This is a genomic window from Chryseobacterium sp. C2(2020) (genome assembly GCF_014218915.1).
GTDB classification, from domain to species: Bacteria; Bacteroidota; Bacteroidia; order Flavobacteriales; family Weeksellaceae; genus Chryseobacterium; species Chryseobacterium mucoviscidosis.
Genome location: NZ_JACLCT010000015.1, coordinates 1 through 98923, shown reverse-complemented (window position 1 = coordinate 98923; position 98923 = coordinate 1). Strand labels below are relative to the sequence as shown.

Annotated in this window: 96 protein-coding genes and 1 tRNA gene; 36 read left to right on the top strand and 61 right to left on the bottom strand. The window is 39.3% G+C overall.

All coding sequences use genetic code 11. The annotated features are described in order from the left end of the window. Positions 1–73: 73 nt before the first annotated feature. Both H6W52_RS10760 and H6W52_RS10755 read right to left on the bottom strand, forming a co-directional pair. Positions 74–391 carry a hypothetical protein gene (locus H6W52_RS10760; protein ID WP_116100088.1) on the bottom strand — a complete coding sequence of 106 codons (318 nt, stop codon included), beginning with the start codon at positions 389–391 and terminating at the stop codon, positions 74–76. Next, positions 388–1059 (bottom strand): TrmH family RNA methyltransferase, encoded by a 672-nt coding sequence (locus H6W52_RS10755; RefSeq protein WP_116100087.1) that lies wholly within the window; start codon positions 1057–1059, stop codon positions 388–390. The genes H6W52_RS10760 and H6W52_RS10755 overlap by 4 nt, the downstream gene beginning before the upstream one ends. Before the next feature lie 79 nt (positions 1060–1138). On the opposite strand from H6W52_RS10755, the gene H6W52_RS10750 reads away from it, so the two are divergent. Next, positions 1139–2155: an asparaginase gene (locus H6W52_RS10750; RefSeq protein ID WP_116100086.1), complete on the top strand. Its 1017-nt coding sequence runs from the start codon at positions 1139–1141 to the stop codon at positions 2153–2155. 60 nt (positions 2156–2215) lie between these two features. Continuing rightward, positions 2216–2302: transfer RNA gene (locus H6W52_RS10745), tRNA-Ser, on the top strand. Between the two features lie 68 nt (positions 2303–2370). Here the strand turns inward: H6W52_RS10745 and H6W52_RS10740 are convergent. From H6W52_RS10740 to H6W52_RS10685, 12 genes are all read right to left on the bottom strand, one after another. Continuing rightward, entirely contained in the window at positions 2371–4203 is a 1833-nt protein-coding gene (locus tag H6W52_RS10740) for a UvrD-helicase domain-containing protein (RefSeq protein ID WP_157967291.1), read from the bottom strand. Next, entirely contained in the window at positions 4193–6277 is a 2085-nt protein-coding gene (locus H6W52_RS10735) for an ATP-dependent nuclease (RefSeq protein ID WP_116100084.1), read from the bottom strand. The genes H6W52_RS10740 and H6W52_RS10735 overlap by 11 nt, the downstream gene beginning before the upstream one ends. A gap of 39 nt (positions 6278–6316) precedes the next feature. Continuing rightward, a complete protein-coding gene (locus H6W52_RS10730) occupies positions 6317–6985 on the bottom strand; it encodes a hypothetical protein (RefSeq protein ID WP_123855201.1) in 669 nt (222 codons plus the stop codon). Between the two features lie 20 nt (positions 6986–7005). After that, positions 7006–8841, bottom strand: coding sequence for a hypothetical protein (locus H6W52_RS10725; protein WP_116100082.1), 1836 nt, complete (start codon positions 8839–8841; stop codon positions 7006–7008). Between the two features lie 247 nt (positions 8842–9088). After that, a complete protein-coding gene (locus tag H6W52_RS10720) occupies positions 9089–11290 on the bottom strand; it encodes a peptidase domain-containing ABC transporter (RefSeq protein ID WP_116100081.1) in 2202 nt (733 codons plus the stop codon). After that, positions 11287–12600, bottom strand: coding sequence for a radical SAM/SPASM domain-containing protein (locus H6W52_RS10715; protein ID WP_164462450.1), 1314 nt, complete (start codon positions 12598–12600; stop codon positions 11287–11289). Before H6W52_RS10715 ends, H6W52_RS10720 begins: the two co-directional genes overlap by 4 nt. A 98-nt stretch (positions 12601–12698) precedes the next feature. Beyond that, on the bottom strand, positions 12699–12857 hold the full coding sequence (locus H6W52_RS10710) for a hypothetical protein (RefSeq protein WP_157967248.1): 159 nt from the start codon (positions 12855–12857) through the stop codon (positions 12699–12701). 17 nt (positions 12858–12874) lie between these two features. Further along, on the bottom strand, positions 12875–13033 hold the full coding sequence (locus H6W52_RS10705; protein WP_154656911.1) for a hypothetical protein: 159 nt from the start codon (positions 13031–13033) through the stop codon (positions 12875–12877). Between the two features lie 45 nt (positions 13034–13078). Next, positions 13079–13273, bottom strand: coding sequence for a hypothetical protein (locus tag H6W52_RS10700; protein WP_116098527.1), 195 nt, complete (start codon positions 13271–13273; stop codon positions 13079–13081). Positions 13274–13291: 18 nt separating this feature from the next. Continuing rightward, positions 13292–13504 carry a hypothetical protein gene (locus tag H6W52_RS10695; protein ID WP_116098526.1) on the bottom strand — a complete coding sequence of 71 codons (213 nt, stop codon included), beginning with the start codon at positions 13502–13504 and terminating at the stop codon, positions 13292–13294. Between the two features lie 60 nt (positions 13505–13564). Then, entirely contained in the window at positions 13565–15703 is a 2139-nt protein-coding gene (locus H6W52_RS10690; protein ID WP_228457563.1) for an outer membrane beta-barrel protein, read from the bottom strand. A gap of 13 nt (positions 15704–15716) precedes the next feature. After that, a complete protein-coding gene (locus H6W52_RS10685; RefSeq protein WP_028123620.1) occupies positions 15717–15947 on the bottom strand; it encodes a hypothetical protein in 231 nt (76 codons plus the stop codon). A gap of 276 nt (positions 15948–16223) precedes the next feature. Here H6W52_RS10685 and H6W52_RS10680 point away from each other — a divergent pair, with 276 nt between their 5' ends. Then, positions 16224–17960, top strand: a complete 1737-nt coding sequence (locus H6W52_RS10680) for a helix-turn-helix domain-containing protein (protein WP_241277900.1) — start codon at positions 16224–16226, stop codon at positions 17958–17960. A gap of 17 nt (positions 17961–17977) precedes the next feature. Here the strand turns inward: H6W52_RS10680 and H6W52_RS10675 are convergent, their stop codons facing one another. The 7 genes from H6W52_RS10675 to H6W52_RS10645 form a co-directional block, all read right to left on the bottom strand. Beyond that, entirely contained in the window at positions 17978–19153 is a 1176-nt protein-coding gene (locus H6W52_RS10675; protein ID WP_116098523.1) for a hypothetical protein, read from the bottom strand. A gap of 406 nt (positions 19154–19559) precedes the next feature. Beyond that, positions 19560–20501 carry a toprim domain-containing protein gene (locus H6W52_RS10670; RefSeq protein ID WP_157967247.1) on the bottom strand — a complete coding sequence of 314 codons (942 nt, stop codon included), beginning with the start codon at positions 20499–20501 and terminating at the stop codon, positions 19560–19562. A gap of 276 nt (positions 20502–20777) precedes the next feature. After that, positions 20778–22016: a primase-helicase family protein gene (locus H6W52_RS10665; RefSeq protein ID WP_116098521.1), complete on the bottom strand. Its 1239-nt coding sequence runs from the start codon at positions 22014–22016 to the stop codon at positions 20778–20780. 30 nt (positions 22017–22046) lie between these two features. Next, entirely contained in the window at positions 22047–22325 is a 279-nt protein-coding gene (locus H6W52_RS10660; RefSeq protein WP_116098520.1) for a helix-turn-helix domain-containing protein, read from the bottom strand. 79 nt (positions 22326–22404) lie between these two features. Next, entirely contained in the window at positions 22405–23139 is a 735-nt protein-coding gene (locus H6W52_RS10655) for a hypothetical protein (protein ID WP_116098519.1), read from the bottom strand. Between the two features lie 2 nt (positions 23140–23141). After that, positions 23142–24383 carry a tyrosine-type recombinase/integrase gene (locus H6W52_RS10650; RefSeq protein ID WP_116098530.1) on the bottom strand — a complete coding sequence of 414 codons (1242 nt, stop codon included), beginning with the start codon at positions 24381–24383 and terminating at the stop codon, positions 23142–23144. 194 nt (positions 24384–24577) lie between these two features. Further along, positions 24578–24835 carry a hypothetical protein gene (locus H6W52_RS10645; protein ID WP_116098518.1) on the bottom strand — a complete coding sequence of 86 codons (258 nt, stop codon included), beginning with the start codon at positions 24833–24835 and terminating at the stop codon, positions 24578–24580. Positions 24836–25192: 357 nt separating this feature from the next. Between H6W52_RS10645 and H6W52_RS10640 the strand changes: the two genes are divergently transcribed. The 8 genes from H6W52_RS10640 (at position 25193) to H6W52_RS10605 (ending at position 30771) form a co-directional block, all read left to right on the top strand. After that, a complete protein-coding gene (locus H6W52_RS10640; RefSeq protein ID WP_185216708.1) occupies positions 25193–26443 on the top strand; it encodes a site-specific integrase in 1251 nt (416 codons plus the stop codon). 426 nt (positions 26444–26869) lie between these two features. Then, a complete protein-coding gene (locus H6W52_RS10635) occupies positions 26870–27943 on the top strand; it encodes a DUF932 domain-containing protein (RefSeq protein WP_159745159.1) in 1074 nt (357 codons plus the stop codon). Between the two features lie 52 nt (positions 27944–27995). After that, the gene (locus H6W52_RS10630) at positions 27996–28403 is read left to right on the top strand and encodes a hypothetical protein (protein WP_159745157.1); all 408 of its coding nucleotides are present in this window, start codon (positions 27996–27998) and stop codon (positions 28401–28403) included. A 2-nt stretch (positions 28404–28405) separates the two neighbouring features. Beyond that, positions 28406–28900, top strand: coding sequence for a hypothetical protein (locus tag H6W52_RS10625; RefSeq protein ID WP_159745155.1), 495 nt, complete (start codon positions 28406–28408; stop codon positions 28898–28900). A gap of 4 nt (positions 28901–28904) precedes the next feature. Continuing rightward, positions 28905–29342, top strand: a complete 438-nt coding sequence (locus H6W52_RS10620) for a hypothetical protein (RefSeq protein WP_159745153.1) — start codon at positions 28905–28907, stop codon at positions 29340–29342. Positions 29343–29344: 2 nt separating this feature from the next. Further along, on the top strand, positions 29345–30007 hold the full coding sequence (locus H6W52_RS10615) for a hypothetical protein (protein WP_159745151.1): 663 nt from the start codon (positions 29345–29347) through the stop codon (positions 30005–30007). A 25-nt stretch (positions 30008–30032) separates the two neighbouring features. After that, positions 30033–30365, top strand: a complete 333-nt coding sequence (locus H6W52_RS10610) for a penicillin-binding protein (protein ID WP_185216706.1) — start codon at positions 30033–30035, stop codon at positions 30363–30365. Between the two features lie 235 nt (positions 30366–30600). Beyond that, positions 30601–30771, top strand: coding sequence for a hypothetical protein (locus H6W52_RS10605; RefSeq protein WP_185216704.1), 171 nt, complete (start codon positions 30601–30603; stop codon positions 30769–30771). A 5-nt stretch (positions 30772–30776) separates the two neighbouring features. Here H6W52_RS10605 and H6W52_RS10600 read toward each other — a convergent pair whose 3' ends face one another. The 21 genes from H6W52_RS10600 to H6W52_RS10500 form a co-directional block, all read right to left on the bottom strand. Continuing rightward, positions 30777–31214 carry a response regulator transcription factor gene (locus H6W52_RS10600; RefSeq protein ID WP_185216702.1) on the bottom strand — a complete coding sequence of 146 codons (438 nt, stop codon included), beginning with the start codon at positions 31212–31214 and terminating at the stop codon, positions 30777–30779. Then, complete coding sequence (locus H6W52_RS10595; protein ID WP_185216700.1) at positions 31211–31477, bottom strand: hypothetical protein; 267 nt, start codon at positions 31475–31477, stop codon at positions 31211–31213. Before H6W52_RS10595 ends, H6W52_RS10600 begins: the two co-directional genes overlap by 4 nt. 280 nt (positions 31478–31757) lie before the next feature. Continuing rightward, positions 31758–32051, bottom strand: a complete 294-nt coding sequence (locus H6W52_RS10590; protein ID WP_185216710.1) for a helix-turn-helix domain-containing protein — start codon at positions 32049–32051, stop codon at positions 31758–31760. After that, positions 32032–32343, bottom strand: a complete 312-nt coding sequence (locus H6W52_RS10585; protein WP_185216698.1) for a helix-turn-helix domain-containing protein — start codon at positions 32341–32343, stop codon at positions 32032–32034. Before H6W52_RS10585 ends, H6W52_RS10590 begins: the two co-directional genes overlap by 20 nt. Before the next feature lie 172 nt (positions 32344–32515). Next, positions 32516–32791, bottom strand: coding sequence for a molybdenum ABC transporter permease (locus H6W52_RS10580; RefSeq protein ID WP_185216696.1), 276 nt, complete (start codon positions 32789–32791; stop codon positions 32516–32518). Positions 32792–32965: 174 nt separating this feature from the next. Further along, complete coding sequence (locus tag H6W52_RS10575) at positions 32966–33415, bottom strand: DUF3872 domain-containing protein (RefSeq protein ID WP_185216694.1); 450 nt, start codon at positions 33413–33415, stop codon at positions 32966–32968. A gap of 12 nt (positions 33416–33427) precedes the next feature. Next, the gene (locus tag H6W52_RS10570; protein WP_185216692.1) at positions 33428–33988 is read right to left on the bottom strand and encodes a conjugal transfer protein TraO; all 561 of its coding nucleotides are present in this window, start codon (positions 33986–33988) and stop codon (positions 33428–33430) included. A gap of 20 nt (positions 33989–34008) precedes the next feature. Beyond that, positions 34009–34908 carry a conjugative transposon protein TraN gene (gene traN / locus H6W52_RS10565; RefSeq protein ID WP_185216690.1) on the bottom strand — a complete coding sequence of 300 codons (900 nt, stop codon included), beginning with the start codon at positions 34906–34908 and terminating at the stop codon, positions 34009–34011. Positions 34909–34932: 24 nt separating this feature from the next. Continuing rightward, on the bottom strand, positions 34933–36273 hold the full coding sequence (gene traM / locus H6W52_RS10560) for a conjugative transposon protein TraM (protein WP_185216688.1): 1341 nt from the start codon (positions 36271–36273) through the stop codon (positions 34933–34935). A gap of 5 nt (positions 36274–36278) precedes the next feature. Next, positions 36279–36545: a nitrogen regulatory IIA protein gene (locus tag H6W52_RS10555; protein ID WP_228457564.1), complete on the bottom strand. Its 267-nt coding sequence runs from the start codon at positions 36543–36545 to the stop codon at positions 36279–36281. Between the two features lie 19 nt (positions 36546–36564). Next, on the bottom strand, positions 36565–36993 hold the full coding sequence (locus H6W52_RS10550; protein ID WP_185216685.1) for a hypothetical protein: 429 nt from the start codon (positions 36991–36993) through the stop codon (positions 36565–36567). 10 nt (positions 36994–37003) lie between these two features. Beyond that, on the bottom strand, positions 37004–37627 hold the full coding sequence (gene traK / locus H6W52_RS10545; RefSeq protein ID WP_185216683.1) for a conjugative transposon protein TraK: 624 nt from the start codon (positions 37625–37627) through the stop codon (positions 37004–37006). Between the two features lie 20 nt (positions 37628–37647). Next, positions 37648–38643: a conjugative transposon protein TraJ gene (gene traJ, locus H6W52_RS10540; RefSeq protein WP_185216681.1), complete on the bottom strand. Its 996-nt coding sequence runs from the start codon at positions 38641–38643 to the stop codon at positions 37648–37650. 2 nt (positions 38644–38645) lie between these two features. Beyond that, complete coding sequence (locus H6W52_RS10535) at positions 38646–39278, bottom strand: DUF4141 domain-containing protein (RefSeq protein WP_185216679.1); 633 nt, start codon at positions 39276–39278, stop codon at positions 38646–38648. A gap of 26 nt (positions 39279–39304) precedes the next feature. After that, complete coding sequence (locus H6W52_RS10530) at positions 39305–41809, bottom strand: TraG family conjugative transposon ATPase (protein ID WP_185216677.1); 2505 nt, start codon at positions 41807–41809, stop codon at positions 39305–39307. Then, positions 41806–42135, bottom strand: coding sequence for a DUF4133 domain-containing protein (locus tag H6W52_RS10525; RefSeq protein WP_185216675.1), 330 nt, complete (start codon positions 42133–42135; stop codon positions 41806–41808). The genes H6W52_RS10530 and H6W52_RS10525 overlap by 4 nt, the downstream gene beginning before the upstream one ends. Before the next feature lie 11 nt (positions 42136–42146). After that, positions 42147–42452, bottom strand: coding sequence for a DUF4134 domain-containing protein (locus H6W52_RS10520; protein ID WP_078690882.1), 306 nt, complete (start codon positions 42450–42452; stop codon positions 42147–42149). 208 nt (positions 42453–42660) lie between these two features. Beyond that, positions 42661–43161 carry a hypothetical protein gene (locus H6W52_RS10515; protein WP_185216673.1) on the bottom strand — a complete coding sequence of 167 codons (501 nt, stop codon included), beginning with the start codon at positions 43159–43161 and terminating at the stop codon, positions 42661–42663. 30 nt (positions 43162–43191) lie between these two features. After that, positions 43192–43830: a conjugal transfer protein TraD gene (locus tag H6W52_RS10510; RefSeq protein WP_185216671.1), complete on the bottom strand. Its 639-nt coding sequence runs from the start codon at positions 43828–43830 to the stop codon at positions 43192–43194. 11 nt (positions 43831–43841) lie between these two features. Continuing rightward, the gene (locus H6W52_RS10505; protein WP_185216669.1) at positions 43842–44291 is read right to left on the bottom strand and encodes a DUF3408 domain-containing protein; all 450 of its coding nucleotides are present in this window, start codon (positions 44289–44291) and stop codon (positions 43842–43844) included. Positions 44292–44295: 4 nt separating this feature from the next. Next, complete coding sequence (locus tag H6W52_RS10500; RefSeq protein ID WP_185216667.1) at positions 44296–45063, bottom strand: ParA family protein; 768 nt, start codon at positions 45061–45063, stop codon at positions 44296–44298. A 760-nt stretch (positions 45064–45823) separates the two neighbouring features. Between H6W52_RS10500 and mobA the strand changes: the two genes are divergently transcribed. The 3 genes from mobA to mobC all read left to right on the top strand — a co-directional run bounded on the left by mobA (position 45824) and on the right by mobC (position 49652). After that, a complete protein-coding gene (gene mobA, locus H6W52_RS10495; protein WP_050377117.1) occupies positions 45824–46261 on the top strand; it encodes a conjugal transfer protein MobA in 438 nt (145 codons plus the stop codon). A gap of 2 nt (positions 46262–46263) precedes the next feature. Beyond that, complete coding sequence (gene mobB, locus H6W52_RS10490; protein WP_050377118.1) at positions 46264–47550, top strand: conjugal transfer protein MobB; 1287 nt, start codon at positions 46264–46266, stop codon at positions 47548–47550. 101 nt (positions 47551–47651) lie between these two features. Beyond that, positions 47652–49652 (top strand): conjugal transfer protein MobC, encoded by a 2001-nt coding sequence (gene mobC / locus H6W52_RS10485; protein WP_050377119.1) that lies wholly within the window; start codon positions 47652–47654, stop codon positions 49650–49652. Between the two features lie 52 nt (positions 49653–49704). On the opposite strand, the gene H6W52_RS10480 is transcribed toward mobC, so the two are convergent. The 8 genes from H6W52_RS10480 to H6W52_RS10445 all read right to left on the bottom strand — a co-directional run bounded on the left by H6W52_RS10480 (position 49705) and on the right by H6W52_RS10445 (position 62042). Further along, the gene (locus H6W52_RS10480) at positions 49705–55155 is read right to left on the bottom strand and encodes an N-6 DNA methylase (RefSeq protein WP_050377120.1); all 5451 of its coding nucleotides are present in this window, start codon (positions 55153–55155) and stop codon (positions 49705–49707) included. After that, positions 55142–55579, bottom strand: coding sequence for a DUF1896 domain-containing protein (locus H6W52_RS10475; RefSeq protein ID WP_050377121.1), 438 nt, complete (start codon positions 55577–55579; stop codon positions 55142–55144). Before H6W52_RS10475 ends, H6W52_RS10480 begins: the two co-directional genes overlap by 14 nt. 146 nt (positions 55580–55725) lie before the next feature. After that, positions 55726–56607 (bottom strand): ORF6N domain-containing protein, encoded by an 882-nt coding sequence (locus H6W52_RS10470; RefSeq protein WP_050377220.1) that lies wholly within the window; start codon positions 56605–56607, stop codon positions 55726–55728. Further along, on the bottom strand, positions 56597–58690 hold the full coding sequence (locus tag H6W52_RS10465) for a type IA DNA topoisomerase (RefSeq protein ID WP_050377122.1): 2094 nt from the start codon (positions 58688–58690) through the stop codon (positions 56597–56599). The genes H6W52_RS10470 and H6W52_RS10465 overlap by 11 nt, the downstream gene beginning before the upstream one ends. Before the next feature lie 6 nt (positions 58691–58696). Next, the gene (locus H6W52_RS10460; RefSeq protein WP_050377123.1) at positions 58697–60175 is read right to left on the bottom strand and encodes a DUF3945 domain-containing protein; all 1479 of its coding nucleotides are present in this window, start codon (positions 60173–60175) and stop codon (positions 58697–58699) included. A gap of 85 nt (positions 60176–60260) precedes the next feature. After that, positions 60261–60569 (bottom strand): helix-turn-helix domain-containing protein, encoded by a 309-nt coding sequence (locus H6W52_RS10455; RefSeq protein ID WP_002978404.1) that lies wholly within the window; start codon positions 60567–60569, stop codon positions 60261–60263. Between the two features lie 11 nt (positions 60570–60580). Further along, a complete protein-coding gene (locus H6W52_RS10450) occupies positions 60581–60934 on the bottom strand; it encodes a helix-turn-helix domain-containing protein (RefSeq protein ID WP_027384305.1) in 354 nt (117 codons plus the stop codon). A gap of 262 nt (positions 60935–61196) precedes the next feature. Then, positions 61197–62042, bottom strand: a complete 846-nt coding sequence (locus H6W52_RS10445; protein ID WP_050377124.1) for an RteC domain-containing protein — start codon at positions 62040–62042, stop codon at positions 61197–61199. A gap of 229 nt (positions 62043–62271) precedes the next feature. Between H6W52_RS10445 and H6W52_RS10440 the strand changes: the two genes are divergently transcribed. From H6W52_RS10440 to H6W52_RS10395, 10 genes are all read left to right on the top strand, one after another. Beyond that, on the top strand, positions 62272–62835 hold the full coding sequence (locus tag H6W52_RS10440) for a helix-turn-helix domain-containing protein (protein WP_050377125.1): 564 nt from the start codon (positions 62272–62274) through the stop codon (positions 62833–62835). Between the two features lie 90 nt (positions 62836–62925). Further along, positions 62926–65337, top strand: coding sequence for a heavy metal translocating P-type ATPase (locus tag H6W52_RS10435; protein WP_050377126.1), 2412 nt, complete (start codon positions 62926–62928; stop codon positions 65335–65337). Between the two features lie 90 nt (positions 65338–65427). Continuing rightward, positions 65428–66384 carry a cation diffusion facilitator family transporter gene (locus tag H6W52_RS10430; RefSeq protein ID WP_050377127.1) on the top strand — a complete coding sequence of 319 codons (957 nt, stop codon included), beginning with the start codon at positions 65428–65430 and terminating at the stop codon, positions 66382–66384. Between the two features lie 54 nt (positions 66385–66438). After that, entirely contained in the window at positions 66439–66828 is a 390-nt protein-coding gene (locus tag H6W52_RS10425; RefSeq protein ID WP_050377128.1) for a hypothetical protein, read from the top strand. Positions 66829–67007: 179 nt separating this feature from the next. Continuing rightward, complete coding sequence (locus tag H6W52_RS10420; protein WP_050377129.1) at positions 67008–67478, top strand: hypothetical protein; 471 nt, start codon at positions 67008–67010, stop codon at positions 67476–67478. Positions 67479–67547: 69 nt separating this feature from the next. Next, complete coding sequence (locus tag H6W52_RS21450) at positions 67548–67886, top strand: four-helix bundle copper-binding protein (RefSeq protein WP_101726708.1); 339 nt, start codon at positions 67548–67550, stop codon at positions 67884–67886. A 170-nt stretch (positions 67887–68056) separates the two neighbouring features. Beyond that, positions 68057–68566: a plastocyanin/azurin family copper-binding protein gene (locus tag H6W52_RS10410; protein ID WP_050377131.1), complete on the top strand. Its 510-nt coding sequence runs from the start codon at positions 68057–68059 to the stop codon at positions 68564–68566. Positions 68567–68674: 108 nt separating this feature from the next. After that, on the top strand, positions 68675–68920 hold the full coding sequence (locus H6W52_RS10405; RefSeq protein ID WP_050377132.1) for a heavy-metal-associated domain-containing protein: 246 nt from the start codon (positions 68675–68677) through the stop codon (positions 68918–68920). A 108-nt stretch (positions 68921–69028) separates the two neighbouring features. After that, positions 69029–69445 carry a helix-turn-helix domain-containing protein gene (locus H6W52_RS10400; protein ID WP_185216665.1) on the top strand — a complete coding sequence of 139 codons (417 nt, stop codon included), beginning with the start codon at positions 69029–69031 and terminating at the stop codon, positions 69443–69445. A 109-nt stretch (positions 69446–69554) separates the two neighbouring features. Then, positions 69555–70625, top strand: coding sequence for a flavin reductase family protein (locus tag H6W52_RS10395; protein WP_050377134.1), 1071 nt, complete (start codon positions 69555–69557; stop codon positions 70623–70625). Positions 70626–70690: 65 nt separating this feature from the next. On the opposite strand, the gene H6W52_RS10390 is transcribed toward H6W52_RS10395, so the two are convergent. Both H6W52_RS10390 and H6W52_RS10385 read right to left on the bottom strand, forming a co-directional pair. Further along, a complete protein-coding gene (locus H6W52_RS10390; RefSeq protein ID WP_050377135.1) occupies positions 70691–71002 on the bottom strand; it encodes a hypothetical protein in 312 nt (103 codons plus the stop codon). Between the two features lie 45 nt (positions 71003–71047). Next, positions 71048–71314: a hypothetical protein gene (locus tag H6W52_RS10385; RefSeq protein WP_050377136.1), complete on the bottom strand. Its 267-nt coding sequence runs from the start codon at positions 71312–71314 to the stop codon at positions 71048–71050. A 226-nt stretch (positions 71315–71540) separates the two neighbouring features. On the opposite strand from H6W52_RS10385, the gene H6W52_RS10380 reads away from it, so the two are divergent. The 5 genes from H6W52_RS10380 (at position 71541) to H6W52_RS10360 (ending at position 78504) form a co-directional block, all read left to right on the top strand. Then, positions 71541–72110 carry a helix-turn-helix domain-containing protein gene (locus H6W52_RS10380; protein ID WP_228457566.1) on the top strand — a complete coding sequence of 190 codons (570 nt, stop codon included), beginning with the start codon at positions 71541–71543 and terminating at the stop codon, positions 72108–72110. Positions 72111–72348: 238 nt separating this feature from the next. Then, a complete protein-coding gene (locus H6W52_RS10375; RefSeq protein WP_159745130.1) occupies positions 72349–73419 on the top strand; it encodes an efflux RND transporter periplasmic adaptor subunit in 1071 nt (356 codons plus the stop codon). A gap of 3 nt (positions 73420–73422) precedes the next feature. Then, positions 73423–76554 (top strand): efflux RND transporter permease subunit, encoded by a 3132-nt coding sequence (locus H6W52_RS10370; protein ID WP_159745128.1) that lies wholly within the window; start codon positions 73423–73425, stop codon positions 76552–76554. Positions 76555–76563: 9 nt separating this feature from the next. Beyond that, the gene (locus H6W52_RS10365) at positions 76564–77859 is read left to right on the top strand and encodes a TolC family protein (RefSeq protein ID WP_159745126.1); all 1296 of its coding nucleotides are present in this window, start codon (positions 76564–76566) and stop codon (positions 77857–77859) included. Positions 77860–77940: 81 nt separating this feature from the next. Beyond that, positions 77941–78504 carry a DUF2652 domain-containing protein gene (locus tag H6W52_RS10360; RefSeq protein WP_159745124.1) on the top strand — a complete coding sequence of 188 codons (564 nt, stop codon included), beginning with the start codon at positions 77941–77943 and terminating at the stop codon, positions 78502–78504. A 56-nt stretch (positions 78505–78560) separates the two neighbouring features. Here the strand turns inward: H6W52_RS10360 and hppD are convergent, their stop codons facing one another. After that, positions 78561–79721, bottom strand: a complete 1161-nt coding sequence (gene hppD / locus H6W52_RS10355) for a 4-hydroxyphenylpyruvate dioxygenase (protein WP_159745123.1) — start codon at positions 79719–79721, stop codon at positions 78561–78563. Between the two features lie 369 nt (positions 79722–80090). Between hppD and H6W52_RS10350 the strand changes: the two genes are divergently transcribed. The 7 genes from H6W52_RS10350 (at position 80091) to H6W52_RS10320 (ending at position 86875) form a co-directional block, all read left to right on the top strand. After that, entirely contained in the window at positions 80091–80312 is a 222-nt protein-coding gene (locus tag H6W52_RS10350) for a heavy-metal-associated domain-containing protein (RefSeq protein ID WP_027384830.1), read from the top strand. 34 nt (positions 80313–80346) lie between these two features. Then, positions 80347–80790 (top strand): DUF3347 domain-containing protein, encoded by a 444-nt coding sequence (locus H6W52_RS10345; RefSeq protein WP_050377146.1) that lies wholly within the window; start codon positions 80347–80349, stop codon positions 80788–80790. Between the two features lie 66 nt (positions 80791–80856). Then, positions 80857–83157, top strand: a complete 2301-nt coding sequence (locus H6W52_RS10340; RefSeq protein WP_050377147.1) for a multicopper oxidase family protein — start codon at positions 80857–80859, stop codon at positions 83155–83157. A 163-nt stretch (positions 83158–83320) separates the two neighbouring features. Next, positions 83321–84517: an MFS transporter gene (locus tag H6W52_RS10335; RefSeq protein ID WP_050377148.1), complete on the top strand. Its 1197-nt coding sequence runs from the start codon at positions 83321–83323 to the stop codon at positions 84515–84517. Positions 84518–84601: 84 nt separating this feature from the next. Then, a complete protein-coding gene (locus tag H6W52_RS10330) occupies positions 84602–85555 on the top strand; it encodes a heavy metal-binding domain-containing protein (RefSeq protein WP_228457565.1) in 954 nt (317 codons plus the stop codon). Positions 85556–85678: 123 nt separating this feature from the next. Beyond that, positions 85679–85900, top strand: coding sequence for a heavy-metal-associated domain-containing protein (locus tag H6W52_RS10325; RefSeq protein WP_050377149.1), 222 nt, complete (start codon positions 85679–85681; stop codon positions 85898–85900). A gap of 147 nt (positions 85901–86047) precedes the next feature. Continuing rightward, on the top strand, positions 86048–86875 hold the full coding sequence (locus H6W52_RS10320) for an RteC domain-containing protein (protein ID WP_050377150.1): 828 nt from the start codon (positions 86048–86050) through the stop codon (positions 86873–86875). Positions 86876–87147: 272 nt separating this feature from the next. Here H6W52_RS10320 and H6W52_RS10315 read toward each other — a convergent pair whose 3' ends face one another. From H6W52_RS10315 to H6W52_RS10280, 8 genes are all read right to left on the bottom strand, one after another. Beyond that, entirely contained in the window at positions 87148–87843 is a 696-nt protein-coding gene (locus tag H6W52_RS10315) for a hypothetical protein (RefSeq protein ID WP_116098517.1), read from the bottom strand. Between the two features lie 236 nt (positions 87844–88079). Continuing rightward, on the bottom strand, positions 88080–89612 hold the full coding sequence (locus H6W52_RS10310; RefSeq protein ID WP_116098516.1) for a M20/M25/M40 family metallo-hydrolase: 1533 nt from the start codon (positions 89610–89612) through the stop codon (positions 88080–88082). Positions 89613–89664: 52 nt separating this feature from the next. Continuing rightward, positions 89665–90021, bottom strand: coding sequence for a hypothetical protein (locus H6W52_RS10305; protein WP_116098515.1), 357 nt, complete (start codon positions 90019–90021; stop codon positions 89665–89667). Positions 90022–90033: 12 nt separating this feature from the next. Beyond that, positions 90034–91758, bottom strand: a complete 1725-nt coding sequence (locus H6W52_RS21385; protein WP_116098514.1) for a helix-turn-helix domain-containing protein — start codon at positions 91756–91758, stop codon at positions 90034–90036. Between the two features lie 622 nt (positions 91759–92380). Then, entirely contained in the window at positions 92381–93826 is a 1446-nt protein-coding gene (locus tag H6W52_RS10295; RefSeq protein ID WP_116098513.1) for a TolC family protein, read from the bottom strand. After that, on the bottom strand, positions 93813–97007 hold the full coding sequence (locus tag H6W52_RS10290) for an efflux RND transporter permease subunit (protein WP_116098512.1): 3195 nt from the start codon (positions 97005–97007) through the stop codon (positions 93813–93815). Before H6W52_RS10290 ends, H6W52_RS10295 begins: the two co-directional genes overlap by 14 nt. An 87-nt stretch (positions 97008–97094) precedes the next feature. After that, entirely contained in the window at positions 97095–98180 is a 1086-nt protein-coding gene (locus H6W52_RS10285; RefSeq protein WP_185144414.1) for an efflux RND transporter periplasmic adaptor subunit, read from the bottom strand. A 148-nt stretch (positions 98181–98328) separates the two neighbouring features. Then, on the bottom strand, positions 98329–98718 hold the full coding sequence (locus tag H6W52_RS10280) for a hypothetical protein (RefSeq protein ID WP_116098511.1): 390 nt from the start codon (positions 98716–98718) through the stop codon (positions 98329–98331). Between the last annotated feature and the right edge of the window lie 205 nt (positions 98719–98923).

Genomic DNA, 98923 nt, shown 5'->3' with positions numbered 1-98923 from the left:
TTCCCGAACTGGATAAATGCATAGATGGCAAGGAAAACTAAATATAATTCAATATTTTAGCGTCGAGTTCACGTTAATTTAAAGTCAGCAAAAGACTAAGCAAAACAGAAACCGTATCAAAAATAATTCTCTGATGAAGTTTCTTCTGATGAAAAATATCAATTGATTTAAAATTGATTCCATCATTAATATTCTGTCTTCCTTTTAATATATAAGAATATCCGTTTCCTGTTAAGGTTTTTGCAAAGGAAACCGTTGTGGTATCTTCAGGTTCTTTTTCAATGAGATTTTGTGAAAAAGTATCAACAGCAATTTTAGCTTGAGGTATATTATCAGTCTTTTTATTGCAGCCTATCACTATCAGAACTACGAAAAGCACCGTTAATCTCATAATTCAAGACCATTATCTTTTAAATATTTATCAAAAATCTGCTGTCCGCTTCTGATGGAGTTTACTGCCCAACGGATTTTCATCCTTAAGAGTTTTTCTTCATTCAGTTTATAATCGATATCAGATTTTAATAATTTCTGCTTCAGTTCATACATACAAATAGAAGCTGCTACGGAAACATTAAAACTTCGGGTAAAACCATACATCGGAATTGCCAGCGTTTCGTCGGCAAAATCCAGAATTTCCTGAGAAACGCCTTCCATTTCCGTCCCGAAAACCAAAGCAATGGGTTCTGTAATTTCGTATTCGGGCAGCATTTTGGCATTATTTTCCAGAGAAACTGCAACAATTTTATAGCCTCTGTCTTTTATATTCTGAAAAGATTCCATGCTTCTCGGCATTTTTTCCACTTCCACCCATGTATCTGCGCCTTTTGTAACGCGAAGATTGGGTTCAAAACTGTATTCTTCCTGCAAAGCCACCACTTTATGAAAACCGCACGCTTCCACAGAACGTACAATTGCCGCTGCATTCCTGAACTGATAGACATCTTCCACCACCGGAAGAATAAAATCTGAACTTTCCGGCGCAAAATGCTCTATCTTCTGTAATCTTTCTTCCGTTAAAAACTGCTTTAAATACTCAAAAGTTTGCTGTAAATCTTTCATTCATTTTCAAATCTTTGCAAATTAACGTAAATTTGAGGAATCCTGCGAATGGAGGATCAAAATCTAAGAAAAGTCCTGTATGAAAAGAAAAGTCCTGTTGATTTATACCGGTGGAACCATCGGAATGGAGAAAGATTATGAAAGCGGAAGTCTCCGTGCATTTGATTTCGGAAATATTTTTGAAAAAATGCCCGAAATGAAGCTGATGGAATGCGAAGTTTTTGTACATCCTTTTGAAAAACCGCTGGACTCTTCCGACATGGGACCTGAAGAATGGAAAATTATCGCTCATTATATTCAGAAAAATTATCATCAGTTCGACGGATTTTTAATTCTGCATGGTACAGACACGATGTCTTACACCGCTTCTGCATTGAGTTTTATGCTGAAAGGATTGAAAAAACCGGTTATTTTAACGGGTTCACAGCTACCGATCGGGGATTTACGGACCGACGCGAAAGAAAATCTTCTCACGAGTCTGTATTATGCAAGTCTGTATGAAAATGACGAAGCGGTTATTCAGGAAGTAGCCATTTATTTTGAATATAAACTGTTGAGAGGAAACCGCACTTTGAAATATTCTGCAGAGTATTTTGATGCCTATGCAAGTCCAAACTACCCTATTCTCGGGCAATCCGGAGTACATTTAAATATTATCAAAGATAATCTTTACCGCTGTAATCCTGATACAGAATTTCATGTAGACGATCATATTTCTGAAGATATTATTTTCTGGAGAATTTTTCCGGGCATGAACCTGAATCATTTTAAAGAAATTCCAAAAATGAAGGTTCTTATTCTTCAGGTTTTTGGTTCGGGAACCATTTTCAGCAGCGAAAAAACGGTGGAAACTTTGCAGCAGATCCGAGATAACGGGACTGAAATCGTGGTGGTAAGTCAGTGTATTTCAGGAGGAATATCGTTCGGAAAATACGAAAACAGCAATATTTTCTCAAGAATCGGAGCCATCAGCGGAACGGATATTACGGCGGAAAGCGCAATTACCAAAGCAATGCATTTGATAGACAACCCAAATTACACAGGAAACTTCGCAGAAAACTTCGCCAAAAGCCTTTGTGGAGAAATTTCCGGATAAATTTGCATTTTGAGTTTGCAGATTCCGGAAAATAGTCTATTTTTGCAATCTCAAATACAAAGAGAGGTGTCCGAGTGGTTGAAGGAGCTACCCTGGAAAGGTAGTATACGGGTAACTGTATCGAGGGTTCGAATCCCTTCCTCTCTGCAAAAGTCCCTGTAAGTAATTCACCTACAGGGGTTTGCGTTTTTAGGTGCCAATACAGGTGCTAATGATTATAATTCTTCAACATCAATAACATTCTCAGCTCCGAACCAATTTTTAATATTTTGTAAAGCAATATCATCTATTTTTGATAACATCAGTACAACTAAATTTTCCTTAGCTCTCGAACATTCAACATAAAATAAATTCCGTGTACGTAATTTCCGCTCAGACTTTTCTTCTGAATCATTAAAAAATTTATTAAAATTATATTCTTGTTTCCATTCTGTATCATCAATTACAGTTAAGACGTTTCGATATTCATCTCCCTTAGTTCCATGCTTTGTTGAAAATACCGTTTCATTTTGTATATGTTTCCAGAAATTCAAAATTTCTCTATAAGAAAGACTTATGAAATCCTCATAAAATTTTTTATCTTTCTCTATTCTCTCTTTGATATCTTCCTCTAATCCCTCTAAGTTTTGATTTATTCTTTTTAAATATTCATTCAAAGAATTTGATGAAATTATTTCTTTTCCCAGTATAATATCTAAAACTTCTTTTATTGTTTTTTTATCTCGATTAGCATTTAAATCATCCAAAATTTCAGATATTATTTTTTTCTTTGAATGAATAAATTCGTATAGAAAAGTACCGTTTTTTCGAATAAATCTGATAACCTCATTATGATTTTTCTGCTTCCAATAAAGCATTAAATGTTCTAATCCAACCATTCTTTCTTGGGAGTTTTTTTTGTCGATATACCCTGCAAGAACTCTTACAAGAATATGATTCCTATCTAAAAGCCTTTCTTTAACAGATTGTCCAAAACGCTGAGAAAACAATCTGTAAAGATTAGAAAAACCTGCCCTTTCAGCAATACGGCTATTTGCTAACACAAGAATTTTATCAGATTCAGCATCGCTGAAAACCCAACCTTCCGTCATCAGTTTTCTAACAACTTTATCATAGAAATCATTTTTATGACTTTTTAATGAGTTCTCAAATTCAGCAACTTTTTGTTTAGCTTCTTTTTCTGGATGATTTGCCCAATAGATAAACCTAACAGTACCTTCTATATCCTTTTGAGGTTTCTGCTCTATATTTGTTCTAAAGCTGTTTAATAATTTTACGATTTGCTTTGACGACCTATAATTTTCTTCTTTTTTGATTAAGGTCAAAACTGCATTTTCTCCCCCATAATACTTTTCCAAACTCCCAACCCCTGTATCATATATTTTTTGATGAGAATCTCCGTAAAAACCTAACACTACACTTTGTTCATTACGTTCTAATAAGAAATCAATTAAAGTCTGTATTGTGTCCAAAGATGTATCTTGATATTCATCTATAAAAATATACGGATGTTTCTGTGCTACAATAGACGTTAATAAAGTGTAGTTTTCAAAAAACATTCTACTTAGTTCTATCACATCATCATGATGCAATTCTCCTTTTTCAAAATCACGAAAGGAAGAATCATTATAAAACACATTTTCAATATTTTCAACTCTATCTTCTAAACTCTGTATATACTTCGACTCTTTTCCTTTATCGACATCTTTTTGGTATCTTATTTCATTTAATTTGCACAACTCAATTTTAAGTTGTTTTTGAAACTGCTTAATTGATTGCCATAAAAATTCATGAATTGTAAAAACATTTACAAGTTCATTATATTCAATACGCTTGATAATCTCATTTTTAGCCACATTTGTATAAGTAATACAAATTATTTTCTGCTTACTTTTTATGAGGTCTTCCCCTTTATTTTCTATTAAGTATCTCAATGTCTGAATTAAGGCGTATGTTTTCCCTGAACCTGCACCAGCCTCAACCACATAACTTTTTTTATCTTCTATACAAGATACTATTTCTTCAAATGCTCCCAAACTATTCTGCAATTCCAGGTTTTATTTCATCATTTTTTGCCAACCATTCCAAGCCTTCTTTAATATATTTTGGAACATTCCATTCTATAGTAGTTCCTTTTTCATCAAAAGTCATTAAATCAAATGTGAAAACAGTTTTCTGTTTTGAAGACGGGTCTACATCAGATTGATTTTTATCTGTATCCATATAGATTAAGTCATCTAAGTTTCTAAGTTTTTTGTATGAGAAACAATTACAAACATCTACTTCATATTCTGCTCCATTTTCATCTTTACACTTATATTTAGATTTGAAAAATGCTTGGTTGCAATTAATAATCGCATTTTCTAAACTTCTTGCAACAAATTTATTATTATCCTCAGCTATTTGATATGCAACCCTTATTATTTTAGAATCATCTAATTTTTCTTCTGATTCCAATGCTAATAAATCTCCGATTTTTTCTTTATTCGGTAACCATGTAGATAAGGTAGAATTACTCGTTTTTGCATTTGGTTTTAAAACATGACAACTTGTATTTGCTGTTTCATCAACAGAATCAATATCCGTAACAATTAGAACTTTTGTATTTAAAAATTTGAAAAATTCTTTAAACTTATGAGTATAAGCTCCTCCCACCTCAATAATAGATACATATTCGTTTTCGAGTTCTTTGGCTACTTTTTTTATAAATAAAGGCATTAATAATTTTTCTGTAATCCCTTCAACCATAATTACTTTGTCAGCAAAAAACAAATCACATTTATTTAAGTTCAGATATTGTTTTAAAAATCTAAAAGTATCTTTATCTGTCTCTTTATACTTGAATTCGTTGAAGTCTTTTACCTCAACAGTAGTTTTTGTGTTTTTACTAAAATAGCGAATTCTTTCAAAACTACGATTTATGTTCAATCCTGCCTCTGCAATCATATGGGAAGAATGTGTACTAATTATTATCTGAACTTGAACTTTATCCTCTTCTAATGCTTTTGCTATTGTTTCCCGAATTTGTTCAATAAAAACTTGTTGCATTTGAGGATGAAGATGTGCTTCCGGCTCCTCAATTAAAATCGTTAACACTTCGACTGCATTATTTGCCTTATTCTTTTTAAAATTTTCAATAAATGAAACTATTTTCAACACTAAATAAATTAGATTGCTATAACCTAAACCATTGTAATTTTCAGGCAGTTCTATGCCTCCGTTTTTGTAGAAATATTTAATATTATTCTTTAAAATATTTTCCGGCTCAAATTTAGATTTCAAAATTATTTCCGGAATATTAATGTCTTTATCTACTCCAAATGAACTGAGTTTTGTTAAAACTGTTTTTAAAACCTTTTCATACTTATCATCCAAATCTTTAGACGCACCAGCTAGTGTATTCTTTAAGCTTTCAACATCATCATTATTATCTGAATTTAAAGTTTTGTAATAATCAGAAAAACCAATAGCCAAAGACCTATTGTTATCTGTTTTTGTATCATCCAATTTTCTGGAAGCCTGAATAGTCTCGAAACACAACACTTTTGATATTCTACTTAAAACATTATCTTCTATCAAATTATCCCCACCAAAAACACGAGTAACATAATAAGTCGTTATATTTTCATTCAGCCATTCAACTATCTTTAGGTCTTGATTTGTTCTGTTATGAAAAGTTTTTAAAAGATTGATTGTATCGTTAGGCTCATACTTAAATATTATAGTTGCTTCAGTCTTGGAATCATCTAAATCAGATATGAAATCACTTATATTTATCAAAGAATCTTTGACTTTATCATACTCAACCTTTATTCCTAAAGTAATTCTTGGAATATCTGCTATAATTTCTTTTTCCAATCTATCCCTTTCGATTGCATCTTCCTCATCCAGTAAGTCATCTTTAAATTTTTGATAACAATCTTCAAAGATACAGTGACTGTTTTGAGAAAAGTCGTGGAAAGAAATTTTATTAGTTCCTCCCATAAATAAATTAATGACTTCAAAAAGTGATGTTTTTCCGGTATTATTTTTTCCAACAATCAAAGTAATATCATCTTCAATATTTATAGTAATTTCATCTAATAAGCGAAAATTGGTAATGGAAAGTTGAGTTATTTTCATAAGTTTAGAATTTTGGGACAATTGATACTTTATGTGTTATCAAAATAATATTTTCTCACAATGTTCAACAGCTTCAGGGCAATTTATAACAATACCCGACTCTACTGCTCTTTCGGAGAACCATACTAATCTATGCTCTTGTTGGTGTTCGTATTTTTTATATTTTGTGAATATTTCAATTCCCGTTGTAATTTGTAATATTTTATGCTGAATTTCTGCAGGATTTTTAAAATTTATATTTTGAAAAATCTTATTTTTCTCTTCTTTAAGGATATGTGCTTTAGAATCATCATAAATGCAGTCTCCTTCAACTCCCGTTAAAACAAAAGGTAATTTTCGTGCAATCTCAATTGCAAATAGAGCCGGATTATTAATTTTAATAGCTCCTACACCATTAAAATCCTTTATTACGTCTTCGGTCAAGTTATTTGTAGCACATAAAATGAACGCATTAACTCCACCTTCATATACAATAAAATTTCCATCTCCTTTTTCTGTAAATCCACCGACCAATGCATCTCCCTCACTAGAATCTCCTTGCATTTCATCTTTATAATTTTTGAAGTTGTTAAAACATGAAATGAATAAATTCCCTTTCTCAAAAAAATCATTCAAATATACCTCATTACTTAAAATCCTATAGATAGGTTTTATTCTATATCCCCATGTAATTGGGTAGGAAGAAACATTCTGCATAAATTCTATCATATTATTAATTTTATATATACTTACATCTGTAAATCTCCTCCCGAAACAAAATTTACCTCAAATCTTTTTGCATACTCTCTTAATTTAGCTTTTCGTTTTTCAATAAAATTTATTTCATTTTGAAAACCTAAGCCGTTTTGATAATGAGCATCAAATATATCTGACATTTTAATATCAGTAGTAACGGTTTCTTCTTTATCAGCTAATTTCTTAAACATTGTAGGTGAGGTCAAGAACCAACCGCACATTTCAAGCTCATCACCACAAATCAATCGTTCGTGAAAGGCTTCCCGATAGTCGAGATAAGTAAAAAAAGTATTTATTGATGATTCATTTTTTATTTTTAACAATGTCAATAAAAAAATTTCTAAATCATCAATACATACTGACCATGGGTACAAATCTTCTTTATCTTTAATTAACAGTTCCTCTAAATTGGTTTGTATTCCCCCATATTTATATTGAGTTACAATAATAGAGTAAATGTTTTTAATTTTTTGAGGTCTGACTTCAAATAATTCCTTAGATGTTTTTATATCATAAATTTTGAAGTCTTTTCCTTCTCCAATCTTCTTTTCTAATCTTCTACATTGGTCATAGGCTTTTTGAATTCCACCTTTAAAGTCACTCCTTATTTTATCAAAAGCCTTTATAGGATTTCTCAAAGGAGCTCTGAATTTAAAATCTTTAATTTCAATTATTAGAAAAGTACCTTTATAAAATATTGCTAAGTCTTGTTCAGCCTTATTAGCCTTATCAAAATAGAATGAAGTAAAAAATCTGGCATCATCTTTAAAGGAATGTTTAAAAACTTCTAAACACTTTTTTTCTAACATTTTATTTTTAAATTGAGTGTATTTTTCCTTTTTAATTTCGGATAGCTTTAAATTAATTCTGTTATAAAAAGCTTCTAGCAAGAACTTACCATTCGAAAAAAGTATTTCATTATCATTCAATTTTATTAAAGGGGTTTCAAAATACTGGCGGTTATCTGCGTAATAAACAGTTTGATTCTTTATTTTACTTTCATCATATTTAAAAAAAGCGATTAAGTTATCAATTACGGAATCAGGTAAATTTATCGAAACTAAATCTTTCTTTGTAAGTATAAAAATATATCCCGGTTTCATCATAAACCCTATCATATTTTCCAATTCAGGTTGAGTAGCCCAATCCCTCGGGTCAGACAATCCTCTATCAATAAAAGCAGATGTTAATTCTTGCCATTTTTCAGGGTGTTGATGATAATAAAGGCATTTATCCGCTTTTTCCTGAAGTATATTATTTACACAAACACAAAAGGTAATAAGATCTAAAACTCGAAATCCATATTCTCGAAAAATATCATCATCAAATCTTGAAAAATTTGATTGAATTCTATGTATAGTTTGCTCATCAAAAGACAGTTGTCCGTTTGCGTAATACTCAAAAAATGATTTTAGCGAAACACTAATTTTATCAAGCTGAAAGTTCTCAGTAATATCTTCTTCAAAAAAGCCAATCTCACCGAAATAGGTCATTTCTATTTCATCTAAAAACTTAATAATATTTTTCCAATCATTTTCATTTGGCATATCTTCTGTTTCCAAATGTTCTTGGGAAAAATACAAATCAATTAAATATGCAAATTGTTTAATTGGTGATTTTAAAACTTTAAATTCATCTAAAGAATCTCTAAACTGAATGAAATTCTTCATTTGCAAAACGAAGGGAAGAAATGTTTCTTTTCTAATATTGTATAAAATTGATAGTATATCATTAATAATTTCTTCTTGAGTTCTTCTAGTTTCTCGATATTTAAATAATGAATCTAAATTCCTTTGTAATTCTTGTTTAATTTTAGTATTTATAGCCATTATTATGTTATAGTTTAAGTTTTGCTATACAAAAACACTATTAAATTCAGGGTATTTAGAACTGATAATCTTTGTATTGTAAAGTGATTAAAATTATGAAAATAAAAATCAATACTATTACGGTTTCCCATAAACCGTAAAACGTAATAGCTCCCTTTTAGGAGCTATTACTCTGAGTATAATATGAATGAATGTTTATAAATCATATTCCGGAAATCATTTCTTCAAAATTTACGAATTAGGACGGCTAATTTCCCAGTTCCAGTTGGTTTTTTACAAGGTTATAGTAATCTGTTTTTCTGTTAACCAGGCTTTGATGATTGCCTTGCTCTACAATTTTTCCGTTCTTCAAAACAATGATTTGGTCGGCATTTTTTACGGTGCTTAATCTATGGGCAACAATAATTACCGTTTTACCTTTAAAAAATGATTGTAAATTATCGTGTATTATTTTTTCATTTTCCGCATCCAAGGCAGAAGTAGCTTCGTCAAAAAAAATATAATGAGGGTTTTTATATACAGCCCGGGCTATCAGTATGCGTTGTTTTTGTCCACCTGAAATTCCATTTCCTGAAGCTCCGACTTTAGTATTTAGACCTAAAGGGAGTTCTTCAACAAATGATTTAATATTGGCAGTCTGTAATGCCTTTTCAAGTTTAATATAATCCACATCTTCATCATTTGTAGCAATATTTCTTTCAATGGTATCAGAAAAAATAAAACCATCCTGCATCACAACCCCGCAATTTTTTCTCAAATCAAGTGGTGATATATCAGTAATATTAAGATGGTTAAAATTAATTTCTCCGGAAACTGGCTCATAAAATTTTAAAAGCATTTTCATCAAGGTTGTTTTTCCACTTCCACTGGCTCCAACAATTGCCGTTACTTTTCCTTCTGGGATAAACAGATTAATGTCTTTTAAAACATAAGGTGATTGAGGACCTTCATACTGGAATGAAACGTCTTTGAAGTAAATTCCTTTTTCGATGCCGTTTTGTTCAGTATATTTTTTACTTAATAATGGTAATTGGTTTTCCTGTTCCTCTTCGGGATGATTCTGTACTTCGTTCAATCTTGATAAGCTAAGCTTTGCATCCTGCAATGAACGAAAAAATGAAATTAACTGACTTACAGGAGAATTCATTTGTCCGATAATGTAGGAAACACTCAATAATGCTCCCAATGTCATATGTCCTTTTACAACAAATGAAGCTGCAAGGAAGGTTACCACAATATTTTTTAGTTGATTGATGAAATCAAAGCCTGAGAGTTGTATCTGGTCGAGTTTCAAAATACGGATATTGATTTTGAAAAGTTTTTGCTGAATCTGTTCCCATTCTCTACGTTTAAAGTCTTCAAATTGGTTCAGTTTCATTTCGGAAACGCCATTGATAATTTCGTATATGGATTCCTGATTTTCACTTCGTTGCTGGAAACGGAAATAATCCAGTATTTTTCTTTTTTTCATCCAATAGAGCGACCAGACCACAGATACTATGGTCAAAATTATATAAACTGCCAATATCCTGAAATCATAATACCACAGCACCCCAAAGAATACAGAAAAAGTAATAATAGAAAATAACGTCAAAAGGCTTTGCGAAGTAAGGAAAGTCTCAATGCGTTCGTGGTCTTGGATACGCTGGTTAAAGTCTCCCATCAACTTGGTATCAAAGAATTTTATCGGGAGTTTTAATAGTTTTTTCAGAAAATCGGAAATAATCTGGATGTTAATTTTTGTGCCAACAACAAGCATAATCCAATTTCGGAATATACCGAAAATAATATTTCCAAAGAAAAATGCCAGTTGGGCTAATAATATATAGGAAATAACAGATAAGTCCTTTTTACTAACTCCTTCGTCTATTAATTTTTGTGTGAGAATGGGAAAAATTAAAGTGGTAAGTGTTCCCAATAATAACAGAATAAACAACTGAAGCATCTGAGTTCTGTAGGGCTTCAGATACTTTAGTAAATATTTTATGGAAAGCTTTTCCTCTTGCGGTGGTGTTTGCTTATAAAAATCTTCTGTAGGTTCTAAAAAAAGTGCAACCCCTTTTTCTCCATCTGAAAGCCAAGATTTTTTGAATTTTTCCTCGGAAAGAGAAACAAAACCGTGTCCCGGGTCTGCAATTTTATATATCAGTTTTCCAGTAAAAATATTTTTATTGATTTTGTAAAGCACTACAAAATGATTTTGGTTCCAATGCAAAATGCAGGGCAAAAAATCTTTTTGGAAATTTTCCGGTTTTAGTTTGGCTGCAATGGTTTTGAAACCTATTTTATCTGCCGCTTCACTTATCCCCAACAATGATACACCTTCTCTCGTGATAAAACTTTTATCCCGAAGATATTGCAGACCGAAGTCTTTGCCATAATGTGAAGACACCATAGCCAAACAAGCGGGACCACAATCCATTTGGTCGTGTTGGGCAAAAAAAATCATAAAACTTCCATTAATTCAGTATTTGACAAATTACCTAAGAAATTGTCTAACAACATTTTTTTCTTTTTGTTTTCATCAAAATCATATACGCAATATTCTTCTTTACTTTCTACCGCAAGCTGAGAACATCCACTTCCACATATAGGAAGGTAACTGCATTTAAGGCAGGGAGGATTTTTATATTTACTTTCTAATCTTACTTCATGTTTATAATTCCAAATCAGATCCCCTGATTCTCCTAGAACTCCTTCAGAATTCTCTTCTGTAAAATCTCTTGCAGTACATTTGTATAAATTACCATCATAGTTTATGTTAACCATATTTTTTCTATCCGCATAACACATTTTTCTAAACGTATTAAGATTTAGTGACTGTACAAAAAAGCCTTCCATTCTAAAATAATCCATATATTCAACAAGGATATTATCCGCTAACTTCTTTTCGTTTTGCCATACATCATGAAAATCGAACATTATAAACTGTCTATTTTTAACATCCGTAAAATCTTTAGCTATCTTTTCAAGTCCGTCTAGTGTTTCAGATGAGCAGTTTATTCGGACATTTACTAATATTTCATTTTCCACTAACAGTTTTATATTTTTCACTATCTCATCATATGACCCCCTTTTTTCAGAAACGAAACGAACTTTATCGTGTCGTTCTTTGTGTCCATCCAAAGTTATCTGAAACGCGTTAACATTATATTTTTTACAAGCTTCAATAACTTTATTGTTTATTAGTAACCCATTACTCGTAAATACACTGTTGAATTTTACATTATTGTCTGTAAAAAGATTATATGCGTAACCAAGAATCTGTTCAACAATAGAATCAAAATATAATAAAGGTTCTCCACCAAACCAATTTAACTGAAATGTTTTCAAAGAATGATTATCTTTTACGATACTATTAAATAATAACTGTATTTTCTTTATTGTCTTTTCATCTAATCTTGACTTTTTTATATGAGTTTCATAACAATACCAGCATTTAAAATTGCAATTCATAGTAGGATTAATGTGCACTTCAAAATGAGAGTCGTCGTAGGTGAGGTCATGAAATTCTTTAAGTAGGTCTTGTAATTCATTTTTTTCATTGTCTACCAAGAAACCTTCATTTAAGAGGGCATCATAAAAATCTTTATGTATTTCTTGTAAATATTCTAAATTATTCTCATTTACAGCAGCATTTAATAAATCATATAAATCTTGTTCTAACAACAAAAAATTACTTGTTACTCCATTGTGTAATATGTAATAATTATCATAAAATACATAATTATTATACCTGCTAAATTTTACATTTTTCATAAATCTCCGTTTTATTTGTTTAATTAAGATGGATATTGTGAGACAAGTTTTAAATAGGGAGACAATCATGTCTCCCTATTTTGGGTATTAATTAAAAACTAACAAATACACCAAGAACCATTTGCTCCTGCACCCTCTTTGGGTATTAGAGTTACAGAAGAAAAACCTCCTTTAAGCTGCCCTTTTTGTGTAGCAGAAAGGGTACTCACTTTTTTAGCTAAAGCTTTGAAACTTTGCTTTTGAGCTTCTTTTTTCATTTCTCTAATTTTTTAAGTTAGCAAATACAGTCCTTTCCGTTTGCTCCTACACCTTGTGTTGGTGTTAGACTCACAGAAGAGAACCCCCCTCTCAATTGCCCCTTTTCTGTTGTAGAAAGGGTGCTCACTTTTTTAGCTAAAGCTTTGAAACTTTGCTTTTGAAAACTTTTTTTCATTTTCTTAAAAATTTTAATTAAACATTAAATTAATACACTCTATTTTTAACAAATACAGTCTCTTCCATTAGTTCCAGCACCATCACAAATACAATCTGAACCATTAGCTTTAATGATTTTGATAGATTGTAATTTTACCGATGTAAAACCTCCTTTTAAGTTCCCTTTGTCATTTGACGAAAGAACAATTATTTTTTTAGCTAAAGCCTGAAACTTTTCATTTTGAAATTGTTTTTCCATTTTGATTTTTTTATATTATTAATTATAATTGAATTCACAGTCACAACTAGACCCATTGGTTCCTGATGGTCCAGAGCACCAACATTGATAACCATTAGCTTTCACGTTTTTAATAGATTGCAATTTTACCGATGCAAAACCACCCTTTAAATTTCCTTTGTCATTTGACGAAAGAACAATTATTTTTTTAGCTAAAGCCTGAAACTTCTTGATTTGAAAGCTTTTTTTCATTTCTATTAAAATTTAAATATTAAACATTCTAAAATTATATATGAAATTGCGCAATACACATTAAAATGTTGCAGCTGGTGCTGTCCTGTTGTTTATCTTCTTTTGTATGTCAAGTTTTTTACCTGTTGAAAAATCATAACTTAGACCTAGGATAAACATAGATTTATTGTTGTAAATTTTTCTATGATTTGTATAATTTACTATGCTTTCATCAAGACTTTTCGTCATGTACACAGAAGGCGTTCCTATGAAGTACATCCCTGTAGTAAACGTCCAATTTTTAAATCTATAATTTGCAAATATGTGATTTGAGTTTTCATTCCTTACTAGAAATGCACCACTAAGTGAAAATACCGGAATATTAAATTGATATTCTACAGCAAAAGATTTGTATTCTGATGAGACACTAAAAAAATTATCGATAAATTGGTTTTTTATTGTTTTCCCTGACTTGGTTCTAATAATTTCTGAAGTAGGCTTTACTTCCGCTTTTAGAACTAAATAATCATTCCCAAAAGGTTTAACAGAGCCTACTATTTGAATAAAATACTGTTCACTATTTTTAGCATTTTCATATGTTAAAGCGTAACCGTTGATTGAATTATCCGCAACAAAATATTGATTTACAACTTTATTAATATAGATATATGAAAGAGTTGTGGTTAAATCAAAGTATTTATCTTTTAATGAATACATTACATTATTATTCCAAATATTTTGTGGTTCCAAATAAGGATTGCCACGTTGAACAATATTTGGAACAAGCTGTACTACGTTACTACTTAACGCTGTACTGGAAGGGCTCTGAGATTTATAATCGCTGGTAATACGTAAACTATGATGATTATTTAGTTGATACCCTAAAATTATTTTTGGTACTATATTCCATTCATTAATCCTGTTTTCAGCACTTTCATTAAAAATATTCACTAAGCCTAAGCTTAGACGATACATTAATTTTTCTTTTTTTCCTGAAAATTCTGTATAAACGTATTGGTCTCTATAATTTACTTTGTAATTTGAGTAGCCTGCCAAATTTTTTAAACTATTTGATATAGAATTAGTTGAAATTCTATATCCTGAATTTAACTTACCTATTCCAAAATTGTGAATGTGGGATAACTCTCCTATGAAACCATTTTGTTTTACTTTTAGATTCATTTCATTATTAAAAACATCTTGGCCAGAAGCAATAATCCATTCTTTATCAAACTGGTAAGAATCTGTATTATAATGAGAAGTAATAATATTAATATTGACTTCATCTTTTTTTCCTAAATTATTAGAAAAATACAAGTCTAAGACTGGATTAACATAATGTGAAGAAGAGTTGTGAATTGTTCCATCCACTGTTTCACCATTCCCTTGGCTAAAATTACTTTGACCATTGCCTTTCACAAAATTGCTTGAAATATTGAAATTTACTTTCGCTTGAAAAGTATATTTATCTGGTACCACATTCGCATAACGTAAGGTGATATATTGATTTGTATAGCCAAAATGGTCTTTTTGTATTTCGTCCGAAACAAATTGCTTTTCATTCAAAAAGTACTCATACTTTTTTTTAACAATTCTATTGTTGTAATCCCGAAAATTAATTGCGTATTCGGCTCCTAAATTATTTTTACCTTTTGTATAATTGGCATACCCGGAACCATTAATAAAACCTGTGTTTAATGCGGAACTTACATCAGTTCCAAAAACATATCCAGTTTCGGGATTTCGTGTAATAATATTTACAACCGTATCGGCTCTTGTAGCCCACCTTGTTGGTGGAATATCATAATATTCAACTTTAACTACATCATTTGGTGCAATACTACGAATCTGCATATCACTTGCTTCAACTCCGTTTACTAGAAATAGTGTTATCCCTCCCTTTGTACTCACTATAGTATTCGATATCGGGTCAAGCTTTAATTCCGGCAAGGTTCGTATTAGGTCTTTTGCATATCTTGCTTTTTCCAACGATTCTTTACCAAACGTATAAATAGCACGGTCGGCATATTGTTTCTTTTTTTGAGATTTTAAAATAACCTCCTCAATTTCTTTAGTATTCAAAGTATCACCTTTTTTCTCAAGAGAACTATCTGTTGAATTTTGACCGAACGAGTGGATGCCTATAAAAAATAAAGCTGATATGTACAGATATGTCTTATTTTTTTTCATTGTCAAATTATTTCTTGCTAATCTACTCATTCAAACTTTTCCATTACCACTTGATTCCATCATTCTTCGGAGGTGGGTCGCTTTCTTGTGCCTCTAACGAACTAGATTCATTGGAACTGTTTGAATTAATCCCTACAGAATCTTTTTTTACTTTTGCAGATATTGACTGATTTTGTATTTCATCAGGAGTTGTTGTTAATTCTTCTGCTTCTCTACAGCTGATTACTGAAACAAATACAGCAACTGCTGATACCCAAGAGATAAACTTTTTCATAATATTATTGTTTTTGAAGTTTATCCCGGCGCCGGGAGATTTATTGGTTGAATTCTTTTGCTAAATTATTTGTGTAAAATGGGGTTTCCTAAAAAAGCAGGTCTTGAAATGGAAATTGACAGATAACGACGTCATAAAAAAGAAATTAGGACAAGTATTTGATTGACAACTAATGATTTAAATTTTATTTATATGAATTATAAATAATTTGCAATGAATGAATTTTGGGCTGTTTTGTTTAAATTTGTACTTATAAACTAATAATTTTTGATAAAAGTGTTATATAGAAAAATACTTTTTTGTTTTCTTTACCTATCTTTGTTTTTTTCTTTCGGAAAAATACAAGGTCAACAGAGTTTTGAGGATATCCGAAGTACCTATGATAAAAAGGAAGAAAATGATATAACTGCCTTAAAAGACATCAACCTCTATCTTCAAAAAGCAAAACTCGAAAATAATTTAGTTGAACAAATAGAAGGATATAGAGATGCTGCTTTTTACTCTAAAGATAAGAGCCTAAAAATAAAATATGCGGATAGTGCCATCGTTACTGCGCATAAAACAGATGATAAAGAACTTATTTCTACGGTTTACCTGCTGAAAGGAAGTTTGTACTATTTCTATTATAAAAATTACCAATCTGCCCTAGTAGAATATTTAAAAGCCTATCAATATTCTAAAGACAGCAAGGATGATTATCTTAAATATAAGATTATCTATCAAATGGGGTTAGTGAAAAGCTATCTGGGATATTACGATGAAGGCATTGAACACTTTAAGGAATGCATTTCTTATTTTGAGCCCAAATCAAAAGAAAAATTAGAGCCTGGCGCAATACGCAATGTGGAAAGAGGTTACCTTAATAGCTTACACCAAATGGCTGTATGCTACAGAAATATAAAAGACTACAAGAGAGCTGATTCAATTATTAATGCAGGACTTCGTTTTTCAAAAATTAATGAATTTCCTTCTGAAAAAGCTTATCTAACAAAATGTAAAGGAATTTCGGAATATCACTATAAAAATTATAATTCCTCCATTAAACTTCTACAAAAAAGCTTGCCAATTCTCAATAAAGATGATGATTTCTATTGGTCTTCTGTCTCAGATTTCTACATAGGAAAGAGCTATTTAGGATTGGGAAAAGAAGATTTGGCAATAAAACAATTTGAGAAAGTAGATTCTATTTTTCAGAAAAGACAATTTATTGTTCCTGAACTTCTTGAAAATTATAATTTTCTAATAAAGTATTACCAAAATAAAAAGAATTCAGAAAAAGAACTGGAATATTCAAAAAAACTTCTGAAAGCGGATAGCATTCTTAACAGAGATTTTAAATTTTTGTCTGAAAAAATCCATAAAGACTACGATAAAGAAATCTTAGAAGAATCGAAAACTAGATTAGAAGCTCGTAATAAATGGGGATTTGGTACAATAGCAATACTTATTACAGTATTACTTATAGTTGCTTTATTAGCTTGGAAATTTTATAAAAATGGAAAACAGATAAAATTAAAATATCTCGAACTAGAAGATAAGCTAAAACAGCAAAATAAGCCTTCTTCATTACCATATGAAAGTATTTCCAACTATGGAAAATCTGTATTAAGTGAAGATGTATTTATTGATTTACAAAATAAATTAAAAGAATTTGAGGCAGGTGATAGTTTTAAAGAAAACGGTTTAACAATTGATAAACTGGCAAATACTTTAGGTAGTAATAAATCTTATCTTTCCCAGTATATTAATGATGTCAAAGGAATGAATTTCAGCAAATATATTTCTACGCTTCGTATCGATTATATTACCAAATTAATGTATGAAGACACACATTATCTGCAATTAAAAGTTCAAGGATTGGCTGATGAATGTGGAATAGGTTCCCGACAAAATTTCTCTGATCTTTTCCAAGAAATAAATGGTATCCGCCCTACAGATTTCATAAAGCAAAGGAAAAAAGAATTGGAAGAGCCGGGACATAATTCAGTTTCAGGAACTTTATCTGAATCCTAAAACTGTAAATAGCCTGATTAGCGCCTTAATCTATTTTGGTTATTTTTCACCTTATCAATATCTTCAGATAGACTTTTTAAATTTTGTCGCTGTTCTTCAAACCTCATTAATGTAAAAAAGTGAGTCGTATTATTAGCATCCTTAAAAATCTCTTCAAAAGCAGAAAAAGGAATATTATTTTCCTTTGAAATTCTTTCACAAATCTTTACGATTTCATCAGAAATTTTAAAATCTTTAGATTTTAATCGGTCATAAAAAGACACTTTCAAACGTTCATTCCTGATGGTTTTCTCAATCACATTGACTACAGAATCCAGATATTTTTTCTTTTCAGCTGCAAAAACGTTCGGATTGGTCAGTAGTGTGGCGTTTTTGATTCCAGCTATCTTGATTTCCTTTCTCAAACCTTCATTCTTCAGTATGAGTTCTGAAATTTGTTTTGCCTGAAATTCCAGCTCTGTTTTGTTTTTAAGAAGTTTAATACTGTTGGCTTTGAGTGCTTTTTTGAAGTTTTCAATGGTTTTATCCGTTTTGATTCTTTGAAAGCCTAAGAAATCAGGCTCTTTCACAAGGAACTTTTCAGATTCTTTGGACTCAATGGCTGCTATTATTTCAGTTTCTCTTTCTTCCAGAATTCTTAGATCTTCTTCTTTCATTTTAATTTTATAGTCAATAGCTTCGAGTCTTGCCTGAGATCCTGACCTTCCCCTTTCCATTCCCAAAGATTCAGCTGCAATGTCCTGCATTTTGGAATAATGAAAAGATTGATGTTTTAAGGTTTTCCCTGTTTTCAAATCCTGCCAGTCTGCAACCAAATGGGCGTGGTAGTTCGGTTTCCATTCTTTGGTATCTTTGTCATAATGTCCTTCATCTTTGTGAATCGCAATCTGGAAAATTCGTATTTTCAATTCTTCTTCCAACCGCTTTGATAAATTATGCAAGTCCTGCATGGTTGTATTTTCTTTAATTACCACAACGGCTTCTCTTATTGGCATTGCATTCTTTTGAAGTTTACGGCCGGATTTTTCCTTGCAGTAGGCTTCAATCTTTTGCAGCCGATCTGCTATCTTTTGCTCCTGCCAATATTCATTGTTTGGTGTTAAATCCTTACGGATATAATCAAAAGATTTCTTCCTGAAGTTATGGATTTCAGAATCGGATTTTGCTGCCTTGAAATTAATAGAAGTCTTCATATCAACATGGATTTGTGTTTTTGAATTTTTATGCTTTTACATCAATGTATTTTTGTAGAATTATATAATGCGATACTTATTGAAACCTGTAGTTTATTTACTCACCTCTGTGAGCAACCTGTAGTACATTGATACAGGTTTTGGAAGAACCTGTATTAAAGACATACATGTTTTTGATTTAGTTGTAGTATTCCAATACAGGTCAAAGAATTAACTGAGTTTAGAAGTGGGTTTTAGAAATATTGATGTAATTTCAATCGGATTTTATTTCCATCTGTACCAATTTTACCTAGTTTAAAGCCTCGCAGAGCGAAGAAGCAACTTTGTTGGGAGAGTATCGACCTTCAAAGTTGCGAATGAGCTCCTAACTTCTGCGGGTAGTTGGTAAAAATATGCGCACGCACCATCAGCGTTTCCTTTGGTAAATCGGATTGGTTTTTTGCTCTTCTTCGTGAATAATTTTTTGTTCCCGTTGATGGTTTTGTTCCTCTTTCTCAGTTTGAATTCCGTGTTGCAGATACTCGTTCAAATCTTTGTGTTTCTCATAAATACTGGAAAAATCTCTTGCGATCGGAAAACTTTTTAGAATTTCATCCCGACATTTTTCACCAGCTTTATCATTATCCAAAAACAAATTGATTTCTGAGTAATTTTTCAACTGTTCTTTTGTGGTATTTAATAAGGCAATGGAATTCATTACTAAAATATCTCCGGTATAGAGCCGCTTCATTTCAACAAAAGACAGAGCATCGGTGAATCCTTCAAAAACCACTACATTTCTCTTTTTCAATGAGGGATTGTCATTGCTAAGATTGATGACTGAAATATCCTTTTTCAGAAGAGAACCTTTATAAAACGAATTTCGCAGTTCCCAACCTCCGGAACGGTTTTCAAACCCAATGGCATAAAGCTTTTTTCCCTCCAGTCTGAAATGTACTTCCTTAACCAACGGATAAATGATTTGCGAAAGCCCTCTGCTATGGAGATACGTTTTCAGGTTTTCATTTTGGAGTTCCTTGATTTCTTCGATTTCATAATTATGCTGAGCTTTCTTTTCTAATTTGTTTTGCGGTTGAAAAGAAGAAAAATTCTGCTTTTCTGCCCATTCCAGAACTTTTTTTACGGAAGCATTCAGATATTTTTGCATAAAATCGGTGTTGTTACCGCCAATTCCTTCTGAAAAAAGATACCAGAGATTTAGTTTTTTATCGAGTTTAAAAGAGGCCTGGGATTCGCAGGCAAAAGGGTTGAGATACCAGGCTTCTTTTTCATTTTGTTTCGTGGGAAGGTGTCCGAGAGAAAGGAGGACTTCTTCCAACGAGATGCTATTAAATTGTTTGCAGTTCATTGTGTTATTTTTTAATATTTTTAATCGTTTTATGTGTAAATGCAAGGTTTGATTTTGCATTCACACGGTCGGATTTGTTTTTGTGAAATTTTTGATGAATTGATGAGAAAATAATGTATTGTATTGATATTGTTTCACTTAAATCCTCATCAAACGCTCATCATCTCATCAAAATTCAAATTTTCTTCTCATCAGTCTCTCATCAAAAATCAACGTTTAAAATTTTGATGAGGCTTTTGATGAGATACAAGTATTTGATTTTCTTGTCATTATCGATTAATTCATCATTTCATCAAATTTTTGGAGGATAAAATCCCTTTTTAGGGTAAAAAATCGTCCGATTTTATTTTGCTGACAGAAGGTTCCACTGTAGTCAATATCATATCTGATGTATGCCAGAGAATTTTTCTGGGGTTCAAGTTTCCAGATTTCTTTCATAAGTTTTCGTATGTCGTTCACCGTCCAGTAATGATTTCGGAACATTTTGCCGAGCATATTGAACAGGTCTTGCGGTACGAACTGTATTTCCTGATCTTCCGTACTTTCAAAAAATTCATACAAAAGTTCAATGATCCGGGATTCCAATTTGTTATTGTTCTTCCACACGAGCTTTTGAAGTGCTTTAGTTCTGATTTCAGAATTCGTGAACCACATTCTCGTTTGCTTCTGACTGAAAAAGGGTCTCTGCATCAGGAATCTCAGGAAGTAAGGGATTTCACGAATCAGATTTTTTAAAAAATCGGTATTCTCGGTTTTAATGGATTTGACTTTGATAATCCAAAAGCGTATTTCGTTTTTATCAATTTGGATAAAGTTGTCTTCATTATTGGAACAGAGAATGAATTTCCCGAAAAACTCAACTTCCTCACGGTCTTTTCCTTTAGCTTCTTTCTTATCCTTATCCGTGGTGGAAAGGTATTTTAGTCGTTCTGTAATTTCTTTCTTGTCAAAGAATACTTCATCAATCGCAACAATGAGCATCGAAGTCCAATCCGAATTGAACTGGCTGCTGAAGGAATCACCTTTGATGTAAGTCATATTGAGTCCGAAAATGGATTTCAGCCATTTGATAAATGTGGATTTTCCTGTAGAACGCTCTTTGCTTACCAAACATAAAATCGGAAGCATTTGGGTTGGTTTCTCAAGCAATATTTTGATATAATCTAAGCCTAACTCCAACTGTTCCCCAAAAATATGTTGCATAAACTGAAGAGAGAATGGAATTTTTTCTTTCAAGACATCAGTACTTAGATTTACCTCTGCCGGCTGGTGGGGAATTTCGTTGTACATATTGTAAAATGTCTCAATAATTTTCCGATATTCCAAATGAGAAGGAATACAGCAAAATCCATCGTACTTGGGAATGGAGGAGACATAAGTTTTCCCGTGGTCACTTATAATCGTTTCACGATTCCAGCGAACCAATATCGAAATTTTGTCACCAGAGATTTGCGGTTTTTCAATGATTTTATAGTAAGTTGTGCCTACTCGTAAATAAGGTGCTTTGTCGGTCATTTTTTCACATTTTAAATTAAAACTATCCGCTTATCTTTTGTATTTAAGCGATTTGACGTCGTTTAAAGCATTCATCAAATCCAAATGGTTGATTCTGTAAAATCTTCCTATTTGTTCGGATTTGATGTTGCCTTTTAAAATGTGTGAGCGGACGGTTTGATAATCGAGTTTTAGAATATCGGAACATTCTTTTATGGAATAGAATTTCCTCTTTAATTCGATTTCCGGTTCTTTTTTGAGAGAATGGAGCAAGTCTTTTACTTCTCCTAATTCGTCCAGAATGGTTTGGAATGGATTGGCTGTCTGCATAATTTGTGATATTTAATTTGCAGACAAAAGTGAAAAGTTTGAATAAATAATTATGCAATTCTACTCAATTGCGTAAAATTTAATACTTAAAGTCAAATATTTTTGATAATTCCTTATAGATATTTTCCTCAAAATCACTGGGTTTTATTGTAATGGCTCTTGAAAATGTTCCCTTATCAAAATTGGTATTGTATTCATTTTCCATTGCTTCAATAATGGTAGTATCCTGAAAATCCGGGTTAATAATATGGTGGTCTTTCAAAAAACGGTGAATTCTTATAAATGAAGATTTTTGGTCAACAAGAAGATTGTTATTCTTGTCGATAAATTTTTTGTCTTGTAAAAAATTAATGAAAATTTTTGATGAATCTTCACCAATTACAATATCGGACAATCGGATTCCTCTTCTCACTTTTTTACCTAATACAAAATACAGATATAGGGTATTTTCTGCACCATTCAGAAAATTTCCCTGAAGTATCATCATATTACTTGAATTAAAATGTTTGGAAGATTCTTTTCTGTATTGTATCAAACAATATTTGAGCTTATCCTCAAAGTTGTGGCTTCTGGATTTATCTATTTCTTTGAAATGAAAACTGAAAAAATTATCCAGATTATCATATTCTATAAGAAATTCATTTTTATTCTTTTCCGTTAGTGTAACTTGTTCGGCTTTCTGTCTTGCTTTTTCAATTCTTTCAGACAGCATTTTTTGAATTTTATCTCCTTTAAACCAATAATAAAGCATCATTGGATAACCTACAATTTCTTCCCAAAAATACCAGCGCCCGTATAGTTTCTTTTTGTCCATAATTATTTGAAAACTTCGTTCATATAATTCACTTTATCCTCTTCGCTTGGTCTGTAATAAGCATTAAAGACCTCCAAACTCGTGTGTCCTGTATAAGACATAATAACTTTGTCTGGAACTTTGTTGTTTTTCATTATGGTGATAAAACTGCGTCGGGCAGTATGAGACGAAATTCTTTCCCAAAATTCTGATTTTTTTTCAATCAATTCATCACCATACTTCATTGTTTTCTTTATTTCTTCATCAAATTCAAGTTCTTTAAAAACCTCCTTTATATACTTGTTCATTTTCTGATTGCTTAAAGAAGGGAGATTGTATTCGTATTTTTCCAAAATTGCTTTGGAAATGCTGTTTAATGGAATTGAAAGGTTTTTAGATTTGCTCTTTAAATCTATTACCCTAATGAAATCATTTTGAATATCATCTTTTGAAATCCGGTTATAATTTCCAAAACGCATTCCGGTCGTACAACCGAAAACGAACAAATCCCTGACTTTTTCCAACTTCTTATTCTTGCTGAAATCGTGATTGTATATGGCTTCAACCTGCTCCATATTCAAGGCTATTTCATCAGTTCTGAATTTTGGCGGTTTTTTGAAATTAATAAAGTCATTATTGTATGTGTATTTCTTACTCAAAGCCCAATATAAAAACGTTTTCAGCAAACCAACGTCCCTATGTATGGTATTCGCAGAATGGTCTTTAATCTCTACGCAATATTTCAAAAATTTATTATAAACCTTTTCATTGAAATTGCCCAAAGTAATTTTTATCTTCTCATAATTCTGAAATTCTTCCAACAAATTTTTATTGTATTCATATCTGGTTTTCGTAGATTTCGAAATACCTTTTCCCGTGTAGTCATTGTATTTTTCATCAATAAACTCATCATATTGTCTGAAAAAATCGTCTTTAATTTTTATTTTCTTGAACTCTTCGTCAAATCGAGTTCTCACGATATTTATATTCAGTTCCTCGTTCATATTTTTGTAACGATTAACCAGTTCCGCAAACAATGAACTATAACGGTCTAATTGCTTCTTTATGCTCCGATGATTTTCCGCTCTTTTTGTTCTGCCGTTCAAATCGTTGGGCAATCTGTTATGAAAATCCCACTCTTCCGGCTTAATTTTTTCCCCTGTTGAATAAATGAAGTTCTTTTTTTCACGGTCAAAGTATGAGCGAAAATAAATAAGAGTTTCCTTTGTTGATTTAGGTTCTTTCAGTTTAAAGGTGAAATTCATAGGTGCTAAATTAGGTGCTAATACTTCTATATTTAGATATAAAAAAAACATATATTCACTAATGCAAATATATGTAAAATATTGATTATAAGTAATTTTATATATAAATAGTGATGATAGAAATAATAAGGTTCATTTCCCTTCCTCTCTGCAATATAAAAGCCTATGTAAAGATTAACATAGGCTTATTTTTTTTAGAAAATATTCAGTTTACCAGCAACGCACTCAACAAACTCTTTTCTAGGTTTATTTCCCGGAATCGTCCGACAGCATGAGGAGATTGCTTCTCTTATCCTTAATTCTGAAATCTCAGGATGTTGTTTTCTAATTTTACGAACTAAATAATCTACTTCCCATGATTCTGTACAGGCAAAAAAATTAGCATCTCCTTTTTTCTTTTTACGGTCATCATAATCTGACCAATCATCTTCTAAAATTGTTCTTTTGGACATAATTTAATATTTATTTGGTTAATCATAACAAATGTATTCATGATTTATAAATTTCATTTACGGTAAACCACATTGTAATTCTAATTTTTTTTTATAAAAAAGATTAGTAAAAAGCAAAAATAAGCAAAATGGTTAAAACCGTTGCTATACAAGGCTTTATAAAAGTTGTAGTCTAAGTTCGGAAGTCGGTGTCTGATAAGTTTTGGGCTTAAAATGACAAGGTTAGGTTACTAATTCGTTACCGATTAACAAAGGTAACAGCATAGCTTAACCGATTATATTTCAGTCTTTTGCACCCCTTTCTACGTTTCCTTGTAACTCAATGTAATTTAATTTTAAACGTTAAACATTTGAGTTATGGAGCAGACAAAAAAATCGACGTTCAAACTGCTTTTCTATTTGAAAAAGAACGAACTGAAAAAGAACGGTAATGCACCAATTATGGCACGTATTACCATTGACGGAACGCCTAAAACTTTCGGAACAAAGTTAGAAATAAACCCCAATAATTGGGATTTAAAGTACGGAAGAGTTGAGGGCAAGAGTGCCCAGGCATTGAGCATTAATAAAAAACTGGATAACATTCGTGGACGTATCGACAAGATTTACGAAGATATGCTGAAACACGAGGGTTTTGCCACCGCCCAAAAAGTAAAGCTATCGTTTTTGGGTGTAGGAGTAATGGATGATGCAATCCTAAAAGTCTTTAACGACCAAAATGAGGATTTTAAAAAATTGGTTGAAAAGGAAGAACGCTCACAAAGCACCTACAACAAGTATATCACAGTTTATAATCATCTTACCACATTTATAAAGGAACGCTATCATCGTGATGATATGGCTTTTCGGGAATTGACTTCCGACTTTATTCGTGAGTTTGATTTTTATCTCCGGTACGATTTACAGTCTTCGCATAATACGGTTTGGGTTTATACGATGCCTGTATTAGCCCTTGCAGAATTGGCTATTAAAAAAGGTTTGATACGTGATAATCCTTTTCAGGATTACGAAATCAATATGGAAGAAACCGACCGGGGTTATATTCTGAAAGAGGATGTAGAAAAGTTGATGATGTGTGTACCACCACACCCACGTTACGAACTTGTAAAAGACCTTTTTATTTTCAGTTGCTTTACCGGACTTGCTTACGCTGATATTAAAAAACTGACAAGGAACAATATTCAATCTTTCTTTGACGGTCATCAATGGATTATCAGCAGAAGAAAGAAATCAGATATTGCTTCCAATGTTCGGTTATTGGAAATCCCCAAACGTATCATTGAGAAATATCAGGGTACTACAAGGAATGAATTTATATTTCCTATTCCGACCAATGCGACTTGCAATACACACATAGGCAAACTAATTGAAAAAGCCGAAATTATTACGGAACAAAAAGTAACTTTTCATACGGCAAGGCACACTTTCGGGACTATGTTTTTGACCGAGGGCGTACCGCTTGAAAGCCTTAGCAAAATGATGGGGCATAAAAATATATCGACCACACAGATTTATGCTAAAATCACAAGCCAAAAAATCAGTAAGGATATGGATTTGGTTACGCCAAAATTCAGGGCAATGGAAGAAGCATTTTTGGCGGCTATATAATTAGCTTTCATTTTTAATCACAATGAGCAGAACTTAACGGTTCTGCTTTTTTTATGCACTTACTTTTCCTTTACTCCACTTTCTGTTACAGGCTATCATAGCCTGCCCAATAATGCCATAAAAATTAGAACAGAATATTTCCACAATCAACCGGTAAAAAGGCAGCTAAGTTATAGCGGGCAGCCACCCCACACGCCCACCAATAAAAAAAGTGAATGAACGGTTTCCCCCTAAAGGAACCCCCATTAAATCATTTTTTTCTTGGTTTTCGCTGTTGCCCGCTTGGATTATCTGCTTTCTTTTTTCCGGTTTTTCTTTTGGAAAAAATTATGCGAAGCGAAGCGGAGCAGACCACAACGGAAGCGGGAAACGAGAAAAGCGAGTGAGTATTTAAACATTTTTTTCAAACATCAAAATTTTAGCATTATGGCACACAACATCAATTTCAACGAGCAAACAGGACGTCATTCATTCTTTAGCGTTCAGCAAAAAGCGTGGCACGGTTTGGGGCAAATCGTAGAGCAGTACCCAACAAGCGAGGAAGCAATAGTACACGCAGGTTTAGATTATGAGGTTATCAAGTCCCCACTGTTTACACAGGGCAGAACAATGAGCATCGGCGATAGCGGAGAGCTGATTGAAGCTAACGACATTTTAGTACCTAACAGTTTCGCCACGCTTCGCACCGATACCAATATCCCACTGGGCGTAGTAGGTAAAGACTACCATATCGTACAAAACCGTGAGGCGTTTAACTTCTTTGATGCTATTGTCGGCGGAGGCGAGGGAATACTGTACGAAACCGCAGGAGCATTGGGCAACGGGGAACGCATTTTTATCACTGCCAAGCTGCCCGACTATATCCGAGTAGGTAACGGCGACGACGTTACAGAAAAGTACATTTTCTTGACAACAAGCCACGACGGTAGCGGAAGTATTACCGCAGCGTTTACCCCTATCCGTATCGTATGCCAAAACACCCTTAACGCTTCATTGCGGAGTATGACCAATGTAGTGCGTATCAAACACACATCAGGGGCAAAACAACGCCTTGAAAACGCCCACAAGGTTATGGGGCTTGCCAACACCCTAAGCAACCAGTTAGAGAACATTTTTAACGACTGGGCTAAAGTAAGGGTAACAGACCGTGAAGTAAGAAAGCTAATCCAGTTGGCACTTTGCCCGAACAAGGAAACGCTTAACCTACTCAAAAAAGGTGCTGAAGATGAAGTTTCCACCGTGTTCAAAAACACCGTAGATGATGCCTTTGAATACGCTATGATAAGCGACACCCAACAAATGGAAACCACCAAAGGCACATTGTTCGGGGCTTACAATGCTGTTACGGGTTATTTTCAGAATGTACGCAATTACAGGGATGGCGAAGCAAAACTACAATCTATTGTAATGGGCGGTACAGCACAGCTAAAGACACAAAAAGCCTTTGAACTGTGTACCGACTTTGCCTATTCAGGAGCAGAGATTTTCAACTTCAATTAAATCATCAAAGGCGACTGCCTGCAAAGGTGGTCGCCTACTAAAAACAAAAGATATGAAAGCATTACATAAAATGGATAATCTGGACAAGGCGGGCTTACTGTGCAAACTGTTTCCCGAAGAACTGGAGAACCTGCAAAACGCAATAGAAAAACAATGCGGGTACTTCCTTGAAAATGAAACTGCCTTCCGTGAGGGATGGTATCAAAAAGGATTTTTTACCGCTGAATTTTGGTACAGGCTTGTGCAGAATGCAAAAAACGGTATAAACAAAAATGAACCGCTTTGGAAACGTCCGCACTGGTTTACTGACCATTTTTTCGACGGACATCACTCAATATTCGCTATCCACTGCCTTGTTGAATACGCAGACGAAGAGCAATGCAACCCACAATTAAAACAGGCTATACACCTGCTATTCGGGAGCGACAAATTTTTACAAATAACCTTAAACGATAAATAATTATGGCTAACTGGTGCAACAATACGGTTGTTTTCGAGGGAACAGACGAAGCAATCGAACAGATAACACAGCTATTCAAATCTATGGCTGACAAAGAGCAGAAAGAAGATTGCGGGCAATTGCCCGATTTCGTACAGGACACGCACGGAGATTATTTCTACAATATCAGCCAGGACAATGAAAGTACGGGCGTATTCCAGTATGAAACAAAATGGTCGCCTAATACGGAGGTCGTTAAGCAGATAGCAGAACATTTTAAAGTTGCCTTTACACACGAGTATGAGGAATTGGGATGCTTAGTATATGGCAAGGCAACATTTGAGGACGGTACACTAACGGAAACCTGCTTAGATAGTCAGGATTTTGAAAGCTATGAATTAGACGAGGAAACCGACATCTACCATTTTGAGGGTAAGGAGTATGACAGCGAATGGGAAATACTCGAAACCTTGTTAGAGCGTAAAATCGAAAATCAGTTAAACAGCATTAAAATTTAAGACAATGAAACTATCAGATAAAACAACAGCACATATTTTGGTTAAAGCCAACACCAACAGCGAGTGGGATAATTGTGAGTTTGCAATTATCCACCTATCCGAAGAATGGAAAAAAGAACAGGTAAAACGGCTTGCACTCGTTAAGCCGTTAGAGGGCAATCATTATTTCTGTTCGATGAACTACTATGATACGGCAGTAGATTTTTACAGGACAGGCGAAGATGATAACCCGAACATTGAAGAACTGCTTAACGGCAAAGAATGGGTATTTGTAGAGCTTGACGAGCAAGAGCAGGAAACGTTTACCGTACCTGAAAACCGACTGGATTGTTACAGGCTTGTATTGCGGGCAAACGGTACAGGCTACTATACAGCATACGGCAAGCACACGAGCGAGGAATTTTGGACAGAAGAATTTTTACTAACCAAGTTAATAGCATAGTTATGAAAAGTATATCATTAAATCTATTCAGCATAGACGAATTAAGCCAAGAAGCACAGGGGCAGGCATTTGAAAGATACAGACATTTTAACGTAGAAGACACTCACTGGTTTGAGGGCGAGTACGAAGACTTTACAGCCATTTGTAAAACCATTGGGATTATGATAGACAAAGACAGTATTTTCTTTAGTGGCTTTTGGTCGCAGGGCAACGGCAGCACCTTTAAATCTACCATAGACGAAGTAAAGTTTATCAAAGGCATCAAATCGGAAGCGTGGAAAGAATACGCCCCGACACTGGAATTGTACTTTAATGATTGCCCTTGCGATGAACGGGTAATACGATTAATCAAAAAAGGGTTTATAGAATGCAGTTGGAGCACAGAAACCCCAAACAGGGGTTACTGGCTTGAAACGTGGACGGATTATCATTACATACCGAGCAGGGACACCTTGCAGCCGAATATCGACTATGAATTAGAAAAGTTAGACAAATGGTTAAGGGGTTGCCTCAATCGGCTGAATAGCTATTTATACAAATCACTGGAAAGACAGTACGAATTTGAAACAAGCGACAAAAGTTTAAAGGAAGTCTTTGAAGCAAACGAGTACCTTTTTACGGAAGATGGAAAAATGGCAAATAACCTTTTAGACTTAGCTATTTAGTAACCACTATTTAAAATTTTAAACAATGACACGTTCAAATCTTCATATCAAATTGAGCAACGGCATATCCCTGATATGCGTTGCAGACAGCAGCAGCGCACCCGAACAGGGCTATATCGTTGAAAGGCTTTTTTTGCCCTTGTTATCCCTTGATAACAGTGAGCAGGAACTCGAAATGCTGAAAGAGCATTGCACAATGGATGAAAGGCGGGCAAATGCAGACTACCGCTATACCATAGACCTTACCACCAAAGAAGTAAAGTTTTTTGAAGAGCATTACAGCTATACAAAAGACACTTTCAGGAAAGGCAAGGATATAACGGAACGTTACGACGAGTATTTAAAAACCATAAGCTAAAATAACAGTCGCCCGACCTGAAAAATCGGGCGGCAAAAAGACAGATCCTCCCGATGGTCGGCGCAGTCTTTTTGCATTCAATCGGTGCAATCCCATTGACAAAATGTGCCGCCACACAAGCCCCTTTCCTTACATTTTCATCAAAGAGATTGCGACATTATTGCGTGGGATATTCGTTATCCCATTTGTTATATTTGGAATATTATTAATTTTACGTTCAACCAACAGCAAAGCGATGGAAGACGATATTTTAAAGCTCCAGGAACTACTGAAGCGGGCATACGAAAAACTGGCAGATTGCGATGATACTTTTGCAGGTAGTGATAGTTGGAAATCAGAAGAGCAGCAAAAGCTGTTAAACGACATTGCCGATGCCTTATCCATTGAGGAAAAAGACCGCCTTTAATAAAATTAATTTTTGTAATAGTCCTGTGCAATTTCGGAAACACCTGCACTAAAGTATTGCCCACCGTTATAAATAACTTCCACCGCCTTTTTTAATTCGTCAGGGTCGGCTCCTTTAAGGACGTAACCGTTAGCACCGTTTTCAAGCATTTTTATAACGTCCTTTTCATCATCATTGACACTGAATGCCAGTATCTTTAATTGAGGGTACATTTCCAGTAATCTTTTTGTGGTTTCAAAACCATTCATAACAGGCATACTCACATCAACGATGCAGAGGTCAGGAAGATATGCACAGAGCGCAATTTTGTCGATAGCAGACTTTCCGTTTTCCGCTTCAAATAATACTTCAAATCCGTAGCCTGTCAGAAAATCACAAATGCCCTTTCTTAGCAGGTCGTGGTCATCTATAAATGCTATCTTAATTGTTGGTTCTTTGCTCATTTTCTTCTTTTAATAAGTTTAAAAAATCCGGGTTTAGATAAATTAACCCTTTTATACACGTGAGGTATGCCATCATTAACGGCAATATCCCTAACATTAAAACGGCAAAGCCATTCTTTAAAGTGTGCTATTTCTTTAGGTTTGAAACGTACAATTTCCCCATTTATGAGAGATATAATAAAGACATCTATGCAGAGAGAGAAAGCTGATAGTTGCGACGCAGGGAGGTCAAAATCTGGGTAAAAGTTGTCTTTGCTTTCCATAATCTTAATGTTTATTAAGTTAGTGGAACCTGCAAAAAAATAAGGCGCAGGCAACCACACTTACTGGCATTAAGGCACTGGTACGCCTGACCCCCAAATAAGCGAGCGCCCACGCCTATAACGTGAGCGTTCTTACTTATCTGTTCCGGGGTTTTAAAAATTACCAGTTTCTAATGCGGAACTTAAAGCAAAAACACTTTAAGTATTTTCTATATTTTCTACAAACAAAGATACTAAACTCATTCCTTTTTGATAGCATATATGACAAAAAAGGTTACAGTCAATGTGTTTTCTGTGAGTTGTAGTTCTGCTCCAGTATAGTCAGAATATCGCTTTCCTTGTAAATAATCTTACCGCCTATCTGTATATACGGCAGTATATTGTCATCCCGGTATTGCTGTAAAGTCCGCTTGCTGATATGGAGCAGCTTGCACACATCTTCCCCTGATAGGTATATTTCCCCGTTCATTACAGGGCGATAGTTTTTCAATATGCTTTCAATACGGTTTTTTAGCTGCGCAATCATTTCCTTATGGGCGATGATTTCCTCATTGTCATTCGTGAATAAATCCATTTTCAACAGTATTGTACGGCTGTCCGGCTTCGAGCAAAGCCTGTACATCCGAGCGTTTATAATAATTCTTGCGGTTCAGTTTGGAATAAGGCAGCAAGCCTTTGTCCTTATAGGTCTGCAAAGTCCGTTTAGTAATGTTCATCATCAGGCACACTTCCTGGTTATCGAGCCATTGCTCTTCTTTAAAAATAGGCGTGTATTTCTGTGTGGCATTTTCGGTCAGTTCCAAAAGTGCCTTTAGTTCATTTTTCATTCCGTCGAAAGCGGATTTTTGTATTGCGATAACTTCCATCGTTTGCTCAATTTTGCTGTGGAAGTCGAATTTATAAAGGCTTAATGCAGGGGTGGAGAATGTTGCAGGGTTTGGCTTTGAGAGGCAGTGTTTGGCGGGTTACTATCTCTATAAAACAAAAAAATCGGATAACCTTTTGGGCTATTCGATTTGCTTTAAATCTGTATTGTAATTATCTGCGTTGGGCAGGTTGTTCGGTATTTACCGTTGGCTTATCCTTTTTCTCACGGGAGTAAACCCATAGCGATAACAGCCCGAAAATAATCAGTGCGTAAGCTACCCATTTACCAACCCTTTCGATAAATTTAATCAAGACTGAACTTTCGTAAGAGGAAAAGCCCTCTGCTCCCATAGGGCTGCGCCTGTAAAATTTTCTTCTGTTAATCCAGTAACGAAGTCCCAAGCCTGCAACCAAAAATATTATCCCTATAACTAATGATGAAACCATATCCTCACATTTTTAATTCGCAAGTATAAATTTAAGAAATATTGATGAACCCCTAAAATGCAAGTAAGCCAATACGCCATAAATAGAAAACGACTTACCATTGAGATAAGCCGCTTTCATCGTTTATGGAAATAATAAGTTTTTCAGTGTACGTCGCAATGTATAAAATATTGCTTAATCACTACTGTTAAACTGAAAACTTATTTGCTTTTCATTCCCAAAGCTGTCTGAAATCCAAACATCAAAAGATTGCGATACGGCAGAAGTTGATGTATAGTACAGCCTGAATTGCTCCGTTGGCAATTGGTACAGGTCATTGGGCTGATACGGCGGTTCATCGTAATACCGCAAAGTGCCTTGCCCGTCAAACTGGAAATAGCGGAGGAAATACTGCGTGTTGCTGTAATTCCCTGTACGCTGTATGGTAATGCGTATTTCTACGGTCTGCCCGTTGGCAACGTCTTTAGGCACTGGCATTACAATGACCTCGAAAGGAAAATCATTCTGTATTTCGAGTTCATCATCTTTGCTGCAAGATACCAACGTAACCGAAGCTGTGAGGATTGTCAGGAATACATATAATGGCAGTAATCCCGTTCTGAATTTATTGAATATTGCTATCATCGTTTTTACGTTTTAAAAGTTAAACCTTAATCCCAAACCTGCCGACGGTCGGAACTGCTGTAAGTCTGTACCCCAAAGGACTTTTGTACGCCCTTGCAGCACGAGTACAAAACGGTCGGACAGATACGTTTCAAAAGTGAGGCGACCACCTGCACCGTAAATAAAATTATCTTCGCTCAGTATCTTCGCTCCGTCGTACAACATTGCTTCGCCCCGGTTGATGGTTTCGTAACCGACCACACCAGTTATCCCAAAATTCAGCGTGATATTTTTTCGGGCATCGCCCAACAAAAAGAAGCTGTAACCGCCCTCTGCGGAATAGGTTTCCTGCGGTATGCGGAGGTCTTTGTAGTCGTGGTACTGGTGCGTGTATTCTAACGCCCAAAGCTGATAATTGCCGTTTTTACCGTTTACAGTCATTGCTGCGCTGATGTAATAATCGTTACCGATTTTATCATCTGATAATACACCCGCACTTATTTCCAGTCCTTTCTGCTTTGGCAGCATTCTTTGTGCCTGTGCAGCCGTAATGCCTATCAGGACGAGCATCACGGTATAGATATACTTTTTCATATTATTGCTTTAAAAGGTTACTAAAATTTCAGGTGCATATCGTCAATCAAACGGGCTTTGATTAAATCAGAATTTTCCACCTGAAGAGTTTGATGTCTGCCGCCATTCTTCTCGAAAATCTCAATCAGCAGTACCTTATCATCGGCAATGGTAAACTGGTCTAAAAGGAACACATTTTGTTCGGTCGATTTTCCGGCAATACCGTCCAATGGCTTGTAAGTGCGCAACGGTGTTAGCGGTCGTTCCTGGACTACGGTACGTTTGGCAACTTTCTTATCCACTACTTTAAAATTGATGAAATCAATCTCGAAAGGCACATTGGTTTTGTTCCTTAATTCCGTATGGAAATAGTATTTTCCGTTGTGTATGTAAATCCCTTTCAGGATAAACTGAATACCAAAACTCTTAGCCCCGATATGCTTTACAATACGCTTATCTTTTTTGTAAATGGTTTCCAATAGCAAGCCTGCCAGTGAGGGCGAGTTATTACCCAGTTCCTCAAAAAGCACATCGTTACCATTGGTTCTGTCCACTGCCTTTTGCATCGTGAGCAGGTCGTAGCTCATTGCTTCCGGGTAGGAACTGTAATACACGTTAAAGCTGTAAAAACGCCCGTCGTTGGTAATCACAGAAAAATTGGTTTCCGGTTCAAAATCCCTTACGGATGCTTTCACACGCAGCACGTTTTCCGCATCTTCCGCTTTCCCTGCAATCAGGTATTCGCTGCCCAAATCCACATAACGAATGGCGGTCGGGAAAATCAGGTGCGACGTTTTATCGTAGGTAACTTCCATACGGTACGGTTCTATCTTGCCCAATGCAAGCGGAGTTTTGATAGTTACACTGTCCTGTGCAAAAGATTGTACGGCAAAGCCGAGTATCAGGGCAATAGCCCAAAAGGTTTTTAAATGATTTTTCATTGTTCTATTTATTTGAGTTCAACATTATTTTTTAGATACCAAAAAGACCTGATACCCCGCTTTCAGCGTAACCTTCGGGGTTCTTACCTTTTTGGCGAAGTAGCCCGAAATGCCCTGTACCACGCCACGACTTAAATCAGCAGCAACCTGTTGTCCGGCATTTTGCGTGAGCATTACACTGGTTCCACCTGTTTGGCTCATATTACCCGCCATTTCGGTAAGGGCGTTCATTTCGGGCGAATAAGGGACGTTCAAACCTTGCTGCCCGTCCAAATCATAAGTTGTAATATCCACCGGGATGATATTGCCGTCCAGTTCTATCGAGGTAACTTTTAGCTGCAATCTGCCGTTTTGAAATTTGGCATTAGCTGTTACAATAGTTCCTTTCGGGATGGTACGTTGTGGCGTTTGGGCAGCTTCCAACAGTCGCAGCCTTACACCCATTTCGCCCACTACCGTTTGTGCTTCGTGTACACAGGCTTTGATACTGTTTTTAGGTTGCATTACCTGTTCAGTAGCACCTGCGGTATAGAAGCCACGATTTTTAGCTTGGCTCCAATCGGCTGCAAAGGCACTGTCAGACGGTTCACGGTATAAAGCTGATACGGTATTTTTTCTTGTTGGCGTGAACGATACAAAATGCTCTTTTTGGTTAGCACCCGCAGCCCCCGTAGCTGTGCCGTTAGCAGGTGCAGCATTTCCGTTGTTGGCATTTTGCGGAAGATATTTTGCTGCCATTTCGTAGGATTTCTCCATTAGCTTCAGTTGGTCGTCAACCGTGGCCACAGGTGGCACGTCTTTTTCCGCCAACTTCGCTTTCATTTCGTCCACTTGCCTGCGGAGTTCCATTGTTTCCGAATTGTTATCCTGATAGAATGAACCCAGTGTGCTTTGCATATTGCGGTAGCTGCTTAATGCAGGATTGCCGTTTCTTCCTGAATTTCTGCCACCACCGCCTAAGCCAGTGCTTTCTTCATCTTCAGGAAGCTGCTCATCGGTTGGCTCTTGCTTATCTTCCGTATTCCAATAGTCAGAAAGCGTAGCCAGGGCATTGCGTTTTTCCTGCTCTTTTTGTTCAAGCATTTCCTGCTCATACGCCTTGCCTTTATCGGCAGGCATTCCTGCTCCGGTAGCCTGCGGTACAGCATCGTTCAGCCCGATGTTTTCGATTGCCTTTTTATCTTCGGACGGTTTAAATATGAGGTACATACAACCCACGAATACAATCGCCATTAAGCCAAAGATTAAAGGCTTTTTGAGCTTTTCCTTGTTATTCTGTGTGCCGTTTTGCAGCACATCAGCGGTTTCTTTCGGGCTTCCCTCGGTTACCCGAACAACCGATTTTTTGTTCTCATTTTCTTTCATAAATCCTATTTTTTAAATGTTGATACTGTGTCCTGCGGGATTGCAGGACTTCCATTCTTTTTAAGGATAGGGTTCTCGATATGCCTGATATTGATAGTATCATTGGGCTTTCCCGTATCGTACACTACTTTGCCGATAACCCCTGCCGTCAGCAAGAGATAACCCACAAAAAAGTACAGCGTATATTGGTGCTGCTTACGCACTGGCAATGCCTGCCAACGCTCGTCGAGCTTATCAAAATACCTATCCATATTTGCTCTTAATTTTTTCATAGCCTTACTATTTCTAATGTTATAGCTTGAAACGTTTAGGGCTATTTCCTGCCTTTTGCTTTGGCTCATCATTGACCAACGCTACCGCTTCCACTGCTTTGGGTGCGGATATTACAGACAGGTTTGCCAGTTCCGATTTTTTGAGCAACTGCCCGAAACGGTCTTTCTTTGCCACTTCCATTTTGTTGAGCGAAAATTTCCCGTTCAGGTATTGTACCCACATACTGCATTCTACACGTGGCTTGTCTTCTCCCGACCATTGCAGGTAGCCCGTCAGCAATAAGTCTTGCTTAGGTAAACTGTCTGCACCTTTTTGGCAGCTTTCGAGGTAATCGGTAATGCTGTCTTTCAATTTTCCCGCATACGCTCCCTGCGTATGGAAATAGCCGTTATATCCTTTGTCAGTAAGGATTTTTGCGAACGTGTTTAAATCTGATAATGCTTCCATAAGATTGTTTTTAGCGTTCGATGACTTCGATATCCCTGTTTTCCACGACTGCAAATTTTTCAATATTGAAGCCCTGCGGGTTGTTATCGGAACGAACGGAGTTGACGAGATAGCAGGAGGTAATCAGGTTACGCCTGGTTACATTGCTTGACCGGATAATGAACTGTTTGGCATAGGTGCGCACGGCATAAGGATAGTTGTCGAAGTTGCAAACGACACTATCAACCTCAACACGCTGCTGTACGTTACCCGAAATAATCCTGCTGTAATAGCCCTTTTCCGATAAATCCTTGTAATAATCGAAAGCACTTTTGTCCGCAAGGTTAAATGCCCTGCTCATATTGCTTTCAATAGCGTTCTTATCAGGCGCAAGCGTGAAGAAAAGCTCGTGAAAACGTCTGACGTGTTCCCTTGCTTCTACGGGACGGTTGATGCTCGCATCCTGCGATAAGGCAAGCATCAGGGATTTGCCATTATCCAGTACATAGATTTTTTGGCGTTGTTCTTCTGCAAAGCGGTAGGAACGCCATACGGCATATCCTACCACGCCAATGCAGAGAACCGCAAACACAATGGCATACAAACGTATCTGCCTAAAGCTGTTTTCGATATTTCTTAGCGTTTTAAATTCCATTTTTTAGAATGATTAATTGTTTATTTATTCATCAGTTTACCGCCGATGTTGCCAACTGTTGAACCTGCACCTGCCCCGGCAATGTTTCCGGCTTTCATTGCAGTTTGGTTTACATTGCGGGTAAAGTTTCCTGCGCCCCCGGCTTGGATTACCCAACCTGTTACTGTCGGAATTGTGAAGTATCCGATAATGCCGATAATCATAAAAATGATGTACACCGTATTGCTTGTATCAGGTATATAGGTAGGGTCGGCAAGCATCTGTATATCCCTTTCGAGTATGAGGGATTGTATGCGTGCGAGCATTGAACTAAACAAGTCCGAAACGGGCAGCCAGAGGTAAACGCTGACGTACCTCGTGAGCCATTGCGTAAGGGTGGACTGAAAGCCGTCCCACACGGAAATAGCAAAGGCTATTGGTCCGAGTATGGACAGCACTATCAGAAAAAACGTTCGTATGGTATCAATAACCAAAGCCGCAGCCTGAAATAGTATTTCCAAAAGATTGCGAAACCAGTCCTTTATTGCCTTTTCAATCTTGTAGGCTTGCCTGTCCATATACATTCCCGCCATTGTGCCAATGTCTGACGGCGACCAACCCAGTTCGTCCAGTTTTTTATCAAACTCTTCGTCTGATACCATATAGGCAGTTTCAGGATTTCTGACCATTGCCTCGTATTCCAGTTGGTCTTTCTGCTGTTGCAGCTTGTTCAGGTCAAGCACCTGGTCTTCGAGTATTTGGTGGGTTCCTACAACTACCGGGCTCAGTACCGCATTGATGGTTCCCAAAACGATGGTCGGAAAAAACATAATACATAGCCCCAAAGCGAACGGGCGCAGCAAAGGGAACATATCAATAGGTTCGGCACGGCTTAAAGCCTGCCAAACCTTTAATGCCACATAGAACAATGCTCCCAATCCTGCCAAACCCTTAGCTACTGCTGCCATATCGCCTGCAAGCGGCATCATATCATCATAAAGCGACCGCAGGAGTTCGTGAAGATTATCCCATTCCATTGTTACCAGTATTTTTGGTTAGCAGTTCCGTAGAGTTCAAGCACTCTTTGGGCATCGTTTTTCTTTTTCGCTCTTAGGTAGCTTACAGAAATGTTCTTGTTGGTGTAGTAGCGTACAAGGCTGTGGTAGTCCTTAACCTCTTTGTACACACGGTCAATTACATCCATACGCTCCTTGTCATTCAGCGAGAGGTTTGTAGCAGTTACAATCTGCTTCAACTCTTTCAGGAGTTCGGTACTTTCATTGAGCAGTGCCGAATACCCATTGCCGATTGCCACCAATTCCTGCGGTGTGAAATTTGGGTCGTTCATCATTTTGCCGAAATTCTGAACGTACATTTCGGACACATCGCCCACCAGTAGTACGGTTTGCTGCACCTTACGGGCATCTTTTACGAGATTACTCACAGCTTTCAGCTTGTCGTAATATTCTTTGCCCTGCTCGTACACTTTCTTCACTTCGTTGAAGTTTTTAACGACATTGCTCACAGTCGAAGAAGTCTGCACGATTTCGTTTGCAGAGTTGATAATCCCTGAAGCCAAATTAGCGGGGTCGGTTACAACCCACTGGGCTTTTGCTGACGGTGCTACGGCGAGCATCAGTGCCGTACACACCAGATACAATACTTTTTTCATTGTTCTGAATTTTAAAATGTTAATGACTATTGATTTGAATTGTCCCGCCGTTGCATTGCGATATGCTTAATGGCGAGTTCTACGTTGCCGTCCAGTTCCGCAGCAAGCTGCATCACTTCCATTTTTTCGGTTTCTTCGGTCGTATAGGCGAGGTATTCTTCCAAACTAACTTCGGTGGCATACACTGCCGAGTGTGTTCCACCTAAGCCAATCCAAACCTCTTTGTAAAGGCGGCTTGCATCGTTGTTCATATTGATAGAAAGTACCTGACCTTTTTCCTTGTCGGTAAGCCCCAGCATCGCCTGTATGTCATCGAATTTGTTCATATACTTGCGTTGGTCAAGCAGGATTTTACAGTCGGAGTTATTGATGATACTTTCTTTCACAATGGGCGACTGGATGATGTCGTCAACCTCTTGTGTAACTACAATCGCTTCCCCGAAAAACTTACGCACGGTCTTAAATAGATACTTAATGTATTCTGCCATTCCCTCTTTAGCAATGGCTTTCCAAGCCTCTTCAATCAGGATGAGCTTGCGAATACCTTTTAGCCTGCGCATCTTGTTAATGAAGACTTCCATAATGATGATGGTCACTATTGGAAAGAGAATTTTGTGGTCTTTTATGGCGTCGATTTCAAACACGATAAAGCGTTTGGAAAGCAGGTCTAACTGCTTGTCGGAGTTAAGCAGGTAATCGTATTCGCCACCCTTATAGTAGGGTTCGAGTACGTTTAGGAAATTGGCAATATCAAAGTCTTTTTCCCTTACCTGTTTTTCTTCCAGTACCTTGCGGTAATCGCCTTTTACATACTCATAGAAACCGTTAAATGAGGGGTAAACATCGTCCGTTTTGATACGCTCGATATAACCGCTTACTGCATTGGATAAAGCCACTTCTTCCGAACGGGTGGGCGGCTCATCATCACGTTTCCAAAGGGTAAGTATCAAAGTCTTGATACTTTCACGCTTCTCAATATCGAACACGCCATCATCGGTGTAAAAAGGGTTAAAGGCAATAGGATTGTCTTCGGTGTAAGTGAAATAAACACCGTCTTCGCCTTTCGTTTTTCCTTTGATGAGTTCGCATAAGCCCTGATAGGAATTACCCGTATCTACCAACAATACGTGTGCGTTTTGCTCGTAATACTGGCGTACCATATGGTTAGTGAAAAACGACTTACCCGAACCGGAGGGACCAAGTATAAACTTGTTCCGGTTCGTGATGATGCCCCGCTTCATAGGCAGGTCGGAAATATCCAAATGGATAGGTTTTCCTGTAAGCCTGTCAGCCATCTTGATACCGAACGGCGAGGGCGAATTGTGGTAGTTGGTTTCTTCCGTAAAAAAACACAGGGCAGGCTCGATGAAAGTGTAAAAACTTTCTTCACTGGGAAAGTCGCCTGCATTGCCGGGCATACCTGCCCAATACAAAGTGGCTACATCCGTAGTGTTGTGGCGTGGCTTACACTCCATTAAAGCCAATGCACTACCGCAATCATTCTTTAGCTGTTTCAGTTCCGCAGGGTCTTCCGACCACGCCATAATGTTGAAGTGCGCACGAATGGAAGATAGCCCGAAGCTGTGGGCTTCGTTCAGGTATTTCTCTATCCATTCCTTATTAATTTGGTTCGCACGACTGTACCGAGCCAATGAGTGCATATTGCGGGCAGACTTCTCAAACTTTTGCAGGTTGTCTTCGCTGTTATCTAAAAACAGGTATTGATTATAGATATGGTTACAGCTAAGGAGCAATCCCACAGGTGCAGCGAATGATAGACGGCAATCGCTCCGGTCGGTAGATAGCTTTTCAAAACGGGTATCTGCCGATACCGTTCCGGGCAGGTCGTCTGTGTCCGATAAGGTATGCAGGCTTAACCTTTTGTTACCAATACGCACTTCTTCCGTTCCGAGTGCGATGTCCTGCATAGGCGTTCCGGCTTCCCTCGATAGCGTGAAGTATTGCTCCAGTAATCCCTGCGTGTCCTCGGTTCCGATAATTTCATCTTCGGTCAGACGTTTCAGGCTTACAAAACCGCTATCGTTCACGATACGCTCAAACTGTGCCACCGCTTCCATAAAACGATGTATCGTTTCCTTGTTCCTGATTTCTTTCGGTATCAGCGAACCTTTGCAAAGCGAACTGAAGTTGCTTTGCATCCGCATACGCTCTTTGGAGGTCTTCGTTAAGAACAGGTAACAGTAATGATTTAAAAACGGTCGCTCGTTAAAATGGCGTTGATAGGACTTTGCCAAAAAACTTTGGTTGTCCTCTGATAAATCGGGCGCATAGTTCTCCTTAATGTACCAGTCCTGTTTGTGAATGACCGTAAAATCAGGCAAGGTTTTGATAGCCTTATGCCAGGCGGAGTGTATCGCTTCGTATTCGGCTGAAGCTACCGTGAACAGTTCCGGCAAACGCACTTCAAAACAGGCGGTAATGTCCGCATCTTTGGAAAGGATGCAGTTGTTTTCTACTGCCAACAAAGGAAATTTGCTTTCCAGTGTGGTGGTCTTTGCAACATTTCTCATAGGGTATTCGGTTTAGAAGTGAATTTTAAATAGCGGTGTACAGGCTTGCGGCAGATGATGTAGCGGGGATGCCGTTTATTGGCTGCAATTTTCATCAGCCCGTGTTCGCCGTACTTCCTGTTGAGGGAAAAGGTCTGCCATACAATGAGCGAAGCACCGCCCGCACCGAGGAAAAGGCAGATGTAAGAGTTTACGCCTGCCATATACAGTATCATCACGAAGATGAGCGTACCGAGCAGCCCACCTGCGAAGATGAACAGGTATTGCGCCTTTAAGCCTTTGAACTCAACCGTTCTTCCGATGCCTTTGTTGATATTGTAATTCATAAGGCAAAGGATTAAAGGAAGAATGAACGCAAGATGGTAGCCGCTACAATCAGGAAGATACACGCACCGAACCACGAAGCCGCAGTCTTCGATGTATCAGGGTCGCCGGAACTGAATTTGTTGTACACCTTAACGCCCCCTATCAAACCTACGACCGCACCGATGGCGTAAATTAACTGGGTTGCGGGGTCGAAATAAGAGGTTACCATTTGGGTAGCCTCGTTGATACCTGCCGAGCCGTTTCCCTGTGCAAACACGCCGATTGCTGACAGCATAGCCGCTGCTGTCAGCAAAACTTTTTTTCTTTGTTTTTCCATAATTGAAACACATTAATTTGTTACTGTTTATCCCGCACCTTGCGAGCTTTCGGGACAAATGTCTTATGGAAAAAGAGGCGTTATAAGAATGTGGCAGTCAAAGGAAGTGTTTGGCTGTGAGTGGCTTTGCGATACGTGTATCAGCATAAAAAAACGCCAAACTTTTTACGGTTTGACGTTTACTAACCCGGCTTTTCATTTACATCTTTCACCCCTTTTTTCTCTGTGGTTTTTCAGTAGGTTTTTGCAGGTTCTTTTCTGCTTTGAGGTTGCTCTTAATCAAACCAACAAGAAAGGTTTTTTCCCACGGTACTTGCTTTGCGGTAAACTGTAATTTCAAGCCCTGCTTTGCCAGTCCGTGTGTCAATTCAAATCCGTACTGCCTGTTCCAACCAATCCTGTCAAGTAATCTTTCAGACGGGAAACTCACAGCTATTAAATCTTTGGGCAGCTCTTTGATGTTACGGTAGTCAGGTTCCTGAAATTCGTGTGTCTTCGGATTGTAAGGAATGGTATAGGTTCTTTTATCTTCATCGTAGTAGTTCCCTATATCGGAGAACACAATACCTTTAGAAAGAAAATCGTCTTTAGGTCGAAGCATATCCATCCGAATATCTACATAGAATGTATGCCCTGCAATATCAATTGTTGGCAACATTCCTTTATTTACCCGCATATCGTAGGCTTCCTGATTAAATTCCCTTTCCATATTACCCTGTTTAAAAAGACAAAGGGAAGTTTATACAAACTCCCCAATGTCAAAATCACTCAAATCACTTTTCCGCAAGGTGGAAGAACCGTCGTCGCTTTCAGTTGAAAGTGTGCTATCCAAAAGCTCGGCAATTTTTCGGGATGCACCTTCTATGGAATTTTCCAGTAGGCTGAATAATTCAGTTCCCTGTAATTTCTGAACTATGGCTACCGCTGTTTCCTTTTGAGCCTGTTCCAAATTTTCTTTTTGGAGCAATGCCCCTACGGAGCTTAGTTCGTCGTAGGTAACCCCTTGGGCAAGACTGTTATCGCCACCGGATATTCCGTACCTGTTCCATTCTTCTTCCTCTTCTTCCAAATCAGGCATATTGCTGAAAACTTCGTCCAGTTCTTCCTGCGGAATTTGCATACCGACGTTTTCGTTCTCGTCGTATTCGATGTCTAAATTATCAGGGTTTATCTCCGGTTCCGTTATTTGGCTTTCATTGGCAGTGTTTGGCACTGAATGGCTTTTTACGGGCTTGGGCTGACCCATAATATCGGGCAGGTTTGGGTTCACTTTCTCCTGCTGCATCGGCTTTTGCTGCGACCTTTTATGAATGACAATCTTATCCTGCACAAGCAGGACAATGACTATCAGCAGGCAAATCACAATTACTATTTCCATAATCAAATACTTTAAAAAATGGGTTTAAACTTTTCGTTGAAATCGTCTGTGATTGCTTTCTCAAACATTTCAAAATGATGTTCCAGTATATTGTCGAGGTAGGCATACAGTGGTATCTCATCTTTGCCAATAACCTGAACAATCCGGGATAAGCGTTCGTGGTATTCCTGCCGGATGTAAATGCTTTTATCCCCCCGTTTGGTCATCGAGTGAGATTTTAAAAAATGTTCGCCATAGCTTCCGTCAAGATTTTTCTTGGTACGGTTCCTTTCCCTTTGTACAGGTTTGCTTTGTAGCAATTCTTCCTGTTTCACTTCTTCTTTTACAGTTTCCTTTTCCGGCTCTTCAGGCAGTTCAGGAGGAAGCTGTAAGCCCTCTTTTTTAACGCCGTCCACCATAAGGTTCATCATCAACTCTTCGTCGATGTCGGGCGTGACTTTTCTTTTATTATCTTTCTCCATAAGGCTATAATTGAATGATTTTCAAAAACTCATTGATGAACAAATCCAACTGGCAGGCTTTCATCAAACGTTCATCAGGAGGCAGTACGGTAGAACGGAAAACCGTTTTACTGTCCGCTTCGCTTTCTTTGCGAAAACGGGTGCTGTTCTTGACTTGGTTTTGCATCAGGCTAAATCCCAGTTGCTCAATAAGCTGATTGTACACGTCATACAAGGGTGTGCTTTCCCTGCCGTCCACCTGGTTCCAAAACAGGTTAATGGTTTCTATGGACGTTTCGCCTTTTTTCATAATCACATCCCGCAAAAGCTGTGTGAAAATGAGGGTGCTTTCCATCACTACACGGTCTGCGATAATAGGCGTAAAAATGTGGTGCATTCCTGCCAGTGCTTTCAGAATGCCGGGCGTGTTCACAGTTCCGGGCAGGTCAAAAAATACCACATCGACCGGAACAGCAGAAGCCGCTATATATTCGTGTGCCGCATCCAGTACGCTATCTGCTCTATACTGTGTTATGGGATAGGCTTTTTTGTTGATGGTGGTAAATTGCTTGTACGCCAGTTTTTTCAAAGCCTCATTTTCCATTACCATTGCCAAATCACGGGCTTTCATTTTCATTAAGCTATGCTGCGGAAAATCCGCATCAAATACAGCTACGTTGTAGCCTAACCGATAGTGCATCGTACTTGCAACAAGCGTGGTAAATGTGCTTTTGCCAACACCGCCTTTTTGAGAAGAAAAGGCGATAAACAGAGGTTTCTTTTTTGTGTCCATATTTTAAAAATTTAAAGTGTACATAATCTTTGTTTGCAGGCTTGCAAGCGTTCCGGCAAGCCGTTCTGATTTCACGCTTTCATTCAGGAAAGCTATCAGGATTGCCTGCGGGAAATACTGATTACCTGCTTCCTTTCAGTACAGCAGCCCTGCATTCATTCAGGTATCTTGTCAGGCAGGCTTGCCGTCATTCTTTCATTCCGTTTATCAATCCATCCATCAGGCGAGCCGGATAGTTGGATAGCAGGCGTTCACGCTTTCTTGCTTTCTTGCATTCCTGCCGTCTTGCATTCTTGCAATCAGGCAGGCAGGAAAACCTGCGTTCTTGAATGTGTGCGGTCTGCTCATCCTGAAGTACGGGCTGCCTGTCTTCCTGCCATCATTCAAAGGCAAAGAACCAATCAATTTCATTCGATTGTACAGCTATGGCAGTGTTTGGCGTTCAGAGGCAGCATTTGGCACTGTGGTACTGAACAATGCTTTCGGAAAGAGGGGCTTACTTTGTATTGTGATTTTTATTAACGGATTTATGCAAAAGACTTTTGACATATCAAGGGGTAACGGGAACGGCAACAAGCCGTTTTTCCCTGTTACATTCAATCCGTCCCGCAGGGCGGATTTTTGTGTTCACCGGAACACGGCAAGTTGTGTTTTGAGCATCTCGGAATGATTTCCGATGCTCAAAACAACTTGCCCTTTGCAGGGGGCAGAAAACACCTTCCGAAGTCAGGGTTTTGTATGGATTTAAAATGGATTAGTGATGAACGATAATAACAGTAAGCAACAAAAAAAGACCGGACGCCGCCCGAAAAAAGACCCGGCGAACATCCGATACACGATTTCCTTTAACGAGCAGGAACACGCCCGTTTTCTTGCCCTTTTTGACAAATCAGGTATGCAGGTAAAGGCGCATTTTATTACGTCCTGCATCTTTGACAAGACTATTAAGACCATTCAGATTGACAAAGGAACGGTTGATTTTTATATGCGGCTGACCTCTTTTCACAGCCAGTTCCGTTCCATAGGCGTGAACTATAACCAGATTGTAAAGCTATTGTACAAGAATTTTTCGGAGAAAAAAGCCGCAGCGTTCCTTTATAAACTGGAAAAACAAACGGCTGAAATGGCGATGCTTTGTCAAAAAATCATTCAGATAAGCGAGGAATTTGAAGCCAAACACCTGAATAAACAGCCGTAGAAATGATAGCGAAAATTGGCAGAAGCGGAAATTTATACGGCGCATTGGCATACAATCAGCTTAAAGTGGAGAATGAAAACGGGCAAATTTTGTTCGCCAATAAGATGATTGAAACCGCAAGCGGTCATTATTCCGTTGCACAATTAGCCCAGTCTTTCGCTCCTTATCTGATTGCTAACCGCAATACCGAGAAACATACCTTGCATATTTCGCTCAATCCCGACCCGAAAGACAAGGTAAGCGATGATAAATTTCGGGAAATGGCAGAGGAATATATGCGGGAAATGGGTTACGGCGAACAGCCTTTTGTAGTATTCAAACACACCGATATTGACCGCAGCCATATTCATATTGTATCGGTTTGTGTTGATGAGCAGGGCAAGAAAATTTCGGATAAGTTCGAGAAAATGCGGTCTATGAACCTGTGCCGGGAGTTGGAAAGAAAACACGGGTTGATACCCGCAACAGACAAAGAACGCAATCAGAATGATAAGGTTTTCCGTCCGGTAGATTATCGGGCGGGCGATGTAAAAAGCCAAATCGCTTCGGTAGTCCGACACTTGCCGAATTATTACCAGTACCAAAGTTTGGGCGAATACAATGCTTTGCTATCTCTTTTCAATATTACCGCCGAGAAAATAGAGGGAGAATTACAGGGAAAGATGCAGCAGGGTTTATTATACATTCCCTTAAATGAAAAAGGCGAAAGAGCCGGGCATCCGTTCAAGGCTTCCCTCTTCGGGAAGAGCGCAGGGCTACCTGCTTTGGAATTGCATTTTGCGAAATGCAAAACAGCTTTAAAAGACCACCCAAGCAAGCAAACCCTAAAAGCTGCCGCTGCCATTGCCCTGAAAACAACGGGCGATGAGCAGGCTTTTAAAAAGCAATTGGCTGAACAGGGCATTAACATAGTGGTGCGCCGGAATGATACAGGTCGCATTTACGGAATGACTTTCATAGACCATAATTCCAAAACGGTTTGGAACGGTTCACGTTTGGGCAAGGAACTTTCTGCCAATGTCTTTAATGATTACTGGAATAATAACATCAAACCGGAGATGAAAGAACCTGCTTTACAGCAACCCAAAATATCCACATCAAATGATGCGGATCTTCCTGCGGAAGAACCACACCATTTGTTCGACTTCTTATCTACGAATAAGCACGAAGACGGTTTGATAGAAGCATTGGGCGGCTTACTGCCCGAAGCCCAGGGCGAAGATTATGAAGAATTGGATTTTGCTAACAAGATGAAAAAGAAACGCAAACGCCAAAGAGGTCAGAAATAGTAATCAGCCAAATACTGCCACACAACGCCACTGGCTGCCACATTCTTAGAGCCACTCCGCAGAGCCTTTAAATTCACGCCCGAACATTAAAACTTAAAATAATGCAGGGAGAAGACGATTTAAGAGGGCTTGCCAAGATAATGGCTTTTATGCGGGCAGTCAGTATTCTATTGGTGCTGATGCACCTTTATTGGTTCTGCTACGGTTTCTTTTTAGAACGTGGGTGGACGTTGGAAGTAATCAACAAAATACTGGGCAATTTCGACAGAACGGCAGGTTTGTTCTCACATACCTTATACACCAAAGCATTTGCTTTGGTTTTGTTGGCTTTGAGTTGCTTAGGGACGAAAGGTGTAAAGAATGAGAAGATAACTTGGTCTAAAATTTATGTGGCTTTGGGCATAGGTTCTGTACTGTTCTTTCTGAACACCCCATTATTAAAGCTATCTCCGGTAATTGGTACATTTCTATATATCCTCACTATCTCGTTAGGTTATATTGCCTTATTGATGGCAGGGGTATGGATGAGCCGATTGCTCCGTACCAACCTAATGGACGACGTTTTCAATAATGAAAACGAGAGCTTCCAACAGGAAACCAAACTGATGGAAAATGAATATTCCGTCAATCTGCCCACTAAATTTTACTATAAAGACAAATGGAACAACGGTTGGATAAACATTGTAAATCCTTTCAGGGCAACTATTGTGTTGGGTACTCCGGGTTCAGGAAAATCCTATGCCATTGTAAACAACTACATCAAGCAGCAGATTGAGAAAGGCTTTAGTATGTACATCTACGATTTCAAATTCGACGACCTTTCCACCATTGCCTACAATCACTTACTGAAGCACCGGGACAAGTATAAAATTCAGCCGAAATTCTACGTGATAAATTTCGACGACCCACGCAAGAGCCACCGTTGCAATCCACTCAATCCCGACTTTATGACGGACATTTCAGATGCTTATGAAGCGGCTTACACGATAATGCTGAACCTCAACAGGTCGTGGATACAGAAGCAAGGGGATTTCTTTGTGGAAAGCCCAATCATCTTGCTTGCAGCAATAATTTGGTATCTCAAAATCTACGAAAACGGGAAGTATTGCACTTTCCCGCACGCCATCGAATTGCTTAATAAAAAATACTCTGATGTATTCACGATTTTAACCTCATACCCCGAACTGGAAAATTATTTATCGCCCTTTATGGATGCGTGGCAAGGTGGCGCACAAGACCAGTTACAAGGTCAGATAGCATCGGCAAAAATCCCTTTATCAAGAATGATTAGCCCGCAACTGTACTGGGTTATGACGGGCGACGATTTTACGCTCGACATCAATAACCCGAAAGAACCAAAGATTTTGTGTGTAGGTAATAACCCCGACCGCCAAAATATTTATTCGGCAGCTTTGGGTTTGTACAACTCCCGGATTGTAAAATTAATCAACAAAAAAGGACAGTTAAAAAGCTCCGTCATCATCGACGAGCTGCCGACGATATATTTTAGAGGACTGGACAATCTCATCGCAACGGCGAGAAGTAATAAGGTGGCGGTATGCCTGGGTTTTCAGGACTTTTCGCAATTAACAAGAGATTACGGCGATAAGGAAAGCAAGGTTATTCAGAATACCGTCGGTAATGTTTTCAGCGGGCAGGTTGTAGGCGAAACGGCAAAGAGCCTTTCCGAACGCTTCGGTAAAGTGTTGCAGAAACGCCAGAGTATGACCATCAACCGAAATGATAAATCTACCTCTATATCTACCCAGTTGGATAGCCTGATACCTGCCTCTAAAATTTCGACCTTAACGCAGGGGATGTTTGTAGGTTCCGTATCGGATAACTTCGACGAGCGCATTGAACAAAAAATATTTCACGCCGAAATCGTCGTGGACAATGACAAGGTAGCTGCTGAAACAAAAGCCTATCAGAAGATACCGCAGATTTTATCTTTTGTGGATGAGCAGGGCGAGGATAAGATGAAGCAGGAAATTGAAGCCAATTACAAGCACATAAAATCCGACATCCTGAATATTGTTGTAAGTGAAATGGAGCGCATAAAGAACGACCCGAACTTGCAGCATTTGGTACAAGAGGGATAAAATAAAAGGGAGGTCTAATACCTCCCTTTTATTTTGCCCATATGCTATGTTACTACAATATGCCACGAGGCAGATGAATACCTTTTGTCCTTACAATGCTGTCCTGAACTGTTGGCGTTTCTTTAGGCTTTTCTACCTGCTCCAGAGCATCTGCTTTTGTTTCCGGTGTAATGGATAGCTGTATCTTCCGTTCTACGGCAGCCAGTTCCGTTTTGAGTTCGCTCAATCGGCTTTCCTTTGCCCACGTACCGTTGAGTACGTCCTGAAGCACGGGCAGGTCTTTTTGGATTTCCGCAATCTTATCCTCTTCCTGTTTGATAAAGCCCGGCAGCTTATCCAAAGCCCGAATAAAGTTCATTGCGGCGGTTTCAGGGTCTTTCGCCATTACACCGTTATTGAACGTGTATTTGATATTGCCCTCGCCCTGGACAAAGAAACGGTTGGTCTTTTCGACAAGGCTTGCACTGTCTTTCTGTGTCAGTTCTGTTTTTACCAACAGCATAAAACCATACAGCGTACCGATTTCATCATACTGCCCCCCGGTGTGGGCTTTGTCTGCAATCTGGTTGAGCTTCGCACCGATTTGTTTCGGGTTGGCATTCGGCGGCAATCCATCCAACAGCACAGGGTTTTCGATTGTATCGTCCGAACGCTTTTGCAGGCGTTGCTGTAAGTTTTCCCAGTCCGTGCTCATCCGCTTCAAGCGGGATTGGGTGCTTTGCAGCATTTCCGTATAGTTCTCCACCTTAGATTTGGCACTGGATTTAGAACGGTTGAACGCCTGCTTTTCGCTTTCCAGTCCGGCAATCTGTTTCTCCAGTTTGGCTTTATCCAACAGGTCTGTATTTCCTGACAGGATTGCCACGTATTCCGAGAAGTTCATTCCCGATTTTTCGTCCATACTTCCCTCGTCAATCGTTCTTTTGGTCAGGTTGTTGGTCTTTAACTGGTCGATGAAAAGCTGCTTATTGTACAGCAGGTTAAACTTGTAGCTATCCAGTGATTTTTCTACGGCGTAGATAATCACAGCTACTTTGTTATCGGCAAAGAATTTGGCAACCTCATTGCCTTTGCGGATTGCCCGCCCGTCCCTTTGGGCGAGGTCTGACGGTCGCCACGGCGTATCTAAATGATGCACGGCTACGGCTCTTTTCTGTGCATTCACACCCGTGCCTAACATACTGGTAGAACCGAACAGCACCCGGATTTTACCCTCGTTCATTCCATTGATAAGGTCTTTACGCTGCTTATCATTTTTAGCTTCCTGAATAAACCGCACTTCGTTTGCAGGTATGCCGTGGTCTTCTACGAGCTTGCGTTTGATTTCGGAGTACACATTCCATTCGCCGGGCTTGTAGGTTCCCAAATCGGAAAACACGAACTGCGTTCCTTTCTGTGCGTTGAACTCTTTGTAATACTTGGCAATGTTTGCCGCACAATGCGAAGCCTTGTTATCGGGATGGTCTTCATATATCCCGCTTACCAAACGCATATCAAGCGACATCTTACGGGCATAGTCCGTAGCAATGAGCATCTTTGCTTTTTCTTCCCTTTGCGATAGTGGTAATCTTCCGAGCAAAGTAGCATCGCCCGTTTTAGCAAACTGCATCAGGCTTTGGATAAAATCTTCTTGGTCGGGCGTTGGCGGTATATTGTACAATACCTCATTCTTTTCGGGGCGGTCAATACCAATATCCTTTGCCGTCCTGTAATCTGTTATTTCAGAATAGAACTGCGCCAGTTCCGGCACTTTGATGAAGTAGCGGAAACGCTCTTTAGCGACTATATTATTGGCTACCGAAAATTCATAATCGGTCGTTTTCCTTGCATAGATAGCTGCCCACGCATCAAAAGAATGAATGCCTTGTTTTTCCAATGCACGAGGGCGCAGGTACTTGAATAGTAGGTACAATTCCGTTAATGAGTTGCTGATAGTTGTACCCGAAAGAAAAGTTGCTCCCATATCCGCATTGGTTCGCTCCTGAATGGTGCGGATAGCAAAGAGCAGGTTAAGTGCCTTTTGGCTCCCGTCCACATTACCCAGTCCGGCTACCCGTGTGTGACGGGTGTTAAACATCAGGTTTTTGAACTGGTGGCTTTCATCCACAAACAAATGGTCTATACCCATCATTTTGAAGTCCACAATATCATCTTTGCGGTTTTCAATATCGTGTTGGAGTGTTTTCAGTTTTACTTCAAGATTTTCTTTCCTTTTGATTACACCCGAAAGCATCCCCCTTGTTACTTCCTTACCTTGCGATTGCAGGGCATCGAGGTTGCGCTCTACGCTGTCTAATTCTATTTCGAGGATTTCCTTTTGTATTTCGGGCGATTGCGGTATCATTCCGAACTGGTCGTGCGTGAGTATCACACAATCCCAATCGTTGTTTTTAATATCCCCGAAAATCCGCAGGCGTTTTTGAGGTGTAAAATCATCAATACCTGGATAAAGGATTTTAGCGTGTGGATAGGCTTTGCGGTAGTCTTCAGCAATGGCAGGTATATTCGCTTTCAGCCCAATTATCATTGGTTTATGGGCTAAGCCCAACCGCTTCATTTCCTGTGCTGCTGTACACATTATCAGCGTTTTTCCTGCACCTACTTCGTGGTCGCAGATAGCACCGTTGTTCAGTTTTATCATCCAAACGGTGTCCTTTTGGCTTGAATAAAGGTCTTCAATACCTGCTGCCTTTCGGTCTAATCCCGGAAAGTCCTGATGACTGCCGTCATAGTTCGGGCGAACAAAACAGTTAAAGGTATCATTGTATTGGTCTGTCAGCCTGTTTTTAAACTCATCATTCTGTGCGTGAAGCCAATCGGTAAAGGCAGTACGGATTTCATCAATCTTGGTGTTCGCCATTTGTATGGCTTCCATATCCCGTACTTTGACCTCTTGGTCGCCAACCATTACTTTTTTGGTAATATCCGGCGTGGTATTGACAAGGGCGTGTTTGAGCAGGGCAATACCGTCAAATGTTCGGCTTTCTGCCTTGACTGCATATTTTTCCCAAATGTGCATATTGCCGTGATGACACTTTACGGAAAAGTCGTCGGAGCTTTCGGAATAATGAACCAGTACATCGGCATCAAACAAATGCGAAGCAAACCGGGCATAAATTCCCGTAGGTATCCACCGTTCGCCGAGGTTAAAATCCAACTCTTCAAATTCAATCCGTCTTGGTCGGGCTTCTTCTAAAGCAGTAAGGCTTTCTTTGGCTTCCTTGTCATCGGGATTGTTTTCGAGATAGGTTTTTACTTCGTTGGCTTTCTCAACAACGTTGCCTGCAATCCACCGTTCAGCAATTTCATATTCCTGTTGTAGCGGATTGTAGAACAACCGCCCGTGCAAGGCTTCTTTTAGCGTATCGACAGGCAGGCTGCTGATTTCGGACATAAAATCCAAATCCACGCTTCCGTATTTGTTCAGCGATGCCGCTAAAGCCTCTTCGGGATTGTCGGTTGCTAATGTGGTAATAGAAAAGCTGACAGGGCGGCTGAATATATCCGCTTTATGAATTACGCCCCCGATAATACGTTCCAGATACGGTATTTCCTTGCCTGCGCTGTCTGTCTTTATGAGCTTGGCATTGTCGGCAGCATTCAGATTGCCGTATTTTTTAGTAAAGGCATCATAAAGGAGGTTCAGCGTTTCCCGTTCTTCCTTGTGTTCAGTTTGCTTTTCAGCTTCATTTTGATAGAGGTTAATATAACTATCCCTTACGGCAATATAGGCTTCGGCTCTTGCTTTTTGTAAAGTCGGTAATTGCAATGGATGAAAGGTTGCTGATGATTTTTCTTCGTTTCTTTCGACATCTTGCAGATAACCAACCCAACCATTATCTACAACAAGGCAATCATTACGGTGGAAAGATTGCAGTTCGCCATTATACGGAGCAGGTTTGGGAATGGCATTATTAACGGCACTGGGAACGGCTGACTTATCAGTCTGGCCATTCCCGTTTATTTGAGAAAACAGGTCGCCAATTGCTTCCTGATTTTTGCCGTTTATCTTTGGAGTACCGTTAGCAGTACCGTTGGTTTTTGGTGGTATATAGGTTTGCTGCAATACACCACTGAACAGGTCGGTTTGGCGACCTATTGTATCTCTGCTTTTTCGGGTGCTTTGCCTTGTGCTTCGGGTTGTTCTTTTGGGTAACGCAATTACGGCAACAGGTTCGCCCGCACTTTCAAACAGGTCGAAAATGCTTAGTTGCTTCAATTCCTGCGGGATTTCCTGACGGATAACCGGAGTTGGTTCGGGTTGTAGCTTTTGCCGAATGGTTACAGGGTCTATTACCGGAGGTATAACCTTTGGTTCAACCGGGATTTGTATAATAGGCTCATCGTTCCGTTCGCCTTTGTATAAACCCAAATTCAGATGCTTACCGAAATCTTCGGAAAGCATTTGTTTTAAATCTTTGGCAATCCCATCAACACCGTTTTTATGCGTATAGATTAAGGCAGGCTGTCCGTATGGGTCTGTACCTAATTTGTAGTCTGTATGCACAATCCTTGCACTGTTTTGAAACAAGGCATTGCCTGGTGTATTGTATTCGGTTGGATTGCTTCGGCAAAACAGATCTTCCCTTTCGGTCAGATTTTCTTTTGCCGTATTTTTTTGCAGGATAATCAGGTCGCTGCCGACTTCCGTACCTGCATATTCTGTAAACAGGTTGTTAGGCAATCTTACAACCGATACCAAATTATTATCCTGCATTAACGCCCTGCGTATGGGTTCGTTTTTAGGACTGTTCAATATGCCTTGTGAAGTAATATAAACTAACAAACCACCCTCACGGAGCATATCAGCACCTTTCAGAAAGAAGTAATTATGTATGCTTCGGGCAGCCTGTATTTTTGCATCGTCCCTGCTTCGGGTATAAGAAAGGTCGAATACGGAAGTATCGCCAAAAGGAATGTTACTGGCTACTACATCATAGCTGTTTTGTTCCCTTTCGGGAATTTCCTCAAAACCGCTTACACGTACATTGCTTTCGGGATAGAGCTGCTTTAAAATCTTGCCTGTCAGCAAGTCTTTTTCATAGGCAGTAACATTTGCTTTTTGACTTTCCGAAAAGGACTGTACAAATGAGCCGATACCTGCGGAGGGTTCGAGGAATTTATTAATATGCAGACCGCTATCACGCAAGGCTGATGAAATGGCATCTATGACCTTTGGCGGGGTATAAAAAGCCGTTAAAACAGAACTTTTCATACTATCCACGTACCTGCGGTACTGCTTTTCGTCTTCGGAATTTTCTTTGAGTAGTTGGTGGAGTTCCTGCGTAATCGGAAAGAGGTCGTGTTCCGTTTTTCTCCAATTATTGATGTCTATTTCGTTTTCAATAGGGTTCAGAACGAATTTAAGACCGCCAAATCCGCTGTATTGCATCATTAGCAGTCTTTCGCCTACGGTGGCTTGCCGTTTCTCCTTTTCCAGTTTAAAAACAATTCGCAGGGCATCAATATTCTTTTGGAGATGGAACCGCTTACTGAAGCCCATTTTCCTCAATCCATATTGCGATGGTTCCGGTCAGTTCGGTATAGAGTAAATCGAACTCAAACCCGTAGGCGAAATCATCAGTTAATTCATAGCCTGCAAATACAGGTTCGCAAATAGGAAACATTTTCAGGGCGAACGGTCGCAGTTCCTCATCTGCCATTATGGTATCAAACTCATTGCATACCACTTTAAAAACCGTGTCGAACTTGGAGAAGTGTAAGCCCTCAAACAATATGTAATTGGCTATTTCATTGCATTGCTCTACGGCGTTTCCCGACCGGAACGCCCCCTCATAAGCGTTGGCAGCCCACGAAGACCGTTGGTCTATAAATTTTTGGTCGTGTGCCTTTTCGGGGAAGCTGCTGTTTAATAATTCTTGCAGTCGTAATCTGAAATACGATAGGTCTTTTTGCTGTACGTCCATACTATATTTTGTTTAGAATTTTACTTAAATCCTAAAATTATAAGCGGAAGCAAATGCCTTTGTGAATGTTGCAGGGTTTGGCGTTGAGAGGCGGTATTTGGCGTAATGGACAATAAAAAACCTCTGAAAAATTCAGAGGTTCATTTTTATGGCTTGTTAAGGATTTGGAGCATCCTACCGACTTCAATATCCATTCGAGAAAAGGCAAACCATTTTTTGCCCAGGTCTTTGAGTGATGCCCCGATATGGTAAAGCTCTGTATTGTCAATAATCAAAAAACGGTCGTGGGCATCGGAGAAAATCTCAATATCTATTGCAGGATATTGGCTGTTGTAGCGTTGTAAATCTAACCGTAACTGGTTACTGATGCTTTTGGTAAGGATAGTGGCAGTTACATTATCATTGCGCTTACCCAATAAAGTAAGCACCGTATCATCCACATAATTGTCAAGCAGGATAATGGAACTTCCGGCTTTACGGATAATATCGGAAACAAAAGTATAGGCATCAAAAACCTGTCCGTTGTAAAAGATACCTTTTTCGCTGTGCAGCTTGTCGCTTTCCAAAGCCTTAAAAATCTCTTCAAATTTTTGGTCGGCTTCCAGTTGCCTCAATTCAATATTATCTAACCGATGAAACAAAGAAGCATTGCTAATGAGCATACGCCGCATTTCTACAAAGGCTTCCATTATTTGAACGCTCATTTTTACCGCTATATCGGAACGGAGTATGGCAGATGCCATTGCAACCCCCTGTTCGGTAAAAACATAGGGTAAATAACGTCTGCCGCCGTAATTTAAACTTGAGGTTCCAATTTGGAACCTCAAGTTTTCAACTTCCTTTTCAGTCAGTTGAAAGCAGAACGAAGCAGGAAAACGCTCGATATTCCGTTTTACGGCTTTGTTGAGGTTCTTTGTTTCCACCTGATACAAGGAAGCAAGGTCGCTATCCAACATCACTTGTTTGCCCCGAATAGTATAAATCAGGTTCCTTATTTCTTTGGGTACAATAGACGATTTATTTTCCATTACGCTTATTGCTTTTGTTTTTTTCAAACTCAAAGGAGGTTTCTGCATTTTCTTTCAGCACGATGTAAGCATCGAATTTCTTTCCGGCTTTGCTTGTCATTCCTTTGATTAAAGCCGTTTTACCTTTATTGACAAGGCTTACTATATTTTCGATACTGATTTGTACCCCGCAGACGGTACGGAACTGCACCCAGTTACAAGCCTCATCAGCACATTTCACAATCTTATCACGAATGATGAGTTGCTGACTTTTGCATTTAGGGCAGGTCAATTTCGGCTGATTAGTATTTGCAATAGAAGTTTGCAGCAGTTCATTGGTAATAGATTTTGCATAGGTTTCCATTTCTTTTTGAAATGTTCCGGCATCCGCTTCGTTGTTTTCAATTTTCTGCAATGCCAGTTCCCATTCTGCGGTCATAGCTACATCTGCAATCTTGCGTTCTTTAACAAGCCCGTACACCTGCAATCCTTTTTCAGTAGGTATTAAGGAACGCTTATCCCTTTGGATATAATTACGGGTAAACAAGGTTTCGATAATGGCGGCTCTTGTTGCAGGAGTACCAATACCAATATTTTTTAAGGCTTTCCGTTCTTCCTCGTTTTCAATTTCTTTTCCGGCGGTTTCCATAGCCGATAAAAGCCCGGCTTCTGTATAAAGCACTGGCGGTTTGGTTTGCTTTTCCAAAACGGCAGCTTCCTTTATTTTGAGTTCGTCGCCTTTAGTCAGTTCGGGTAGTTCCTGTACTGGCTCTTCGCCATCATCGGTAAAACTTCCTTTGATGGAACGCCAACCCGCTTCCTGAATTTTACAGCCTTTTGCTGTAAAATCATAGTGCAACACCTGCAATGATACATCGGTTATTTCTTTGACACAGGCTTGTGATATGGCTTCGAGCAGGCGAAGTGCAATCATATTGTAAATCTTATCTTCATCTGCGTTCAACACAGACGGCACTTTGTCGGTAATCAATAAACCGTGATGGTCCGTTACACGGAGGTCATTCACGATACGTTTATTGAACCGTCCCCATTTGATTTTGCTAAGGGCTTGTTTGCAATCTTCACGGTTCTGCAATGCCCGCACAAGGTTGGGAATTTCTGCCCACATATCTTCAGGTATGTATTTGCTTCCGGTACGGGGATAAGTGATAAATTTCTTTTCGTACAGGCTTTGCGCAATATTGAGCGTTGCTTCAGCGGATAATTTCAGTCTTTTGTTGGCTTCCTTTTGCAAACCCGTCAAATCAAAAAGTAAAGGCGGTTGTTCTGTAACGCTTTTAGTTTCTACCGATGTAACGGTTGCAATTTCACTTCGCTGAATGGCTTTCAGTGTATCATCAGCAAGATGCTTTTCATCCCACTTGGTAACGGAAATGCTTTTGAAATCAACCTGTGCTTTGTGATGTAGCAATTGTATCTGCCAGTATTTCTTTACAGAGAAATTTTTGTTTTCGAGATAACGTTTGCATATCAAAGCTAATGTCGGAGTTTGCACTCTTCCGAGCGAATAAATACCATTGCCTGCGGCAATGCTCAACGCCTGTGTAGCGTTGATGCCTACAAGCCAATCGGCACGGCTCCTGCCTTGTGCAGCCTGATATAATCCGTCAAATGCTGCCCCGTTTTTCAGGTTGTCAAAGCCCTGCTTAATTGCCTTTTCTGTAAGCGAACTAATCCAAAGGCGTTCAAACGGCTTGTTGCATTTCAGGTATTCATAAATGTACCTGAAAATGAGTTCGCCCTCACGACCTGCATCGGTCGCAACGATAATGCTATCGCTTTTATTGAACAATTCTTTGATTACTTTCAGTTGCTTTAATGCGCCAGTATCAGCAGTATAGCCTTTATCTTTCTTGACCTTGCGAACGGTCAATAAAAAGGGGTTAGGTAATATAGGCAAAGCGGCTTTGTCAAATCCCGAAATCCCGTAATCTTCGGGCATTCCCAGTCCTATTAAATGACCGAATGCCCACGTAACAAAATAGCCGTTACCTGTCAGGTAGCCGTCCTTTTTTTCAGATGCTCCCAACAAGCCGGCTATCTCCCTTGCTACGCTTGGTTTTTCTGCAATAATTGTTTTCATACTGTATTACATTTTTCTGCCTTTGGATTTTGCAGGAGTTTCAGGCTTTTCCTGTTGTTCCTGCTGCTTTTCATTTTTCGGTCTTTGTTGCCCGGACTTCAAAGGCTCTTTGATGTTCTTAGTTGCTTCGTTGGTTTTGCCCTCTGAATTAACGGCAGTCTGTGTTTTATGGGCTTCGGCAGTTTCTACCCGTGCTTTATACTGACCGGGAAATTCAAAGTTGGTCTTTCCGGTATCTTTGTCGAAAGTGATATAACCCTTATAGGGTTGGTCTTTTCTATCTTTCAGTTCCACATATATGGTTTGCCCGGCTTTGAACTTGTTGTACTGCTCATCATCCAGTTCTTTGCCCCTGAAAGTTTTTGGAGCTTCCTGCGGTTGGCTTTGCTGATTATTCTGCTGATTGCCCTGTTGATTGTTTTGTTGGTTGGTTTGCGCCTGCTGATGGTTATTGCTTCTGTCAAACAGGAACTCCACATATCGTTTGTCCGCATTAAACTGTACCGTTGCAGAAAACTCTGTGCCTTTGGTAGAAATCATACCTTCCAGATAAAGCGGTTTGCCTTCCATTAAGGTTTGCTTTTGCTCGTCATTCAGTTTCACACCTTTTAACTCATCAGGTATTTTTATGAAGTCAGTTCGCAATGCCACCACATCATTTGTAAGCCTGTCAATGCTGATAATAGACGGCATCAGTTCGCCTGTTTTAGAATTTACCAAATTGACTACACGCCCCATATTGCCCGTTTCAAGCAGGTTTTTCTTGTCTTCGTCCGTAAACTTGTGACCGAAAAACTCAAAATGGAGGTTAGGCTCTTTTTTGATACCGTGTATTGCCACGATAACATTGCCATCTTCCGCTTGCTGTAAAGACAAACGGGCATCCGTGCGCAGAATAGAACCGCCGAGGTTAATACCTATCGGTAAGAGTTCATTGGTTTTGTAACCTCTTAATAGAGGGTCAAGCAGGTTTCTTTTTTCAAGATACTCTTTGCTTAATCCGAGGTTTTTCATTGTGTCCCAATCAATCTGCTCCGGCTTGTAGCGATATTCGCTCGCTTCCGTTGTTGTTTGTGCTGTTGCCATATTATTTTGATTTTCTTGTTTTTTATCCTGTTGCGGTTCTGCCTTTACTTCGAGTTCTTTCAGCACTTTGTCGCCGTCGGGACTGGGCTTATCCACGTGCTTTTGTAATTCCTGTGCTTTTTCAGCAGCAATAGGGGCGGGTACTTTGAAGAAAGTAAAGTTTGTAGGGTTCTTTAACTGGCTGAAAAAATTAGAAAAGAAGTTGGAAAAGAAATCGCCGCTTTTGTCCACACGCATAAACTGGCTTTGGTTTTCCTTAGTAGGGTCAACGGTTTCCATTTTCCCTTTTTCGTCGATACTCTTCACTGCCTGGATTTTCATTTTTTCTTTATCCAGTACGAGTAATATGTCCGATAGCTGTTCGGGCATATCCTGTTTATTAGTTGTTTCTTCGCTCATAATCTGAAAATTTTAAAAATTCACTGTCGAATGTAAAGGAAGCCTGCACCGCTTTGCACTATGTGGCAGTCAAAGGCAGTGTTTGTCACTTATTGGCATCCAGTTTGGGCAAAGGCGGGTTAAAACTTTCCCTGATGAACTGGTGCACATCGGATAGTTTGTAATACAATTTGCCACTAATGGTATAGTAAGGGAGCTTGCCGATGGAGCGATACCGTTGCAGGGAACGGTTACTGATTTTCAGCATTTGCAATAAATCCTGATTATCCAGTAATTCTTCGCCGTCTATACTGTTGCGTTTCTTTTGTAAGTCGTCTATGTGGTTGCCGAGAATGTCGAGCCTGTCCATTATGCGTTCCATCCACGCCACAAATTCCATTTTGTCGATGTTCATACCTTATACTTTTACTTATTACCTGATTTCAGCTTTCTGCCTTTTTCGATGTAGCTTTTGCCTTGCGCCATAAGCTGCTCCACGTATTCATCGGTGGTCTGCACGGCATTGGCGTTCAGCATTTCCTTGATTGCGCCAATCGTATAGTAATACTGCCCGTACATTTTTGAAAAGGCTATCTGCCCGTTGGTGCGCATACGCCACAATGTTTTTTCGCTGATGTGGAGGTACTGGCAGACTTCGTGATTGTTGAGCCACAAACTATCGTAGCTTGTATCTTCCAGTTTGAGGATATATTCGCTGATGGCTTTCAACCGTTCGTTGAGGTGCTTCCACACTTCTTCGTCAACTGTTATAATATTCATTGCGCTGTCGTTTAATGTTCACAGGGCAAAATTCAGAAGTGTGGCAGTGTTTGTCTGCCAATGCTTGCCAATTGAAAAAGCAGTTTTTTGAAAATTTTACAATTTGACGGAAAGCCTCATTAAATAAGGGTTTTGGCGAATTTTCCGATTTGAGGTATAGTAAAACAAGCCCTTATGCCAATTGGCATATATGGGCAAGCGCAAACACAAAAAAAGCAATACGGGATGCATATCGCTTTCAAACTCTTTATTGATGGAGTGTTTATAAGTCCTTATCCATATATTCTTCCAGTGCCTGTTTCAAATGGTCTAAAAACAAGGTGCGGGAGCCTGCACGGGTTTTCATCCGGTGGAATGCGTGATGCACATCGGTCAATGATATTCGGAACAAGACTTGTGAAATAGCAGTGAGCTTCCGGATGCCCAACTTACCGTCCGAAATAGCACCTGATGCGTACAGGGCATACATCAGCTCAATCAGAGCGTTTTTGCTGTCCGTCCAGGAAAGTTCTTTGATGTCGTCTGTGTTCTGAAAAAAGGTGTCGGGATTTTCTTCGGGGCTGATTTTGGTTAAGAGGTAGGCGTATAACAGGTCGTTGGCGAGGATGCGGGCTACTTTGTAATCGTAATAGGTAGAGAATTGCGGGTCGATTTCAAAAACGTAGCTGTTAAGCCCATCAAGGTAATTTATCTGCCCACGCTTAAAATATTCGTGGTCTTTATCCACCCTGCCCGAACGGTAGTAGCGATAAAAATGGGAGTTGCAGATGTGTTCCCTGAACTCAATCTTTAGCTCCGTTAAATGGTTCGAGAAATAGTTATGATACATTTTCCCATTATTGACCGGACACGAGGTTTCTATCCGGTAGAGCTTGTTATAATAGATGAGTTTGCCCAGGATTTGGGGCTTAATCATTTTAAAGAACTCAATCTCTTTTGCATCGTTCTCAAATCCCGAACTTAGCACACATTCTTTTGCCGAAACCAATAGCTCCTGAAGAAAGACCGTCATTTGAAAAGCCTCTTCAATTAGCCCCGAGCACGTAATTGAAAATTTTCGTTCCTGCTCCTGAATTTCGGTAACAATAGTTCCTAATGACTTTCTCATAGTAGGGAGGATTACGTTATCAATATCAGAGTACCTTAGCAAATGTTATTAATAAACAGCACTTTAACCGCCAATATTCCCCTACAATGGGGAAGATTTTAGCTGTTTTCCCCTATGAAAACCGTTGTTTGCATCACTTAGTCGCTCATAATCAATAAATACTTAATTTTTAATCTTAAATTTGTACTTGCGTATTGATGCAACAAAATGAATTGTGATTTAGCGAAATATGAGTACATTATTTATCAAAAATATGGTCTGCAACCGTTGCATCCTCGTAGTTCAGAACGAACTCGACAAGCTCGGCATAGAGGCTACCAATATAAAACTGGGCGAAATAACCCTTAAAAAAGATTTAACCACCAAAGAACGTGAAGAATTGGAAAACGTTTTAGACCCTTTGGGTTTTCAGGTCATCGACGACAAGAAGAGCCGGATGATTGAGAAAATAAAGAACGTTATCATTGACCTGGTGCACCATCAGGACAACGATGCGAAAACCAATCTTTCGGACGTGTTGAGCGATGCGCTACACCACGATTACAACTACCTTAGCAACCTGTTTTCCGATATTGAGGGTACGACTATTGAGAAGTATTTTATCGCACAGAAAGTAGAAAAGATAAAAGAACTGTTGGTGTACGATGAACTGTCGTTAAGCGAGATTGCCGACCGTATGAATTATTCGAGCGTGGCATATTTGAGCAACCAGTTCAAGAAAGTAACAGGGCTTACACCGAGCCATTTCAAGCAGATACGGGAAGACAAGCGCAAGCCACTGGATAAGGTTTAAGTAAATCTTACAAATCAAACCCAGAATTTCACAATAGAACTCCTCTTTATTGTTGCCACCTTTGCATTATGAAAATAAAGCAATCGAGATATGGCAACAAATAGAGAAACAATTTACATTCCTTTAGAGGATGTAGAAAGCGAACACTGTGCATTAATCGTCGAAAAAGGACTGGCACAGGTAAAAGGCGTAGAAACCCACAAAGTAGAGCTAAATAACCGCAGGGCGGCTATTACCGTTAATGATAACGAGGTAGTAGGCGAAGCTGTAAAGGCAATCAAAGATTTGGGCTACGGCGTTCCCACCGTTAAAAAGACCTATCCTGTATTGGGTATGACTTGTGCCTCTTGTGCAGGCAGTGCCGAGAGTATGGCAAAATACACTCCGGGCGTAGTAAATGCGGAAGTGAATTACGGTACAGGAAACCTCAACGTTGAGTTCCTGCCTAATATAACCAGTTCCGAGCAAATCAGGAAAGCGGTACAGGACGGCGGTTATGACCTCTTGCTCGAAGATGAGAACAAGCAGCAGGAAACCTTAGAAGCTATCCACGCCGAAAAATTCAGAAAACTTAAAAACAAAACCATTTGGGCGGTAATCCTATCGCTCCCGGTAGTCATTATCGGTATGTTCTTTATGAATATGCCTTATGGTAACGAAATAATGTGGGCGTTTTCCACTCCGGTAGTGCTTTGGTTAGGTAAGGACTTTTTCATCAATGCGTGGAAGCAGGCAAAACACCGTTCTGCCAATATGGACACGTTGGTTGCATTAAGTACAGGTATCGCCTATATATTCAGCGTATTCAATATGCTGTTTATGGACTTTTGGCATCAGAGAGGCTTACACGCTCACGTGTATTTTGAAGCCGCAGCCGTAATCGTTGCTTTTATCCTATTGGGTAAACTATTGGAAGAAAAAGCCAAAGGCAATACCTCGTCAGCCATTAAAAAGTTGATGGGCTTACAGCCGAAAACAGTTATCGTAATAGAAGCGGACGGAACGGAAAGACAAAAAGCCATCGAAGATGTAAACGCAGGCGATATTATTTTGGTTAAGCCGGGCGAAAAAATCGCAGTGGATGGTATGGTCGTATCGGGCAATTCGTATGTTGATGAAAGTATGCTAAGCGGCGAGCCTGTTCCGGTACTGAAAAAGGAAAACGAAAAGGTATTTGCCGGAACCATCAACCAAAAAGGTAGTTTCCAGTTCAAGGCGGTAAAAGTGGGTAAAGAAACAATGCTTGCCCAAATCATCAAAATGGTGCAGGATGCACAGGGAAGTAAAGCACCCGTACAAAAACTGGTGGATAAAATCGCAGGGATTTTCGTTCCCGTGGTTATCAGCATTGCCATTCTTACATTTATCCTTTGGTACTTCTTAGGCGGCGACAATGGCGTTGTACAAGGTCTTTTAGCAGCCGTAACGGTACTGGTTATCGCTTGTCCTTGTGCTTTAGGTTTGGCTACACCTACCGCTATTATGGTGGGCGTTGGTAAAGGTGCTGAAAACGGTATCCTGATTAAAGATGCGGAAAGTCTGGAACTGGCGAAGAAAGTAAACGCTATCGTACTGGATAAAACCGGAACCATTACCGAGGGAAGACCACAGGTTACAGGCATCCAATGGCTAAACAATGAGGATGCGACCAAAGATGTTTTATTGAGCATCGAAAAGCAATCGGAGCACCCATTAGCGGAAGCCGTTGTGAAAAATTTGGAGGGCGTTTCCACCACTGTATTATCAAACTTCGACAGTATCACAGGTAAAGGCGCAAAAGCCGATTACAACAACGATACTTACTATGTAGGTAATAAAAAACTGTTAGCCGAAAACAACATTACCATTGCCGACCAACTGCAACAGCAGGCGGACGAATGGGGCACACAGTCTAAAACCGTTATATGGTTTGCAAACAGCAAACAGGCTCTTTCTGTAATCGCTATTTCCGACAAAATAAAAGAAACATCGGTAGCGGCTATCAAGGAAATGCAGGATATGGGCATCGACCTGTATATGCTGACCGGAGATAACGAAGCTACGGCAAAAGCGATTGCATCGCAAACAGGCATCAAGCACTACAAAGCGGAAGTATTGCCACAGCACAAAGCAGACTTTGTAAAAGAACTGCAAGCACAGGGCAAAGTGGTAGCAATGGTGGGCGACGGTATCAACGATAGTACCGCACTGGCGACCGCCGATGTAAGTATCGCAATGGGTAAAGGTTCGGATATCGCAATGGACGTGGCTAAAATGACCATCATTTCATCAGACCTTACCAAAATTCCGCAGGCGATTAGATTGTCAAAACAGACCGTTGCGACCATTAAGCAAAATCTGTTTTGGGCGTTCATCTACAACCTTATCGGTATTCCGATTGCCGCAGGTATTCTTTACCCGATTAACGGTTTCTTACTGAACCCGATGATTGCAGGTGCAGCGATGGCTCTAAGTAGCGTGAGCGTGGTAAGTAACAGTTTACGCTTGAAGTGGAAGAAGTAAATCTTACAAATAAAACACGGAATAACGAACTAAAATAAAATGTTTTGCTGCTGAAATTTGCAGCAGAAAAACAATAATTATAAAAGAAATATGGGACACGACCACGACCACGGGCACAGCCATTCGCACAGTGCGAATAAAAAGACCCTAACTATTAGCTTAATTATCATTACGGTGTATATGGCAGTAGAAGTAATCGGCGGATTACTGACTAACAGCCTTGCACTATTAGCCGATGCGGGGCATATGTTGAGCGATGCGGTATCATTGTTCATTGCATTGATGGCATTTAAGTTCAGCAGCAAGGTAGCCGACTACGGCAAGACCTACGGCTACAAAAGATTTGAAATATTAGCGGCTGTTATCAACGGCGCAACGTTGATACTGATTTCAGGTTATATTATTTACGAAGCGATAGAACGCTTCCAGAACCCGCCGGAAATTCAATCAAGCGGTATGCTCATCGTGGCATTCATCGGCTTACTCGTTAATGTGCTTGTAGCCTGGATAATGATGCGTGGGGCTGACGTAAAAGAAAACCTGAATATGCGGGGAGCCTACCTGCACGTTATCAGCGATATGCTCGGTTCGGTAGGTGCTATCATCGCAGCTTTACTGATTATGTTCTTCGGTTGGGGATGGGCAGACCCGTTGGCAAGCGTTATTGTTTCGATACTGGTATTGCGAAGCGGTTACTTAGTTACCAAATCATCGGTACACGTACTGATGGAGGGCACACCGGAGAATGTGGAAGTAGAAAAGGTAACAGAAAAAATCCTGAAGACCGAGGGTATCAACGGTATGCACGACCTGCACATCTGGACGATTACAAGCGGACTGAATGCGCTTACCTGCCATTTGGTGGTGGATGAAAAAATGACGATTGGCGAAAGCGAAACATTGCTCCGCAAAATCGAGCATACATTGGAACACCTGAACATTCATCACGTGACTATCCAGTTGGAAACATCTGCCCATACGCACGATAATTCGGTACTGTGTACGGTAAAGGCAGACCCGTCGGGACACGACCACCATCATCATTAATCCTAATGGAACACGGTTTATTATCAAGTTTTAATCTCTAAAAAATAAATAAAAATGAAAGTGAACAAACTATTGATAGGCGCATTCGCCTCGTTAGCCATCTTCTTAGCATCGTGCGGTGGCGATACCAAAACAGCAAAAGACGGACACGCACACACCGAGGGCGACGGGCACGACCACGCTACGGAACAGGTGGTTGAAAAACCTGCCAAAAAAATTGCAGCTAAAGACAGGAACGAAAAAGGCGAGCTGATTGATGCGCACGGGCATTTGATTACAGGCTGCCCAGGTCATAAAGAAATGGTAGGTTCAGAGGGCGATATGTGCCCGAAATGTGAGTATATGACTATGATACCTATCACTTGGGACATTACCGGGGTTGATACCGTAAGGGTAACAACATTGGCTGACTATAACCCGCCTGCTGACAAACTGAAAAAATAATGTAGAACTTAGCTTTATTGCGTTTGCTAAAACGGTGGTTCCTTAATTGGGGTTGCCGTTTTTTTGTGCCCGCCACATCCGTAAAAATTACAAATCTTAGCAGTCATATCGCACTTTCAAGCCCTTAGCCGATAAGTAGATTTGTATATGGTCTAACTTTTACGGGAGGTAATTTCCTAATGACGAACAACGATATAAAAAATGCGAACCTTGTCCGAAAATCCATTGAAAACATAAGGGCGGTTTTAACGGAGAAGAACATACAGGACGTGAAAATATCCGACATTACATCGGTTGCCAAAATCTCCAGAAGCAAATTTTTCAGCTTCTTTGGCGGGATTAATACGCTGTTGGAACTGGTGCTGACCGAGGAACTGGTCAGGAGCTATGAACTGATTGCGTTGAGCATCAAAAATCAGGAGGACAAAAAGAACTTAGAGGTAGAAATGAGCCTGCTGCGGATTATCTACATCAGGAAGAACCGCATACTCTATAATTACTACAAAATTTCGGAACTCTTACCGAGCCGATACGACGAACTGAAAGAAGCCCTATCCATTAAGGAACAAAATTTGCAGTCGGATATACTAAAAGAGCACGGTGTGGAACCCAACGGTTTAAACTGGAAAAATGCTTTTGGCGTTTACTAAAGTAAACTTAAAAAGAACCAAACCGGGCTTCAAATGTTTTAAATTTAGTAATCACAAAAATTAAGAGATATGATACAGACTAAATTCCAATCGTGTATAGAAGCCTGCCTTGACTGTGTGGCTATTTGTAATCAGTGTGCCATTGCCTGTTTAAACGAAAAAGATGTAGCGCATCTGAAAAAGTGCATTCAGCTTAACCTCGAATGCGTTGCCATTTGCCAGGCGGCAGCCAACGTACTAAGCCTTGACGGGAAGTTGAGCAAAGACATTTGCAAACTTTGTGCGGATATTTGCAACGCTTGTGCCGAAGAGTGCGAGCACCACGCAGGTATGGGTATGGAGCATTGTAAAGAATGTGCCGAAGCGTGCAGAAAATGCGCACAGGCTTGTGAGAAAATGGCAGCTTAATACTGTCCTTACCGTTTCATACAAAATACAGAGGGTTCTTGCAGCCCTCTTTTTTTGTGCCCTGCCCAATCAGTAAATATCACAAATCTAACAAGGAAAAACGTAATAAGGAACCGCCCCGATGTGCGGAAATTTGCACTATCAGATAACAAATAAAATCTCAAATAGAAATGAAAAAGTTAGTGTTAGCATTGTCGGTAATCGCATTTACTGCCTGTAACAACAATCAGCAAAAAGAACAGACCACACAGGAGAGCAATCAGCCTGTAACAGAAGAAACGATTGCCCCGGCAGAAACAGGGAACGAAAATGTAATTACCATTAGTGGCGGCGATGATATGAAGTTCGACAAAACCGAACTGAAAGCCAAAGCGGGCGAAACCGTAAAGCTCATTTTAAAGCACGTGGGTAAAGCACCGATTGAGGCAATGGGGCACAATGTTGTCATTCTTGCCCAGGGTACAGACTTCAACGCTTTTGCCAATGCTGCGATAGATGCTAAGGACAACGGCTACATACCTAAAGGAATGGAAAACGCCGTAATCGCTAAAACGGATATGATTGGCGGCGGGCAAACCACTGAAATTACCTTTACGGCTCCGGCTAAAGGTTCGTATGATTTCCTGTGCTCGTTTCCCGGTCATTATATCTATATGAAAGGCAAACTAATCGTAGAGTAACACGGCAATTTCAAAATCAGTAAAAATCACAAATCTTACAAGGAATACCATAATAGTAACAACCCGTTTAATACGGAAATTTGTATAACAATAAAAAATAAGTTCAAAATGAAAAATGTAGAATTAAGCATACCAGATATGCAAAGTGCACACTGCCAGTCAAGAGTAAACGGAGCAATCAAAGACATTGACGGCATTAAAGTAGAAAAATTGGAAGCAGGAAAATTATCTGTTTCGGTTGAAAACGACGAAGTAAAAGAAGAGTTGGTTGAGGCGATTGAAAAAGCAGGCTACAAAGTTGGCGGCGATGACAGCGATAAGGCTTCAAGTTGTTCAACAGGATGCTGCGGATAAGTTTTGGGCAGTCCCGGAGAGTGTACGCAGGTACATCTTCGGGATTTTTTACCAAAGCTACTCCAGCGTATGAAACAGTTAAAAACCTCGTTCCATAAATTGAAAGCTATGTTACATCAACAAAAATCAGGCGACTGTTCGGACATAATGACGAAAGTTTGCAATGTAGCAGACCGGATTATACAGAACCGATTGGACACAGGTACATCTGCACCGTTTGCCGTGCAGCTTACAAACGAACTGAAAACGGATTATCAGCAGTTGAACAATCTGTTTCTCGTTAAATGCGATATGAGCCTTGAAATTATCTATATCAGGCGCATTATCGAAAAGGTAAAAGAGTTACTGGTGTACACCGAGCAATCGCTGTCACAAATCGCAAAAGCGTTAGGCTATCAGAAGCCTACGGAACTATCCGAGCAATTAATGACCTACACGGGATTAACGTCTGCCCATTTTAAGCAGATAAGAAAAAACAAGCTCGAAATCATAAGAAGACAACAGGAAAAGCAAAACGAACTATAATTGTCAGAACAGCAAACTTTTAAATAGAAGTCTTGATGAAACCTCGCTTTGTGTACAGAAGCAGAGGTTTTCTTTTTATCAGCAATGCAAGACAGGAAACTACCGAGGGATGAAGAAATACACGTGGCGAACACATAAAATTATAAAGGAAACCGAAGATACCATTACCCTATACTTTGACACGGAGCAGCAGGCGTTTACCTACCTGCCCGGTCAGTACCTCAACATCAGGCTTACCGTAAACGGCGAACTGCTCATACGTTCGTATTCGTTCAGTTCCGTGCCGTCTGACGAATTTCCCGCCATTACCATTAAAAGGGTTACGGACGGAAAGATGAGCAATTACATACTGGATAATGCGGACAACATCGAAGCCTGGGAAATAGAAGCCCCCTTTGGCAGTTTTGTTTTAGAAAAGCCCATAGCTGAACAATCCCAAATTGTTTTACTGGCGGGCGGTAGCGGTATTTCCCCGTTATACGCAATGCTGAAAAGCGTTGAAAACAGCAGCCAAATTCCCTTACTGGTGTACAGCAACAAAACGCCGGAAGAAACCATATTTTGGAATGAACTGGAAACGATGCAGGTAGCACAAAAGCTGAACATCTGCTATTCCTTTACTGCACCCGATTTTATTTCCACCAAACTCAACCACGTTGCAGGCAGGTTCAATCTGCTTGTATTGCGTTCGGTCATTAAAAGACTGGTTGGCGAGGTTGCCGAAGCCCATTATTACATCTGCGGACCCAATGGGCTGATGGATTTGTACCGGGATGCATTAACGGGTTTGAACATTCCCGAAGACCATATCCATTTGGAATACTTCGACCCGGTTACGGTGGATGCGGGCGATTTGGAAACGGACGGTACTGTTAAAGATGTGATTGTAAACTATTACGAGGACTACTACGAGAACGAGGAAAAGCAAACGTATGAATGCACATCGCTCATTGAGGTGCAGCCGAAGCAGTCGCTTTTGGATGCGATGAAAGAGCACCATATCAAAGTGGCGAGTTCCTGTAAGAACGGAACCTGCGGGGCTTGTTGGGCAGTAAAAACTGGTGGCGAAGTTCGGATGCTCCATAACGGGGCACTGACAGAACAGGATATGGCAGAGGGAATAATTTTGCTGTGCCAAAGCTACCCGATGAATGCGGATGTTTGTGTTACGGTACAGTAATATCCATATAGAAAGAGGGCAAAATTACAGCTTTTTATAGCTGCTGTTTTGCCCTTGTTGTTTTATCATTCTTTTTTTAGTGCCAGTTTGCGGAGCATTGCCATACTCATACTATCGGTATAAGCACCATAAGCCGTAACCAAAATTCCTTTTAAACCGTCTTTCGAGGCAATGCCATATACCGTAGCCTCATCGCTTGGGTTGCTTTCGCCCTCATAGCGATAGACCTGCTCAATCTCAAAATCATCAATGGTATATTTGTTACCGCCGCAGATTAAACAGTTCTCTTCGAGGTTGAAATCCACGTTATACCCCTCGTTGCGTAGGTTCTGTATCGCTACCAAAACCGTAGCGTATTTGTACGTTACATTTGTCATAGTAATAGTATTTTAAATTGCTGCTTACCGTTCCCCACTGTCCTGTCAGAAATCTTCTTTCAGTAGGTCTTTGAGCTTCCGGTGCTGTATGCACAGTTCGGCATACATTGTTTTCAGCCTGCTGTTTTCTTCGTTTAAATTTACCAATTCTACAAGAATATCCATCCCTAAATCCTTGTATTTGTGTTTCAGTTCAAAAATGTTCGTGCCGTAAACGCCGTATTTCTCGAAAAGCTCCAGTCCGCTTTTGCCAGCGTTGTAATCTTTCAGCACCTTTAAAACCTGATGTTCGTTGCTCTTTTTGTTCTTCATTTATACGGATGTTGTCTATTACAAAATTCCGTAAGATGGTCGGAAGTAGCTATGTACTTTTCCTTGTTTAGTTTATGATATTTAATGTTACTGCACCGATTTTCATAAAATTTCACAAAACAAAGCCGGAATATCATAATAGTTTGTCGGGGGCAAATGCAGAATTTTGACCATTGAATAAAGGAACTTATACATTTTAGAAGCTATGACACTATTAATAAAAGGAATGGTGTGCAATAGATGTACCTATGTTCTTGAACAGGAATTGACAGCTTTGGGTTATGAGGTTTTAGATATAAAACTGGGGCAAGTCATCATAAAAGATACGGCAGACTTTTCGCAGAAGTTGGGAACAATCAAAACGATGCTGAAAGGCATCGGCTTGGAACTGATGTACGACAAAAACCAAAAGACGATAAACAGGATAAAAGAGTTGGTGGAGAAAGGTATCACGTTGCAACTGCAAAGCGGCACGCCTACCAAATTCACAACCTTAATCAGTGGCAAGCTGCACAAGAACTACGATACATTGAGTGCCTTATTCTCTTCGGTGGAGGGAATAACACTCGAAAAGTACATCATTCATCGGAAGATTGAAAAGGTAAAAGACCTTTTGGTACATACCGAAATGTCGCTGACCGAGATTGCCCACGTACTGGGGTACAGCAGTCAGGCATACCTTTCCAACCAGTTGAAAAAACACACAGGCTTTACATCAAGCTATTTCAAGCAGGTAAAGCAGCAACACGGGCAAGCCGTTACTATGCAGATGGACGAAGCGCAAACCCCGCATTAAGGGTTTTTCAATCCATCCCCCAAACATTTTGCTGTTTTTTAATGCGAGCACCGGAGCTACTGAAACATCAGTAGCTCTGTTTGTTTCAGGCAGATACCACCAAATCAAAAAAGTAAATTTCACAACTTTTACCCGTCATTTCGTATGGCTGCACCTTAGCTGTAACCCGACCTTTGCCCCTGTATTTAAAATTTTCAAAGTTTAACTAAACAAAAAAGCGTAACAAAATAAATGTAAGATGAGAACAAGTAAAATTGGTTTGTTATCCCTCTTCCTTATCGGAGCCGGATTGATACAGAGTTGCAAACAAAAAGAAGAAAAACAGTTAAAAGATGAGCCTCCGGTAGTAACCGTAGCCACTATCAACAGTTCGGAAACCCAGCAATCCGTTTCCTATTCGGGTTCCATTGTTCCCGACAATATGACCACCGTAAGTTTTGCCGTTCCCGGCACGATTAACAGCGTGGGTGTGAATGAGGGGCAGCGAGTGAGCAAAGGACAGTTCCTTGCAAGCATTGATGCCACCGAGTACGAAGCGGCATTGCAGATTGCCAATGCCAGTTTAGAGCAGAGCCAGGATGCGTTCAGAAGATTTGATGAACTGTACAAAAAAGGAAGTTTCCCTGAAAAGGATTACATCGACATCAAAACCAAAGTAGCGCAGGCAGAAGCCAACAAAAAAATCAACCGCAAGCGCATTGCCGACAGCCGTTTGCATTCGCCTACCAATGGTATCATTACCGTGAAAACTGCCGAGGTTGGCGGTATGGCAGCACCGGGCGTTCCTGCCTTTACCATTGTAAAAACAGATATGGTATATGCGCAGTTTGCCGTACCCGAAAGCGAAATCGGCAGCTTTAAACAAGGGATGCAGGTAGATGTGAACATTCCTACACTGCATCGCAATTTCACGGGTAAAATCACAATCATTAATCCCGTAGCCGATGAAATTTCAAAAGCATTTACCCTTAAAGTACGCTTGGACAATCCTGGCGGCGTGCTGATGCCGGGAATGATTACCGAAGTGCTTGCAGGCGTTCCGGTAAAGGTTAAGCAGGTACGTGTACCGCTTACCGCCATCATCAACAATGTAGATAAAATCCCGCACGTGTACGTGGTGGATAAGAACAACACAGCTAAGCTGACAAGGGTTACAGTGGGCAAAATCGTAGGCGATGCGGTTATTATAACCGATGGTCTTAACGAAAGCCAGACCATTATCCTTGCCGGGCAAAACAACGTGAAAGACGGGCAGAAAGTAAAAGCGCAAACTACATCGGTAACAGCATCAGCCCCAAAATCTGAATAATTTATGAAAAGAAAGATAAACCTCATTGAAGCGGCAATGAAATTTCCGCAAGTACCGATAGCGATTACCGTTATTATGGTGCTTGCCGGGCTGATTTCATTAATGACGATGCCGAGAAGTGAAGACCCCCGTGTAACAGTTAGACAGGGGCTTGTTGTGGCTTTCTACCCCGGAGCCGACGAAGAGCAGATAGAGAAAGAAGTAACCGACAAACTGGAACAATACCTGTTCGGTTTCGAGGAAATCAAAAAAGAAAAAACGCATTCCGAAAGTAAGCCCGGACAGGTCGTTGTAACGGTAGAATTGCAGGACTATGTAAAGGACACCAAAAAATTCTGGAATACTTTACAGCACGGTTTGGATGCCAATATGCCTTTAGCATTGCCACGGGGCGTACAGGGACCGTATGTGAACAGCGATTTCGGCGATGTGGTCGTTCAGATGATTGCCGTATCAGCCCCCGGTCGTTCTTACGCCCAGTTGGAAAACTATTTGGATGAACTGGAAGACGGTATTAAGACGATACCGTCCGTTTCCAAAATCAAGCGTTATGGCGGACAGAAGCAGCAGGTATTTATTACCCTGCGTGAAGACGTATTGAAGCAGTACGGTTTCGGTATCAACGAAATCACAAACACATTAAGCCAACAGAATGTAACTATTCCGAGTGGCGATATTGAAATTGACAAAAACCGTTTCCTGATTTTCACGGATGCACAGTATCAGAATGAAAATGAAATCGGGAACCTGATTGTATATAGTTCCCCGCAGGGCGGCAATATCCGTTTGCGGGATATAGCCAACATCGAGAGAAGATACGAAGACCTGAAAAGCAAAATTACCGTTTCAGGAAACGATGTAATGATGCTGACCGTAGAAATGCAGCCCGGACAGAACATTGTCGATTTGGGTAATGCGCTGACACAGAAAGTTGCTGAAGTAAAAGAAATCCTGCCATCAGATGTGCAGGTCAACACCATTGTTGACCAACCCGAAGTGGTTGATATGAATTTGGGACATTTCTTTATCGAGTTCGGTATCGCCATTGCCGCCGTTATCTTGGTCGTAATGCTCCTGCTGCCGTTCAGGGTTGCCACCATTTCAGCCATTGCAGCACCCGTTACCATTGCCGTAACATTTGCTATCCTCAATTTGTTGGGTATCGAAATGCACCAGGTTAGTTTGGCGGCAATGATTATCGTACTGGGGATGGTGGTCGATGATGCCATTATCGTAGTGGATAATTACATCGAGAAAGTGGACGAAAAAATACCGTCGTGGACTGCCGCCTGGCAGAGTGCCACGCAGTTAATGGTTCCCATTTTTACGGCTACGCTTACCATTGTCCTATCGTTCCTGCCGTTGGCATTTACGCTTACCGGGCTTACGAGGGAGTTTGTGCAATGGATACCGATTACCGTAAGCATCGCTTTGGCGGTTTCGTTCCTGGTAGCCTTGTTCCTTACGCCGTATATGTGTTACCACTTCCTGAAAAAAGGATTGAAAAAGCACGATGATAAACCCAAAAAACGCAATTTCTTAGACCGGATGCAGGACGGTTTCGACCGGGCAATCGAGTTCTGTATGAAATGGCAGAAAACCACGTTGGTAGCAGGTTTGGTTATCTTCTTACTGTCTTTCGTGGTAGGTAGTCAGGTTAAAACCGAATTTTTCCCTATCGTGGAAAGAAACCAGTTCAACCTTGAATTGTGGATGGATAACGGTACGAATATCCACGAAACCGAAGCAGCCGTTAAGAAAATAGAAAAGGAAATTGCAGGCGATAAGCGCATTGTAAACACCGCAAGTTTTATCGGTACAAGCTCGCCACGTTTCTACTCCACCTATGCACCGGAGCACCCACGGGAAAACTTTGCGCAGGTATTCATCAATACCACAAGCAAAGATGCGACAGCAGAAATGATAGACGAGTATGTACAGAAATTCAACAACTACCTGCCGAACGGTTATGTACGGGTTAGGCAGCTAAGCAAGAAGCAGCAGCCCGCACCGATTGAAATCCGTGTGATTGGCAAGGATATGACCGAGCAGAAAAAGGTAGCCAAACAGGTTACGGCATTACTGGAAAACACTAAAGGTTCTAACTGGGTGCGCACCGATTATCAGAATGATTATGTAGGGCTGAAAGCCGTGGTTAAAGAAGATGTAGCCTTGCGTTTGGGCGTTACCAAAGCGCAGATAGCACAGGCATTGGGAGCTAAGATAAAAGGCTACCCGGTATCGCAGATGTGGGAGGGCAATAAAGCCATTGATATTGTATTGCGTACAGACGAAAGCGACAGGGAAAATCTGGATGCTTTAGGCAATATGTACATCAATTCAACACTCGGTGCTAAGGTTCCTCTAAAGCAGGTGGTAGATTTACAACCGTCGTGGCACACCGGGGCTATTGTACACCGTAACGGGTTAAGAACCTTAACCGTTTCTTCCGAAGCGCAGTTGGGCAGAAAACCCGCAGAAGTATTTGCAGAAGTACAGCCTAAAATTGACAGCCTGAAACTGCCGAAAGGCATTAAGATTGCCTACGGCGGCGAGTATGAGGATGGACTGGAAAGCGGTCCCAAAATGGGAAAGGCTTTTATGATAAGTTTCGTTCTCATCTTCCTTGTGCTGTTATTCCAGTTCAAGCGTGTGGGTAAAGTATTCATTGTACTGGCTTCGTTCCCGTTAAGTTTACTGGGCGCAATGTTAGGCTTGTTCCTTACAGGGTACGAGTTCGGGTTTATGGCAATCATCGGTATTACCGCCTTACTGGGTATCGTAGTCCGTAACGGGATTATCCTGGTGGACTATGCAGATGAACTGGTAAGGGAGCACGGGCATACGATTAGAGAAGCAGCCCTGTTTGCAGCTAAACGAAGAATGCGACCAATCTTCCTTACATCAATGGCGGCGGCTATCGGTTTGATACCGTTAATGGCAAGTGGCTCGCCGGAATGGGGACCGATTTCAAGTACCATTTCAATCGGTATTCTGGTATCAATGATTACCACCTTATTTATCGTTCCGGTACTGTATTACAGGTTCGTAAAACCACCTAAAAACAAACAATCGGATGAACAGCACGAGCGCAATACCGATACCGATGTTCACCACCAAAAATATTTATCATAAAAAGGGATTATGTTACAGAAAAGATATAAAACAGTCATAAAGGTTTTTATATGCGGTTTCGCTCTTTTGCAGGGAACAAACAACCTCTTTGCACAACAGCAGCTAACCCTTGCGGAAAGCAAAGAACTGGCATTAAAAAATAATAACAGGATAGGCAAAGCCAAAGAAGACGTAATTGCCACCCAATCAGACAAGCTGATTGCGGATGTGGCAGGCAGACCAAAATTGGATGCTTCGGCAACCGCCTTTTACTTTGGCGAGCCATTAAACACGATGCTGCCCGAATACGGGTTTGCACCGATGGTCAGCGTAACACAGCCGATTTACACAGGCGGTAAGATTAAGTACGGCAAGCAGATGGCAGAAACCAATATACAGATGAGCAATGCGCAACAACGATTGGTGGAAGACGAAGTATTACTGGCTACCGAAACCGCTTACTGGCTTGTAGTGCAGGCTAAGGAAGAAATCAAACTGGAACAGCAGGTTAAAAAGCAACTGGCTTCGCATTACACATTCCTGAACAACCAGTTTGGGGCAGGATTGATTTACAAAAACGATGTATTGCGGGCAAAGGTGCTCCAGAATGAAAACGAAGCCCGTTTGCAGGCTGCGGAGAATAAGCTCATCTTGGCAAAAAGAAGATTGAGCCAGTTAATCGGGATGGAAGACCCCACAGGTATAGACGTAGCCGATACATTGAGTACGGGCGACTTTTCTAAACAGGGTGTTTTGGAGGCTGCCGATGCGAACCGTCCGGAAATTGAATTGGCAACCAATGGTATTAAAATGAGCGAGCTTACCAAAAATATGCTCAAAGCCGACCTGAAACCATCGGTAGGCTTATCGCTCAACGGGATGGCTGCCTTTGGAAAAGAGGGCATTAACTTTGGCGACCCAACTAAAAACCATATGCTGACCTACTTCGGTATGCTAAGCGTGAAAATCCCGGTTTTCGACTGGGGCAGCAGAAAAGAAAAAGTAAAACAGCAGGAAGCTAATATACGTTCGGCTGAATACGGTCTGAAAGAACTGAAAAGCCAAATCACGGTGGAGATTGAGCACGCAATGCTTAACCTGCAATTGCAGGCGAACAACATTGATTTGATGCAGGCATCATTAATTGAAGCCGACGAAAATTTAAAGTTGAGCAATGACCGCTTTAAAGCCGGAACCATTACCGGGGAAGATGTGCTGATAGCTGAAACGCTTTGGCAAAGAGCATACAGCAATATGTTGGATGCAAAAATACGGTACAAGATAGCCGAAGCTGTGTACCACAAAGCTACGGGGCAGATAAAATAGTTTTTGTTGGAGTGAGATACACACAATTTGCGGGGGCGGTAAAAAGCCCCTGCATTTTTAATGGATAATACGATGATATAAATGCAACACGATACCGCCAATAAAAACGGAATGATAATGATACCCGACATTTCAGGCTTTACGGATTTCGTTATCAAATCAAATATGTTTGTTGGCAAATACATAACAGAAAGCCTGCTCAAATCAGTAATGGATAGCAATATCGTTTGTCTTGAAATTTCAGAGATTGAGGGCGATGCGATACTTTTTTACAAGTACCAAAACCTGCCCACCTTTGAAGAAACATTGATGCAGATAGAAAAGATGTACAACGATTTTCAAAAGGAATGCAAACGCCTGGCATTACAACTGGCAATCGAAATTCCTTTATCATTAAAGATAATTGTACACTACGGGGAATTTACCAAATACAAAATTGGGAAATTTGAGAAGCTCTACGGCGCACCAGTGGTAGAAGCCCACAAGATGCTCAAAAACCATATTGCGGAATACCCGCCCTATGCGTTATTTTCCAATGCCTTTTTGGAGGTCAATTTCGACCAACCCGAAAAAGCAACCGTTGCGTATGACAACTGCGAAGACTGTAAATACCTGCCCGAAATAGGCTATATCCATTACCTTTAATAAAGAGGCTGTTTCAAATCTGAAACAGCCTCTTCGTTAAAAAGGAAAATGAATGATTATAATGTGCCTCTGCGTTCCTGCTCCCTTTCGATAGACTGGAACAAGGCTTTAAAGTTTCCTGCCCCGAAACCTCTTGCGCCCATTCTTTGGATAACCTCAAAGAAGAATGTAGGGCGGTCTTCAACTGGTTTGGTAAAGATTTGTAACAAATAGCCCTCTTCGTCCGCATCAATCAGAATACCCAACTCCTGCAATTCCTTAATATCTTCTTTAAAGCGGTGCATATGCGCTTTTAAGCGTTCAGGAATGGCATCATAATACGCCTGTGGCGGTCTTGACAGAAATTCAACTCCTCTTGATTTCAGGTCGTTTACGGTCTTTACTATATCATCCGTAGTTACGGCAATATGCTGAACGCCCTCGCCCTCGTAAAATTCAAGGTACTCTTCAATCTGTGATTTCTTTTTGCCCTCTGCGGGTTCGTTTATCGGGAATTTAATTCTGCCGTTACCGTTTGCCATTACTTTAGACATCAGGGCAGAATATTCGGTAGAAACCTGCTTATCATCGAATGACAGGAAGTTTTCAAATCCCATTACATCCTCAAACCATTTTACCCAGGTGTCCATTTGGTTCCAGTCCACATTGCCCACCATATGGTCAATATATTTCAGTCCCGCAGGCGCAGGGTTATATTCGGTTTTCCATTGCTCATAGCCCGGCATAAATATACCGTTGTAGTTTTTGCGTTCGGTAAACATAAAAATCGTTTCGCCATACGCATAAATGCCCGATTGTACCACTTCGCCGTTTTCATCGGTAGTTACAGTTGGTTCCATATAGGCTTTAGCACCTCTTTTCGTAGTTTCTTCAAAGGCTTTGCGGGCATCTTCTACCCAAAGACCCACTACTTTGATGCCGTCGCCGTGCTTCTTTACGTGTTCGTTGATTTCGGAATTAGAGCGCATCCCGGTCGTTAATACCAGTCTTACTTTGTCCTGCTTTACCACGTAAGAAGCCCTGTCCTGTAAGCCTGTTTCCAGTCCGGCATACGCCAACGACTGGAACCCGAAAGCTGATTTGTAATAGTGAGCAGCCTGCTTCGCATTGCCTACATAAAATTCCACGTAGTCCGTTCCTAAAATCGGTAAAAAGTCTTGTGCGCCCTCGAATATCTTATCCAAGCCATATTCGACGTTCTTTAAATCGTTTGTCATTATAAATGATTTTTAAAAATTATGTTATGTGTGATTTTGCAATAAAGATTGTTGCACAAAGAAGATTTGTGCAATCGTGTTGGGGTTGGGAACCCGGAGCTACAACATAGCCCGATGCAAAACCGAGAGAAAGGTTTTGATAGCCATTTTATAATCAGTTAGCGTTATACTTCGGTAAAAGTATTCCGCTTATTCTGAACCGTCACTATAATCAGTAAAAGTCATAAAACAAAGCCGGAATATTACAAGCGGAACCGTTTGTGAAATGCAATCAGTAAATATCATAAATCAAACAAGGAATTTCACAAACAGCGTAGCGCATTATCTACCGAATTTTGTATCAACAAAAACAAATAAAAGTTCAAGACAATGGAAAGCAAAAATCTTCAATTCAAGACAAACCTTAATTGCAGCAACTGTGTATCAAAAGTGCAGGCAGATTTAGATAACGCAGGCGGTATCTGCGAATGGAACGTTGATACGACCAACGCCGATAAAATCCTGACTGTAAAAGCAGAGGGCATTACCGAAGACGAGGTTGTTGCCATCATCAAGAAAAAAGGGTTTAAAGCTGAACCCATTTCAGAATAATCAGCCATTCACTCATTATTAAAAAGGATAAAAAATGAAAAAGTTAATAGTAGCAATGACCGTAATGTTGTTTGGATTTTCTGCCTTTGCGCAAAATACAGGCAACCTGCTGAACAACTACATCAGCGTAAAAAATGCTTTGGTAAGCAGCGATAGTAAAGCGGCAAGCACCGCCATTAGCGCACTGAACGAAGCCGTTAAGAGCGAGGGCGATTTTACACAGAAAGCAGAATTGCAGAAAGCCACCGACAAATTAAGCAAGGCAGGTAACAACCTTGAAAAGCAAAGAGCCGCTTTCAACGATGTATCAACCGTACTATGGAAAGTGGTAAAATCATCAGACAAAGTAAACCAACCCGTTTACTACCAATATTGCCCGATGAAAAAAGCATATTGGTTAAGCAAAGAAAAGGAGATTAAAAATCCATACTACGGTTCTTCTATGCTTACCTGTGGTAAAGTTGCCGAAACTAAATAATAACCCACAAAGGCATTGCTGAATGGGCAATGCCTTTTAATCTTTATAACCAATGCGATTTTTAAAATGGATAATCAAAAATTTCTTTACAAAAAGCTGTTGCCGCTAACCCTGTTGGCACTCTTTATATCACAAGTCAGCATTGCACAAAAGGTAGTTCATTACGACCTGTATGTAAAAGATACGCTTGTAAACTATGCGGGCAAGGAAAAGAGGGCAATTGCTGTAAACGGGCAAATCCCGATGCCCACGCTTGAATTTACAGAGGGCGACACGGCAGAAATCGTAGTGCATAACCAGTTAAAAGAAAGTACATCCCTGCACTGGCACGGCTTGTTCCTGCCGAATAAGGAAGACGGCGTACCTTTCTTAACGCAAATGCCGATTGAGCCGGGCACAACTTATACTTACCGATTTCCGATTATTCAGAACGGAACGCATTGGTATCACTCACATTCGGGATTGCAGGAACAGATTGGAATGTACGGCAGCTTTATAATGCACAAAAAGGCTGACGATAAAACATTTAGGACAGGAATTGACGATTTACCGGAAATTCCCATTATGCTAAGCGAATGGACGAACCTGAAGCCCGAAAATGTACACCGTATGTTGCACGCAGCAAGCGACTGGTTTGCGATAAGGAAAGGCGCAACACAAAGCTACGCCGAAGCCATTAGAAGCGGTAAATTCAAAACCAAGCTGAACAACGAATGGAAGCGTATGTTGGCAATGGACGTGAGCGATGTGTATTACGACCGTGTAATGATGAACGGTAATCATCATACCGATTTAAAAAGCATTGACGGCAAGCCCTTAAAAGCAGGCGACAAAGTACGTTTACGCATTTCTAATGGCGGTGCATCGTCTTACTTTTGGCTGCGCTACGCAGGCGGTAAAATTACCGTAGTGGCGAGTGATGGTAACGATGTGGAGCCTGTGGAAGTGGACAGGCTGATTATTGCCGTATCTGAAACTTACGATGTTGTTGTTACCATTCCCGAAGACGGCAAAGCCTTTGAATTTATGGCAACCACCGAAGACCGTACCCAATCCACAAGCTATTTTATTGGCAACGGTACAAAACAATTGGTCGGGGAAATGCCACGCCTGAAATATTTTGAGGGTATGCAGATGATGAACGATATGATGAAGATGAACGGCGACCTGGACGATATGGGAATGAATATGAGCCTGAACCAAATGGATATGAACGTAGTGATGTACCCGGAGATTACAGGCGAGGAAAAGAGCAAAAAAAATAAGGATACAGCGCCGTCTATGGAGCATCACGGCGACCATAAGATGAATAGCGACGAAGACCACAACCGTTATAATGCCAATGCGTTAAGCGACATTAAAACGCTTAATTACGCAATGCTGAAATCGCCGCATAATACCACGCTTCCGGCTGATGCCCCGGTTAAGGAACTGAAATTTACATTAACGGGAAATATGAACCGTTACGTTTGGAGTATGGATAACAAGGTTTTGGCAGAAACAGATAAGATACCTGTTAAAAAAGGCGAAGTATTGAGGATTACGATTTATAATAACTCGATGATGCGCCACCCGATACACCTGCACGGCTTTGATTTCAGGGTGCTGAATGAGCACGGCGAAAATGCACCGATGAAAAACATCATCGACATTATGCCGATGGAAACCGATACGATTGAGTTCCTTGCCAATACCGAGGGCGATTGGTTTTTCCATTGTCATATCCTGTATCATATGATGGCGGGAATGAACCGGGTGTTTACAGTGGACGATTATAAAAATCCCGAATTGCCCAACAAGGCTAAAGCCTATAAAATGTTACAGCGTGAAAGCAATATGCCGCATTTAATGGCGCAGAGCGATTTCGCTACCAATGGTATAGACGGGGAAGCAATGCTGATGAATGCCCGTTACAGCTTAGGCACGGAATGGCGTTTAGGTTACAACGATATGCACGGTTATGAGGTGGAAACCCATTTAGGGCGTTACATCGGTAAAATGCAATGGCTGATGCCTTTTGTCGGGTTCGACTGGCGATACCGCAGAATGGGTATGGACGAGCACGAGAAAAACCTCTTCGGGCAGGTCAATAAAAAAGACAACCGGGCTGCTGTGAGCTTAGGAGTAATGTACACCTTGCCGATGTTGGTTAACGTACAGGCAGAAGTTTACCACGACGGTATTTTCAGGGTATCATTGATGCGGGAGGATATACCTATCTCCAGACGGTTAAGAGCCGGGTTTATGGTCAATACCGATTTGGAATATATGGCAGACCTGCGGTACATCCTGACAAGGCATATCGGTATCAGAGCGCACTATGATAGTGATATGGGCTTTGGTGCAGGGCTTTCGCTCAATTACTAAAGGATTTTATTCATAAAACAGACAAAGGTTGTAGCGGTTATGCTATGACCTTTTTGCATTTACTATACCGGGCTAAATCAGTAAACCTCACAAATCAAACAAGAAATATCACAATAGGCAGCCCGAAGCAAATTGCCAATTTTGCATCATAAATTTTAAGATTATGACAGCAAAAATAAAATGGAACAACGTGTATCTCCTGTTTACCTCGCAGGCATTGTTCCAGACTGCATCCATATTGGTCATTACGCTTTCGGGTGTGGTAGGCTTACAAATGGCTCCCGATAAAAATCTGGCGACCTTGCCATTGGCAATGATTACCGTAGGTACGGCAGGTATGATGATACCCGCATCCCTCATTATTAGAAAATTAGGTCAGCGCAATGCCTTTATGATAGGTACACTGATAGGTGTTTTATCGGGTTTGGTTTCGTGGTACGGTATTATCCAAAATTCCTTTTGGCTGTTTTCAGTAGGTAATATGCTCATTGGTGCTTATCAAGGCTTTTCGCAATACTACCGTTTTGCTGCGGCTGATGCCGTTCCCGACTATGCGAAAAGCAAGGCAATTTCTTTTGTTATTGCAGGTGGCGTTGTTGCGGCTTTCGCCGGACCCAACTTAGCGAGGTTTACACAGCATTTAGGGGCGGTTCCTTACGCTTATTCCTACTTTTCCATTATCTTGTTAAGCGTGGTCGCTTTGGGCGTTGTTTCCTTTTTAAAATTGCAAAGAACATCTGCGGTACAAACCAATGAAGCAGTTAAGAAAGGTCGCCCGTTAAAAGAAATCATTAAGAATAAAGATACCATACTTGCAATACTGGCATCATCTACCGCATTTGCCGTAATGGGAATGTCTATGACCGTTACCCCGATAGCGATGCACAGCGTAGGGCATTCGTCCGATAGTTCCGCAACGGTTATCCAGTGGCACGTATTGGGTATGTTCCTGCCGTCATTCTTTACAGGTATGCTCATTCAGAAATTCGGCGTTTACCGTATCATTATTTCCGGCTTGGCGATTTTGTTCCTGTACATCATCATTGCCCTGATGGGAACAGGCTTTGCGCATTTCGTTTCCGCATTGTTCATCGTGGGCTTAGGTTGGAACTTCCTGTTTATCGGTGGCTCATCATTGCTGACCAAAGTGTACAGACCCGAAGAGAAAGAAAAAACACAGGCTTTCCACGATTTCACGGTTTTTGCAGTCATCAGTATTGCGAGCTTCTTTGCAGGTAGCCTGTTCAATTACTGGGGTTGGAATGGCGTAAACATTGTACTGATACCTATGCTTATAATCACATTGATAGCGGTTATCAGGATTGTAATGAGCCAAAAGAAAAGCGTTAGCAATCAGTAAAAATCGTAAATCAAACAAAGAATATCACAATAGATACAACCCATTTAATGCGGAAATTTGTATTGTAATAAGAGAGATAAATAAATGAATAATTTAAAAACCATATTACTAAGCACGGTTGTTTCACTGGCAGCGTTATCTGCCTGCAACAATTCAGAAAGTAATAATAAAAAATCAGAGGATATGAATGCACATCAGCACGCAAATCACGACAGCGCATACGCTTGTCCGATGCACCCGGAAGTAAAAGGAAACAAAGGCGATAAATGCCCTAAATGTGGTATGGCTTTGACCCCTGTTAATAAAGAGAAAAGTCAGTATGAAGTAAAAGTGGCTGCCAACCCGCAAAATGTGGAAGCAGGTAAACCAACTAATCTATCCATCGCCATTAGTGAACACGGTAAAAATGTGCCGTTGGAAGTAGTGCACGAAATGAAAATGCACCTTTTGGTAGTGAATGAAGAACTGACCTGGTTTGACCATATCCACCCCGAAGAACAGGCAGACGGTTCTTATAAGGTTTCAGAAACATTCCCAGCAGCAGGTAAATACCTGTTATTTACCGACTACAAACCGAACGGAGCCGAGGGAGAGGTTAATAAGCAAACCATTGAGGTAAAAGGTACGGCAGCAATACAAACAGCCGATTTAAAGACAAAATTGGTTTCAACCGTAGATGGTTTTACGGTAACACTACTTAACGGCGAAGACTTCAAAACAAACAGAAATCAGGGCTTGCAATTTTCGGTAGAAAAAGACGGCAAGAAATTAGAGGAAAAGGATATGCAGAACTATCTCGGAGCGACTGCCCATATCGTAATGATAGGCAAAGCCGATAAAGATTTTCTACATATACACCCGGTATCAAAAGAGAATTTCCCAATCTATGCCGAAACGCTTATCAAAAAAGCAGGGCTTTACAGAATGTGGGTACAGTTCAAAATAAACAACGTGGTACATACGGCAGATTTCACGATTACCGTATCAGAGGGCGAAAAATCGGCAGAAGACCACAGCCACCACGCCCACAAACATTAATAGTCTGCAACAGGAAAACAGTAAATGTCACAAATTAAACCCGGAATATCACAATAGCAGACTTTGGGATTATGTTGAATTTTGCGACAGTTCAAAACAATAGTAAATAAAGTTTAAAAAAATATGGAAAATACAGAATTTCAGTTCAAGACCAATCTTAATTGTGGCGGTTGTGTATCAAAGGTAAAAGCGGATTTAGACAGCGCAGACGGTATCTGCGAATGGAATGTAGATACAGCCAATAATGACAAAATCCTTACCGTAAAATCAGAGGGCATAACACAAGATGAAATAGTTGCCATTGTTAAGAGAAAAGGCTTTAAAGCAGAACCATTAGCGGTTTAATCTCTTAGCCCTATCCGGTTTCTAATAAAGGATAGGGCTTTCTCATACCCTTTCAATACATACTAAAATGAGGCAATTATTGTAGGCTAACTGCAATTGCTGCCTCATTTTATCCTTTTTATTGGTTTCACTTAAATACCAATTTCTATGATAGATTATTGCCATACTATAATAAACGAATTAGACGACAGAATAAATGAATTGACCTATGAGCCGAATAATTCTTTGGTAGCGTATGAAAATGCTATTGTACTGGTATTGCAGAAGCTCGAAGAGATAAAGAAGTATATCAAGAGAAATGGCTTTAAAGATGATGATGAAGAAATACTATTTTTCAAACAGCTAAAGCCGCAGTTAGTATCTAAGCTCATTTACTTCAATGCGATTTACAAGATTGAAACGAAAAGACCACGTGGAGGGGATAAAACCATCAAGAAATATCTTAATGTAGAGCTTTCCAAAATCAAGCGGTATTTTGATGCCAATCTGGAATTTTACAAGTATTACAGAACCAACAGCACTCACCTCGACAATAAATTCTTTTTGCGAGGCAAGCACGATATAAAGTTGAGTTTAGACACGTATTATTTTGAAGCCGACCATAATTTCACAACCTCACACGATTACAAGGTAGCTAAGATTATTGCCAACGACTTGATACAGGTTTACCTCGAAGACCAGTTGAACAATAACAACCACAGAAAGCTACTTGAAATCCCGCCTTTGAACTGGACGGGCAGCAAAACTTCACTCATTGAGTTGATTTATTCACTGCATTCGCAGGGTTCCATTGACAACGGGAACACCGACATTAAAATCATTGCCAAGACCTTTGAGAATATGTTTAATATTGACTTAGGGGATTTCTACCATTCCTATTTGGAACTGAAAGGCAGGAAGATAAACCGAACAAAGTTCCTCGATAGTCTTCGGGATGCACTTATCAAAAGGATGGACGAGCAAGACGAAAAATAAAGGTAAAGTTTCACTGCTTTACCTTTATTTTTTATAAATTTGCAGTAATGATTTACAAGGTAATTGAATGAAAGCAAGTGTAGTAAGCACCATTACTAAATCGTTACCGATAACTCTTTCGGTTCTTGTAAACTACTCTTTATTAGTCAGTTTTGACTAAATTAATCTTTTTTAATAAAAAATCCCAGTTTTTCAACCGGGATTTTCTGTTTGAAAAAGTACCAACTAATTTCAAACTACAATTTAGCTATATGAATGTTTTGGTGTTTTGGTTAATTGCACATCGTTAAAAACTGATGGCTCATCTGTACTTTGAATCTCGCGTCTGATTTCAGCTTAGAATAGATCATGCTTTCAAAAGCCTGTACTTCTTTTAATTTCTGATCAATATATTCTGCGATCTGAACAACGGAAAACAGAAAATCTCTGTATACCGCAATATTCACCGTTTGTCCGTGAACCGGAAGATAAGCTTTCAGAAAAGGAATTGTCGCCTGATGCTGGTTGTAATTCACACAATATCCCGCTCCTTCACGCGAAGTGATGATTTCAAAATCGTTGATAAAATCCAGCACGTTTTTATCTTCTTTATTACTATTTTTCGACAAGTATCTGTTGATTTTATCCAAAATATGCTGTGCATATTCCATCATCGTAACGGTTTTCCATTCGAACTGATGATTGATTTTTTTTGAATTTCTGGCAGGCTTTCCATTTTCACAGGTGGTGCAGAAAGAAATCCCGATTTTGTCGTAATAAGGAAAAAAGCAGTCTTTAATCTGTAGGGAAGCATCCGCCTGAATTCTTTCGTTGGCAAAGTTGTAGTACAAAAAAGGACTGTAGAGATCCGAAAGTTTTTTCAGATAGTCGGTTTCACTTGTATTCTGATATTCCTCAAACCATTTTTCAAGGTTGTCGTAATAAGTATTTTCAAATTCGTTAAAACTTAGATATAATGGCAGTTCCATAACTTCGTAATTTTGATAAGACAAAGCTATTGCAGTAATGCGACAAAACTCGACGTGTTATTTTTTAGTTTTGAATTTTTTTTTGAATTGATGATTTTGGATTGATGTTATAAAGCGAATACGATCTAAAATATTTCTACTGATTCGCGCTCAGGAAAACATTGCAAATTCCAACTGCCTGAAATTTAATTGTAAAATTCATCATTCATCATTCATCATTCATCATTCATCATTTATCATTTATCATAATTCGTCATAATGAATTCAAAATAATGAATCATTTTCATATAATTTTCGATGCTGAGATATTCATTGGTGCTGTGAATGCTCTGTTGCTCAGAATTATTGATTTTGACAGGCATAAATCTGTAAATGTTTTTACTTACCATCTGATATTTGTAGGCATCCGTTCCGCCCAGTGTAAGATATGGCGTTACAATAGCTGCCGGATAAAGCTGTTTTACTCCTTGTTCAATTAGCTGATACGCTTTTGTATTGCTTGATGAAACTGCGGAAGCTTCTCTGGTATTGTCAATTTCTTCCACTTCCACCTCAAAACCTTCGGTTGCTTTGGCAATATGCGCTTTTACATCTTTTACGGTATTTCCGGGAAGCAGCCTGAAATTAACCACAAATTCCACTTCGGGAGAAAGTACGTTGGTTCCGTCACTTCCCTTCATCATGGTAAGTGCCGTTGTCGTACGAACTAAAGCATTGGTAGAATTATTTTTGGTAAGCTGAGAAAGAAGAAGCGGTTTCAAAAGCCATTGATTGGAGATTGCCATTCTGCTCGGGAAAGACATTGAACCTCCGATATTATCAAAAAACTGTTGGATTAAAGGGGTAATTACCGGTTTCATCTGATCGTCTTCCAGTCGCTGCATAATAACGGCAGCTTTCCCGATCGCACTTTCCATGGGCGGTGTCGACGAATGGCCGCCTAAACCTTTCACTTTTATTTTGGCAGAAAGAAAACCTTTTTCGGCACAGCCGATTACCGCTACATCCGAATCGATTCCGGAAATGCTTCCTTTTTCTAAAATTAACCCGCCTTCATCATAAACAGCATCAAACTGTATGTTTTTTTTCTTAAAATAAGAGGCAATTTGTGTTGCACCCTTCTTCCCTCCTACTTCTTCATCGAATCCGAAAGCCAGATAGATATCGCGTTTCGGCGTATGTTTATTTTTAATTACATTATTCATGGATTCCATCAGAGAAAAGAGCATTCCTTTCATGTCAATTGCTCCGCGTCCGTAAATTCTTCCATTGGCAACGGCTCCTGAAAACGGAGCAAAATCCCAGTCTTCAGCAACTTTTGTAATGGCTGGAAAAGGTTTATCATTGGGTCTGAAAACATTTTCTGTTGTATTTTTCACCTCCGCATCTCCGGGAGGAACCACATCAATATGAGACAGAAACATAATGGGCGCGAGACCTGGATTGCTTCCTCTAAGCCTGAAAACCAGACCATAAGTATTCACCTCAACATATTCTGTATTTTTATAAACTTCAGGATATGCTTTTTTAAGATATTCTTTAAATGTTACAAAAGGGGAATAATCGAAATCCCCTAATTCTCCGGTGGAAACGGTTGGGATCTTTAATCCTTCGGAAAAACGTTTAACAACCGAATCGTTCTTTACAAATTTCCATCCTCCGGAATCTGCCTTATCTGCTTTTTTGAAAGGATAGGTGAATGTTCTGATTAAAACAAAAGCAATGAGAATGATGATAATACTCAAAAAGACTAAAAGAAATTTCTTCATGATTATTAAATTTATATAAATATAATGAAGATTTTACTTCTAAAATAGCGTTTCAGTTTAAAACTTTCAGTTTTTTCAGGTACATATCATAAAAGATTTTGCGGCGGTCTTTTTTGTAAAGCATAAAATACGTAACATTTTTATTTTTTACGATTGAGTCTCCGGTATCAATTAACGTGATGATATTCAAATCATCTAAATATATCTTTTTGTAATCTGAAGTTTTGACCAAATAAGCATGACTCATATAATCATATTTATCATACACTACAATTCCATTGAAATGCTGTTCAAAATATTTGTATTTAGAAAAATTGGGATCTAAGATTTGTTTTAAAATACCAAAACAGAAAACTGCCCCAAAGAATCCCAGTACAATTTTAGTGAAATTTTGTTTCAGGAATTTCATAAAAACAATGCATTAATCTTCTCTGTTGTTTTCAAGCTCTTCCTTTCTCTTTTTAATAAAATCTGTCGGACGAATTCCGTTGATTTCGTAAAAAAGATCCGAAAAATTCTGTCGGGAAGCGATTCCGCATTCTTTTGCAAGGGTTTCGATGCTGTATTTTAAGTATTTTTTATCCTCAAAAAGCAGATTGGTGATGTAATTGATTCTGAGTTCACTTAAATATTTATTGAAATTCGCTTTTTTATATTCATTAATAACCTGAGAAAGATAGTTGGAATTAGTACCCAGTTGGGCGGCTAATTTGCTAATTGTTAATCCTTTTTGTGTAAACCCTTTTTTATCTTCAAACGTTTTAAGCTTTTTCAGAAGTTCTTCTACCTTATTTTCTGTAATCGTAAGCTTCTTTTCTTCGATCTGCGGAACAAGTTCTTTGGTTTCGTCCATCTCTTCTTTCTGATGGTTTGCCGTAAACTTCTCTTCTATTAAAATATACTTTTTCTGGACTTCTTTGGATTTTTTATGCCTTCTCGTCAGCAGAACAACCAGACCGATTGCCCAGATAATTAACACAATGATAATAATAGTCCCGAGATAATTTATTTTCTGAAGCTTATTTTTTTCATCCAGTAAAGTATCGGTGTCGTAATCTTTATGAATTTTCGGGGACAGATAAATAAAATCCCTAGACATAATGCTGTCTGCACGAAGCAACTGGCTTGTGTAATAGAGCTGGTTCTTCTCGTTTTTCTCTTTTTTGGAATAATCGATCAGGATTTCATAATTTTCCCTCAGTTCCGGAAGGATAAACTGATGTTTCTGAAAAATGGAATCTATCTTTTTAAAATAAATAATAGATTGTTTGGTCTTTTTAAGATCGGAATAAGTTTTCCCGATGTAGAAATAACTTACCGAAAGCCTTGCAAAATCACGGCTTTCTCTGATCACGGGCAGAGACTGATTAAAGTCTTCTAATGCTTCCTTGAATTGATTTCTCTTGTATTCTGAAATTCCTTTCGACAAAAGGAAATATCCTTTTTCCAGAGCATAATCCGGATTATCTCCTACTTCAGAAAGTCCCGTCTGTATAGCAGCATCCACTTCTTCCTGTTTCCCAAGATGCCTGTTGCAGATAATAAGCTGATGAAGACTGTTGAGATAACCTTTCTTATTGTTATAAATTTCGTTAGGATGAAGTTTGGTGATGGATTTCGCCTTTTCCCTGTAATAAACAAGACATTTTGTAAAGACCTGTGAAGCATCTTCGTAATAGCCGAGATAGCTTTTTACCACTCCGATATGATACAGATTCTGATATTTCAGATATTCATTTCTGGTATTTCTTGAATATTTATAGGCTTCAAGATATTCGTTAAGAGCAAGTTGAAACTTTTTATAATGGTAATAATAAATAACGCCTTTATCAATATGGGCAACAATTTTAAGATCATCCTCATTGGTCTGGTTGGCTGCCCAGATCATGCTGTCTGCATACTTCAGTTTATTTTCATTTAAAGAAGAAAAAAATACCGCATCTTTATATCCCTGAACCAGTTTTTCGTAATTCTTTTCCTTTTTTGCCAAGTTGAGATATGGCTTTATAAAAGGAAATGCCTTCATGTCATTTTCCGAAAAATCTTCATACTTCAACCTGAGTTTATAATATTCGCTGTATCCTTCCTGCGAGAAGAATAAATTAACAATTCCGATAAAAAGAATAAAAAATAGATTTTTTTTCACCCCTGTTTAATAATCCTATGTGTAAACTTCGTCAAAAGTACAGAAAATAGATCATTTTTTATCAAAGATTATTGAATTAAAATGTGGTATAGAATTATTTCTATTTTACAAATATATCAATTGAAAATCAACCAATTAAATAATAAGTACAGAAATATTCCGCTGTCTCAATTTATGAATAATGACCGCAACTGTTTTTTTATTTCACCACAAGGTTATAATTTCGAAACCGGAAATCAAAACAATAGAAAAAATTAATTAAAGCCGTTTTTATATACTATTGAATAGAAAGAAAGCCCTAAAAAAGCACATGCAGATAAATTTTGAAAGCTAATAAAAAAACATGATTCTATTCATAAATCTTACCACCTTCCTTAACAGGAGAAATTACTTTTTTGGAAGGCTGGTTTTTTTTAAAATTTAATTTTTCAAAAAAAAGCTAATAACCATTTTTTGAAATACAATAACCGCGAAGAAATAAATTAGTCCTGTATCCTACAGGTAAATTGGGAAGGAGGTTCTGAAATATGAACCTTTTTATTAAAGTTTTCAGTTTTAATCGAAAAGAGACTGTTCCTTACGGGCAGCCTCTTTTCTTTTTAAAACATTAAGGATTTACAAATCACTTCCAGCCTCCGCCTAAGCTCTTGTAAATATCAACAACTGTACTCAGTTGTTTTTGTTTAGCTTCTACCAGTTCCATTTTGGCATCCAAGGCATCTCTCTGGTTCAGAAGAACTTCCAGATAATCGGCTCTCGAATTTTTAAATAACTGATTGGCTATATCTATTGATTTTTCCAAAGCCTGTGTTTCTTCAGACTTCAGTTTGTAATACTGATCGATGTTTTTTACTTTAGACATTAAATTCGCAACATCCAGATAAGCATTCAGAATGGTTTTATCATATTCGTACAACGCCTGAATCTGTCTTGCATCCGCTGTCTGAAAGTTCGCTTTAATGGCACTTTTATTAATCAGCGGGCCCGCCAGTTCACCCACCAGACTTGCTGCCATAGATTCCGGCAATTTAACCAGATAAGAAGGTTTAAAAGCTTCCAGTCCTAACGTTGCAGAAATTTCCAGACTTGGATAAAACTCTTTTCTGGCTGCTTCCACATCCAGTTTTGATGATTTTAATTCCAACTCAGCCTGTTTGATGTCGGGACGGTTTGCCAGTAACTGTGACGGAATTCCCGTATAAACTGTTTGAGGGATCATCGACATGAAATCTCCTTTTGATCTTACAATCGGCTGTGGAAATCGTCCGCAAAGCGCATTGATTTCGTTTTCTTTTTCAGTAATTTCCTGACGGATGGTAAATTCCGAAGCTTTAGATTTTGCCAGTTCCGCCTCGAATTTTTTTACCGCCAGTTCCGTAGCTGCCGCAGCTTCTTTCTGTATTTTTGAGATCTCCAAAGCTCTCTGCTGCAGTTTTGTGTACTGCTGAATGATATCCAACTGATTATCCAGAGCCAGCAATTCATAATAATTATCAGCAACTTCCTCAATTAAATTCGAAAGAACAAAATTCTTCCCTTCCACGGTAGAAAGATAATGTGCTACTGCAGATTCTTTCTCCGTTCTAAGCTTTTTCCAGATATCCACTTCCCAATTTGCCATCAATCCGCCCTCAAAATTTCCAAGCGGATCCGGCATTTCTTTTCCGGGTTCTATTTCTGTGGTGGCATCACCTGCTCCTTCGCTGGTGTAGCGTCCTGCTTTTTTCACACCCGCGCCGATTCCTGCGGAAACAGTAGGCGTTAATCTTCCTTTTTTTGCCAAGACACCGCTTTTTGCAATCTCAATTTCCTGCAAAGTAATCATTAACTCCTGATTATTTTTTAAAGCAGTTTCTATTAAGGCTACTAAATTAGGATCTGTAAAAAACTGTCTCCAAGGGGTTGTTCCGCTGTTGTTGTTTGCATCACCCTGATCTTCCTGATTAAAATTCTGAGGAATATTTTCTTTCACCTCATCTTTTACCACGGTCGCCATGGGCGCCTTACAGCCTGCTAAAACAAGCGATAAGGCAATGGCAGCTATATATCTTTTATTATAAATCTTCATGTTTGTCGTCGTGTTGGTACGGTTCTGTTTGTTCTGTTAAAGGATTTTCCTCTTCATATTTTGCCAGTTTCGATTTTTCTGCGATTGTTCCGAAGATGTAATACAATCCAGGGATAATCATCAGTCCGAAAATAGTTCCGATCAGCATCCCTCCTGCTGCAGCGGTACCGATGGTACGGTTACCGATTGCTCCCGGTCCTGTTGCCAGAACCAATGGAATTAAACCTGCAATGAATGCAAATGAGGTCATCAGAATCGGACGAAAACGGATCGCAGCTCCTTCGATGGCAGCCTGCGCAACAGGAATTCCTTCTTCCGCTTTTTTCTGTACGGCAAATTCTACAATCAGTACGGCATTTTTACCCAAAAGACCAATCAGCATCACCATTGCTACCTGAGCGTAAATATTGTTTTCCAATCCTAATAATTTCAGACATAAGAAAGCTCCGAAAATACCTGTCGGTAACGATAGAATTACCGGTAACGGAAGAATGAAACTTTCGTACTGTGCGGAAAGAATAAGATAAACAAATCCTAAACACACTAAGAAAATGAAAATCGCTTCGTTTCCACGGCTTACCTCGTCCTTAGAAATACCCGCCCAATCGATCCCGAAACCTCTCGGAAGCGTTTTATCCGCAACTTCTTTAATGGCTGCAATCGCCTGTCCGGAACTGTACCCCGGAGCCGGAGTACCACTTACCTCGGCAGAATTGTACATATTGTGTCTGGTAATCTCCGAAAGACCGTATACTTTTTCAAGATGCATAAAATCTGAATACGGAACCATTTGATCTTTATCATTCTTCACATATAGTTTCAAAAGATCGCTTGGTAACGCACGATATTGAGGGCTCGCCTGAACGATTACTTTATAAGGTCTGTCGAAACGGATGAAACTGGTTTCATAGTTGGAACCGATTAATGTGGATAAATTATCCATTGCATTTTCAATCGTCACTCCTTTTTGCTCGGCAAGATCATTATCCACTCTCAACATATACTGAGGGAAACTTGCGGAATAGAACGTAAACGCAGAACCCAGTTCCGGACGTTTTTTCAGTTCTCTTACGAAGTCGTTGCTTACCTTTTCCATTTTTTGATAATCTCCGCTTCCCGCTTTATCGAGCAGACGAAGCTCGAAACCACCTGCTGCACCGTATCCCGGAATGGAAGGCGGCTGGAAGAATTCTATATTTGCACCGGGAATATTCTTCGCTTTTTCTTCAAGCTTTTCTATGATTTCCGCGGCAGATTCTTTACGGTCTTCCCAGCTTTTAAGATTGATAAGACAAGTACCGGAGTTGGAACCCGTACCTTCCGTAAGAATTTCGTAACCCGCCAGTGAAGAAACAGACTGTACTCCATCGATATCTTCAGATTCTCTTAATAATTCTTTGGCAATCTGGTTGGTTCTTTCCAGTGTAGAACCTGGAGGAGTCTGAATAATGGCATAAATCATTCCCTGATCTTCCGCAGGAATAAATCCTGAAGGCAATGAATTGCTTAAAAAGAATGTACATGCACAGAACGCCAATAATAATGGTAAAGTGATTGTTTTTTTCTTCACCGTTTTGTTTAGCATTCCTTCATATTTATTAGCTCCTTTTGTAAATAATCCGTTGAACTTATCAAGGAAAATAGTAATCGGAGTTCTTCTTTTTGCTTTTCCGTGGTTATTTTTTAAAATTAAAGCACATAAAGCCGGCGTTAATGTTAAAGCAACAACCCCTGAAAGAATAATTGCAGAAGCCATAGTGATGGAAAACTGACGGTAGAAAACTCCAACCGGACCGGACATGAAGGCTATCGGAATGAATACGGATGCCATTACCAGAGTAATTGCGATAATTGCCCCGCTGATTTCATGCATCGCTTCTTCTGTTGCTTTTAACGGCGATAAATGCTTCTCTTCCATCTTTGCGTGAACGGCTTCAATAACCACAATCGCATCATCCACCACGACCCCGATCGCCATAACAAGCGCAAATAACGAGATCATATTTAAGGTAATTCCGAAGGCGGACATGACTGCGAAAGTACCTACTAATGATACCGGAACCGCCAAAGCAGGAATTAAGGTTGAACGCCAGTCTCCCAGGAATAGGAATACCACGATTGCCACCAAAATAAAGGCTTCAAAAAGCGTATGAACTACTTTTTCAATAGAAGCATCTAAGAATTTTGATACGTCATAACTGATGTCATAATGCATTCCTTTCGGGAAAGTGGTTTTCTGCAATTCTTCCATCAAAAATTTTACATTCTTGATAACGTCACTTGCGTTGGAACCATACGATTGTTTTACCGTGATTGCCGCAGAAGGCTTTCCGTTTAAGGTAGAATAAATATCATACATGGACGAACCGAATTCTATATCGGCAACATCTTTTAATCTGATGAATTCGCCATCGGGTTTAGCTTTAAGGATAATATTTCCGTAATCTTTTTCATTATTAAAACGACCCGGATATTTTAAAATATATTCAAAGGACTGCGATCTTTTTCCGGAACTTTCACCTGTTTTACCCGGAGAAGCTTCTAAACTCTGCTGATTCAAGGATTCCATTACTTCATCTGCGGAAATGCTGTAAGCCGTTAATCTGTCCGGTTTCAGCCAGATACGCATCGCATATTCTCTTGTTCCGAGGATATCTGCGAAACCTACACCGCTTACTCTTCTCAATTCAGACATTACATTGATGTCTGCATAGTTGAAAAGGAATTTCTGATCAGCTTTCGGATCATCACTGTACAGGTTAATGTACATCAGCATATTGGGTTCTTCACGGGTAATTTTCACCCCTTCACGAACAACCAATGGCGGAAGTTTATTAACCACCGAAGAAACACGGTTCTGTACGTTTACTGCTGCTACATTCGGATCGGTTCCCAAATCGAAAACCACCTGAATGGAAGCTTCCCCGTCGTTTCCGGCATCGGAAGTCATATATTTCATCCCGGGAACCCCATTCAGACCTCTTTCTAAAGGAATAACAACGGATTTAATCAACAATTCATTGTTGGCTCCGGGATAATCCGCCGTAATGTTTACTTTGGGTGGAGAAATGGAAGGAAACTGGGTAACCGGTAATTTTACAAGGGATAAAACTCCCATAAATACGATAATCAAAGAGATTACGATAGACAGAACAGGTCTGCGAATAAATTTCTTAAACATAAAATAATGATGAATTATTAATGATGAATGATAAATGATGATTATGAAGTTTTTGCATAATCACGATCACGTATCGATTATCGTATTCTACTCTGCTTTTAATTTTAATGACTGAAGAACTTTTTTCGGATCCTGAACTTTTGTCTGAACTTTCTGATCGTCTTTTACTTTCTGAACTCCTTCCAATAAGATTTTATCTCCGGTTGAAAGCCCTGAAGCGACTACGTATACATCAGGAAGCTCATAAGCGATCTTTATATTTTTAGATTTTGCCACTCCGTTCTTGTCTACCACGAAAACATATTTCTGATCCTGAATTTCGTAAGTAGCTTTCTGAGGAATGATTAAAGCGTTTTTCAATGGTAACGTCATTCTTACTTTTCCCGTTTCTCCGTTTCTCAGAAGTTTATCCGGATTTGGGAATTTAGCTCTGAAAGCGATATTTCCTGTCTCACTGTCGAATTCCCCTTCAATGGTCTGAACCTGTCCTTTCTGTGGAAAGACATCTCCGTTTGCCATAACAAGATCCACCATATTGCTTCCTCTTGAAGCTACATTTCTCTGATAGTTAAGATATTCCGGCTCCGAAACATTGAAGTACGTATAAATATCGTTGTTATCGGAAAGGGAGGTTAATAAATCTCCTTCATCTACCAGACTTCCCAGTTTTAAAGGAATTCTGTCGATAATTCCCGAAAACGGAGCTTTAATGTCTGTAAAAGACAGGTGAATCTGTGCCAGTTTCGCTTCAGCATTGGCTGCATCCAGCTTAGCTTTCGCCATTGCTCTTTCGTTTTTGGAAACGATGTTGTTGTTGGCTAATGTACTTGCATTTTTCAGCTCAATTGTTGCCTGAGCAACTTCTGCCTGAGCTTTCAGCAATTCTGCCTGATACAATTTCGGCATAATTCTGAATAAGGTTTGTCCCTGACGAACAAACTGTCCCTCATCTACAAAGATTTTCTCAAGAAAACCTTTTTCCTGTGCACGAACTTCAATGTTCTTTACAGATCTTACCTGTGCCACGTATTCTTTATCGATCACAGTATCCATCACAACGGGTGATGTTACCGGATAAACAGCGGCTTCTTCTTTTTCTTCTTTTTTCTTGTTACAACCTGTGAACAATAAAATACTGCTTAGCGCAATGCTTGCGACAACTCTTTTAATCATAATTCTAGAGTTTATGTAAATCGTTAATGTTTTAAATATGAAAATGGCAATAAGAGGATCGACGGAATAATTGATTGCCGGCAATTACAACGCAGGATTTTCCCACCGAATAGCTAATCGGCAGAAAACGGGTTCGAAAATGTGGATTTTAAATTCTTATAGAACGAATCAGAATGAACTTTTTAACAGAAGAATATTCTGATATACAGCTATGGATCGCTGATTTTAGTCTTTTGAAACTTTTTAAACCAAAAATATAGACCAAAGTGAAAACACTAGCGAAAGCCACCATTGCCTGAAAGGTATCGGACAACTGGAAATCGTCTTCAGTAAGTTCGAGCGTATATGCATTGCTTACATCATCCGAAGCCTGTTGCATAGAAAGCTTTTCGTAGGTCTGGTTTAAACGGTTTGCTTTTTTGGGTAAATTCTGAGAAGTGTGGGTGTAATCGTTTCGTAAAGTTTTGACATTGATCTTGCTTTCTACTACAAAAAGCAGAAAAAGAGTGGTCAAAAAGTATACGATATAGTTTCTCATGATTTCAAGGCACAAATGTAGACTTTAGTTTTGTTATGTTTCGAGACAATTGTGTGACAAGTTATTCATATTAACAATATTTAACACTTATTTAAATTCGCTGAATTTGTTTAAATATTAAAAAAAAGGGTATTGTTAAATTAAAATATATTTCATAAATTAGTATTATGAAATGTTATAAATGTCAATCATTAGATAAAGTAAA

What these genes read in the sequence shown, in the direction of transcription:
- H6W52_RS10315 (WP_116098517.1), bottom strand. Translation starts at nt 87,843, where the DNA reads ATGGAACTGCCATTATATCTAAGTTTTAACGAATTTGAAAATACTTAT.
- H6W52_RS10685 (WP_028123620.1), bottom strand. Translation starts at nt 15,947, where the DNA reads ATGAAAAAGTTTATCTCTTGGGTATCAGCAGTTGCTGTATTTGTTTCA.
- H6W52_RS10330 (WP_228457565.1), top strand. Translation starts at nt 84,602, where the DNA reads ATGAATAATTTAAAAACCATATTACTAAGCACGGTTGTTTCACTGGCA.
- H6W52_RS10425 (WP_050377128.1), top strand. Translation starts at nt 66,439, where the DNA reads ATGAAAGTGAACAAACTATTGATAGGCGCATTCGCCTCGTTAGCCATC.
- H6W52_RS10670 (WP_157967247.1), bottom strand. Translation starts at nt 20,501, where the DNA reads ATGAACTGCAAACAATTTAATAGCATCTCGTTGGAAGAAGTCCTCCTT.
- H6W52_RS10600 (WP_185216702.1), bottom strand. Translation starts at nt 31,214, where the DNA reads ATGAGCAAAGAACCAACAATTAAGATAGCATTTATAGATGACCACGAC.
- H6W52_RS10640 (WP_185216708.1), top strand. Translation starts at nt 25,193, where the DNA reads ATGGAGCAGACAAAAAAATCGACGTTCAAACTGCTTTTCTATTTGAAA.
- H6W52_RS10575 (WP_185216694.1), bottom strand. Translation starts at nt 33,415, where the DNA reads ATGATAGCAATATTCAATAAATTCAGAACGGGATTACTGCCATTATAT.
- H6W52_RS10715 (WP_164462450.1), bottom strand. Translation starts at nt 12,600, where the DNA reads ATGAAAAATGTAAAATTTAGCAGGTATAATAATTATGTATTTTATGAT.
- H6W52_RS10755 (WP_116100087.1), bottom strand. Translation starts at nt 1,059, where the DNA reads ATGAAAGATTTACAGCAAACTTTTGAGTATTTAAAGCAGTTTTTAACG.
- H6W52_RS10445 (WP_050377124.1), bottom strand. Translation starts at nt 62,042, where the DNA reads ATGAGAAAGTCATTAGGAACTATTGTTACCGAAATTCAGGAGCAGGAA.
- H6W52_RS10470 (WP_050377220.1), bottom strand. Translation starts at nt 56,607, where the DNA reads ATGGAAAATAAATCGTCTATTGTACCCAAAGAAATAAGGAACCTGATT.
- H6W52_RS10660 (WP_116098520.1), bottom strand. Translation starts at nt 22,325, where the DNA reads ATGCAGACAGCCAATCCATTCCAAACCATTCTGGACGAATTAGGAGAA.
- traJ (WP_185216681.1), bottom strand. Translation starts at nt 38,643, where the DNA reads ATGGAATGGGATAATCTTCACGAACTCCTGCGGTCGCTTTATGATGAT.
- H6W52_RS10700 (WP_116098527.1), bottom strand. Translation starts at nt 13,273, where the DNA reads ATGGAAAAACAATTTCAAAATGAAAAGTTTCAGGCTTTAGCTAAAAAA.
- H6W52_RS10350 (WP_027384830.1), top strand. Translation starts at nt 80,091, where the DNA reads ATGGAAAGCAAAAATCTTCAATTCAAGACAAACCTTAATTGCAGCAAC.
- H6W52_RS10750 (WP_116100086.1), top strand. Translation starts at nt 1,139, where the DNA reads ATGAAAAGAAAAGTCCTGTTGATTTATACCGGTGGAACCATCGGAATG.
- H6W52_RS10650 (WP_116098530.1), bottom strand. Translation starts at nt 24,383, where the DNA reads ATGAATTTCACCTTTAAACTGAAAGAACCTAAATCAACAAAGGAAACT.
- H6W52_RS10325 (WP_050377149.1), top strand. Translation starts at nt 85,679, where the DNA reads ATGGAAAATACAGAATTTCAGTTCAAGACCAATCTTAATTGTGGCGGT.
- H6W52_RS10400 (WP_185216665.1), top strand. Translation starts at nt 69,029, where the DNA reads ATGTTACATCAACAAAAATCAGGCGACTGTTCGGACATAATGACGAAA.
- H6W52_RS10645 (WP_116098518.1), bottom strand. Translation starts at nt 24,835, where the DNA reads ATGTCCAAAAGAACAATTTTAGAAGATGATTGGTCAGATTATGATGAC.
- H6W52_RS10360 (WP_159745124.1), top strand. Translation starts at nt 77,941, where the DNA reads ATGCAACACGATACCGCCAATAAAAACGGAATGATAATGATACCCGAC.
- H6W52_RS10500 (WP_185216667.1), bottom strand. Translation starts at nt 45,063, where the DNA reads ATGGACACAAAAAAGAAACCTCTGTTTATCGCCTTTTCTTCTCAAAAA.
- H6W52_RS10335 (WP_050377148.1), top strand. Translation starts at nt 83,321, where the DNA reads ATGACAGCAAAAATAAAATGGAACAACGTGTATCTCCTGTTTACCTCG.
- H6W52_RS10615 (WP_159745151.1), top strand. Translation starts at nt 29,345, where the DNA reads ATGAAAAGTATATCATTAAATCTATTCAGCATAGACGAATTAAGCCAA.
- H6W52_RS10675 (WP_116098523.1), bottom strand. Translation starts at nt 19,153, where the DNA reads ATGAAGACTTCTATTAATTTCAAGGCAGCAAAATCCGATTCTGAAATC.
- H6W52_RS10285 (WP_185144414.1), bottom strand. Translation starts at nt 98,180, where the DNA reads ATGATTAAAAGAGTTGTCGCAAGCATTGCGCTAAGCAGTATTTTATTG.
- H6W52_RS10440 (WP_050377125.1), top strand. Translation starts at nt 62,272, where the DNA reads ATGAGTACATTATTTATCAAAAATATGGTCTGCAACCGTTGCATCCTC.
- H6W52_RS10690 (WP_228457563.1), bottom strand. Translation starts at nt 15,703, where the DNA reads ATGAGTAGATTAGCAAGAAATAATTTGACAATGAAAAAAAATAAGACA.
- H6W52_RS10385 (WP_050377136.1), bottom strand. Translation starts at nt 71,314, where the DNA reads ATGAAGAACAAAAAGAGCAACGAACATCAGGTTTTAAAGGTGCTGAAA.
- H6W52_RS10530 (WP_185216677.1), bottom strand. Translation starts at nt 41,809, where the DNA reads ATGAGAAATGTTGCAAAGACCACCACACTGGAAAGCAAATTTCCTTTG.
- traK (WP_185216683.1), bottom strand. Translation starts at nt 37,627, where the DNA reads ATGGAATTTAAAACGCTAAGAAATATCGAAAACAGCTTTAGGCAGATA.
- H6W52_RS10455 (WP_002978404.1), bottom strand. Translation starts at nt 60,569, where the DNA reads ATGAACATCGACAAAATGGAATTTGTGGCGTGGATGGAACGCATAATG.
- H6W52_RS10370 (WP_159745128.1), top strand. Translation starts at nt 73,423, where the DNA reads ATGAAAAGAAAGATAAACCTCATTGAAGCGGCAATGAAATTTCCGCAA.
- H6W52_RS10510 (WP_185216671.1), bottom strand. Translation starts at nt 43,830, where the DNA reads ATGGAAATAGTAATTGTGATTTGCCTGCTGATAGTCATTGTCCTGCTT.
- traM (WP_185216688.1), bottom strand. Translation starts at nt 36,273, where the DNA reads ATGAAAGAAAATGAGAACAAAAAATCGGTTGTTCGGGTAACCGAGGGA.
- H6W52_RS10410 (WP_050377131.1), top strand. Translation starts at nt 68,057, where the DNA reads ATGAAAAAGTTAGTGTTAGCATTGTCGGTAATCGCATTTACTGCCTGT.
- mobC (WP_050377119.1), top strand. Translation starts at nt 47,652, where the DNA reads ATGCAGGGAGAAGACGATTTAAGAGGGCTTGCCAAGATAATGGCTTTT.
- H6W52_RS10605 (WP_185216704.1), top strand. Translation starts at nt 30,601, where the DNA reads ATGGAAGACGATATTTTAAAGCTCCAGGAACTACTGAAGCGGGCATAC.
- H6W52_RS10705 (WP_154656911.1), bottom strand. Translation starts at nt 13,033, where the DNA reads ATGAAAAAAAGTTTTCAAAAGCAAAGTTTCAAAGCTTTAGCTAAAAAA.
- H6W52_RS10695 (WP_116098526.1), bottom strand. Translation starts at nt 13,504, where the DNA reads ATGAAAAAAAGCTTTCAAATCAAGAAGTTTCAGGCTTTAGCTAAAAAA.
- H6W52_RS10515 (WP_185216673.1), bottom strand. Translation starts at nt 43,161, where the DNA reads ATGGAAAGGGAATTTAATCAGGAAGCCTACGATATGCGGGTAAATAAA.
- H6W52_RS10450 (WP_027384305.1), bottom strand. Translation starts at nt 60,934, where the DNA reads ATGAATATTATAACAGTTGACGAAGAAGTGTGGAAGCACCTCAACGAA.
- H6W52_RS10525 (WP_185216675.1), bottom strand. Translation starts at nt 42,135, where the DNA reads ATGAATTACAATATCAACAAAGGCATCGGAAGAACGGTTGAGTTCAAA.
- H6W52_RS10280 (WP_116098511.1), bottom strand. Translation starts at nt 98,718, where the DNA reads ATGAGAAACTATATCGTATACTTTTTGACCACTCTTTTTCTGCTTTTT.
- H6W52_RS10535 (WP_185216679.1), bottom strand. Translation starts at nt 39,278, where the DNA reads ATGAAAAAAGTATTGTATCTGGTGTGTACGGCACTGATGCTCGCCGTA.
- H6W52_RS10635 (WP_159745159.1), top strand. Translation starts at nt 26,870, where the DNA reads ATGGCACACAACATCAATTTCAACGAGCAAACAGGACGTCATTCATTC.
- H6W52_RS10390 (WP_050377135.1), bottom strand. Translation starts at nt 71,002, where the DNA reads ATGACAAATGTAACGTACAAATACGCTACGGTTTTGGTAGCGATACAG.
- H6W52_RS10550 (WP_185216685.1), bottom strand. Translation starts at nt 36,993, where the DNA reads ATGGAAGCATTATCAGATTTAAACACGTTCGCAAAAATCCTTACTGAC.
- H6W52_RS10665 (WP_116098521.1), bottom strand. Translation starts at nt 22,016, where the DNA reads ATGACCGACAAAGCACCTTATTTACGAGTAGGCACAACTTACTATAAA.
- H6W52_RS10520 (WP_078690882.1), bottom strand. Translation starts at nt 42,452, where the DNA reads ATGGAAAAACAAAGAAAAAAAGTTTTGCTGACAGCAGCGGCTATGCTG.
- H6W52_RS10420 (WP_050377129.1), top strand. Translation starts at nt 67,008, where the DNA reads ATGACGAACAACGATATAAAAAATGCGAACCTTGTCCGAAAATCCATT.
- H6W52_RS10735 (WP_116100084.1), bottom strand. Translation starts at nt 6,277, where the DNA reads ATGAAAATAACTCAACTTTCCATTACCAATTTTCGCTTATTAGATGAA.
- hppD (WP_159745123.1), bottom strand. Translation starts at nt 79,721, where the DNA reads ATGACAAACGATTTAAAGAACGTCGAATATGGCTTGGATAAGATATTC.
- H6W52_RS10655 (WP_116098519.1), bottom strand. Translation starts at nt 23,139, where the DNA reads ATGGACAAAAAGAAACTATACGGGCGCTGGTATTTTTGGGAAGAAATT.
- H6W52_RS21450 (WP_101726708.1), top strand. Translation starts at nt 67,548, where the DNA reads ATGATACAGACTAAATTCCAATCGTGTATAGAAGCCTGCCTTGACTGT.
- H6W52_RS10465 (WP_050377122.1), bottom strand. Translation starts at nt 58,690, where the DNA reads ATGAAAACAATTATTGCAGAAAAACCAAGCGTAGCAAGGGAGATAGCC.
- H6W52_RS10375 (WP_159745130.1), top strand. Translation starts at nt 72,349, where the DNA reads ATGAGAACAAGTAAAATTGGTTTGTTATCCCTCTTCCTTATCGGAGCC.
- H6W52_RS10365 (WP_159745126.1), top strand. Translation starts at nt 76,564, where the DNA reads ATGTTACAGAAAAGATATAAAACAGTCATAAAGGTTTTTATATGCGGT.
- H6W52_RS10555 (WP_228457564.1), bottom strand. Translation starts at nt 36,545, where the DNA reads ATGAAAAAATTAAGAGCAAATATGGATAGGTATTTTGATAAGCTCGAC.
- H6W52_RS10585 (WP_185216698.1), bottom strand. Translation starts at nt 32,343, where the DNA reads ATGGAAGTTATCGCAATACAAAAATCCGCTTTCGACGGAATGAAAAAT.
- H6W52_RS10720 (WP_116100081.1), bottom strand. Translation starts at nt 11,290, where the DNA reads ATGATTTTTTTTGCCCAACACGACCAAATGGATTGTGGTCCCGCTTGT.
- mobA (WP_050377117.1), top strand. Translation starts at nt 45,824, where the DNA reads ATGAACGATAATAACAGTAAGCAACAAAAAAAGACCGGACGCCGCCCG.
- H6W52_RS10475 (WP_050377121.1), bottom strand. Translation starts at nt 55,579, where the DNA reads ATGGACGTACAGCAAAAAGACCTATCGTATTTCAGATTACGACTGCAA.
- H6W52_RS10620 (WP_159745153.1), top strand. Translation starts at nt 28,905, where the DNA reads ATGAAACTATCAGATAAAACAACAGCACATATTTTGGTTAAAGCCAAC.
- traN (WP_185216690.1), bottom strand. Translation starts at nt 34,908, where the DNA reads ATGAAAAATCATTTAAAAACCTTTTGGGCTATTGCCCTGATACTCGGC.
- H6W52_RS10380 (WP_228457566.1), top strand. Translation starts at nt 71,541, where the DNA reads ATGGTGTGCAATAGATGTACCTATGTTCTTGAACAGGAATTGACAGCT.
- H6W52_RS10710 (WP_157967248.1), bottom strand. Translation starts at nt 12,857, where the DNA reads ATGAAAAAAGAAGCTCAAAAGCAAAGTTTCAAAGCTTTAGCTAAAAAA.
- H6W52_RS10405 (WP_050377132.1), top strand. Translation starts at nt 68,675, where the DNA reads ATGAAAAATGTAGAATTAAGCATACCAGATATGCAAAGTGCACACTGC.
- H6W52_RS10505 (WP_185216669.1), bottom strand. Translation starts at nt 44,291, where the DNA reads ATGGAGAAAGATAATAAAAGAAAAGTCACGCCCGACATCGACGAAGAG.
- H6W52_RS10295 (WP_116098513.1), bottom strand. Translation starts at nt 93,826, where the DNA reads ATGAAGATTTATAATAAAAGATATATAGCTGCCATTGCCTTATCGCTT.
- H6W52_RS10630 (WP_159745157.1), top strand. Translation starts at nt 27,996, where the DNA reads ATGAAAGCATTACATAAAATGGATAATCTGGACAAGGCGGGCTTACTG.
- H6W52_RS10310 (WP_116098516.1), bottom strand. Translation starts at nt 89,612, where the DNA reads ATGAAGAAATTTCTTTTAGTCTTTTTGAGTATTATCATCATTCTCATT.
- H6W52_RS10610 (WP_185216706.1), top strand. Translation starts at nt 30,033, where the DNA reads ATGACACGTTCAAATCTTCATATCAAATTGAGCAACGGCATATCCCTG.
- H6W52_RS10725 (WP_116100082.1), bottom strand. Translation starts at nt 8,841, where the DNA reads ATGGCTATAAATACTAAAATTAAACAAGAATTACAAAGGAATTTAGAT.
- H6W52_RS10595 (WP_185216700.1), bottom strand. Translation starts at nt 31,477, where the DNA reads ATGGAAAGCAAAGACAACTTTTACCCAGATTTTGACCTCCCTGCGTCG.
- H6W52_RS10320 (WP_050377150.1), top strand. Translation starts at nt 86,048, where the DNA reads ATGATAGATTATTGCCATACTATAATAAACGAATTAGACGACAGAATA.
- H6W52_RS10760 (WP_116100088.1), bottom strand. Translation starts at nt 391, where the DNA reads ATGAGATTAACGGTGCTTTTCGTAGTTCTGATAGTGATAGGCTGCAAT.
- H6W52_RS10435 (WP_050377126.1), top strand. Translation starts at nt 62,926, where the DNA reads ATGGCAACAAATAGAGAAACAATTTACATTCCTTTAGAGGATGTAGAA.
- mobB (WP_050377118.1), top strand. Translation starts at nt 46,264, where the DNA reads ATGATAGCGAAAATTGGCAGAAGCGGAAATTTATACGGCGCATTGGCA.
- H6W52_RS10305 (WP_116098515.1), bottom strand. Translation starts at nt 90,021, where the DNA reads ATGAAATTCCTGAAACAAAATTTCACTAAAATTGTACTGGGATTCTTT.
- H6W52_RS10570 (WP_185216692.1), bottom strand. Translation starts at nt 33,988, where the DNA reads ATGAAAAAGTATATCTATACCGTGATGCTCGTCCTGATAGGCATTACG.
- H6W52_RS10460 (WP_050377123.1), bottom strand. Translation starts at nt 60,175, where the DNA reads ATGAGCGAAGAAACAACTAATAAACAGGATATGCCCGAACAGCTATCG.
- H6W52_RS10590 (WP_185216710.1), bottom strand. Translation starts at nt 32,051, where the DNA reads ATGGATTTATTCACGAATGACAATGAGGAAATCATCGCCCATAAGGAA.
- H6W52_RS10625 (WP_159745155.1), top strand. Translation starts at nt 28,406, where the DNA reads ATGGCTAACTGGTGCAACAATACGGTTGTTTTCGAGGGAACAGACGAA.
- H6W52_RS10480 (WP_050377120.1), bottom strand. Translation starts at nt 55,155, where the DNA reads ATGGGCTTCAGTAAGCGGTTCCATCTCCAAAAGAATATTGATGCCCTG.
- H6W52_RS10340 (WP_050377147.1), top strand. Translation starts at nt 80,857, where the DNA reads ATGGATAATCAAAAATTTCTTTACAAAAAGCTGTTGCCGCTAACCCTG.
- H6W52_RS10290 (WP_116098512.1), bottom strand. Translation starts at nt 97,007, where the DNA reads ATGTTTAAGAAATTTATTCGCAGACCTGTTCTGTCTATCGTAATCTCT.
- H6W52_RS10345 (WP_050377146.1), top strand. Translation starts at nt 80,347, where the DNA reads ATGAAAAAGTTAATAGTAGCAATGACCGTAATGTTGTTTGGATTTTCT.
- H6W52_RS10730 (WP_123855201.1), bottom strand. Translation starts at nt 6,985, where the DNA reads ATGATAGAATTTATGCAGAATGTTTCTTCCTACCCAATTACATGGGGA.
- H6W52_RS10395 (WP_050377134.1), top strand. Translation starts at nt 69,555, where the DNA reads ATGAAGAAATACACGTGGCGAACACATAAAATTATAAAGGAAACCGAA.
- H6W52_RS10430 (WP_050377127.1), top strand. Translation starts at nt 65,428, where the DNA reads ATGGGACACGACCACGACCACGGGCACAGCCATTCGCACAGTGCGAAT.
- H6W52_RS10580 (WP_185216696.1), bottom strand. Translation starts at nt 32,791, where the DNA reads ATGGTTTCATCATTAGTTATAGGGATAATATTTTTGGTTGCAGGCTTG.